This is a genomic window from Halobellus sp. MBLA0158 (assembly GCF_041477585.1).
In the GTDB taxonomy this organism is placed as follows: Archaea; Halobacteriota; Halobacteria; order Halobacteriales; family Haloferacaceae; genus Haloquadratum; species Haloquadratum rubicundus.
Window position 1 is genome coordinate 2,999,118 of the sequence record NZ_JBGNYA010000001.1, and the last position, 103,433, is coordinate 3,102,550.

Sequence of the window (103,433 nt, forward strand, 5' to 3'; positions counted from 1 at the left end):
GTCCGTGACCTCCTGTGCGGTCTCGGCGGTGGTCTGCTCTACGGCGTCCATCTCGTCGACGGCGGCCTCGGCGTGGGACTGGCCCTCGTCGCCGAGTTCGGCCGCGCGCTCGGAGGCCTGGGCGACCTCGTCGACCGTCGCGGCGATCTCCTCGGCGGAGGACGAAAGCGCGTCCATCTCGGTCGAGACCTCGTGGAGCGCTTCGGTCTGCTGTTCGGCGCCGTCCGAGATCTCGGTCGTCGCCGTCGTCACCTTCGCGGAGGCCGCCTGGACCTCCTCGGCGCCCTCGTCGACGTGCTCTGCGGTCTCGACGACGTGCGCGGAGAAGGCCTTCACCTCGGCCATCGTGTCGGCGACGGCGTCGAGCATCTGATTGAACGAGACGGCGATGTCGGACATCGCCTCGTGCTCCGTGTCGGGGTCGAGCCGCCGGGTGAGGTCGCCGTCGGCGACGTCGTCCATCACCTGACCGTACTCCGCGGCCGTCGATTCGAGCGTCTCGTTCTTCTCTTCCATCGCCCCAATCTGTTCGCGGAGCGCGGTCCGCATCTCGTCGAAGGAGCGGTACAGCGTCCCGAACTCGTCGGTCCGCGTCGTCGAGAGGTCGACGTCGAGGTCACCCTCGGCCATCGCGTTCGCCCGGCGGGCGAGATACCGGAGCGAGACGATCGAGTTCGACCCGACGACAACCCCGACGAACGAGAGGCTAATCAGCGCGAGCAGGATCAGCCCGAGGATCGAGGAGGTGATCTGCGAGCCCAGCGCGTAGGCGCTCGCGCGGTCGGTCCGCACGAGGACCGTCCAGTCGAGCGACTCCATTCCCGCCCCGGCGACGAGCAGGTCGCCGCGGCGTTCGAGGCCGCCATCCGAGAGCGACGCGAGGTCGCCCTCGTACTGGCTCAGCAGCTCGACGTGGTGGCCGTCCTCGGTGCTGTCGGGGTGGGCGATGACGCGGCCCTCGCCGTCGACGACGACCGTCGAGCCCTGCCCGGCGATGTCGGCGAACTCGGCCGCGTGCGCCCGGAGGTCGATCATGTACACGAGCATCTTCCCGTCAGCGCCCTCGATCGGCGAGATCACAGAGAGGACCGGGAAGTCGACGACCGGGACCCGGAACGGCGAGCTGACGTAGGTGTCGTCCGGCCCGGAGAACGTCGGCGGGTCGGTCGCGAAGGGCGCGCCCTGCTCGGCGGGGTTTACGCCCTCCATCTTCGCCATCGAACTGGCGCGGATGGTCTGGGAGTCGGCGTCGTAGTAGTGGACGGCGACGACGCCCTCGGGGACGGCGTCGCTCTCGACGGTCTCGCGCAAGTGCGCGGAGATCTCGCTCGCATCGTCCGACTGCAACACCGCCTGTGTCGAGTGCAGTCGCGTCTGTCGTTCGATTCCGCTGATCCAGGTGTCGAGCTCTGCGGCCCGGGTCTCGGCGGAGGTGGTCAGTTCCGTCCTGACCTCCTCTTGCAGCGTCGCCGAGGTCTCCTCGTGGACGACGACGCCGAACCCGACCACGAGGGCGACGACCGCGAGCAGCGCCACGGCGAGCTTCGCCCCGAAACTCGACCGGACGGACTCGAGCGCTCCGTTGTGTGACATCTACACGCGATAGCCCGGTGTGAAGTAAAAAGCCACCCCGCCGATTATCGACGCTGATACTGCTCTACTAACTGTTGTGGCCGAATCACGGAGCCGCGGTACTGGAGCGGAAGGTCGCCGGCCGCCTCATAGCGAGTACTCTCACTGTGTACCGTCGAATGACCCCGATTACGGCGTTCGGCGGTAAGAGACGAGCGTAATCAGTATCAGAGCCCCGTCGGATGCGAGAGGACCGTCGTCTCGACGCCCCACTCTCCGACTAGGTCCGCCAGACGCGCGACGCCGAAGGTCTCGGTGGCGTAGTGGCCGCCGAGGAAGACGTGGATCCCGGCCTCGCGGGCTTCGTGGTAGACCTGCTGTTTGCCCTCACCCGTCACGAGCGCATCGACGCCGGCGTCGGCGGCCTCGCCGAGCCAGTCGACGCCCGAGCCCGTGACGATGGCGATATCGCGGATCTCCTCGGGGCCGAAGTCGAGCACCTGGGGCTCCCGACCGTCGGTGTCGAGGTCGGCGAGTCGCGAGCGGACGTCGTCGACGGCGTAGGGTTCGGGGGTGCGGCCGCGACGCCCGATCGTCACGGGCCCCAGTTCGCCGAAGGCCGCCTGCCGTTCGAGGCCGAGGTGGTCGGCGAGCCCCGCGGCGTTGCCGAGCGAGGCGTGGCCGTCGAGCGGGAGGTGCGAGACGTACAGCGCGATATCGTGTTCGACGAGCGCGGAGACGGTCTCGTACGCCCGGCCGGTCACGCGGTCGAGTCCGCCCCAGACGAGGCCGTGGTGGGTCACGAGCAGGTCCGCGCCCGCCTCGGCGGCGGCCCCGATGGTGGCCGCGGCGGCGTCGACCGCGAAGGCGGCGCGCTCGATCTCGGGCGAATCCTCCCGAGGAGTGTGCTGGAGGTCGCCGGGGCCGACCTGGAGGCCGTTGGCGCTGGCGTCGACGTCGGCGTACGCGTCGGTGTCGAGTCGGTCGTCGAGTCGCGCGGTGAGCGTCGCGAGGTCCATACCCCGTGTTCTCGGCCTCCGGGGAATAGGTCTTGTCTCCGCGGTCCGCGGACCAATCAGTCGTCCGCCGTGTCGGCGTGCGCGTAGACGAACTCCCGGCAGAGCTTCGCCGCCAGCGACGCGGCCTGGCCGTCGTCGCGGTCGTTGACCTCCACGACGTCGAAGCCCGCGGCGCGGGGCGCGACGGTCCGCACGACGTCGCGGAGCGCTCGGGGGTCGAGGCCGAACGGCTCGGGCGTGCCGGTGCCCGGTGCGAACCCCGGATCGGCGGCGTCGACGTCGACGCTCAGGTACGCGGTGCGGTCGCCGACAGCGGCGTCGAGATCGAAGTCCGCGACATCCTCGGGCGCGACGACGGTCACGTCGTCGGCCTCGGCGCGCTCCCACTCCTCGGGGCTGCCGGTCCGGGCGCCGAGGACGATCGCCTCGTCGACGTCCGGATCGGCGCTCCCGCCGTCGCTGTCGACGTCTGGGTCCGAGTCCGCGACGCCGTCGAGGATCCGCCGCGTCACCGTCGCGTGGCTGTAAGGGTTGCCGTCGTAGTCGGCCCGCAGGTCGAGGTGGGCGTCCAGACAGACGAACACGTCGGGATCGACGGCCGCGACGCCCGCCGAGGAGACGGTGTGTTCGCCGCCCAGGAGGAGCGGCACGGCGTCAGAATCGACGACGTCGCGGAGTTCGCCCGCGAGCCACGACAGGTACTCGGACGCGTCGTCCCACGCGCGGACGTCGCCGTGGTCGTGGACGGAACAGTCCGAAAAGCGCAGGTCGGTCCGCCGGTCGTAGTCGTCGAACGGCCGGGCGAACCGCCGGATTCTCTCGGGGCCGAAGCGGGCCCCGGGTCGGAACGAGGTCGAGATATCCAGCGGGGCGCCCACGACGACGTACGCGGCGTCGGTACGCGATGCGGTCGCCCCGGGGAACATCGCCGATCAGACGATCTTCCGCTGGCCCTCGTACTCGAGGTACTCGATCTCGTCGTCGGGCGAGAGGTCCTCGTCGTCGGGGACGCGCATCGTGAACGTCTCGTAGGTGTCCAGATCCATGATCTGGGCGTCCTCGCCGGTGACCGAGACGACCTGGCCCCCCTTTCGCTCGATGATCGGCACCCAGACCTTCGCGTCGACCGGCTGGCTGAGGGATCGCTTCTTGCCGTCGAAGACGCCGCGGCCTTCGATGCGGGCCTTCGCGCTGCCGTGTTTCCCGGGCTTGGCCGTGCTGTAGGCGTTGATCTTGCACGGGGAGTCTTCCATCATCACGTAGCTGCCCTCTTGCAGTTCGCGGACCTGCTTTTGCTCTTTCGCCATATCCCGGGATTGTCGTGTGGCCGGTATAAACGGTTTGGAAACGCGCGGGAGCGCCGGAATCGCCCGATCCGCGAACGAGCGTCTGCGGATCGGGGTCGAGACCGGCTCACGCCTCGTCGACGTCGCCGTCGGCGCGCCGGCGCTGCGGTCGCTCGCCGTCGCGTCGGGCCCGCTCGTCCTGACTCCGCGTGTAGCTTCCGATGGCCCCGGCGGCGACGTTCGGGAGGCTCGCCGTCAGGAGAATTGCCGCCGTTGCCTCGCCGGCGCTGTCGAGGTACGGGACCAGATACTCGATCGGAAACGGAAGCGGCGCGTCGGTGACGACAGAGAGGGCGACGAGTCCGGGGATCAGGACGATCCCCCACGCCATCGCCGTCAACAGCCCGTGCCAGGCGCCCTCGGCGGACCCGCCGCCGGCCAGATAGCCCGCGAGGGCGCTCCCGGCGAGGCCGCCGAGCAGCGTCACCCGGCCGGTCCAGGCGAAGACGAGCGCCTCGCTACAAGCGGCGAGGGCGAACCCGCCCGCGACGGCGCGCCACCGCGTCATAGCCCCCGGTTTCAGCCCGCACCGAATAAAGCTACCCTCCGAATGATCAACTCTGATAACTGAACGGCCCGAAAGGCCGCAACGGAACCGGAATCGGTAGGTCCCGCTACTCGCGTCCCTCGCGGCGCTCGCGCATACTCTGCCGGGTGAACTGCGGCTTGGCTCGGATGCCGCGCTTCCGCCGGAAGGAGCGGTACAGCGCGATCAGCGGCGGGATCGTCAGCGCCGCGGCGACGGCCGCCGGTATCACGCTGGACTGGTCGAACGCGTAGAGGATCGCCGTCGAGAGCGCGCCGACGGCGACGAACAGGCCGTAGACGATCCGGCGGGCCAGCTTTGAGAGCACGTCGTTTTCGTCTTCGAGCCGGACGTTGACGGTGAGGTTCTCGTTTTCGACCCGATCGAGCGTGCGGTTCAGCTTCGGCGGCACCTCGAAGAGCGCCCGGGAGGTGTCTCTGACCTGCTCGCCGCCCTGCTGGATCAGCTCGCGGGCGGTCTGCTCGTAGTAACCCTCGTCCTGGAGGTAGTCGGTCGCGACCGAGATGAAGTCGAAGTCGGGATCGAGCGTCACACAGACGCCCTCGACGACGGTCGCGACCCGGAGCACCAAGGCGAGGTTCCGCGGGAGCCGCAGGGGGAACTCATAAATCGTCGACTCGACCTGCTCGATGATCTGCTGGACGCGGTACTGCTCGATGTCCTCGCCGCGGGCGTCCGCGATGGCCAGTTCCATCACCTCGCCCATCACCTGCCGGTCGGCCTCCGGCGAGAGCGTCCCCATCTCGATGAGGGTATCGAGGATGGCGTCGATGTCCTGGTTCGCGACCGCGACGTAGAAGTCGATGATCTTCTCCTGGATGAACGGCTCCACCGTGCCGGACATCCCGAAGTCGTAGAAGATGATCTTCCCGTCGTCGGTCACGGCCAGATTCCCCGGGTGGGGGTCGGCGTGGAACACGCCGTCGTCGACGATCATCTGGAGGTAGACGCGCTGAAGCGTCGTCGCCAGCTCCGTCCGGTCGATCCCCTTTCGATCCAGGGTCTCGACGTCGTTGATCTTCGTCCCGGGGAGGTACTCCATCGTGAGCACGCGCGGCCCCGAGCGCTCCTCGATCGGCTTCGGGATCAGGATCTCGGGCGCGTCGGCGAAGTTGCCGCGGATCTCTTCGAGGATGCGCTTCTCGCGGCTGTAGTCCATCTCCTGGCGGATCGTCTTCGCGAACTCGTCGGCGAGGTTCTCAAGCGAGAAGGCCCGCCCCTGGCCGATGAACCGCCGGACGAGCGGCAGCGACCAGCGGATCACCCGCAGGTCGGCCTCGACGAGGTCTTCGATCCCCGGGCGGCGTATCTTCACCGCCACGGGATCGCCCTCGTGGGTCGCGGTGTAGACCTGCCCGAGGCTCGCGCCGCTGATCGGGTCCCGATCGAAGTCGTCGAAGGCGTCGTCGACGTCGCCGAGTTCCGCCTCGATGACGCGCCGCGACTCCTCCCAGGGCGCCGGCGGGACGTCGTCCTGGAGGCTCGACAGCACGTCGATGTACTCCGCGGGGAGGATGTCGGGGCGCGTCGACAGCAGCTGTCCCAGTTTGATGAACGTCGGCCCGAGCGTGAGAAGCGAATCGAGCAGGACCTCGGCCCGCTCGATCCGCGTCTCGGGGTCGACCCGGCGGCTTCCGCCGAACAGGACGTACTTGCGGCGGTCCCGTGTGTAGGCGACGATCAGGGGGAAGAACTGCCGGACGACGACGAGGAACCGCCAGTACGCACGGAGATTCACCAGCGTGACCACCCGACGGTTACGCGTCGTCTCCGGCCGACGTGATCGGAATCGTCTGCTCGGGGGCGGCGTCGCGCTTCGGCAGGCGGACCGTGAAGACTCCGCGGTCGACCTCCGCCGACGCGCCCGCGCCGGTCGCATCCGGCGGCAGCGGCAGTTCGGCGTCGAGGAAGAGCGGTCGGTCCTCGGAGACGTAGCGGAACTCCGGCGGCACCGCCTTCTCGCGCCGGGCCTCGATGACGAGCCGCCCGCGCTCGACCCGCAGGTCGGCGGTGTCGGCCGTCACGCCGGGGAGATCGAGCACGATCAGGTAGGCGTCGTCGGCCTCCAACAGATCGGCGAACACCGACTCCGGAAGCTCCTGGAGTGCGTCCCGCAGTGCTGACATACGCCGGGGTTAGGGCGGCGGATCGAAAAAGGCCGCGGTCGCGTCGGCCAAAATCGGCCACAAGAGCCATATCGGGGTAGCAGAGCGCCTCGCGCGAGCGGGGATCGACCGCCGTCGCGGCTCTTTTTGTACTCGCGCGCGGACCGTCCCGTATGGATTCCTCGGACGCAGACGAGACAGCCCACGACCGGCGGTCGGCCGGGTTCAAAGACCGGACCCGGCTGGCCGTCGCCCGCCGCCGGCTCCTGGAGGCGGCGACGCCCCACGAGCGGACCGAACGCCTCTCGCTCATCCCCGCGGACGGCCGCGCGCTCGCGGAGACGGTCACCTCGCCGACCGCGGTCCCGGACTACGAGCGCGCCGCGATGGACGGCTGGGCGGTCCGCGCCAGCGACACCTTCGGCGCCTCCGACCGCTCGCCGGGCATCCTCCGCGTCGCCGACGCCGACCCCCAGACCTCGCCCGACACGAGCGTCGGCCCCGAGTCGGCGGTCCGCGTCCACACGGGCAGCGAACTCCCCGAGGGCGCCGACGCGGTCGTGATGATCGAGCACGCCGACGAGGTCGGCGGCGACCTGGAGGTGTTCGACGCGGTGACCGAGGGCGAGAACGTCGCGCCCGTCGGCGAGGACGTCGCCGAGGGCCAGGAGCTCTTCGAGCCGGGCCACCGGCTCCGCCCCTCCGACCTCGGCCTGCTGAAGTCGGTCGGCATCGACCGCGTGACCGTCTACGAGAAGCCCACCGTCGGCGTCGTCCCGACCGGCGAGGAGCTGGTACAGGAGGATCCAGGCCCCGGTGAAGTGATCGAGACAAACGGCCTGACCGTCTCGCGGCTGGTCTCCCGCTGGGGCGGCGTCCCCACCTACCGCAACGTCGTCACCGACGACGAGGCCGCCCTGCGCGCGGCGATCCAGCGCGACCTGACGAAGGACGTCGTCGTCACCACGGGCGGCTCCTCGGTCGGCGAGCGCGACCTCATCCCCGAAGTCGTCTCCGAGCTCGGCGAGGTGCTCGTCCACGGCGTCGCGCTCAAGCCGGGGCATCCGGTCGCGCTCGGCGTCGTCGAGGACACGCCCGTCGTGATGCTCCCCGGCTACCCCGTCGCGGCGATCATCAACGCCGTGCAGTTCCTCCGGCCCGTGCTGAAGCACGTCGGTCACCTCCCGGACGACCCGCCGCCGACGACCAGGGCGGTCCTCGACCGGAAGATCCCGAGCGAGCCCGGGGTGCGGACGTTCGCCCGCGTGCAGGTGGACGACGGAGTCGCGGACGGGGACGACGCGGACGAAGGACCGGACGCGCTCCCGACCGCGACCCCGACGCGCGCCTCCGGCTCGGGCGTGCTCTCCTCGGTCGCGCTGGCGGACGGCTGGGTCGCCGTCCCCGAGGAACGAGAGGGCTTCGACGAGGGCGAGACCGTGACCGTCGAGCGCTGGGAGTGGTCCGCGTGAGCGACCGCAAGCAGTTCCGCGACCTCGTCGACCCGGAGGTCGCTCACGACGCCATCGACTCGCTCGACCTCGCGCCGGAGCCCGAGACGGTCCCGCTCTCGGAGGCGCGCGGCCGCGTGCTGGCCGAGCGGGTCGATGCCGATCTCGACGTGCCCGGCTTCGACCGCGCGACCGTCGACGGCTACGCCGTCCGCGGCCGCGACACCTTCGGCGCCGACGAGGCCGACCCGGTGACGCTCGATTTAGTGGGCACGGTCCACGCGGGCGAGGAGCCGGACGTCCCGATCGGCGAGGGCGAGGCCGTCGAGATCTCCACGGGCGCGGTGATGCCCGACGACGCCGACGCGGTCGTGATGGTCGAGCGGACCGAAATCGATGGGGAGAGGGTCCGCGTCCGCACCGCCGTGGCCCCCGGCGACAACGTGATGGTCGCCGGCAGCGACGTCGCCGCGGGCGCGCGGGCGCTCGGCCCGGGCACGCGGCTCACCGCCCGCGACATCGGCCTGCTCTCGGCGCTCGGCCGCGACGCGGTCCCCGTCCGCGGCCGGCCGAAGATCGGCATCGTCTCGACGGGCGACGAGCTGGTCCGGCCGGGCGAGGAGTTGAACAGCGCGCGCGGCGAGATCTACGACGTCAACAGCTACACCATCGCCGCGGGCGTCGAGGAGGCGGGCGGGGAGGCCGTGCTCTACCCCCACGCCGGCGACGACTACGACGAGATGGAGCGGCTCCTCCTCGAAGCGGCCGACGAGTGCGACCTCGTTCTCTCGTCGGGGTCGACCTCCGCGTCGGCGGTCGACGTGATCTACCGCGTCGTCGAAGAGCGCGGCGAGCTCCTCCTCCACGGCGTCGCGGTCAAGCCCGGCAAGCCGATGCTGATCGGCGAACTCGGCGACAGCGCCTACGTCGGCCTCCCCGGCTACCCGGTCTCGGCGCTCACGATCTTCCGGACGTTCGTCGCGCCCGCGATCCGCGAGGCCGCCGGGCTTCCGGAGCCGCAGACCGCGACCGCCAGGGGAAGAATGGCCGTCCGCGAGCGCTACAGCGAGGGGCGGCTCCGCCTGATGCCGGCCGGGCTGGTGACCGATTCCGACGGCGAGACGCTCGTGTACCCGGTCGACAAGGGCTCGGGCGCGACGACCTCGCTCGTCGAGGCCGACGGCGTCGTCGCGGTCGATCCCGACACCGAATATCTGGATCAGGGAGAGGAGGTCGACGTTCAACTGTTCTCGCCGGACGTCCGCGCGCCCACCCTCTTGGCCGTCGGCGAGGACGACCCCGCGCTGTCGCGCATACTCGACGCCCTCGAACGACCGCGGTTCCTCCCGGTCGGGAGCCGCGAGGGGCTCCGCCGGCTCTCCAATTCGGTGCCGGACGTCGCTGTCGTCGCCGGGCCCACCGAGAGGGACGTCGAGACGGTCGACCTCGGCGGCTGGGAGCGCGAGTGGGGGCTGGTCGTCCCCGACGGGAACCCGGATGCCGTCGACGGCCTTTCGGACCTGATCGACCGCGACCTCGCGTTCGTCAACCGCGGTCGCGACGCCGGGCTCCGGGCGAGCCTCGACGCCGCTCTGTCGGATCTCGCCGACGAGCGCGGCGCGTCGCTCGCGGACCTGACAGAGTCGATCCGCGGCTTCGAGGCCGGCACGAAGGGCTTCGAGAGCCCCGCGCGAGCGGTCGCGCGGGGCGAGGCCGACGCGGGGCTCGGGCTCCGGGCGACCGCCGAGAAACTGGGGCTGACGTTCGTCCCGGTCGGCGTGGAGGACGTCCGCGTCCGCGCGAACCCCGACCGGGTGGAAAAGCCCGGCGTTCGAGAACTGGAAGCGACGCTGGCCGAGACGGACGTCTACGAGTCGCTGCCCGGCTACGAGCGGGCGTAGCGGGATTCTATTTCCGAACGGGGTCGCTGACGCCGCCGTCGGCGGCGACGTCGCGGTCGGGGCCCAGCGGGAGGTCGTCGAACGACGAGACGCGGTAGTCCGCGAGGACACAGCGGCCGCGCCGGTCCGGCGAGTGCCGCTCGACGTGGATGCCGTCGAGCCCCGCGTTCCAGGCCGCGCCGACGTCGCTTGCGCCGTCGCCCGCGAGGACGCCTCTTCCCGGCGTATCGGGGTTCCGTCCGAGCCGTTCGATCGCGTGACGGACGGGCGCGGGGTCGGGCTTCCAGCCGAGTTCCGGCGTGCAGGAGACGAAGGCGTCGAACCAGTCGCCGACGTCGAGGTGGTCGATCACGGGCTCGGCCAGGAACGCCTGGCAGTGGGTCACGACGCCGACCGGCCGGCCGGCGGCGACGAGGTCGGCCACGAGCGCCGCGGCGTCGTCGTGGAGGTAGGTCGCCTCCGCGCGGGCTTGCGGGTCCTCGACCGCGTGGAACGCCGGCCAGAACTCCTCGGGGTCGATCCCCCACTCGCGGAGCTGCGGGTCCCGCGCGCCGCCGAGGCCGTGCCAGAGGACCTCGGCCTCGCGGTCGGTGAACTCCCGGCCGATCCGGTCGCCGACCCGGTCGAACACCTCGCGGGTGTAGGACCACTCGGCGTCGACGAGCGTGCCGTCGAGGTCGAACAGCCAGAAGTCGTAGTCGGCGGGAGCGTCGGAGACCATCGGACCTCCTCTACGGCGCGCCGGCGTAAGTCGATTTCGCCGCGCCGGGCGAGTGTTTATATACCAAAATGGGGACACCGACGGCGTGCGCTGAGTGCAGCCCCGGGCCGGGCAGCGGTCGTTCGGCACGACGGTCCGGGAGCCGGATGCGGAAGTGCCGACTGTTCGCCATCGCGACTCACCCGTCGATGACTCGCAGACTGGAGCCGAGGTGCCGGTGAAGCACCTCGCGGGGGCCGTCGCCGCCGAACGCCTCGGGTTGGGACTCGATGGCGTCCGCCAGCGCCGTCCGGTACGCCTCGTCGAGGCGGAGCTCGCTGAAATTCACACGCTCGACCGGCGCCGCGACCCACGATTCGGCCAGATCGCGAGCGTGCGCCTCGTCGTTCACCTCGCCGCGCCAGAGCGCGTCGCGGAAGAGCAGCCAGCCCTCCTCGCCGGGGTCGGCGGCCTCGACCTCGGCGACCGTCTCGACGGTCGCGGGGGTGACGGCCACGTCGTCGCGGGCCCGCAGACGGACCGTGACGCGGAAGACGTACGCGGCGCGCACGCGCGTCAGTACTCGGCGTCGAAGAGGTTCGCCAGTCGGATGTCCTGGCCGGTGATCCCGCCCTCCTCGTGGCTCGTCAGGCGCACCTCGACCTCCTTGTAGCCCACGCGGATCTCCGGGTGGTGGAACTCCTCTTCGGCGACCTCGCCGACCTGGGTGACGAAGGCGATGCCCGAGAGGTAGTCGTCGAACTCGTAGGTTCGGACGATCTCGTCGCCGTCGCGCTCCCACTCGCCGGGGAGTCGCGTCCGGATCTCGTCGTCTGAGAGTAGCTCGGCCATACCGGGGGTGTCTCTCGCCGGGCGGATAACGTTTCGCCTCGGATCGACCACGCCGGCAGAACCGGCGGCGTCAGTCGTCGGAGATGCTCTCGAGAACGTACTGCGGGACCTCGGAGTCGCCGCGCTCGGGGTCGTTCGATCCGGCACCCGTACGGCCGGTCGGAGCGTCGCCGAACTCGGGGTTGAAGAGCGCCATCGCCGTCTGGATCGTCGACCAGTCGTCCTCGACGGCGGCCTCGCGGAGGCTCTTCGTCGGCGCCGAGAGCAGCTGTCCGACGAGCGCGTCCGCCATCGACTCGACGATCTCGCGTTCCTCCTCGGAGAGGTCGCCGTCGGAGTGCGCTTCGAGCCGCGAGAGGGCCGTCTCGACCTCCCGGGACTTCACCCGCTCTGCGGCCTCGTACATCGTGCTGATCGCCTCGTCTGCCTGCCGGCGCTTGTAGGCGTCGAGCAGCCGGTCGAACTCCTCGTCGATCATCGCTTCGACCGCCTCGGCGGCGTCCTGTCTGATCTCGCGGGTCTCCTCTGTGACCGACTCCAGGGCGTCGATGTCGTGGACGACGACCTCGTCGACGGTCGCGGCGTCGGGGTCGACGTCGCGCGGCTGGGCGAGGTCGATGAGCAGCGTCTCGCCCGCGCCGTCGACGTCCCCGGAGTCGAGGAGGTACTCGGGGTGGCTCGTCGCGGTGACGACGATCGTCGCGTCCGGCAGGACGTCGCCGACGCCGTCGATCGGGATCGCGCGGGCCTCGGTGTCGACCGTCTCCGCGAGGTGCTCGGCGTGCGGCACCGTGCGGTTGGCGACGATCAGTTCGGCCACGCCCGCGTCGGCCAGCGCCTCGGCGGTGAGCTTGCCCATCTCGCCGGCGCCGACGACGAGCGCGGTCGCGCCCACGAGGTCGGCCTCCGTCTCGACCAGCCGGACGGCCGCCGAGCCGATCGAGGTCACGCCCTCGTTGATCTCGGTCTCGGTCCGGGCGCGCTCGCCGACGTGGACGGCCTTGGTCAGCCCGGTCTCCAGGATCGGACCGAGGGCGCCGAGTCCCCGGGCGGTCTCGACCGCGCGCTTGAACTGGCCGAGGATCTGGTCCTCGCCGAGGACGAGCGACTCAAGCCCCGCGGCGACGCGCATCAGGTGGACGAGGCTCTCCTCGTGGCCCGTCTCGACGACCACGTCGTCGTCGACGCTCGATTCGAACGGGGCGAGCGCGCGCCGCCCGGCGGCGACGCTGTCGGCGACGACGTAGACCTCGGCGCGGTTGCACGTCTGGATGGCGAACGCCTCGCTGACGCCGTCGCGACTCAACAGATCCTCGATCACCGTGCGGACGTCCTCGCCCGCCGCGGCTTCGATCTGGTCGACGCTAGCCCTGTCGTGCGACACACGAGCGCCACAGATCACTCCGGTTTCCATCGGTCACCCCCCGTGTTCCGTATCACGCGTGTCGCCTCTTGGCGGGGATTGGACGCCCCCGTACGTAAAGCCTTCCAAACTTCCGGGTCTCTCACAACCGCCCGAATCGCATCACGACGCGTCGCCGGATCGAGGTCGGAAGCGCGTAGCTCCCGCCGCAGGTCCGCCGTCAGTTCGGCCATCGCCTCCGCGCCGTCGATCTCGTCTTCGATCCGCTCGCGGAGGTGCTTCGCGAGCGCGGGGCTCCGCCCGCCGGTCGAGATCGCGACCCGGACGTCGCCGTCCTCGACCGTCGCGGGCACGACGACGTCGCGGTGACCGTCGTCGTCGACCGCGGCCGCCGATTCCGCGTTCCCTTCGTCGCCGTCGACGCTCGCGCTCCGGTCGGCGCGGTTGAGGAGGACGCCGCGTTCCCGACTCGCCGCGGCGACGGCATCGTTCACGCGCTCGCTGTCGGTCGCGGCGACGACGAGCGCGGGCTCCGTCCGGTCGAACCACGCGGGGACGTCGTCCGGATCCGGGAGAGCGCGAACCAACTCCGCGCCGCCGAAGTCGGCGTCGGCGAAGTCGGGACTGACGACGACGACTCGCGCCTCCGCGGCGAAGCGACGCGCCTTCCGCGCGCCGACTGAGCCGCCGCCGAAGACCAGCACCGTCTCGCCGGTGAAGTCGTGGTACAGGGGGATCATCGCGTGGATCGTCCGCGTCTTCGTCCGCTCGCACTCCCGCCCCGTCGTCGGGGGCGCCCACGTCGGCCCGGGCTGTTCCGGATCACTCGGTGTTGGCCGCCGCGCGTTCGTCCAGACGGATGCCCGTCTTCTTCAAGATTCGCGTCGAGAACAGCGTGTCCCAGTCGCCGTCGTCGACGTCCCAGTGCGCTTCCATCGTCTCGCGCACCCGCTCGATACGGCGGTCGCTCTCCGCCTCGGAGCGCCCGTGGGTCATCGCGAAGAAGTTGTACGGCCAGACGCCCTCGTGTCGCGGCCGGTGGTAGCAGTGGGTGACGAAGGGCAGCGACGCCACGGCGGGACCGACCGTCGCGAGGCGGTCGTCGGGGACGTCCCAGACGGTCATCCCGTTTTCCGTGTAGCCGAGCGCGTAGTGGTTCGGGACGACGCCGACCCGGCGGACCTTCCCCTCGCGCTCGAAGCGCTTTATCGTCTCGACGACCCACTCGGTGTCCTGGCCGATCGCGTCGGCGACGTCCGCGTACGGCGTCGCCGTGATCGGCAGTCCACCCTGGATCTCGACGACGAGGTCGCGCTCGGCCGGCGTCAGGGTCTTTCTCTCTTCGGGCGTCACGTCGGGCCCGAGATCCGAGCGGTCGACGTCGCCGTCGGCGATCGGCCCGTCGACCAGGAACTTCGCCTCGACCCGAAACTCCTCCTGCTTCGGCAGATTGTACGTCTCCTGGCCGGTCTCGGCCTCGATCTCGGCGAGGACTTCCTCGACTCGATCTTCGTCGGCGACGCTGACGACGAACCACATATTCAGGTGCGGGTGCTCGCGCTCGTAGTTGTGCGCGACCTCCCGGTGGGCGTTGACCGCCTCGGCGACCTCCTCGAAGCGCTCTTCGGGCGCGTGCATCGCGACGAGCGTCGCGGTCCCGCCGATCTCCTCGGCGTTCACGAGCGCCCCGAAGCGGCTCAGCGTGCCCGCCTCGTCGAGGTCGCGGACGCGCTCGACGAGCTCGTCCGCGGTCACGTCGATCTCGCGCTCGCGGAGGGCGGCCGCGGCCGGCTCGAACGGCCGCTCGACGACCGGAAAGCCGCCCTGGAACGCGTTGATGACGGCGCGGTCGAGGTCCGACAGCGCCGCCTCTCCGGCTGTGTCGCTCATAGCGATCGTTCGGGGTCGCGCGAGGATAAGCGTCTCGGAGGCGTCCGATTAGGACGCCGACGGGTCAGACGACGGACGACGCGGGGAGTTCGATGCGGACCCGGCACTCGTCTTCGCCCTGCGGAAACGCGAGCGATCCGTTGGAGTTCTCGGTGATCCACTTCACCATCCAGAGCCCGATCCCGCGGCCGTGCAGGAGCGAGGTCTCGCGGCCCCGCCGGAGCGCCCGCTGGTCGTCCTCGGGGATCGGCTCGCCGGGGTTCACGACGTCGATCGCGACGGCGTCGCCGCGGCGCCGCACCGAGACCGACACCGACGGCGGCGTGCGGCCCTGGTGACGAACTGCGTTTTCGATCAGTTCCTCGACCGCCCGCGGGAGGTCCTCGTCCGCGATCACCGTCCACGGCTCGTCGACGGCGGTCGTGATCCCGGCGTCGGGGTACCGCTCGGACAGTTCGTCCGTGACCTCGTCGACGACCCGCCCGAGGTCGAACGGCTCCAGTTCGTCCCCCGAGAGCGTCTGTTCGACGTACCGGGCCTTCTCGGAGGTCCGGGAGATGTTCTCGGCGTACCGCCGCGCGGTCTTGATCCGCTGGCGGTCGGACTCCGAGAGGGCCTCCTCGGGGCGATGGAGGACGTCGCCGAGATAGCCGAGGACGACGTTGATCTCGTTGCGGATGTTGTGCCGCAGCGTCCGGTTCAGCACCTCGATGCGCTGTCGGCGGCGGCCGACCTCCCGCCGCGCCTGCGCCAGGCTGTAGGTCTGTTCCAGCAGCAGTTCCGCCTCCGACTGGTCGGACTTCGACGCGCGGAACTCGCTCGGCGGCACGTAGAAGGGGTTCTCGCAGATCCGGCCCCGGTAGACGATGTGCTCGTGCGTCCACAGGGCCTTCGATACCGACTCCGGATCGAACCGCGCGAGGTCGTACTGGCACATCGCCCTGACGGGCAGTTCGGGCGCGCGGGCGTCGAAGTCGGCCTCGAACTCCAGGATGTGATCGAAGGAGGAGTCGGTGTGGAAACACCACGTGTTCTCCCCGGCGACCGCGAGCCCCCCGTAGCCGTCCGCGACCGCGTCGCGGGTGGCCGCCTGGAGCGAGTCGATCATCCGGTCGGGGTCGAATCCCTCGTCGAGATATACCTCACTGGCGTCCTCGATCAGGAGGTCGCCCGCGTCCCGACGCCGCTCGACGTCGATGTCGATCATCCGGAGGGCCGCCGCGATCTCGGTCGGATCGTTCTCGTCGTACAGGTAGAGGACGCGCCGGCCGTCGTCGAGCTCGCGCTTCGCGAAGGCGGCGCAGGTCGCGAGCTGGGCCTCGACGGAGTGGTAAAACAGCGCGAGGTGACGGGGGAGGTCCTGTCCGAGGAACTCCGGGAGGACCGCCTCCGGCGATAGTTCCGGCGTGCGGTCCTCCGCCCAGGCCCCCGCCGCGTTAGACCCCATACACGACCCGTTGCACCGGAGTCACATCTATCTTTGCCGTCGAGCGGGCGCTCGCGCCCGCGACCTCCACGGCGTACTGGCCCGGCGCGGTTGTTCCCCGTTGTCACCGCGGTCGGTGCGGTGAGCGCCGGAACGGGGTCGCGGCGGCCCTCCTCAGTCGTCAGTCATCAGTCGTCGGACGTCACGACCGAACTCTTCCGCGTGACGACCCCGTCGTCGGTCGCCCGCTCGGCGCGGTGCGGCTGGAAGACCCACGCCGCGAGCAGGACGATCGGGATCATCGAGACCGCGACGATCGAGTAGCCGAGATGGAGGTTCGCGAGGAACGGCGCGGAGTAGACGAGCGGGTAGACGATCCCGCCGACGGTGCCGACGCCGCCGACGACGCCGGCCACGGCACCGGAGCTGTCCGGGAACATCGCGGGGACCTGTGCGAAGATCGCGCCCTCGGCGAAGGCACAGCCCATCCCCACGAGGAAGCCGGTCCCGACCGCCAGCAGCACCTGCCCGCTCAGGCCGGCGAGCGTCATCGCGAACATCATCAGGACGACGAAGCACAGCGAGACGAACGTCCACTGCTCGCGGTACCGGCCCGTGAAGAACGGGAGGATGTCGCGCTCGTTCCGCGCCAGCCGGTCGCTCATATACCCGCCGATCGGCCGGAGCAGCCCGGCGGCGACCGAGAAGGTCGCCGCGAACGTCGACGCCAACACGAGGTTCTGGGTGTTGAAGCCCTCGCGGTAGTAGGTGGCCAGCCACCCGTTCATCGACAGCTCCAGGCCGAAGGTCATCACGTAGGCCAGCGCGAGGACGAGCGTCCCGTACCGCGTGGCCGTGTAGAGCCACTCCCTGATGCTGGCGCTGTCCTTCGTCGCCTGGCGCTTGGCCTCGCTCTTTGCGGCCTCGCCGAAGACGAAGTAGACGACGGCGAGCCCGATGGCGACGACGCCGGTGTAGAAGAACGCGGCGCGCCAGCTCGTGTCGAACAGCGGGCCGGCCCAGCCCGTCGGGAACACCCGCGGCAGGATCAGCGCGCCGCCCGCGGCGCCCGCGTTCCCGATGCCGGCGTAGATGCCCTCGGCGGTGCCGAGTTCCTCCTCTTCGAACCACTCGGAGACGTGCTGGATGCCGATGACGAACGTGATCCCCGCGGTCGCGACGATCAGGCGCGTCCCGAAGAAGACCGAGTACGACTCCGCGAAGGCGCTCCACATCGAGAAGACGCCGACGTACGCCAGCACGATCGCGAAGACGGTCGGCGCCCCGAACTTGTCGGAGAGCCACCCGGTGAGGATCCGGCCGAACGGCGCGAGCCAGATCGCCGCGCTCGCCAGCACGCCGATCTCGGCCAGCGAGAGACCGAACTCGTCGGCGATCGGCCCCGTGAACGGCGCGAACGAGAACCAGATCAGGAACGAGAAGTTGAACCCGACCGTCGCGAGCAGCAGCGTCCGGTACTTCGTCATCTTGATCGGGCTCTTCATACGGCACCACCCCCGTGCTGTGGGAGCCGCGCGGCCGACCCGTCGATCCGGGACCGGTCGCCGGCGAAGTGCCGCGTCGGGCGGCGGATCGTCGACCGTTTCGCCCGATCGGGTGTCCGATCAGGCACCGATGCGAACTGATTTCTTCTTGATTTTGAATTTATCACGCTTAGACGACATAGTTGCTATATTTATAAGATATTCGGTGAACAAATGGACATCTATCGAGCAGTGCGGATGACAATGCGAAGAAGGGCGTCGAGACGAGTATATTTCATATTTTCCAAACCTGAATTAAAATTGTCTGCACATTTCTCCCGGTATTCATTAGAACATCAATAGTGCGTTGGCGAAATAATTATAATTATTGTTGTTTTCAGCCGTGCGTTCGACGGCGGTGACTGTATGGGATACTGCTCACGGAAGAGAATCACCGACGGAGTGCAATCGAAAAAACAGCGTGTGGCGCGGCTCGCGTTACTGCGAGGTCGGGACCGGGCCGGCCCCGAAGGACGCCTCGGCGCCCGAGTCGGACCGGCAGTTCTCGGGCGCGCCGATCGTCACGGCGCACTGTTTCAGGTTCGGCTCCGCCGACTCGGGATCGACCGCAGACAGGGTGAGCCGATTGGCGGCCGCGTTGTGGATTGGGAGCCAGACGACGCCGGGCGGGATGCCCTCGTTCGGGACGACCTCGACGACGACCTCGGCGCGCCGGGATTCGAGGACGGTCCGCGCCCGGTCGAACGCCGGGAGCCACTGGGCGATCGTCTCGGGGTGCATCCGCGCGGTCGGCACCGCGCTGTCCTCCCCGTTGCGGGTCCGGACCCCCGTGTTGTAGACGTCGGAGCTCCGCCCGGTCGTGAGCGTGAGCGGGTACTCGTCGTCGATGGGTTCCGGGAGAGTGCTGTGGGTGGCCGTCGAGAACTGCGCCCGGCCCGATTCCGTGTAGAACGACCAGTCCTCGCCGTCGTAGTACCGGTACTCCCCCTGGCCCTCGGTGTCGGGCGCGGGCCAGCGGACCGCGTACTCCTCGTCCAGCCGGTCGTAGGTGATCCCCGAGAGGTCCGCGGGGGTCCCCTCGGTCAGGTCGCGGATCTCGTCGAAGATCGTCTCGGGGGCAAGCGGCGGCTCCGCGAACAGGTCCGGGTGGATGCGGTTGCCGATCGCCGCGATGACGTCCAGATCGGTCCGTGCCGACCCTGGCGGGTCCGAGACGGCGGTGACCCGGGAGATGCGGCGCTCCATATTCGTGGTCGTCCCCTCGGACTCGCCCCACGTCGCCGCCGGCAGCACCACGTCGGCGCACTCGACCGTGTCCGAGCGGAAGGCGTCCTGGACGACGACGAAGGCGTCGTCGAGGGCGGTCCTGACGTGGCCCGCGTCGGGCATCCCGGCCGCGGGGTTCGTGGCGACGGCCCAGCAGACGTCGATGTTGTCGCGGGCGAGTTCGTCCACGATCCGGACGAAGCCCGGCCCCGCCGACGTCGGGAGTCGGCTCAGCGGGACGTCCCACGTCTCGGCGACGAGCTCGCGGCTCGCCGGGTCCTCGAACTCGCGGTGGCCCGGCCAGGTCCCCTTCGACGCACAGACGCGGTTGCCCATCGAATTGGCCTGGCCCGTGAGCGAGAAGGGGCCGCTGCCAGGACCCATATTCCCGGTCGCCAGACAGAGATCGATCAGCGCCCGCGCCGTGGCCGTCCCCTGGATGTTCTGATTGACGCCCATCCCCCAGTAGACGAGCGTCGGGTCCGCGAACGCGTCCGCGATCGCCGCGACGTCGTCGACGTCGACGCCGGCGACCTCGGCCGCGGCCTCGACCTCGGGGAGCGCCTCGACGGTCTCCTCGAAGCCCTCTGTGTGATCGAGGAACGACTCGTCGACTCCGTCCTCGTCGACCAGATACGCCAGGACCGCCCGCGCCAGGGCGAGGTCGGTCCCGGGCTCGGGTCGGACGTGCGTGTCGGCCTCGCTGGCCGTCCGCGTCGTGACGGGGTCGACGACGACGAGCCGCCCGTCCTCGTCGGCGCTGTTGGCGATCCAGCGGTGCAACACGGGGTGGGCCACCGACGGGTTCGCCCCCCAGACGACGTGGGAGGTCGCCCGCGGGATGTCGTCGTAGGTCGGCGGCGGGGCGTCGCTGCCGAACGCCTGGTAGTACGCCGTCACCGCCGACGCCATACACAGCGTCGTGTTCGCGTCGTAGTACCGCGTCCCGAACGCCCCGCGGGCGACCTTCCCGAGCGCGTAGGCCGCCTCGTTCGTCTGCTGGCCGCTCCCCAGCACGGCGACGTTGTCCGGATCGTCCCGGAGCGCCTCGATGAGCCGCGTCGTGACGACGCCGAGGGCCGTGTCCCAGTCGGTCGGCTGGAGCTCGCCGCCGCGGCGGATCAGCGGCTCGGTCAGGCGCTCGCCGTCCGGATCGACCGTCTCACGGACGCCGCGCTGGCACTTGAGGCCCTCGTTCGTCGGATGGTCGGGGTTGCCACGGGCTTCCGCGACGCCGACGCCGTCGGTTCCGTTCCGCTGGAGGTAACCGCAGCCGACGGCACACCGCATACACGTCGTCGGATGCCAGTCACTCATCGGTGCTCACGGGTCGTCTCGCTGAAGTGGTTTGCGAACGTTCGGACATCGTTCGGGGAGTCAGTTGTCCGTTCAAAATGTGCGCGGTAAATAACGGTTCGTATAACCATCTTTGCTCGGCTTATATTCATTATACAGATTCGAGGCCGAACGGCGCGTCATAGTGAGTACTCTCGTCTCTTACCGCCGAACGCCGTCATCGGGGGTCGTTCGGCGTGAGAGACGAGCGTAGTCACTATCAGTCGCTATCGATGCGCGTGGGGTCGTCCGGGACGGAGATCCCCTGATCGATGAGCGGCGCCGAGCGGCCGGGCACCTGCATCGTCACGGCGCACTGCTTGAAGTTCGGCTCGTCCGACTGCGGGTCGACCGCCGGGAGCGTGAGCGCGTTCACCGCCGGGTGGTGGATCGGGAGCCACACCATCCCGGGCGGGATCCCGTCGTCGGGCTGGACCGTCACCGTGACCGAGGCCCGCCGCGAGGTCAGGACGGTCCGGCCGCGGTCCAAGGCCTCCATATTGTCCAGCGTCGTCTCCGGGTGGATGCGCGCGACCGGCGACTCGTCGGTCTTCCCGTTCCGCGTCCGGACGCCGGTGTTGTACGCGTCGGGGGTCCGGCCGGTCGTGAGCGTGAGCGGATACGACTCGTCGGTCGGTTCGGCGAGCCCGTCGTGGGTGCCCGTCGAGAACCGTGCGCGGCCCGAGGAGGTCGGGAACGCCCAGCCGTCGTCGCTGTGGTAGCGATAGCCGCCCTGGACGTCGGGCTCGGGCGCGGGCCAGCGGACCGCCAGCTCCGCGTCCAGGCGGTCGTAAGAGATGCCCGAGAGGTCCGCGGGCGTTCCCGCGGTCAGGTCGCGGAGCTCGTCGAAGATCGACTCGGGATCGAGCGGCGGCTGTGCGAAGAGGTCCGGCGCGAGCCGATTGCCGATCGTCGCGATGATGTCGAGGTCCTGCTTGATCTTCGGCGGCACCTCGGTCGCCGCGCGGACCCGCGAGACCGTCCGCTCCATGTTCGTGGTCGTCCCCGCGGACTCGCCCCACGTCGCGGCCGGCAGCACCACGTCCGCGACCTCGACGGTCTCGGTGTGGAAGGCGTCCTGAGCCACCAGGAACGTCTCCGAGAGCGCCTCGCGGACGTCGTCGGCGTCGGGCATCCCCGCGACCGGGTTGGTGGCGACCGTCCAGCAGGCCTCGACCGGCCCGTCGGCGACGGCGTCGACGATCCCCACGGGACCGGGACCCGGATCGTCCGGGAGGCGGTCGACCGGCACGTCCCAGGTCTCGGCGACGGTCTCGCGGTGTTCGGGGTCGGTAAAGGGACGGTGGCCCGGCCAGGTCCCCTTCGACGAGCAGACCCGCGTGCCCATCGAGTTGGCTTGCCCCGTGAGCGAGAACGGGCCGCTTCCGGGACCCATATTCCCGGTTGCCAAGCAGAGGTCGATCAGCGCCCGCGCCGTCTTCGTCCCCTGGACGCTCTGATTGACGCCCATCCCCCAATAGACGAGGGTCGGGTCCGCGAGCGCCGCAGCGACGCGTTCCACGTCGTCGACGTCGACGCCGGCGACCTCGGCCGCGGCCGCGACCTCGGGGAGCGAATCGAGGAGCGCGTCGAAGCCCGTCGTCGACGCCTCGACGAACTCGCGGTCGACGAGGCCCGACTCGACCGCGCTCGCCAGGACCGCCCGGGCGAACGCGAGGTCGGTGCCGGGGTCGACCTGGACGTGGTGGTCCGCGTCGTCGACGGTCTCGCTCTCGACGGGGTCGACCACGAGCAGTTCGCTGTCGGTGTCGCCCGCGCTGTCGACGATCCAGCGGTACATCACGGGGTGGGCCGCCGCGGGGTTCGCCCCCCAGACGAGGTGCGTCTCGGCCTCGGGGATGTCGTCGTAGGTCGGCGGCGGGGCGTCGCTGCCGAACGCCTGGTAGTACGCCGTCACCGCAGACGCCATACACAGCGTCGTGTTCGCGTCGTAATACCGCGTTCCGATGCCGCCGCGGGCGACCTTCCCGAGCGCGTAGGCCGCCTCGTTCGTCTGCTGGCCGCTCCCCAGCACCGCGATGCCGTTCCTGTCGCGGTCGAGAACCTCGGCGAACCGCGAGGTCACGACATCGAGCGCCTCCTCCCAGGTCGTCGCGACGAGCTTGCCGTCCTCGCGGACCAGCGGCCGGGTGAGCCACTCGCCGTCGGGATCGGCCGTCTCCCGGACGCCCCGCTGACAGGCCAGCCCGCGGTTCACCGGGTGGTTGGCGTCGCCCCGGACCGTATCGAGCCCGTAGCCGTTGTCCACGCTCTGCTGGAGGTGACCGCACCCGACCGCACACCGCATACACGTCGTCGGCGTCCACTCGGTCATCGGTCGCCCCGTGCCACCGGCGTCCGTGTCCGGTTCCGGACCCCGCCCGCTACGGGGACCGACCGATCACGGCGGCCGTCGCGGAGGTGTGTTCCTTCGTTCATTGTTTCGTGCTGTTGCCGAATGATTTCCCAATGATGGACTATAATCTTTCGATGAAGCTAATATTAACAGATTTTGTATCAAAAATGGACAAACGTGCGCACCTGCACACGCTCGCGTGGAAGGACCTTCCTGGTCGAAAATCGGGGCGCAGAGTAGACAGATGAAATTTCGAAGCCCCCATTTCTGGAATTAGAAAATTTCGTGATTATATCTCGGAAATAATATCGCTATGCGCTCCCTGTTTCCCGTCCGTCTCCTTTTTCTCCATAATTTCCGTATTTTTTAAATGAGTACTATTTTACCCCCGAAGCTAAAGCTAGATCCATACAGACAATGCAATCGTACACTCTAATCGAATTAGGCTGTCGGGAACGCGTTCCGGGTGATCGCTGATGGCGAACAAGAAGGAAGAGTGGAAAGCGGGGATGTACGGCGACGAGGTCCGCGAGAAGATCATCAAGTTCGCCGAGAAGGGTTGGGACTCGATCCCCGAAGACGAGCGCGAGATGTGGTTCTCGCGCTTCAAGTTCTGGGGGGTCTTCCACCAGCGGTCGGGCCAGGAGAGCTACTTCATGATACGGCTGGCCAACACGAACGGCGTGCTCGAACCCGGCCAGCTCCGGGCGATCGGTGAGGTCGCGCGGGACTACGCCCGCGGCCCGGCCTCGAACCCCGAGTTCGGCGACGCGTGGATCGACCTCACGACGCGTCAGTCCGTCCAGCTCCACTGGCTGAAACTGGAGGACATCCCCGAGATCTGGGAGAAGCTGGAGGCCGTCGGCGTGAGCTCGCGGTCCGCCGGTGGCGACACGATGCGGAACATCTCGGGCTGTCCCGTCGCCGGGCGGGACAAACACGAGTTCGTCGACTCCCAGTCGGTCCTCGACGAGATCTCCGAGAAGCTCCGCGGCGACGACTCCTTGGCGAATATGCCCCGGAAGTTCAACATCAGCGTCACGGGCTGCCGCGAGGGCTGTGCCCAGGACTCGATCAACGGCATCGGCCTCGAACCCGCCGAGAAGACGATCGACGGCGAGGCGGTCCGCGGCTTCAACGTCCGCGTCGGCGGCGGCCTGGGCGGCCGCGAGCCCCGCCGGGCGCGGAGCCTCGACGTCTTCGTCGAACCCGACCGCGCCTACGACGTGGTCCGCGGATTCGTCGAACTCTACCACGAGCACGGCAACCGCGAGAACAGACAGAAGAACCGGAGCCGGTTCTTCGTCGACGAGTGGGGCACAGAGAAGATCCGCGACCTGCTCCAGGCCGAGTACGTCGACTTCGAGCTGCGCGAGGCGGGGACGAACCTCCGCGAGGAGTACACCTACAACGCGGGCAGGTCCCCCGAGGCGGGCAAGCACGACCACGTCGGCGTCCACGAGCAGAACGACGGCAAGTACTACGTCGGCCTGTCGGTGCCGATCGGCCGGCTGACCGCCGCGGAGACGATCGAGCTCGCGGACCTCGCCGACGAACACGGCTCCGGCGCGGTCCGGCTCACCCGGCGGCAGAACCCCCTGATTATGGACGTGCCTGAGGGGGAACTGGACGAGCTCCTCGATGCGTCCCTGCTCGACACCCACAGCCCGGACCCGAACGTCTTCACCCGCGGCGCGATGGCCTGCACGGGCACGGAGTTCTGCTCGCTCGCGCTGACCGAGACGAAGGCGCGGATGGCGGCGACGCTCCGCTGGCTGCGCGCGAACGTCGACCTGCCGGACGACGTCCAGCAGATCAAGATGCACTACTCGGGCTGTACCGCCGACTGCGGCCAGGCGCTGACCGCCGACATCGGGCTGCAGGGAATGCGCGCCCGGAAGAACGGCGAGATGGTCGAGGCGCTCGACGTCGGCGTCGGCGGCGGCATCGGCACGGAGCCCTCGTTCGTGGAGTGGATCCGCCAGCGGGTGCCGGCCGACGAGGTCCCCGGCCTCCTGCGGAACCTCCTCGAAGCGTTCGCGGCCAACCGCGAGGCGGGACAGACCTTCCGCGAGTGGGTCGAGGCCACCGGCGAGGAGGCGCTCGTCGAGTTCGCCGAGCCCGAAGAGACCGACTACGAGGACCCTTGTCTGTACGACGCAAAGCAGTCGTGGTACCCCTTCGCGGAGGGCGAGAGCCCGGCGCCGACCGACGCTGGCGGCGAGCCGATGTCGGCCGACGACTGACCCGACCGATCAGGCGTCGTCGAGCAGCTGCCGGAACCCGTCGTTGACGTCGGCGACCATCGCGGCCTGCTCTTCGACGGCGGCGCTTATGCCGTCTGTCTCCTCGCTGATCTCCTCGGCGTTCGAGGCGGTCTGGTCGACCATCGACGCGATCTCCTCGGTGCTCGCGGCCTGCTCGTCGGTCGCGTGGGCGACCTCCTCGATGCCGGCGCTCAGTTCGTCCATCGAGTCGTCGATGTCTTCGAGGCGCGACAGCGTCGATTCGACCTTCTCGCGGCCCTCGTCGACGGCCGACTCGTTTTCTTCCAGTTCCTCGACGGCCTCCTCGGTGTCCTCTTGGATGCGGTCGACCAGCTCTTCGATGTCGTTGGCGCGGTGCTGGGACTTCTCGGCCAGCGACTTGATCTCCTCGGCGACGACCGAGAAGCCGTCGCCGGCCTCGCCCGCGCGGGCGGCCTCGATCGAGGCGTTCAGCGCCAGCAGATTCGTCTGGTCGGCGATGTCGTTTATCACCGCGACCATCTCGTCGATCGCCTCGACGCTGTCTTCGATCGCGCGGACGCGGTCGTCGAGCTCCGCGGCGGAGTCGTCGATCCGGTCCATCGCCGTGCGGGTCTCGCGCGCGGCGCTCCGGCCCTCGGAGGCGAGCTGATTCACCTGCTCGCCCTCGCTCGCGACCTCCTCGGCCGAGGAGGCGATCTCTTCGACCGCCGCACTCATGTCCGATACTTCGCCCTGGACCTCGGCCATCCCGTCGGCCTGCTCCCGCAAGAGCATCGCGATCTCCTCGGTGCGCGAGGCGATGTCGTCGGAGGTGTGCTGTAACTCCTCGATGGCGTGAGCCGCGTCTTCGACGTCTTCCTGTCCGTGAGCCGTCGCCGCGTCGGTGGCGGCGTTCGCGTGCGATTGGGGACGAGACACGCCTGGGTCGACGCCCGGGCCGGTGAAAAGCGCACTGGCCCCGAGTATCAGATCCGATACTCGGTCAGGGGACGGCCGTCACGCGGTCGACGTGGTCGATCGCCGCCAGGTCCTCGGCCAGGTCGTCCTGGTCGGGGCCGGCCTCGTAGTAGAACACGATGTCGAAGGTGCCCTCCCGGAGGAGCTGTTGGCACTCCCAGACGAACGAGTCGTCGTCGAGGGTGAGCCCCTGAAACTGATTCGAGGCGAAGTCCTCGGTGTCGTTGCCGGCGTAGATGTAGGTCTCGCCCTTTTCGGCGTGGTCGGCGATCACGTCGTTGACCGTCACCGTGAGCTCGTGCATCTCCAGGTCCTCGTCGCTCCCGAGGTCGGTGTGGACGATCGCACCGACGAGTTCGATCTCGCCGGGTTCGAGGAGTTGCAGCGTCCGCTGGTAGAGGTCCTCGTCGAGTGTCTCGCTCATACCCGACCCTCGAACCGGCGTGATAAACGGGTGGCGGTTTCCGTCGCGGCCGTCGTGTCTCTCGGCCCGCGGGACGGAACGCTTTTTTCGCCGCGCGTCGCGGATCCGCTATGGCTATCGGCGATCTCTCCCCCGTCAACGGCGCCGAGGACGTCTACTACGTCGACGTCGGCACGCACGGGGTTCCGCGACACGGCGCGGTCTACGTAATCGACGCCGACGAGCCCGCCTTCATCGACACCGGGCTCGGACGCAACCGCGAGCACCTCCTGGACGCGCTCGACGAACTCGACATCGACCGGGAGGCCGTCCGGCACGTCCTCCCGACGCACGCGCACCTGGACCACGCGGGCGGGGCGGGCTACCTCGCGGCGGCGTGTCCGAACGCGACCGTGCGGACCCACGAGGTCGGCGCGCCCCACCTCGTCGACCCCGAGCGCCTCGTCGCCGGGACGAAGGAGGCCGTCGGCGAGATGTGGGAGTACTACGCGGAGCCCGAGCCCGTGCCCGACGCCCGGATCGAGGGGCTCGCGGACGGCGACGAGATCGACCTCGGCGACCGGACCCTCTCGGTCATCGAGGCGCCGGGGCACGCGCCCCACCAGGTGGTCTTCCACGACTCGCGGGACGACCTGCTCTTCACCGGCGACGCCGCCGGGATCTACGTCCCCCAGCGCGATACGGTGCGGCAGACGACCCCGCCGCCGCAGTTCGACCTGGAGGGCTGTCTGGCGGACGTCCGGACGATCGAGGACCTCGCGCCCGCGACGCTCTGTTTCGGCCACTTCGGGCCGCGGGCGTACGACCCCGACCTGATGGAGGAGTACAAGCGCGCGCTCGTCGAGTGGGTCGAGGCCGTCCGGCAGAAGCGCGACGAGCTCGGCGACGACGAGGCCGTGATCGAACACTTCGCCGACCACTCGGAGATGGTCGAGGTCTGGGGCGAGCGCAAGGCCCGCGCGGAAGAGCGGCTGAACGCGAGCGGCGTGCTCGTCGCGCTCGACCGCGACGCGGCGTGAGAGGGGATCGTCGCCGGGTGAACGTTTTGTCGCTCGGCCGAGAATGGAAGCGTATGCTCCGCACGGCTCTGGCCCGGATCGTCGGCCGCCTCCGATCCCGCGAGCGCGACGGGGACGGGACGGGTGACGACGCGGACGTCGATACCGCCGGCCCCGACGGGAGCGCCGAGAGCGAGTCCGGGAGCGGGAACCGTGGCGACGAGTCGAGGGGCTCGCGCTTCGTCCCGTCGGTGCTCGACTGGTCGGTCCGCTACGGCCACGGCGGCGCCGACGCCGAGGCCGACAGGGAGCTCGCGCGGGTCAGCGACGAGGCCGACCGACTCTCCCGTACGCGCGAGAAGTGACGGCGCCCCCGCGTCGGGTGGCGTCTGACCGGAGCCGCCGCTGTGTCGTTCGACCAGCGCGATGAAAATCGGGGCGCGTGGTTCGACCCCGCCCGCGTCCGCGTGCGGCCGCCGTTCCGGCGTCGCGCGCCGCGACGACGCCCACGATCCGGGCTCAGGACCGGACCGGCATCAGTGTTGCCGTCCGAGGGCGGCGGGTGCGATCAGTCGTCGGCCGGGGCCGGGCTGTCGCCGCTGGAGACGCCCGTGCCGGGGCCGACCTCGATGCCGAGCTCGTCGAGGCGCTCGTCGGGGACGACGCCGTCGACCCACTCGCGGCGCTCGTAGTACTCGTCTTTCATCTTCTCGAGCTCGCAGAGCTCGCCCTCGACGCCGCCCTGGCCGGGGATCGCCTCGTCGCCCTCGACGAACCGACCCGGCAGCGAGTCGTCGTCGCCGTCGAAGCCGACGAGGTTGTTGTAGTAGCGTTCGAGGGTGTAGATGCGGTCGCCCGCCTCCATCAGCTCGTCCTCGGTGACGTCGCGGCCGGTCATCCCGTTGTACTGCGCGACGTACTCGTCGATGCCCTCGGCGAAGGCGTTGAATTTGCAGATGTCGAAGGAGTCCGAGATCGCGTGGAGGTCCTGGAAGAGCGCGCACAGCTCGCCCTTGCCCTCCCACTCGCTCGGGTCGACCTTCTCCGGGATGCCGAGGATTTCGGCCGACGGCGTGTAGCCGCGCAGGTGGCACGCGCCGCGGTTGGAGGTGGCGTAGCCGATGCCCATTCCCTTCATCGCGCGCGGGTCGTAGGCCGGGATCGTCTGGCCCTTCACCGCGAGGGAGTTGTCGTGGGCGTCGCGCGCCTCGGCGATGCGGCGGGCGCCCTTCGCCAGCAGCTCGCCGAGATCGGAGCTGTGGTGGGCGATCTCGTCGAGCAGCTCGATCATGTGCTCGGCGTCGCCCCACTCGATCCCGTCGTCGAGGTCGTCGAGCTTGCCCTGCTCTGTCATCTCCATCGCCATCGCGATCATGTTCCCGGCCTCGATGGTGTCGATGCCGAGGTCGTTGCACTTGTTGATCATCACCGCGATGGAGTCGCGGTCGTCGTTCATCGAGTTCGGGCCGAGCGCGAACGCCGACTCGTACTCGTAGGACTCGCCGCGGACGTTCAGCTCCTCGCCCTTGTGCTCGTAGGTGACCTCGGTCTCCTTCTTACAGGCGACCGGACAGGAGTGACACGTCGGCTCGTCGACGAGGATGTTCTCGCGGACGTTCTCGCCGGAGACGTTCTCGGCGTCGATGTTGGGTTCGCTCGGGTCCGCGTCCGCCTCGGAGTGGGTCGAGGTGTACCTGCCATTTCGCGTCGGCAGCCCGTCCATCTCCTCGGTGAGGTTCATCAGGACGTTGGTGCCGTACAGCGAGAGGCCGCCCTCGTTGGGACCGGTGACGTCGGACTCGCGGATGAGGTTCATCGCCTCCTGGTAGCCCTCGGTGAACGTCTCGGGATCTGCGGGCTTGGGCATCCGCGTACCCGATTTGATCACGATCGCCTTGAGGTTCTTCGAGCCCATCACGCAGCCGGTGCCGCCGCGGCCGGAGGCGCGGTCGTCCTCGTTGACGATGCAGGCGTACTTGGTGCCGTTCTCGCCGCCCGGGCCGATCGCCATCGCCGAGAGGTTCTTGCCGAACTGGCCGTCGTGGTCCGCCTCGATCTTGTCCATCGCGTCGTGGACGCCGAGGCCCCACAGGTCGGAGGCGTCGCGGAGTTCGACCTCGCCGTCCTCGACGTAGGCGTAGACGGGCTCGTCGGCCTGGCCCTCGAAGAGCAGGCCGTCGAAGCCCGACCACTTGAGTCGGGCGCCGGACCAGCCGCCGTGGTGGGAGTCCGTGACCGTCCCCGTGAGCGGGGATTTCGTACAGACGGCGATGCGACCGCTCATCGGGGCCTGTGTGCCCGTGAGCGGGCCGTTCATAAACGCCAACAGGTTCTCCGGGCCCTCGGGGTCGACGTCGACGCCCTGGTCGAAGACGTACTTCACGCCGAGGCCGCGTCCGCCGATGTACTTCTTCGCGTCCTCGTCGTCGATGCCCTCGTACCGCACGTCGCCGCTCGACAGGTCGATGCGCGCGACGTGATCGTTGAATCCGCCTAAATCTGTCATAGTTATTGCCCGTGTTTACATAGGGCCCGAATTCTGTTAGGCGTTACCACGAGCGAATAACGACATTCGGTTACGGCGCGGACCGACGCGTCGGCGACGGGATCGACGGACCGCACACAGGACCGCAGAAAGGCGTCGCGGCGCGCTCGCGGGGGCCGCACAGACGGAGGAGATATACCGGCCCGCGGGCTACGGGGCGGTAATGAGTCAGCCGAGCCCCGAGGTCTACGAGCGCGGGAAGGGGATGGACGCCCACAATCAGGTGATGCGGGAGATCCGCTCGCAGAAGGACAAGCACTACGACCCCCACGAGCCGACGCGCGTCTGGCTCGACGAGGACAACACGCCCGACGGCGTGGTGCAGTCGCTGACGATCATCCTCAACACCGGCGGCTGTCGGTGGGCCCGCGCCGGCGGCTGCACGATGTGCGGCTACGTCGCCGAGTCCGTCGAGGGCGGCAGCGTCGCCCACGACGCGCTGATGGACCAGATCGAGGTCTGCCTGGAGCACGAAGCCGAAAACGCCGACGAGCCCGCCGACCTGATCAAGATCTACACCTCCGGGTCGTTCCTCGACGAGCGGGAGGTCGGCGCCGAGACCAGACGGGCGATCGCCGAGACGTTCGCCGACCGGCAGCGGATCGTCGTCGAGTCGCTCCCGGACTTCGTCGAGCGGGAGAAGATCGCCGACTTCACCGACGTCGGCCTGTCGACGGACGTCGCCGTCGGCCTGGAGACCGCGACCGATCGGATCCGCCACGACTGCGTGAACAAGTACTTCGACTTCGCGGACTTCGAGGCCGCCTGCGCGGAGGCGCGCGACGCCGACATCGAGGCGAGCGGCGTCGACGCCGGCGTGAAGGCCTACCTCCTGATGAAGCCCCCGTTCCTCTCGGAGTCGGAGGCGATCGAGGACATGGTGTCGTCGATCCGGCGGTGCGCGAAGGTCGACGGCTGCCACACCGTCTCGATGAATCCCACGAACGTCCAGCGGTACACGATGGTCGACGAGCTCTTTTTCGAGGGCGGCTACCGCCCGCCGTGGCTCTGGTCGGTCGCGGAGGTGCTGGACCGCACCGCCGACGTCGACGCGATCGTCGTCTCCGACCCCGTCGGACACGGCTCCGATCGGGGCGCGCACAACTGCGGCGAGTGCGACGACCGGGTGCAGAAGGCGATCAAGGATTTCGACAAGCGGCAGGATCCCGCGGTCTTCGGACAGGTCTCCTGCGACTGCAAGGCCACCTGGGAGTACGTCGTCGAGGCCGAGACGAGCTACGGGATGCCGCTGTCCCGCTGATACTGAGCACTCTCGGTATGAGAGCCGCCGATTCCGCGATTCGATAACGGCGTACCAGCATTAATAGCCCTGGCCCGCCGAGGGGGCGGTATGGAGTTCCGGCGGGACGACCGGGGGGTCTCGGGGGTGATCGGCGCGGTCCTCATCTTGGGGTTTCTGATCATCCTGCTGTCGATCTACCAGGCGTCGTACGTGCCGAGCGAGAACGAGGGGGTCGAGTTCGCGCACAGCCAGCAGGTCCAGAACGATATGCTGGAGGTGCGGAACGCGATCCTCTCGGCCGACGCCAGCGGCGAGACCACCTACAGTTCGGTCAAGCTCGGCACCCGGTATCCCGTCCGGGTCCTCGGCATCAATCCGCCGCCCGCCTCGGGGACGCTCCGGACCGGCCCGGCGGAGCCGGTCAGCATCGTTGACGGCGACGGCGACGCGCGAACCAACATCTGCCCCTCCTCGGGCCCAATCCAGACCCGTACCCTCGAATACGTCCCCGGCTACAACGAGTATCAGAACGCCCCGACGATCGTTTACGAGAACACGGTCCTGTATCTCGATTTCGGCGACCGGACGGTGCTTCTGACCGGGCAACAGTTAGTGCAGGGCGATACCGTGACGGTCCGCCCGCTGAACACGAGCCTCTACGAGGTCGGCGTCGAGCGGACGCCAGTCGAGTCGGTGCCGGGGAACGTCAACGATGAAGAAGTTCAAGATGCCGACGTCACCGTCCCGACCGGGCTCAGCGAAGACACCTGGGAGCAACTGCTGGCCGGGCAGGTCGACCCCGCGAACGTGGCCGTCTCCGGCGGCGAATTGACGATCGACTTTTCGGGCGAGGTCGCGGTGGCGTGCGCGCCAGTCGGCCTGAACGAAGCGCCGCCCGGCGGGGAGCGCCAGCAGGGCGGGATCGAGATCAATCCTGCGGGGCCGAACGACGTGTACCTGCAGGATATTGAGCCTGGAGACGATCAGGATACGATCGACATCACGCTAAATAATACTGCGAGTCAAGATACGAATATCACGCAGGCCCGGATGTCGTTCTATTTCAACGCGCAATCCACCGGCGGCAACGCTGTAGACCCGTTCGATATTAATAATTCCACAGCTGATATCATCTACGCAGACGATTTCACCATCTTGGACTCGATGCGCGCTCTCGATCGGGACATCAAGCTTCCAGGAAACGAAACTGAAACGACAATTTCGTTCGAGTTTGATCAAGATGGAGGGAGCGAAAAGATAGGGCAACGTGACTTCTTCGTCGTCGAGTTCCGCTTCGAAACCGGCGAGAAGGGAACGTACTTCGTCGACATCCCATAGTAATGGATTCCCGCGCCCAGAGCGAGACGGTCGGCACGCTCCTCATCACTGCCGTCGTCATCATTTCGGTCTCCACCGTGGGCGTGGGGCTCCTCGTCAACTACGACCGCCAGGTGAGCGCCGAGCGGCCCTCTGCGGCGTTCCAGTCCGAACTGGATGAGACGTCGCTCACGCTTACGCACGTCGGGGGCGAGAATCTGCCGCTTTCCGAACTCGATCTCATACTGAGGAACGAAAGCGGTGAAAAGTCATACGACCTGGAGAATCTGACCAAATCCGACCATAATCTCGATACCAACGAGCTGTTCGAGGGCGGCGAGTCGGTGACGGTAGAGAACCCATTCACGGGGCGAATCCGAATCCTCCTGATCAGGACCACCCAGAACGGTGCGATCCTCTACGACGACTACGAGACGCTGCCGGGGGGTGGGGGAGCGCCGACTACGTCGACCGCAACCCCGACTCCGACGCCGACACCCACACCCACGCCAACGCCAACTCCCACGCCGACGCCGACACCGACGCCCACGCCGCAAGAGCCGATGCTGGAGGGCTACACCCTACAGGACACCTCGGCGAACTCCAACACCGAGTACACGCTGTACTACGACGTCAACAACACCGCGCGGTTCGATCGCGTCGAGGTGACCTTCGACAACCGGAACAACGACTGGGGCGACGAGACCGTGACCGCGACCGACCCCCGCGGCGACGTCACGTTCTCGCAGGGCGGCCAGCAGGGCAGCGAGTACGAGATCACGATCCGCGTGTTCGACACCGACGGGACCGTCACCGACTCGGTCACGTTCACCGACGTCGCCGACGGCGACTCCCAGTCCGGCGGCGACACGACAGACCCCGGCAGCCCGCAGTTCGCCGGGACCGTGATCGACGACCTCGGCGGCGCGGAGGCGAACTACGAGGTCTCCTACAACGTCACGAACCGCGCGGACTTCGGCTCGGTGCGGGTGCGCTACGAGAACCTCGACAGCGGCGGAGCCGACGCGACCTACACCAGCGCGGACCCGCGGAACAACGTCGACGACTACGCCGAGGCGAGCTACGGCGGCACCGAGGGCGACGAGTACCGCATCACGGTCCAGCTGCTCGATTCGGCGGGCGTCGTGGTCGATCAGCGCGTGGTCACCGACGTCGCCGACGGGGCCGATCCGTCGGGCAACGCGGACCTCAGCCGCCCGACGAGCCCGACCCTCGACAGCGTGACCGTGCAGGACCGCTCCAGAAACAGCAACGGCGACTACCGGATCCAGTACCGGGTGTCGGATCCGAACGGGGAGTTCGTCCAGGCCGAAGTGCTGGTCCGCGACCTCAACAACTCCTGGGCGAGCACCGAGCTCTCGGGCACGAACACGAACGGCAATCTCCAGTACTCGCAGGGCGGCACCGAGGGCGATACCTTCCGGTTCACCGTCCGCGTGATCGACACCGACGGCATCGTCGTCGATGAGCGCGTGATCACCGACGTCGCCGACGGGGCCGATCCGTAGGAGAAAATGGGGATCCGACGCCCGATTCAGGCGAACGCCGACAGCACGCCCTGACCGTCGGTGCCCCGGCCGAGGTCGGGAAGGGTCGCCCGCTCGGGGTGGGGCATCAGCACCGCGACGTGGTCCGACTCGCCGGTGATACCCGCGACGTTGCCGCGGGAGCCGTTCGGGTTCGCGTTGTCGGTTATGTTGCCCGCCGAATCGCAGTACCGGAAGAGAATCCGGTCGTCGGCGACGAGGTCGTCGTACTTGGACTCCGAGATCTCGAAGCGGCCCTCGCCGTGGGCGATGGGGACCTCGATCACGTCGCCCTCGTCGTAGGCGGCGGTCCACGGCGTCTCGGCGTTCTCGACGCGCAGGTGGACGGGTTCGCACTGGAAGCGCGCGCTGGCGTTCGTGGTGAACGCGCCGGGGGTGAGCGCCGACTCGCAGCCGATCTGGGCGCCGTTGCAGACGCCGAGTACGGGCGTTCCCGCCTCGGCCGTCGCGCGGACGTCGTCCATAATCGGCGAGCGCGCGGCCATCGCCCCCGCGCGGAGGTAGTCCCCGTAGGAGAAGCCGCCGGGGAGGATCACGCCGTCGACGTCGCTCGGGAGCCCGTCCTCGTGCCAGACGCGCTCGGCGTCGACGCCGAGGTGCGAGAGCGCGCGGACGGCGTCGCGGTCGCAGTTGGAGCCGCCGAACTGAACTACTGCGACGGTCATTCCGCCTCGGCCACCTCAACGTCGTAGTCGTGGATGGTCGGGTTCGCCAGCAGCCGCTCGGCCATCTCGTCGGCCCGTTCGGCCGCCGCCTCCGCGGAGTCGGCGTCGAGGTCGACCTCGAACTGGTCCGCCGAGCGGAGCGCGTCCAGCTCGAACCCCAGGCGTTCGAGCGCGCGCTTCGTCGTCTCCGCCTCGGGGTCCAAGACGCCCCGCTTGAGGCGGACGGTCACCGTCGCGGTGTAGGTCGTCATCGGGCGAACGTGCGCGGTCGTGTGTAAAAGTCGTTTTGGACTGGCTCGGGTGTACACGAACGTGAACTGGTCGGCCGGCGGTCAGAGGTCGCGGACGCGGTCTACCGCGGCCCCGACCTCGGGGGCGTCGAACCACGCCGTGCCGGTGTAGGCGTTCGTTCCCGCGGCGTAGAGATCCGAAACGGCCTGGAGCACGTCGTCGGGGAGCGGGTCCGGCGAGCGCTCGCAGAGCCCGCGCCAGTCGGCGACGCCCTCCTCGCGCGCTCGGGACTTCGCGGCGGAGACGGCCTCGACCCACTCGGGGTCGGTCCGCTTGTAGTACTGCCGGACGACCTCCTTGGAGACCTCCTGGCCGCCGTACGAAAAGCGGTTCTCGTCGAAGGTGCCGACGACATCGGCGACCCGAACCTCGCCGTCGTGGTAGAGACACTCGATCTTGCCGTCCTCGTGGACGAATCCGCGCTTTTCGGCTTCGCGGTTCAGCAGGTCGTTGACCGCGAGCGCGACGTCCTCCAACGCTCCGAGGTCGGCCGCGCCGGCGATCCGGTCGGCCTCGGTTCTGGAGAGGTAGCGGTCCTGTTCTTCGTACTTCGTCGAGAACTCGACGACCGGCTCGGGCAGGTCGACGACCTCGTCGGGCCAGGTCTCGGCGTCGAGGCCGTACTCTTCCGGACTGCCGCGCGAGCGGAGGCTCGACCCCACGGGGACGGTGTTCCGAAAGACGATCTCCAAGGGGATCAGGTAGTTCTCGCCCGCCGCGTCGTGGTAGGCGTCGTAGTCGTACTCGTCGTCGCCGAGGTACGGGAGGTCCGGGACCTGCGTGAGTTCGATCGCCATCTCCGTCGGCGGCGCGTCGCAGTCGCCGAGCGGGACCGGATCCGTGGCTTCGGTGCCGGGATCGGACACGCCGACGTAGTGGGTCGGGATCCCCTCCTCGTCCAGGCGCTCGAAGTTGTACGCGCCCATCGTACACAGCGACGCCCCCTTTTCCGAGATCAGATCGGGCATCTCGCCCCAGTCGAAGACGGAGTACTGATCGGTGAAGACGAACCGCCCGCGGCCCAACTCTTCGGCCGTGGGCTCCGCCTCCACGCGGAACTCCTTGACGCTCGTCATACGCCGAACTGGCGTCGGCATCGCACAAGAAGGCTTCCACTGGCGTGTGTAGGCACCGCGTCCGTCGGACCGATCTATTCACGATCGTGACTACTGCATCCGGCGCGGCCGTCGGTCACGCGCTTCGTCGAAGCGTCGAGGCCGGACCGTCGCTATCGCCCAGCTTTTTGTCCACCGACGCCGTGTCACCCGGGTATGCGCGAGACGGCTGGACGAGGGGACGGCGGCGCAGATTCCGGGCCCGGGACGGGCGCCCGCGACCCCGACCTCGACTTCGATATCGTCCCCGAGACCGACCAGTCGTTCGAGAACGCGCTGGCGAAGGCGCGGGCGGGCGAGCGCCTGACCGTCGACGACGGGATCGAACTCATCACGACCGGCACCGATCGGGCGGGGATCGACCCCGTGCGGAAGGAACAGGTCCTGGAGGCCGCAGACCGCCGGCGCGCGGAGGTCGTCGGCGAGGACGTCACGTTCGTCGCGAACCTCAACAACAACGTCACGACCGCCTGCAACACGGGCTGTCTGTTCTGCAACTTCAAGGACACCGCCCACCGGTTCGAGAGCGACCACGACGGCGAGCATGCGGGGTTCACCAAGACGCCCGCGGAGTCGCGCGCGATCGTCGACGACGCCCTCGATATGGGCATCTACGAGGTCACCTCCGTCTCGGGGCTCCATCCCGCGTTCGCGCTGAACGACGAGCACCGGGAGGTCCTCGCGGCGTTCGACGATCCCGCACGGGAGGTGAACTACAAGCCGCCGGCCGTCTACGACACCGACCCCGGCACGTACGTCGACCAGATGCGCGCGATGTCCGTCGGCGGCGTCCACCTCCACTCGATGACGCCCGAGGAAGCCCAGCACGCCCGCCGCGGGACCGACTGGTCCTACGAGGAGGTCTACCGCGACCTCGCGTCGGCGGGGCTGGATTCGGCGCCCGGGACCGCCGCCGAGATCCTCGTCGAGGAGGTCCGCGAGGTGATCTGCCCGGGCAAGATCTCCACAGAGGAGTGGGTCACGGCGATGGAGGGCGCCGTCGCCGCCGGCCTCGACGTCACCGCGACGATGATGTACGGCCACGTCGAGAACGCGGCCCACCGGGTCCGCCACCTCAAGGTGATCCGGGATCTCCAGGACCGAGTCGGGGGAATCACCGAGTTCGTCCCGCTGTCGTTCGTCCACGAGAACACCCCGCTGTTCGAGCGCGGCGTCGTCTCCGGGGGCGCGACAGATGCCGAGGACGAGCTGGTGGTCGCGGTCGCGCGGCTCTTCCTCGACAACGTCGAGAACGTCCAGTCCTCGTGGGTCAAATTTGGCGACGCGAAGGCCCTCAAACTGCTGAACTGCGGCGCGAACGACTTCATGGGGACGATCCTCTCAGAGGAGATCACCACTCGCGCGGGCGGCACCTACGGGGAGTTCCGCTCGTTCGACGACTACGTCGATATGATCGGCGCGATCGGTCGCCCGGCGGTCGAGCGCTCGACCGACTACCGGACGCGGCGGCCGATCGACCCCGACGACGGCCCGCACGGCCCCGAACTCGGCCCGCGCGCCGACGGGACGCCGATGCTCGGGGCGTCGAGGGAGGCGGACGAGGGGATGGCCGCGGACGACTGAGGCCGCGGCGGGAAACGATCGCGGACCGGACGGCGCCGGAGTCTTTTACCCGACCGCGCCGAACGGGAGAGTGAAATGAACATCGCGATCATCGGGGTCGGACAGGCGGGCGGGAAGGTCGCGGACGCGGTCCTGGAGTACGAGTCGAACAGCCGAACCGACTTCGTCACCCAGGCCGTCGCCATCAACTCGGCGAAGGCGGACCTGCTCGGCCTCCGTCGAGTGCCGGTCGAAAAGCGGATCCTCATCGGGCAGTCGCGCGTGAAGGGCCACGGCTGCGGCGCCGACAACGAACTCGGCGTCCGGATCGCCGAGGAGGACCTCGACGAGGTGACCGCGGCCGTCGACGACGTCCCCCTCCACGAGGTCGACGCGTTCCTCGTCGTCGCCGGGCTCGGCGGCGGGACCGGCTCGGGCGCGGCGCCGGTCATCGCGCGCGAACTCGGCCGGCTCTACACCGAACCGGTGTACGGCCTGGGGCTCCTCCCCGGGAGCGACGAGGGAGGAATCTACACGCTGAACGCGGCGCGATCGTTCCAGACGTTCGTGCGGGAGGTCGACAATCTGCTCGTCTTCGACAACGACGCCTGGCGGAAGACCGGCGAGTCCGTCCAGGGCGGCTACGCCGCCATCAACGAGGAGATCGCGCGCCGCCTGGGCGTCCTCTGCAGCGCCGGCGAGGTCGACGACGGCCCCGTTCCCGAGTCGGTCGTCGACGCCTCCGAGATCATCAACACCCTCGCGGGCGGCGGCGTGACGACCGTCGGCTACGCGAACGCGCACCTGGACCGCCCCGCCCGCGGCATCTTCGGCCGCCGCGAGGCGGCGCCCGACGAGACCGAGGTGGTGAACCGCATCTCGACGACGGTCCGCCGGGCGACCCTCGGGAACCTCACGCTCCCGGCCAACGTCAAGAGCACAGAGCGGGCGCTCCTGATCGTCAGCGGCCCGCCGCAGTACCTGAGTCGGAAGGGCGTCGAGGACGCTCGCCGGTGGCTCGAAGACGAGACGGGCACGATGGAGGTCCGCGGCGGCGACTACCCGATCCCCGACTCCGAGTACGTCGCGGCGCTCGTGGTGCTGTCGGGCGTCACCGACGTCCCCCGGATCAAGGAGCTCCAGGAGGTCGGCCGCGAGACCCAGCGGAACCTCGAAGAGCGCGCCGCCGAACGCCCGGAGGCGCTCCGGAACCTCGTGTGGGGCGGCGAGGGCGGTATCGACCCGCTGTTCTGACCGGGAATCAGACTCAAGGCCGTCGCGCCCCTCCCGTCGCCCGATGATGGTCACCACCCACGTGGCGGCAGGGCTGCTGCTGGCGACGCCCGTCGCGCTCCTGGCGCCGGAGTTCGCCCTCCCGGCCGCCGCCGGCGCCGTCCTGGGCGGCGTCGTCCCCGACCTCGACCTCTTCGTCGGGACCCACCGGAAGACGCTCCACTTCCCCGTCTACTACTCGGTCGCCGGCGTCGTCGCGGGCGTCGCGGCCGTACTGGCGCCCGGCCCGCTGACCGTGGCGGCCGCGCTCTGTCTCCTCACCGCCGGGATCCACTCCGCGTCGGACTGGCTCGGCGCCGGCGACGAACTCCGCCCGTGGGAGCGCACCTCCCAGCGCGCCGTCTTCCTCCACCCGCGGCGCCGGTGGCTCCGCCCGCGGTACCTCGTCCGGTACGACGGCGCTCCCGAGGACCTGGTCCTCACGGTCGTCCTCGCGACGCCCGCGGCCCTGGCGTTCGAGGGGTGGCCCCGCGCGCTCGTCGTCGGTGGCGTCGCGCTCGCGGCCGCGTACACGGTAGTCCGCAAGCGCGTGCCCGAGTGGCTGGGGATCTGAGACCGGCATCCGAGTCTGAGTGCCGAGCGGGCGTCAGTCCGCGGATCCGCTCTCCGTCGAGGGAGAATCGACCGCGAGCGGGCCGTCGCGCCGCGCCACGCCGCGGTACCGCTCGCCGTGGACGTCGTCGGCGGTGATCGCCGCGGCGATCCGGTCGGAGAGCCACTCGCCCGCTGCGACGCGTCCAGCGAAGTCGGCGCGCCTGATCGGCTCCGGGAGGTACCGGTCGTAGACCGGGAGGCGCTCGTACAGCGGCACGCCCGCGTCGGCGGCGATCTCTTCGAGCTCCCGCAGCGCGGGCCAGGCGTAGTCGGGGTTGATGTAATCCTCCGTCACGGGCGAGACGCCCCCGAGGTCGTCGACGCCGCAGTCGAGCAGGTCCCGCGTCGGCGAGAGGTTCGGCGGGACCTGGATCGACACTTCCTCGGGAAGGGCCGCCCTGGCCATCGCGACGGTCCGGCGCATCGTCTCGACCGACGGCCGCTCGAAGTCCGAGCGCTCGTTCGGGACGACGTTCTGGACGATCACCTCCTGGACGTGGTCGTAGCGCTCGTGGAGCGCGCGGATCGCCAGCAGGCTCTCGGCGCGGTCCCGCCAGGTCTCGCCGATGCCGACGAGGATACCCGTCGTGAACGGCATCCCCACTTCGCCCGCGGCGCGGATCGTGTTCAGCCGCTGGCCGGGCGTCTTCCGCCGGGCGCCCGCGTGGGCGTCGACGTCGGCGGTGGTCTCCAGCATCACGCCCATACTGGCGTTGACGGGCCCGAGGCGCTCGAAGTCGGCCTCGGTGAGATCCCCGGGGTTCGAGTGTGGGAGCAGCCCCTCCTCGAGCGCGATCTCACAGCAGTCCCGGAGGTACGCGAGGACGTCGTCGTAGCCCCACTCCGCCAACTGCTCGTGGATCTCGGTGTACCGGTCGTCCGGCCGGTCGCCGAATGTGAAGAGCGCCTCGGTGCAGCCGGCGTCGGCGCCGACCCGCAGGCGCTCGCGGACCTCCTCGGGGGAGAGCAGCGCGGCCTCGCCGGGGACGTCGTAGTAGGTGCAGTAGGTGCAGGTGTACCGACAGGCGGTCGTGAGCGGGAGGAAGACGTTCCGCGAGAAGGTGAGTTCGGGCGCCGGCGCGACGTCGGACGGGCGGGCGTCCAGCAGTCGCTCGACGTCGGTGTCCGAAATCTCGATGTCGACGTCGTACTCTGCGGCCGCGGGGAACATCGTGCCATTCCTCGTCGGGTGACGTACAAAAACTGTCGCTCCGCGGCGAAGGTTCATATACCGACGCGCGGCCAGCGGCGGTGTGCGCTGAGAGACGCCCCGCGTCGGGCCGCGGTTGCTCGGCACGTCGGCGCGGGGGCGGTTCGGAACGGAGTGCCGACTGTTCGCCACGAGAGCCGTCACGGGAGCGGACGGGCTACCCGTCCGGTCGCCGAACCGCGACGCGCGATTCGCCGCCGGTGTCGACCGCGAAGCCGGCCTCGCGGAGCCACGCCGCCGATCGGCCGTCGCCGTGCAACAGCACCTCGACGAGGTCGTCCGGCTCGTCCACGTCGGTCGAGAGCCGCATCGAGTCGACGGCGTCGACCGAGAGCCCCGCGTCCGCGGCGATGCGGCGGTGATCGCGGTAGGAGGTGCCGTGGTAGTCGACGCGGAAGTCGGGATCGCGGACGACGAGCGCGTTCGTGCCCCCGCCGCGCCCCGGCGCGATCGCGACGTCGCCGCCGGCGCCAAACAGCCGCGCGAGCGCCTCGGGTGTCGCGAGCGCGAGGTCCGCCATCACCACGGCGAGTTCGCCGACGTCGCCATCTCCGAGCCGCGAGAGCGCGGCGTTCACGGCGGGCGTCAGCGGTCGCTCGTCAACCGTCCTCGGGAGGTCATCGAGCGGGTCGGCGTCGGAGTCGTCGACGAGGTCGTCCGCGGGCGGAGCGAGCGGACCGGGAACGAGGAGTTCGGGCGTTCCTCCGGCGGCCGCGACGGCGTCGACGACGTCGCGGAGCATCGCGAACGCGAAGCGCCGCCGCTCGTCGGCGTCGAGGACGGGTGCGAGCCGAGTCTTCGGGTCGCGAGCGGTGAAGGGGACGATAACGCGCATCGGCGCGAACGGAGGCGAAAAGACCCGATCAGCCGAGCTTGTCGTGGCCCTGCTGCTGGGAGCGCCAGTACAGGAAGCCGCCGACGACGAGGCCGATCACGACGAGGGCGCCGACGCCGTACAGCGCGTACTGCATCAGCTGATTCGACTGCTGGGTCTGCTGGGCCTGCTCTTGGGCCTGGTTCGCGAGGTCGATCGCGAGGGTGAACTCCTCGCCGTTGTACGCCTCGATAGCGTTCCGGAGGCTCCGGTCGGCCTCCTGGGAGTTCACCTGGGAGACGGCCGTCTCGGCGTCCGCGATGGCGTTCCGGGCCTCGCGGGACTCCTGGGTGTAGTGGGTCGCCGTCCAGTTGTCGATGTCGTTGGTCGAGCCGCCCTCGCGGGTCTGTTGGAGGTCCATCACCACGAACGACTGGGCGGGCTCGTAGGAGTACTCCTGGACCTGGGGTACCGTCCCGGTGACTCGGACTTCGACCTCGCTGGTCCCGTCGGCGGTGGCGATCTCCGCGCCGGAGAACGACTGGCCGTCGAAGGATTCCTGGCTGACGCGGGCGCCGGTCTGATCGTAGTACGACACCGTCCAGGTGACGTCAGTCAGTTCGGTGCTGCCCGCGAGCGACCACGATTCGAGGGTCGGGTTCTGATACAGTTCGTTCAGCGTGACCGTCGCGGTGACCTGGCTGCCGACCTCGGCGTCGCTCGTGACGTCCGAGTCGCCGACCGAAACGGCCGCGGCGGGGACTGAAGCGACAGCGAGGACGAAGAGACAGGCCAGCGCGAGGTTAGAAAAGCGACTCCAGCTCGTCTTCGTCATCATTAATCAGATTCTCCAAGTTCTCTTCGCTTTCCTCCCGGATGTCATCAATGTTGTCCTGTGCCTCGATGGCGACCTGCTGGAGCTCCTTGATGCGAGGCACGTTCGTCACCCCCGAGAGGAGGATGACGGAGGCGACGCGGTTCGAGTCCGTGATCGGGTAGTCGCCGCCACGGACCTCCATACTGCCGGTCTGCTCTTCGATCCACTTGCGGCCGCGCTCGATTCCCTTCCGGTTCAGGTGCCGCGGCGGGCCGGCCATCACGAGCAGCGCCCGCTCTGCGCCCTCGATCTCACAGGGGAGGGTGAGACGCCCGAGGGCGGCCTTGCGGACGAGCGAGGTGATCCGGTTCGTCGTGTGGGCGGTGTCGAGGTCGTCCTCCTCGTCGCCGCCGGTGAGCCGCGAGAGGAGTCCGCCGCCGGAAGAGTCGTTTTCGACCGTCTCGGAGGCGTACCCGACCGTCGAGACGCCGCCGCCCGCGAGGGTGTTGATGATCTCCGAGGAGTCGACGACGCTTTCTGCGACCTCGCCGCCCTGGCCGATCTCGCCGGCCCCGAAGAGGACGCCGAAGCGGGTGACGATCTCCTCGTTGATCTCGTCGTAGCCGCCCTGGACGGACTCGCCGGTCTTCCGCCAGGCGTCGTTGTCGAAGACGAGCAGATTGTCGACCTCCCGCACGAACGTCTGGAACGATCGCGCCGCGTTCAGCGTGTAGATCCCTCCCTCGTCGCTCCCGGGGAGGATGCCCAGACCGTAGACGGGCTCGGTGTAGATCCGCTGGAGATGCTTCGCGAGAACGGGCGAGCCGCCGCTTCCCGTGCCGCCGCCGAGCCCGGCGACGACGAGGAACGCGTCGATCTCGTGGACCGGGATGCTGTCGATCGCGCCCTGGACCTCGTCGATGTCCTCCTCGGCGACCTCGGCGCCGAGTTCGTTGTCGGCGCCGACGCCGTGGCCCTTCACGCGCGACTGCCCGATGAGGACCCGCTGGTCCTTGGGGATGTGCTCTAACCCCATCAGGTCGGCCTTCGCCGTGTTGACCGCGACCGCCGCACGGACGATGCCCGAATCGTGGCGCTTGTCGTACTCGACGAATTTGTCGACGATCTTTCCCCCGGCCTGCCCGAAACCGATCATTGCAAGCTTCATTTGTCGGGTCCCCTCGCCATTGGGTGTATCCCAGTGCAAACGCGGACATAAACCTTGTGATGGTCCGAAAAGGACGGAACCACGGTCGAATCGTAAAAATCGGGGGACAGCGCGGGGGCGTTAATCGACGCTTAGTGTGAGCTCCGCGAAGCCGGTCGGCCTATTTCTCAGTTTTTATATTTGGACCGACTGATCTCGGCGCCCGATCGGGGGTCCGTGCCTCACCCGGACGTCGCCGCCGCACCCGATTCGACGCGGCCCGCCCGTCCGTTCAGATACGCACTCAGCGTCGTGAGTTCGCCCGTTCCGACGCCGAAGGCGCCGACGTCGTTGTCGTCGGTGACGTTGTCGAACCGCAGCGAGCGGTACTGGTCTTTCCCCATCGGGAAGCCGGGGATCGCATCGCCCAGCGTGAGCCCGATCTTCGCGAGCCCCATCGGCACGGGGACGATCGTGGTCGAGCGGCCGTCGGCCTCGTGGATCATCCGGGCGATCTCCGCGAGGGTGAGCTTGTCCGGACCGCCGATCTCGTAGGTCTGGTTCGCGTGCTCGTCGGAGTCGATCGCGTCGGCGAGCATCGGGACGAGGTCGCCGACCCAGACGGGCTGGAACCGGGTCTTGCCGCCGCCCGGCAGGGCGCTGAGGTACGGCGGCGCGAGCAGTTTCGTGAAGGAGACGAACTCCCCGCCGTCGCCGAAGACGACCGAGGGGCGGAAGATCGTATAGTCGAGGACGGACTCGGTCACGATCTCTTCGGCCTCGCCCTTCGAGCGGATGTAGGCGGTCGGCCCGTCGGGGGCGGCGCCGAGCGCGCTCATCTGGACGAGGCGATCGACCTCGTGCTTCTCGGCCGCGCGGACGACGTGTTCGGTGCCCTGGCGGTGGACCAGGTCGTGCATCTCGTCGCCGCCGTCCGGCTTGAACAGCGGCGAGAGCGCGACGAGGTTGTAGACCGCGTCCTTCCCCTCGAAGGCCTCCTTGATGGAGTCGTAGTCCCGGACGTTGCCCATCACCTTGTTGACGCCCGACGGGAGGTCGTCGCTACTCGGACTCCGCGAGAGGGCCGTCACCTCGTGGTCCCGAGCCTTCAGTTCCCGGCAGAGCGCGCTTCCGATGAACCCGCTTCCGCCCACGACGAGGACGTTCATACTCCGGACGTCGCGCCATACGGCCGTAAAGGTAACTGCCGATACGCACGCCGTCGGCGGGCGGTCGAGCGGTCGCCGAGCCGCCGCGACGAGACTCGGAGGATTTTACCGCGCGCCGCCGCCACCTCCGAGTATGCTCCTCACGCTGGAGGGTCTCGACGGGAGCGGGAAGACCACCGCCTGGGAGGCGCTGCGCGAGGCCTACCCCGAAGCGGTGTTCACCCGCGAACCGACCGGCTCGTGGTACGGCGAGGCCGTCTCGCGGTCGATGCGGGACGACGGCGCCGACCCCCTCGCCGAACTCTTCCTGTTCACCGCCGACCACGCGGACCACCTCTCGCGGGTCGTGCGCCCCGCGCTCGCCGACGGGAACCTCGTCGTCTCCGACCGCTACTCGGACTCGCGGTTCGCCTACCAGGCGGCCGCGCTCGCGGAGTCGTACCTCGCGGGCGGCCGCGACCCCCTGGAGTACATCCGGGAGATCCACGAGGCGTTCTCCCATCCGCCGGACCGGACGATCTACCTCGACGTCGACCCCGAAGTGGCGGCCGAGCGCGCCGGCGCGACGAACAAATTCGAACGCGTGGAGTACCTCTCGCGGGTCGCCGAAAACTACGAGCGGCTCATCGAGGCCGAGCCGGACCGCTTCGTCCGCGTCGACGCCACACAGCCGCTCCCGGCGGTCCGGGAGGCCGTGATCGACCACGTCGAGGAGTTCGTCGCCGAGAGCTAGGAGCCGTCCCCGCGGCGCTCCGGGAGGTCGTACTCGTCGGGCGCGGGAACGTAGAGCGTGTCGATGGTGAAGCCGAGCGCCAGCGGGAGGCCGACCGCCGCACCCAGGAGCGCCGTCGGGCCGAGATCGAGCCCCGCGCCGATCGGGAGGACGCCGAAGAAGACGAGCGTCGTGACGAGGAGCGCCACCGGGATGAGCACGAACGAGTAGATGACGTAGCCCCACTGCGTCTTCAGCCGGAGCCGGAAGAAGCGGGTCAGCACCGCCGCCAGGAGGGTGTGGATGACGAGCACCGCGCCGAACAGCACGAGGCCGACGACCGAGACCATAGCCGAGATACGAGCGCTGTGACCTTTACGCGTTCGGCTCGGCACGCGGACGCGTCGAAGCCGGGACAGCGCCCGCGACGCGGCTCATAGTGGTTACTCTCACTATTTACCGCCGAACGCCACCCCCGTGACGACGTTCGGCGGGGAGAGACGATCACTCTCAGTCCATCGCGATGTACGTCGTGGTGTCGGTGACGCCGTCGAGGCGCTGGACCCCCGACGACGAGGCGTCGAGGACGTCGTAGACGCGCTCGCCCGTGGTCTCGGCGATGATGTCGTACGCGCCCGCGACGATGTGCGCCTCCGTCACCGCGTCGAGCTCGCGGACCGCCGCCAGCGACCGCTCGACCGCGCCGGCCTCCGTTTCGATCATCACGAACGCGTCGACCATACGACGCTGTATGGTGTGGTGTCACATAGCACTTGCGACGTCGAACGAGGAGCCGCGGCGGAGGCGTCGATTCCGGAGAAACATTATTGGCGGGCGGCGGCGTACCGATGTGGTATGCGGTTCGTTATCATTGGTGCAGGTCGGGTCGGACTCCGCACCGCTCGGGTCCTCAGGGAGGAGGGACACGAGATCACGATCGTCGAGAAGGACCGCGACAGGGTCGAGCGCGCCCGCGACGACGGCTTCGAGGTCGTCCACGGCGACGGGTCCCGCGAGGCGGTGCTCGCGGAGGCGGGGATCGAAGACGCCGACGGGATCGGCGCGCTCACGAGCGACCTGAACGTGAACTTCACGGCGTGTTCGATCGCCAAGCACCACCGGACCTGGACGGTCCTCCGCGTCGACGAGGAGCACCGCGAGGAAGTCTACCAGAAGTACGCCGACGAGGTCGACGAGGTCGTCTACCCCGAGCGCCTGGGCGCGCTCGGCGCGAAGAACGCGCTCCTTGGCGGGTCGATCCGCGCCATCGCCGACGTCGCCCAGAGCCTCCAGGTGGTCCAGATGACCGTCAGCGAGTCCTCGCCGATGCGCGGGTACACGATCGAGGAGGTCGCGCTCCCCGCGAAGACCCGGATCCTGGCGTTCGGGAAGGCGGGCGAGCCGATGGGACTGCCGCTTTCGGACGACTCCCTCGAAGCCGGCGACCGCCTGGCGGTGCTCGCGGACTTCGAGGTCCTAGAGGAGGTCCGGAAGCTGATCGTCGGCGAGACGCTCGCGCCCGAGACCGACGAGGGAGTCGCGTGATGGTCACCGCCTACGTCACCGTCACGGCGTCCAGCGGCGACGTCGACCGGCTCAAGCCCGCGATGGCGGGGATCGATGAGACCATCGAGCGGGTCGAGGTCGTCGCGGGCGACGTCGACTACGTCGTGAAGGCGCGGGCCGACGACGTCTCGGCACTCAAGGACGTCGCCGCCGCGCTCCGCGAACTCGACGGCATCGAGGGCACGGAGACACACATCGGGATGGAGTGAGAGTACTCGCTATGAGCTTCCGCCGCCCGACGCCTACAGCGGCGTCCCGCCCTCGGTCCCGCCGCCGGCGTCGGCCGCGCGCTGGATCAGGTGCGTGACGGGCTCCGTGTAGTCGTAGCCCGGGATGATGCCCTCGACGTAGGTGCCCTCGACGTACTCCACGACCGCGACGGCGTCGTCCGCGCCGCGCGCCGCGTCGAGGTCGGCGAGCTCCGCGCGCACCGCGGCCTCGGCCTCCCCGCGGTCGACGTCGACCGCGACGTCGTCGGTCCCGCGCAACACGCCGTCGACGTCTTCCAGCCGGAGCGAGAGGGTGTTGAACCAGCCGTCCTCGACGACCGGCGCGACGCGGTCGGCGGTGACGGCGTCGAGCATCGGGACTCGAACTTCGACGGCGAAGACGGCCCTGCCCTCTCGGCCTCCGATTTCGACGTCCGCGTCGAAGACGGTCGAGGTCACGGCGTACCGGCCCTCGGACTGCCGCTCGTAGGAGTCGTGGTTCTCGACGGCCCGTCGGGCTCGCGACTCGGCGTCACTGTCGCTCATCGACGGAAGAAGCGCCGGGAGCGACAAAAGCGTCTCGTGTCGCAGAGCGCCGACGGGGACGTGTCAAACCGAGAAAACGCGTTTCCGCGTGCGGCACGCTTAAGTGGTATCCGCCCAATCGCCCAAGTGACGCTTCGTCTGGAGGGCCGAAGCGTCAGCGGGGACCAATTCAGGGCGGCAGTAACCGTCCGGGCCGTTCCCGGACGGTTGCTTCCTTTTAGGCGAAGTACGCATCCGAGCCGCAGCGCCGCTTCGCGCATCCGCGATGCGAGCGATTGAAGTACTCACCCGGACAGATACCGGGTATGCAGGACCAAGGACGCTCCAAGCGGAAGCGGACCGGCGGCCGACGCCGACGCTCGCACAAGAAGACGCGCCACCAGCTGGGCCGCCAGCCCGCCGAGACCACCGTCGGCGAGCCGCGCTTCCAGACCATCGACTCCCGCGGCAACGACACGAAGGTCCGCGCGCTCTCGACGGACGTCGCGCAGGTCGCCGAAGACGGCGAGACGACCGAAGCGGAGATCGAGAACGTGATCGAGAACCCCGCGAACGTCAACTACGCTCGTCGGAACATCATCACGAAGGGCGCGATCATCGAGACCAGCGAGGGCACCGCCCGCGTCACCTCCCGCCCCGGCCAGACCGGCCAGGTCAACGCCGTCCTCGTCGACGAGGAGTAACGCCGTCTTCTCTCCGTTTTCCGCGACCGCGAGCGGCGGCGCTGGCTTCCGACTCCCTTTACGGGGTCGGCGCGGCCTTCTGGAGCGCGGTCTCGGCGATGTTGCCGCCGTAGTCCGCGCTCCGCGAGACGGAGTCGACGATGAGCCCCAGGAGCTGCGCGCGCGCCGGATCGAGGTCGCGCAGGAGCTCGTCGATCCGGCGCGCGCGCTCGTCGATCTTCTGGACGGACTCGCGGGCGTCGTTGGCCAGCCGGGTGGCCTCGTCGCTTTCGTCAGCCAGGAGTGCGTCCATCCCGCCGTCGACGATCTCGCGGGCCTCCTCGTGGAGCTCGTAGAGGGCGTCGATCACCTCCTCGGGGACGGGACGCTCGAACTCCAGGGTGAGGTGGGCGATCTTCGTCGCGTGGTCGGCGATGCGCTCCAGCTGGCGGGCCGCGGACTGGTAGTCGAAGCAGACCTCGCGGGGGAGGCCGAGCTCCTCGGCGGCCTTCGGCGTGCGGAGCGTCGCGCGGAAGATGCGCGAGACGACCATCCAGAGGCGGTCGACGTCGTCGTCCCGCTGGATCACATCGCGGGCCATATCCGTGTCCAGTTCCGCGAGCGCGTCGACCGCGTCCGAGAGCATCGACAGCGAGATGAGGCGCATCCGGCGGACGGCGGTGTGGATCGACAGCTCAGCCGAGTCCAGGAGGTCGCGGATGACGACCGTGTCGCGGGTCTCCTCCAGCACTTCGAGGCCGACGAGGCTCTGGGTCGCCTCCCGGATAGTCCGGCGCTGGTCGGTCGTGATCCGGGAGCTCTCGAGGTTGATGATGTCGAAGCCGCTCACGTACATCGTCATCACCGCGCGCGTGAGTTCGTCGCCCTCCAGGTCCGTGACGTCGAGGGTGCCCTCAGTACGCTCGTCCTCGTTCGCGGGCGCGAGAAACAGCGAGTCGCCCTCGGGGTAGAACTCCACGACGCTCCCCGCCGAGACGTCGTTTTCGGTCGCCCACTCCTTCGGGATCGAGACGGTGTACGTCGAGCCGCCGGTGACCTGCACCTTCCGCGTTTCGACCATACGCGGGCGTTACGAACCTCGGAATATAAATGTGCCTATAGATATATAGTCGGCAGTCGCGAGTCCGAACAGTTCGGTGGCTCGTTCCCCGTGGGGAGTGCTATTGATCCGCATAGAGGTATCCGTGGAGAGACCCCGTTTGCGGCGCCGTCAATCGCGGGAGGACACACTGTATCCATAACGGTCGTTATCTGGGTCTTTGAACCCTTTATCGGGGATATTCCCGCTCGTCGGTCGAACAGGAAGTTGGCGTCTCGCGCCGTCGAACGACGAGGCCGGGCCGTCGTCAACGGCGACTCGCTTGCGAGAAGTCATCATACGTACTGCTATTTTATCTATATAGTTATATTAGTAGACGTTTTATCCGTCATCCGGGTACTCGCAGTCGATGACGCGCGACAGCACGCAGACTCGTGGGCTCTCACGCCGGAAATTCATCGCCGCCTCGGGCGCGCTCGGCGTCGCCGGGCTCGCCGGCTGCACGCAGAGCAACACGGGCGGCGGGTCGACCGAGGAGCCGACGGACGGGTCCGACGATTCGGGTGACTCCGACGGCTCCGACAGCCTCTCGGGGGAGATCGCCATCGCGGGCTCTTCGACGGTCTTCCCGCTCGCGACCGCGATGGCCCAGCGGTTCCAGGAGAACCACAGCGGCGTCGACATCAGCCTCCAGTCGACGGGGTCGGGCGGCGGCTTCGCGAACTACTTCTGTACGGGCCAGACCGACTTCAACAACGCCTCGCGGCCGATCCAGCCCGAGGAGGAAGACCAGTGTTCGGAAAACGACGTCGACCCCGTCGAGCTCAAGGTCGCGACCGACGCGCTGACGGTCATCGTCAACACCGACAACGACTGGATCGGCGACGGGCTCACCGTCGAGCAGCTCGACGAGATCTGGTCGGCCGACTCGGCGCCGGAGACGTGGGCCGACGTCAACTCCGAGTGGCCGGACGAGCCGCTCGAACTGTACGGCCCCTCCGACGCCTCCGGGACGTACGACTACTTCCACGAGGCGATCCTCGGCGAGGAGGGCAGCCACCGCCAGGACTACTCGCCGACCGAGCAGGACCGGACGATCATCCAGGGCGTCGCCGGCTCGGAGTACGCGATGGGCTACCTCGGCTACGCCTACTACAGCGAGAACCAGGACACGGTCCAGGCCGTGCCGATCAGCGACGGCGACGGCGAGTACGTCGAGCCGTCCCTCGAAACGGCGCTCGCCGGCGACTACACGCCGCTGTCGCGCCCGCTCTTCACCTACCCCAAGGTCTCGGCGCTGGAGGAAGAACACATCGCCTCCTTCGCCCGCTTCTGGATCGAGAACGCCACGAGCCGCGACATCGTCGCCGACGAGGTCGGCTACGTGCCCCTGAGCGACGAGGAGCAATCGGAGATGCTGTCGCGCCTCGACGAAGCGACGGGGTCGAACTGACCGCGCGCCCGCGAGCACGGAACAGGTAACGAAGCGCTTTTTCGTACCCCAGTAATCCCACCATACAATGAGCACAGACGAGTTGGAGGCCGACCTCACCCGGCAGACCGAAAACTCACCGCGAGAACTCCTGACCCGGACGTTCTTCTTCCTGTGCGCCGGCCTCTCGATCGTCACCACGATCAGTATCGTCGTGTTGCTCGTGACCGAGGCCGCGAAGTTCTTCACGATCACCGCGCCGCTTATGGGCGTCGCGGGGGAGACGGCCTCGCTCGTCGACTTCCTCACCGGCACGTCCTGGCAGATCAACAGCGGGCAGTTCGGCGTGCTGGCGCTGGTCTCGGCGACGCTTATGATCACGATCGGCTCGGCGGTCATCGCGATTCCCCTCGGCGTCGCGACCGCGATCTACCTCAGCGAGTACGCCAGCCAGCGGGCCCGGTCGGTGCTCAAGCCCGCCTTGGAGATCCTCGCCGGGGTCCCGACGGTCGTCTACGGCTTCTTCGCGCTGATCTACATCACGCCCGCGCTCTCGACGGTCTTCCCCAGCATCGGGACGTTCAACATGCTCTCGGCCAGCATCGTCGTCGGCATCATGATCATCCCGATGGTCGCGTCGATCTCCGAGGACGCGATGTCGGCCGTCCCCGACGACCTCCGGCAGGCGGGCTACGGGATGGGCGCGACGAAGTTCGACGTCGCGACCGGCATCGTCGTCCCCGCGGCGCTGTCGGGGATCTTCTCCTCGTTCATCCTGGCACTCTCGCGGGCCATCGGCGAGACGATGGCCGTCACCATCGCCGCCGGGTCGCGGGCGCAGTTCCTCAATCCCCTGAACCCCGCCTCCTACCTGGAAGGCGCGCTGCCGATGACCGCCGCGATGGTCCAGCTCCTCTTGGGCGACATCACCGGCGGCGGTCTCGCCTACCGGAGCCTCTTTGCGATCGGCTTGGTCCTCTTCGTCATCACCCTCGTCATGAACGTCATCAGCGACTTCGTCGCCCAGCGGTACCGGGAGGAGTACTGAGATGGCCGCAGAGAGCAAACGGATCGAAGACTTCGGCCAGGTCAGCCGCACCGTGGGGACGGTCTTCCGCTATCTCCTGCTCGCGGCGACGATGTTCGGCATCGTCACGCTCGCGGTCCTTCTGGTCTACGTCGCCAACGACGCGATCCAGCCGCTCTCGGCCGACGCCGGCTGGTACCTCGTCTACTTCCTCACGCTCGTCGCGCCGACGGCGGCGGTCGGCTGGTACGTCCGTCGTCGGGACCGCGAGGCCTTCGCCTTCGGCGTCTTCCTCGTCGGCCTGCTCGTCGTCTCGCTGATGTTCAGCGGGGGCGTCGGCCTGCTCGTCGTCGACGTCGTGCCGCCGCTCGTCGCGTTCGCGTTCGCGATCGCGCTCGTCGTGCCCGTCGGGGTCTCGGTGGGCCTGACGCGGTACGCCCACCGGATCGCCTTCACGCCGCGGCTCGCGATCACGACGCTCGCGTTCTACCTCTCCTTACTCGGGATCCCGGGCCCGCTCGGCGGCGTGCTCGGCGTCCCCCAACTGGTCCCGAGCCTCGCGCAGGCGATCCAGGGCATCCCCGTCATCCCGGTCGACTGGATGATGGTCGGCACCGTGATCGGCGGCGCCGCCGCGGGCGCGACGGCCGCGTACGTCGCGGGCGTCCGCGACGCCCGAACCGGGCTGTACGCCGGCGCCGCGGCGTTCGTCGCCGTCCTCGCGAGCGCCGTGGTCGGGCCGCTCGCGGGGCTCAGTTCGGTCCCGGCGATCGTCGTCACCGGCGTCGCGCTCGTCCCGACCGCGACGTACGCCTGGCGCGGGGCGTTCACCGAGGAGCGCCGGCCGGCCGGCGTCGGCTTCGCCGCGGTCGTCGTGGGCGGCGCGCTCGTCGGCGCGGTCGCGGTCGACGCGCTCGGCTTCGCCGGGCCGCAGTCGTGGGTCGACTGGGGCTTCCTGACCAGCTCCCACAGCGGGACCGCGGTCGACGCCGGGCTCTACCCGGCGATCGGCGGGTCGATCCTCCTGATGGCGACGGTCGCGGCGCTGTCGTTCCCCCTGGGGGTCGGCGCCGCGGTCTACCTGGAGGAGTACGCGCCCGACAACGCGCTCACGCGCTTCGTCGACGTCAACATCTCGAACCTCGCGGGCGTCCCCTCGGTGGTCTACGGCCTGCTCGGCCTGGGCGTGTTCGTGACCTACCTCGGCCAACCGCCGGGGACGGTGCTCGTCGGCGGCGCGACGCTCGCGCTGTTGATCCTCCCGATCGTCATCATCTCCGCGCGCGAGGCGATCCGCTCTGTGCCCTCGGACCTCCGCCAGGCCTCCTACGGGATGGGCGCGACGCGGTGGCAGACCGTCCGCAACGTGGTCCTGCCGGAGGCGTTCCCCGGCATCCTCACGGGAACGATCCTCGCGCTGGGGCGGGCGATCGGCGAGACCGCGCCGCTGATCATGATCGGCGCGCCGAACGTCGTCTTCAACCTCCCGAGCACGCTCTCCTCGAAGGTGAGCGCGATGCCGCTCCAGGTGTACGCGTGGTCGAGCCTCTTCGCGAGCGAGGACTTCTACACGAAGGCCGTCCCGGCCGGCGTGGTGGTCCTCCTCGCCGTCCTCCTGGCGATGAACTCGGTCGCGATCGTGCTCCGGAACAAGTTTGAGCGAACAGGGTGAGTTACGACACAATGAGCCAACAGAACACGGACGAATCGAGCGGCGGTGGCGACTCGCCGGACCCCACGGACGACGAGATGCTGATCCAGACCGACGTCAGCGAGAGCGTGTCGTCGTCGGGGTCGACGCGGCGCGAGACCGTCGTCCGCGCCGAGGACATCAACGTCTGGTACGGCGACGACCAGGCGCTCCAGGACATCACGCTGTCGATCCCCGAAAAGAGCGTCACCGCGATGGTCGGCCCCTCGGGCTGCGGGAAGTCGACGTTCCTCCGGTGTATCAACCGGATGAACGACCTCATCGACAGCGCGCGCGTCGAGGGCGACCTCTACCTCCGGGGCAAGAACGTCTACGACGACGACGTCGATCCCGTGGCGCTCCGGCGACGAGTGGGAATGGTCTTCCAGAAGCCCAACCCCTTCCCGAAGAGCATCTACGACAACGTCACCTACGGGCTGGAGATCCAGAACAAGGGCGGCGACTACGACGAGATCGTCGAGCGCTCGCTGAAGCGGGCCGCGCTGTGGGACGAGGTGAAAGACCAGCTCGACGAGTCGGGGCTGGACCTCTCGGGGGGCCAGCAACAGCGGCTCTGCATCGCCCGCGCGATCGCGCCCGACCCGGAGGTCCTCCTGATGGACGAGCCCGCCTCGGCGCTGGACCCGGTCGCGACCTCCCAGATCGAAGACCTCATCGAGGAGCTCGCCCAGGACTACACCGTCGTCATCGTCACGCACAACATGCAGCAGGCCGCGCGCATCTCCGATCAGACCGCCGTCTTCCTCACCGGCGGCGAGCTCGTCGAGTTCGACGACACCCAGAAGATCTTCGAGAACCCCGAGAGCCAGCGCGTCGAAGACTACATCACGGGCAAGTTCGGGTAGGTCGCCGGACGTCGGCGCTCCGGGGCGTCGATTCCGCCGCCGCCGCGACACTATTATACTGCCGTCCCGTGTGCGAACAGGTATGCCCAGACAGGAGTACCAGGAGTCCCTGTCGAACCTCCGCGACGACGTCCTCTACATGAGCGAGATCGTCGCCGAGCGCCTGCGGTGGGGACTCGACGCGCTCGAACAGAAGGACCGGGAGACCGCCCAGGAGGTCATCGACGGCGACGACGAGGTAAACCGGATGTACCTCGAACTCGAAGGCGAGTGCGTCGATCTGATCGCGCTCCAGCAGCCGGTCGCCTCCGACCTGCGGTTCATCGCGGCCACGTTCAAGATCATCACCGACCTCGAACGCATCGGCGACCTGGCGGTGAACCTCGCGCAGTACGCGCTGGACGCCGACCAGGACGTCTTCCCCGAGGTCGACGTCCAGCAGATCGGCGTCGAGACCCTGGAGATGCTCGACGACGCGATGGCGGCCTACGCCGCCGAGGAGGCCGAGGCGTGCTACGCCGTCGCCGAGCGCGACGACGAGGTCGACGCGATGTGCGAGGCCGCGAGCGCGACGGTCGTCCGCGACCTCATCGAGAGCGACCCGTTCGGCGAGGACGACGCCGACGCCGAGGCGTATATGCAGGACATCTCGCGGCTCCTCCTGACGATCCGGGACCTCGAACGCGTCGGCGACCACGCGGTCAACATCGCCGCGCGGTCGCTGTATATGATCGAAGACGACGCGGAGCTGCTGTACTGAGGCCGATTCGGCTCAGAAGATGTTCGCCTGGCGGTAGACGCTGATCCCGGCGCCGGTGAGCTCGTAGGGCTTCGTCTCCCGGGAGTGGTTCGCGTCGCGGATCTTCTGGATCTCGATCGCCAGCCGCGTCTCCCGGAAGTCGCTGGGGCGGACGTACTGGAGGACGAACACCGCGTCCGCGAGGTACTCGACGATGCCGAAGCGGGAGACGTAGGCGTTCTCCGGGCTCGCCTCGGAGGTCATGAGCGTCGTGATGCCGGCGTTCTTCAGCGCGCGGGTGAAGCCGAACACCTGGCTGCGGCGCTGCGGCGCGCTCTCGTACATCATCTCCAGGAGCGAGACCGAGTCCAACACCAGCCGGTCGGCGCCGAACTCCGAGATCAGGTCTGGGAGGTCGCTCTGGATGCTGTCGAGGCTGTTCGCCATCTCGATGGGGTCGATGTCGACGATCGCCAGTCGATCCTCGTCGACGTAGCGCTCGAACTCCCAGCCCTTCTCGGCCGCCGTGTCGCGGATGCGCTGGTGGCTCTCTTCGAGGGTGATGTAGACGGCGTCCTCGCCGTGTTCGAGCCCGTGGTTCAGGAACTGGAGGCCGAAGGTCGTCTTCCCCGTCCCGGCCGACCCGATCGCCACCATCAGCGAGCGCCGCGGGACGCCGCCGAGGATCATATTGTCGAGGCCGTCGATCCCGATGTCCAGGCGTTCGAGTTCCGACTCGAACTCGCCCGCGTCGGCGTCGAACCCCTCGGGGCCGTCGTCGAAGTCCGCGAATCCGAAGTCGTCGCCACCGCCGAAATCGTCGCCGCCGCCGAAGTCACCGCCGAAGTCGTCTCCGAAGTCGTCGCCGCCTCCGAGGCCGCCGAACTCGGGGTCGCCACCGCCGGGGCCGCCGGCGCCACCGGCCCCACCGGAGTCGCCGAACGGATCCTGACTGTCCGGCCCGGCGCCGACGTCCGGCTCCGGCGCGTCACCGAGCGCGGACGCGAAGTCCACCTCGAAGGGGTTCTCGTCGGTCGGTTCGTCGGCGGCCGAGCCCATCTGGTCGGCGGCGGCCGATTCGATCCCTGAGTCCGATCCGTCGCCGCCGGCGTCGGATTCGTCCGGAGTTCGCCCGTCGGTCCCTTCGGGCGTCCACTCCACGTCGGCCTCGTCCGTTTCCGTGTCTGTATCTGTGCCTGTATCCGTGTTCGCCTCTTCCGTATCGGCTTCCGATCCCGATTCCGATACCGGTCCCGCTTCTGCTTCCGCGGCCGGTTCGTCGGTCCCGACGATCTCGGTCCCGCCGTCGTCCGCGTCGGCGTCGACATCGGAATCGGCCGCTTCGTCGGCGTCCTCCGTCGCGTCAGCGCGGTCGGCGTCCTCGTCCGTCTCGGACTCGTCTCTGAGGGCCCGCTCGAACCAATCGTCGTCGTCACTCACGGCACTCACCCGAGCGCAGACCTCGGCTCGTGTCCGCGACCGCGCGACTGCGCCTGTGACCGCGCCGCGAACGCGCTTGCATCCGTGCCATCCCCGTCGTCGAGAAGAGGGTCGGCCCGGCTATGAATGTTGCCCGTGGTGACGCGCGTCGGAGACGATCGGCCGCGGTCGGGCGCGACCCGGTGCGTGACGGAGCCCTTTTTGGCCGGCGCGTCGAACCTCGCGGCGAGATGAAGGTGGCCATCGTCGCGCAGTGGGACAACGACCGCACGGCGCGGCTCGCGAGCGACATCCGCGAGCGGCTCCGCGCGGAGGACGTCACCGTCTGGATCGACGCGGCGACGGCCGCCGAACTCGACGTGTCGGGCCACGCCGTCAGCACGTTCCACATGGCCGATCTGGTGGTCAGCATCGGCGGCGACGGGACGTTCCTCTTCGCCGCCCACGGGGCGCAGGACACGCCGGTCCTCGGCGTCAATCTCGGCGAGGTGGGCTTTCTCAACGCCGTCAACCCCGAGGACGCGGTCGACGCCGTGCTGCGTGAGGTCCGGCGGTTCCGCGAGGACGGCGACCTCCCGACGCGGTCGATGCCGCGGCTCCAGGCCGCCGGCGAGGGGTGGACGCTCCCGCCCGCGGTCAACGAGGTCGTCGTCCAGGGCGCTCGACGGGGCCACGGCGGCGGCGCGACGATCGACGTCCGGATCGACGGCTCCCCTTACGCCGACGGCCACGCCGACGGCGTCCTCGTGGCGACGCCGACCGGGAGCACCGCGTACAACCTCAGCGAGGACGGGCCGCTCGTCCACCCCGGGGTCCCGGGGTTCGTCGTCACGCAGATGGCCGACGCCGACGGGCGCCCGCCGCTCGTCGTCGACCGCGACGTGACCGTGACCGTCGCCGTCGCGGACGCCGCGGAGGCCGTGGTGGTCGTCGACGGGCGGGTCCGCGAGCCGGTCGCGCCGCCCACGGAAGTGACGATCGAACTCGCGGACGACCCGGTTCGGATGGCGGGGCCCGCCTCCGACTTCTTCGAGGCGCTCGGGAAACTGGACTGACGGGCGGTCCGGGGATCGGCCTCGCCGTCGACGATGTCGGCCGTATTTCGAGATGATCCGAGATGGAGAACCGACACGGAAATTCGAGCGACGATGTCGGTTCAATTCGGTTCTGGACCGACAGTATCGGTCGAACGGCGTGGTGTGCGGCCGAGTATCGCACTCTTTCGCGTATAGCAATCCACATTAACCCCGAACCCGAACCCGTCGGATATGACTCAGTCGTACGTGATCATCGGCGACGGTGTCGCGGGCAGTTCCGCCGCCGAAACCCTCCGCGAGGAGGATCCCGACGCCGATATCACCGTCATCACGGACGAGGGCGAAGCCCTGTATAACCGCATTCTGATCAAGGAGTTCGCGAAAGGCAAGCTCCCCGAGGCGCCCATCTCGATCCACGACGAGTCGTGGTACGACGAGCGGGACATCGACCTCCAGCTCAACACGCTCGTCGTCGACATCGACGTCGACGGCCACACCATCGAGACCCACGAGGGCGAGGAGTACGCCTGGGACAAGCTGCTCGTCGCGACCGGCGGGACGCCGACGCAGCTCCCCGTCGACAACTCCGACGCCGAGGGTGTCCACCACTTCTGGACGTTCCAGGACGCCCGGGCGATCAAGAACCACATCGAGCAGGCGGACAACTCCGTCATCGTCGGCGCGGGCCTGCTCGGCATCGACCTCGCCGCCATCACCGCGGCTCAGGACGTCGAGGGCAAGTACCTGATGCGCGGCGACTGCTGGTGGCGCTACGCCCTGTCGGAGGAGGGCGCCGAGATCATCCACGAGGCGCTCCGCGAGCGCGACGTCGAGCCCGTCTTTCAGTCCGGCGTCGATCACTTCGAGACCGACGACGAGGGGCACGTCACCACGGCGGTCGACCCCAACGGCGACGAGTACGACGCCGACTTCGTCGGGATCGCGATCGGCCTGAACTTCAACACCGAGATCCTCCAGGACACGCCGATCGAGACCGACGACGGCATCGTCGTCGACGAGTACATGCAGACGAACCACGAGGACGTCTTCGCCGCCGGCGACATCACGCAGTTCGAGGACCTCATCCTCGGCGAGCGCGCCCAGAACGGCGCGTGGGGCTCCGCGAAGGAGCAAGGTTCCATCGCCGCACAGAACATGGTCGACTACGGCTCCGAGCCCTTCGAGTGGGTCTCCTCGTACTCGATCACCCACTTCGACTTCCCGTTCCTCTCGTTCGGCCACCCGACGCTGGGCGACGACGAGGCCGAGGCCAAGTACTCCGACACCGAGTGGCGCCGGCTGGCGTTCAAGGACGGCCGGATCGTCGGCGGCGTCCTGATCGGCGACCTCTCGCCGCAGTCGAAGTACAAGAAGCTGATGCGCGAGCGCCGCGACGTCGCCGACCAGAAGGACGTCCTGATGCAGCAGAATTTCGAGCTGGACGAGCTCGAACTCGAAGAGGCGCCCGCGGAGTAGCGACCGAGCCGACCGGACCCGCGCCCGCGACTTTTTTGTCGTCCTTCTCCGTCGTCGCTTCCCGTAGCCTGTCGTCGCCTGCCGTCCGTCGATCGCCCCACAATGTTTATGATCTTCCCTGATGTTTGGTAGCGTATGTCACGGTCTGATCGAAGCCAGAGCGGCGCAGACGCCCCTGCCGTCGTCGTCGAGTGCGACGGGGAGACGGTCGAGGCCGCCGATCGCGTACAGCACGTGGATCAGCTCCCGCCGGGCGACCGACAGGCGTTCCTCGACGTCGTCGACGGCACCGACCGCGCGCTCGACGCCACGGAGCTCCGACCCGGGGACGTCGTCCGGTACACCGAGTACTACTGCGTGATCTGAGCGCCGTTGCGGACCGATGCAGTTTTCGGCGGGTAGGCGATAGGCGGAGGTATGAGCGACGAGCCCTCAGGCGCCGGCGCGCCGGGCGGCGGCGACGCCGATATGACGCTGGCGTTCGAGCTGGACGCGCTGCGGAACCTCGCGGACCCGAACGCCGTGTTCAACGACGCCCGACAGTGGACGGAGTACGTCGGCGTCGTGAGCGAAAAGCCCACCTACGTCGTCACCAACTACACCCGGAAGCACCGGGTCCGCCAGGACTTCTTCTCCGGGCCGCGCGGCGTCGAAGAGAGCCTCGAAAACGTCAAAGAGCAGTTCGACACCGATCGGCACGTCTTCGTCGGCGTCTCCGAGGAGGACAGGGATATCGCCGAGGCCGCCGGCTGGGAGTACCTCCCCCTTCAGGACGCCGCGGAGGCCGCGGGCTGGCGCATCGCCGGCAGCGCCGCCAGCACCGACCCCTTCGAGTCCAGCGATCGCGACGACTGGCCCTGATCGGCCCGGACCGCGATCCGCCCGTATCGACCGCCACAGCCAAAAGCTATTTTTGCCGGGAAACGCCCGAAAACCCCGCATTCTTCGGCGAACGAAAGCGTTAATCGAATACCGTTCTACCTGTCCGACGATGAGTCACCAGCTTCCTGACGTACAGGCGAGCCAGCCCGACGTGACGGTGGGGCTGAGTCAGGTCGGCGTCACCGGCGTCGACAAGCTCGTCAAACTCGCCCGGGACGGCCACCAGCGGCCGCTCGTCCTGATGGCCGAGTTCGAGGTGTTCGTCGACCTCCCCAGCGGTCGCAAGGGGATCGACATGAGTCGGAACATGCAGGTCATCGACGAGACCCTGGAGTCGGCCGTCTCCGAGCCGGCGTACCGCGTCGAGGACATGTGCGGCGACGCCGCCGAGCGCCTGCTCGCGAAGCACGATTACACCTCCACCGCCGAGGTCCGGATGACGGCGGACTTCGTCGTCCGCGAGGACACGCCCGCGAGCGGGCTCGCGACCCAGAGCACGATCACCATCGTCGCCAGCGCCACGGCGACAGAGGAGGGCACCCGCGAGGAGATCGGCGCCGAGGTCACGGGAATGACGGTCTGTCCCTGCTCGCAGGGGATGTCGGCCTCGCGCGCCCGCGACGTCCTCCACGATCTCGATGTCGACGACGAGACCATCGACGAGTTCCTGGAGAAGGTCCCCCAGCCGGGCCACTCCCAGCGCGGCCACGCGACGCTCACGGTCACCGCCGACGGCTCGCCGGACGTCGACCTGATGGAGATCGCAGAGATCGCCCGCGACTCGATGTCCGCGCGGATCTACAACCTCGCCAAGCGCCCCGACGAGGACCATATGACCTACCAGGCCCACGCGGACGCGAAGTTCGTCGAGGACTGCGTGCGCTCGATGGCCGAGCAGGTGGTCGAGGAGTTCGACCACCTCGACGACGACGCCGTCGTCCACATGAAGCAGTCGAACGACGAGTCCATCCACCAGCACAACGCCCACGCCGAGCGCGAGGTCACCCTCGAACAGCTCCGCAGCGAAGTGAACGGATACTCGGAGTAGTTCCGTTCCTATTCCTCACCCGTCCCCAGCGAGAGCGGCTCCGCCGCCTCCCAGGTCGGGTCGAACATCTCCCGGACGTCGCCGGCGAACTCCGGGTCCTTCAGATCGATCATCGCGAACGCCTCCGCGGGGTCCAGCGGGTTCGGCACCTCGATGCAGACCTCCACGTCGTCGATGAGCTCGAACGTCCCCGAGAGGTCCGGCGCCGTCCGGACCGCGAAGTCCGGGTGGTCGGCCAGCCGATCGAGGTAGCGGTCGCCGACGCTCGACGGGAGCGAGTCGACCAATTCCGGGGCCATCAGCACCGAGACGTCGACGCCGCGGTCCAGCGCCGCCTCCAGTTCCTCGGCCACCTGGTCGCCGACGACGCCCAGGTCGAACTGCGGCGACACCGATCCGGCGACGACGACGAGGGAGTCGTCCGCGGCGGCGAGGCGCTCGACGAGCAGTTCCATCGACTCGTCGGCGCCGACGGCGGCCGTCCAGAACTGGCTCTGGACGGGCTCTGCGGCCTCTAGTTCCTCTGTGAGTTCGTCTACGACGCTCTCGTACTGGCTCGCCTTCTCCCTGAGTTCCCGGCGCTTGTTCTCTAAGAGGCGGTCGAGCGCGGTGTCCGGCTCGACGGCGACGTACTTCTTCGGCCGGCTCGCCGCCTGGCTCCGGACGAGGTTGTGCTGTTCGAGGCTGTTGAGGACGTCGTAGATCCGACCCATCGGCACGTCGCTGGCGCGCGACAACTCCTTTGCGGTTGTCGCCCCCGTCCGCAGCAGCGACCGGTACGCTCGCGCTTCGTACTCCGAGAGACCGAGGTCCCTGAGGCTGGCCATATCACTCACACCGAAGCCACGGGTAAAAACGAACCGGAGGTTTACACGCGTGTTTCGTTCTCCTGGTCCGTCGATTCGGTCCAGTCTCCCGGGCCGACTACGAGCCCGTGAGCGACGAGACGGCCGCCATCAGCTCGTCGGGCGTCGTCGCGTCGCGGGCGTCGTCGTCGACGCGGACCGTCGCGGTCCCCGCGTCGACGGCGGGCGCGGCGGGGACGACGACGGCCTCGTGGTCGCTCACGCGCAGCGCCGCGCGGTGGAGGTCCGAACCGGCTTCGTCGCCGACGGCGACGACCAGGTCCGACCGGGTCAGCCGCGCCGCCACCGAGCCGTAGCCGGCGACCTGGATACCGATCCGGTCCCACGCGCCCGCGAAGGCGGCGATCCCAGCGTGGGCCGCGTCGCGGTAGTCCGATGCGGTCCGTCCGGCGGCGTCTCCCTCGCCGCCGTCCGCATCGATCTCCGTCGCGCGGCAGAGCACCGAGAGGTCCAAGAGCGCCTCCGCCATCTCGACGCCGCCGTCCAGCGGCCGGAGCGGTTCGTCGAGGAGGCCGACGTCGACCTCGGGACCGTCGCGGAAGGCGCCCTCGGGCTCCTGGAGCGCGTCGACGGCCGCGTCGGCGACGCGGCGGGCGACGGCGAGCGGGTCGCCGGTCGAGAGCGCGTCGGGGCCGAGCACCTGCCGCGCGGTGGTGAACGCCGAGACCACGCGGGCGTGGTCTTCGAGGAGCAGTTCGGGCGGGGCGCTCCCCTCGGCGTCCCCGTCGGCGGTGTAGTGCGAGACCACGCCCTCGTCGTCGACGAACGCCCGGTTCAGAGTGTCGAGGACGCGCTCGGCGTATTCGGTAGCCCGGTCGTCGTCGGTGTAGGCGGCGAGCGTCAGGAAGGCGTCGGCCGCCAGCGCGTTCCCCCCGGCGTAGCCGGTCAGGTCGCGTCGGGGGCCGAACTCCGGCGCTCCGGCGTTCTCTCCGCCCTCGTCGTCTTCGCCGGCTTCACCGCCTTCGTCGACGGGGGCGACGCTCCCGCCGAAGGCGCTCCCGTTCCAGAGCCGATCGACGAGGAAGTCACGCGTGCCGACCGCCGGATCGAGCAGGTCGTCGTCGCCGGTGTAGAGGTAGCCGTTGGCGAACGCGCGGACCAGGGCGGCGTTGGCGTCCAGCACCTTCTCCGTGTGCGGATCCGTCCAGTCGCGGCCCTCGGCGTAGCGGTAGAAGCCGCCGCGCTCGCCGTCGTAGAGCGATTCGGCGATCGCGCCGAGCGTCTCGGTCGCCTGGTCGCGCGCCCGCTTGAGCGCGAACTCGATCGTCCGCGGGAGCGGGAACTTCGCGTCCGTTCCCCAGCCGGCGAACCGCGGGTCCCACTTCTCGTCGAGCTGGCCCGCCAGGTGCGACTCGATCCGCTCGTCGACCGGGCCGGCGGGGGTCGGCTCGCCGGCCAGCGCCCGCGGGATCCGCCCCGCGTCTTCCCCCGACTCCGTCCAGCGGTCGCGGACGGAGCCGAGGACCTGGCGCATCCCGTCGGGCGCGAGGTACGTCGCCCCCGAGATCACCTTCCCCGACGGCGTGCAGAAGACCGTCGAGGGGAAGCCGCCCATATTGTACCGCTCGCGGACCCGCGGCCGGCGGTCGATGTCGACGCGGATCGGGACGAAGCCGTCGTTGACGTTCGCGGCGATCCGCGGCTCCGCGTAGGTCTCGGCGTCCATCTCGTGACAGCTGTCGCACCACGTGGCCGTGAGCGCGAGCAGCACGGGACGGTCGGCGGCCGCTGCCTCCTCGAACGGCGCGGGGCCCCACTCGCGCCACTCGACGTGCGTCCGGTCGTCGGTCATACCCCCGCTCCGGCGTCGCCGGGGGTAAGCCCTTCGAGTAGGCGACGGCGACCGGAGCGACCGCGCCGACACAAGGGCTATGAACGGCGACCGCGAACGGGGGCGTATGCGAACGCGCTGGGTCATCGCGCTCCTCTTGGCGATCCCCCTCGCCGACACGCTCCTGTTGCTCCCGGTCGCGGGAGCGATCGGGTTCGTCCCGACGGTCCTGCTCGTGGTCCTCACGGGCCTCGTCGGAATGTTACTGGTCCGCGCCGAGGGCCGGCACACCCTCAGAAAGCTCCAGCGGAAGGCCGCGACGGGGGAGGTCCCGACCGATGAACTCCTCGACGGCGGGCTGCTCATCGCCGCGGGGGCGTTCCTACTCACGCCCGGCATCGTGACCGACGCCGTCGGCTTCGCGCTCGCCCTGCCGGTGACGCGCTATCCGATCCGCGAGGTCGTGAAGCGCTACGTCGTCCGGCCCTATCTGGACCGCCAGACCGGCGGCTTCGTCTCGGGCAACGTCTGGATCGGCGGCTTCCCGAGCGGCGACGACGACGTCGTGAACCTCGACCCCGAGGAGTACGGTCGACCCGGCGACGACAACTCCTGACGGGGCGCGTTCGTCGTCGACTCCACGTTGTCGGGGACGGCGTTTTCGCGGGACGGCACCACCGGACTGCCGAAAGGAAACTCTTAAACTACTCATCGAACTACGAGTAGATGCGCTCGCCTGGGCCAATAGCTCAGTCAGGTTGAGCGCTCGGCTGATAACCGGGAGGTCCACGGTTCAAATCCGTGTTGGCCCATCCAAATTCCGGCCCGTTCCGGGCCGGATGAAATTGGGGCCGGTAACTCCCCAGCCATCCAATTTCGGCGTTCTAACGAAACTGAGACGGTAGTCTCTCAGTTTGTTCGGGCAGGTTTCCTACCAACCCCCTCCGCAGTCGTGCGATTAGTCTTAGCCGAAGATAATCGGAATTACATTTCCTGGGGGTGGCTCCGGTGTACGCTCTCATCGCAGACTCTCACAAACTACCTCGGTGGTGAGCGGCCTTGACCCGTCCCGCTCGCTTCGAGACAAGAACCGACGGGTACGAACGCTGGCGTGCATGGGACCCTACTGATCAAAAGGAGAGGTACGTCTACGTCCACCAGTTGCTCTGTATCTCTGATGGGGCGGATCCGTATCTCGTCTTCTCAGACGGAGAATACCACGTTCATCACGGAAACCGGGTTCGATGGGATAACCGACCCTCGAACGTCTCTCTTCTCGCTTCTGATGAGCACGAGCAACACCACCGGGAACATCGATCCGGAGGCCGTCAACGGATCGCTCGCGCTGACGGGGGACAGCGATGTTAGCCAAGCACCTCGTCAACGATCTAATTCGTTACAAATGCCGGAGCTGTCTGGAAACCTGCGTTAATCGCCGGACAAGATCCTGTACTCGGTATCGTGAATGTGAGGGCTGTCACTCGGTACCCGTCCCTGATCGTGGTGAACCGATCGATCAGCTCCACCCTAATCTTGTGTGGGCTGCCTTCGCTCTCAGCTCTGGCTTCCTGCTTCCACCCCAGCCGACAGTACGTACCGAAGCCGAGGACGCTGCTGCATCTGAACCCCTTTCCCACGTATGAGCGCCGGGGGAGAATCGGGAGATGGTCCGAAAGCGGACTTGTCCTCCTCTCGGCACAGCAATGAAAACAAGTCTGTAAAACCCCCTACGGCCGATTCTCCGACATCTGATGAAGAGCGTATACAACACTGTGTACGTGAGTTCGTGAAGAAATATCCGAAGCGTTCCCGCCTCGATCTTGCTACAGGTGACCGGGTCAGGCTCCGGCGCGAATACGCGAACGTCGAATCTGTCGAGTGGGAGGAAGACCTCCGGCTATCTCAATCACAGCGAGAAAAGCTGCCCTTCGAACTCGATAGTCCAACGGGAACGACTGACGGAGAGGTATCTCCATATACTTGGGCCAGTGCCGTGCAAACTCTACTTGAGCGTCACGCTGAGGTTACTAAAACAACGATCAATTTAGAAAAAAGATATCTGAATAACACCGAAGAATACCACGTTGACGCACAAACTCGCTGGTCAAAGTCTTACCAGAAAAAGTATGCAGCACAATTGGATGCATGGCTTCGGGAACTGACAGGAGGTGAACGTCCATCCGGCGGTGAGACGGCTCCAAGTTTCGATACTCCTCGAATTGCTCTTATTACGCTGTCCGCGTCATCAAAGCCCGACGGGGTTCGTGTTGGTCCGGTCGATCACCTTGAGGCACTTCGCTCCTCGTGGGAATCGGTGTATCACCAAATGCGGAATACGCTTCGATCGCTCGGATTTGACTCAGATGAATGGCAATACGATCGTCGGGCAGAACCTCATACAGGACAGCGCGGAAATCTCGCGATAAACGAGTGCTATGGACACGAACACATTGTGTTAGTGATTGATGGTGAGGTGTCCGAGTCTGATCTCCGGCCGATTGTTGAGAAGCACGTTGACGCGAACGATTGGGCAGGTGAAGAAGCCCACGGGCCGAGTTCGATCGAAATACGCGAACCTGACGAATTGGAGGACGTAGCTGCATATGTTGCGGGGTACTGCTCGATTGAGCCGACTGATCTCCTCGACCGGAGTCCGACATACCAAGCGTGGGCAGCTGCGGCCACAGCTGCTAACTACCGTACAGTCTCCCGATCTGAGGCTGCTCGGATAGCCGCAAAAGCCGATGCCTGTCGACAGAGAGCGGAATCGGAGAAATCTGATCAGATACGATCTCACGGTGAAGAAGTTCGTAAAGATGGCGAGCAGATCGTCTGCGCCTGCTGCGGGACCTCCCATGACATCGATCAGTCTCAAACATTGACTGAATACAGACTGTCATCACCCGACTTAGGCCCCTCTGTAGCCGATGGCGGACAAGAACTGCGAACTGACGAAGCACGCCAAGAAAATCTCCGTAAACGATGGCCGACAGCTGCGAGAGCGGCCACCTTGGGAGAATCAACGTCACGAACGAAAGTTCGAAGCCGCCTCAAGCTTGTCGCACACGCCTATGAAGATCTCACTGACGTGGAGCTGGCCGCGAAGTACGATGCGTTTGAACACGTCGACGTCGTTCGGGAAGTTCGATCAGAAGTATCGACGGATCCCTCTCGTGCTGTCGGATTCGGAGTTGACAAACCTCACTGGATGCTACCGACTTGGGAGTTATCGTCTGTCACCGTTGATGGTGAGGAGTATAATGCATCGAGCGGCGGTGGAATGGAGTTTGTAGAAACAACGAACTACCGGGAACGGTTCGCCGGGATCGTGACGGATGACGCTTGGTACCGGTGCGATTGTGGCGTTAAACTGTATGGTGAGCAGATGGCTGATCACCTCGGTCGTGTCCATGGAATTGAGCAGCGGAAAGTGGCCCGCACTTGCGTCCATAGAGAGTCTTAGGCTGCGTTCGATGCTCTGGTTAGGCTGGTCACTGGTAGACTCTCTAACAAGGTGTTATAGAAGAGTTGGCACGGTGTTTATTTCACGATCTCACAGCCAAACTAACCATAAGATTCTGCTTGCATATTGAACGTCTACAACTCTTCACAAATCTGATTGTACAAATTCTTGCCTCCCAATTGAAATGCAATTACAAGAAGGATGAGTACAGGAAGTAAGGTAACGCCCTTCCACAGTCCAGCAGGTTGGATAATCTGTAAAACTCCTATATAAAGGACTGCGATAGTGAAAACGGTTTCAATGGCAGCACTTTTCCGCTGGAACGATTCCAATTTTTCGATCTCGGCGGAAGCGTTACGAGTACTCCGGGCCATACAGAAATCAAATGTCTGTAACTTAATAGTTTTATGTCATAAATATGAATTGATTGATTTATGAACACCCTGTACTGAGCGATTCCTGTGAAGGGTAGGAAGTTTTCTATGAAGCCCTCTCTCTGATAATCTCGAATATACTGATAGAATTATTACTTTCACCCCGATACCGATTTTGGTATTTTATATCCAATTGTATGCACAACTGCAGATGTCGAGCGAAATGCCAAGCGCGCCGGAGGGGTTCGTTGATGCCGCTCCGGAGCGCACTGACGGAGAAGAGCCCGAAATCGAACTCGCCTCTGGGGAGGAAATCCTCGGCGTAGTTCTTGGAACAGTCGAAGGTGAAAACCAGTACGGCCCCTGGGTCCTCTTCCGGATCAAGGACGAGAACCGTGATGAGGTTATTCGCTACTTCGCACGGGACGAAGCAAAGCGGGCCTACTTCAACGGAAACATCGAAGACGGCGATACTGTCTGGATCGCACGAGCTACTGAAGAGGTGGAAATGAGTAACGGAGAGGAATACCTCCCGACTCACTGTAAGGTCTCCGGAGGTAGCTAATGAGTTCGTCCTACAGCTCGTCGATGACCGGCGCGCTCTCGGAGTACGCGAACCTCCGGACGCTCCCGGCCATCTTCTCGGTCGTCTTCGTCGCCACCTCGCTGTACCAGTTCGGAGGTATCACCGAGATCACGCTCACGTGGTTCTCGAACTACTCGCTCACGACCGAGCACGCGGCACTCGCGGGCATCGCCGTCTACGCGGCCGCGTTTATGTCCTCGGAGACCAAGCGGTTCGAGAACTACGAAACCTGGGAACAGATCGCCCTCGGCGCTGTTCCCGTGGTCACACTCGGTTACCAGTACGTCTCGGAGATCACCACTCTGATCAACGACCTCGGCGGCACCAGTCCGCTCGGCGCACAGCTCGCGTTCGCTGTGACCCTCTTCGGCTGGTTCGTCGCCGTCCGGTAAACTCCCTCACAATGAGTTTTTCAAGAAAACAACGCTGGCTAATCGGAGGTATCGGCTACGGCGTGACCGTCTTCGCCGCTGGCTGTGCCATCCTCGCTGAGACCGGAGGTGTCATATGAGACATCGCTTCGCCTCGGTGCTGATGGCGCTGCTGCTCATCACGTCCGGCATCGCCGGGTCCGCTGGTTCTGCCGCAGCTCTGGAAACCTGTGCGAACAGCGACTACGAAGAGTGGGCCTGGAGTGCGGTTTCCTTCGGCCTCCTCGATCTTCAACGGTGCAGCGATCTCCCGACGGTCGACGGTGAGACTGCCACCGAGCGGAAGATCGACGCCTACGAGGACTTGGTAGGCAGTCAGGCCCAGGCACAACAGTTCGATACGGTGCTGGACAACTCCATCGAGGATTCGCGGAACATCGCCTGGATGAAGGCCGAGGCTGCGATTGCTCGCGCCTACAAGAACGGCACCTCGAAAGCCGTCGCCAAATCGAAGGCGCGGCAGGCGATCTCCGCGTACTACACCAAAAAGCAGCGGAATCTGATCTCCGCCTGGAACACTCACGTCACGAACGTCAACGTGACTGAGACCAATGCTGAGAACTTCAGTGATATCGGCAGTGGGTTCATCTCCTGGAACGCCATCGGTCAGACTCGCGGTGACTACGGTGGTCCGGTCCAGCGGATCGACACGGTGAACGTCACCCTGCTGAATGGCTCGGTCGTCGAGTCCCGTCGGATCGTCTTCACCTACAAGTGGAGTAACGGCCCGAACGGATACACAGACCGCCGGGTCGACGAGAAGGTGACTGCGCTGAACAGTCGCAATACCACTGCTCCTTCGGCTGTGAACAAGCCGACGACTGGTGTCGAGTTGACTGTCTCGGCTCCGAACTCGAACTTCAACGACCAGATCATCCTCGACTCGACCGAGTACACTGACACTGCTCACCAAATCGAGCAGTACAACAACAACCTCCAGGATCAGGCGAACGATCTGGTGAACAAAACCTACGAGGACTTCGAGAGCGGCCAGATCAATGCCACGGACCTCCTGAGCCGGACGAACTTGATGTTCCAGTACGGCTCTGCTGCCGCGAACGGGACCGCGAGTTACGCGAACATCCTCGCGGCCACCTCCGCGATGGGCGTCCCGACGCCGGATCTGAACAATACTGGCACGATGACGATCTCGTACCAGAACGCGAACCACACGGGGATGCTGTTCGGCAATCCACCGAATGGCTCCTGGGAGGTCAACAAGACCTACAATCCCGCGAATTTCTCGGATCCGGTGCTCTTCATCCGCGAGGACGGAACTCGGATGCAGCTGGACCAGAACTTCACGCTCGACGGAGCGTACACCTCTGCCGGGAAGACGAAGGAGGTCGTCAAGACGGTCGAATACAACTACGTCACCTCGAACTCGTCTGAGGTGAATCAGTTGATCCGCGACCTCGGGAACCTCTCGCGGGAGATCGACCAAAGGCAGATGAACAACGGCGCAGGCGGCGGCGCGTTCGGCGGCTCCTCGAAGACGGTGATAGCTGTCGTTGCTCTCGCTGCCGCTGCGATGTTGCTCGGGAGGTCTGACCAGTAGGATGTACTGGCTCGTGCTCAAGCTCCTACCGTGGCGGCTGATCGCGGTCGCAGTCCTGCTCGTCGTGGCGGGCACCTCGCTCGGCATCGACCTCACAGGGATGGCCCTCGACTTCCTGGGTATCCCTGACTGGCGCTGGACTGGCCTCGATCTCCTGCCCTGGTAGCGAACCACCTTTTCCCATCCCTACCCGTTCACAATGAACCTGAAACTCACACTCGTAGCTGTTGTACTGCTCGGGCTACTCGTTGCGCCTCCCGCAGCGGCGCAGTCGACCGAAACAACTCCGACGACGACCTCGGCTGATAACTCAACTGCACTCCTCCAGGTCGATGACTATACTACGGTTGTCGAGAAGAGCTATGACCGCTCGACCGGCGTTCTGACGCTGACCATCGAGTCTGAGCGGTTCACCTCGATCTCACTGCTCGCTGTCAAACAGACTGATGCTTCCTCTGGTTCGGCCTCCTTTGAATCGACCAACATCCGACCGGGGCAGCGTGTGACCGTCCAGATTGATGCTCCGCCGAATACCCGCGTCTGGATCTCGTCTGACCGTTCTCGGCAGAACGGCGTCCTTCACTTTATCAAGACGTCTGAGGGCAGCGCGCTGATCTCCGGTCCCTGGACCGCGGCCGACGTTCGTAATGCCGGCCTCGCGTCCGCTGCTGGTGTCGCGCTGATGGTCCTCTATCGATTAGTCCTCGAACGCTCTGCGGTCGCGAAGGAAGGGGAGCGTGTCGCCTGATGTCCGACTCCGAATCTTCCCCCGAGCCCGAACAGGTCGACGATGACGACACTCACGAGGGATACCAGGAATCCCCGACAGATCCCCGGTGGTTCCGCGCGCTCGTGTGGCTCGTCGTCCGCGGGAAGTACCTGCTCGGCGCGGTCTCGCTGATCACCCTCGCGATACTACTCGTCACGGGAACCGAGATTCCCCGGACGTTCAAAATCGGCGGCCTCGCGTTCGTCCTTTCGATGTTCACGGTCGGGCGCTGGACAGCTGGCCGCGCGGCTGATCTGTTCGACGGCCCCGGTTGGGTCTGGTTCGTCGACGTCGATCTCCTCGATCTCGACGGTGCCGGAATCTATCGCTGGCCCCGACCGCGCTGGAAAGAGGTCGAAGTCGTCGACGGTCAGCTCTACTGGTCCAGCCCCTCACTCGCGTTCGGGAAGAACGTCGATCTCGAAGCCAACACGGTCGAAGGTGTCTGGCCGGGTACGCTCGACGACCGCGAGCTGATGATCGCGCTCTCGAAAGTCCACGAACTCCGGAACGTCCTCGAACAGGACGCCCAGCGCGGATTCGCCATCGAGACGCAGGTCTTCTCGATCGTCCGGTCTGCCACGAGGCAGGCCGTGCTCTCGGTGGTCCAAACCTTCGAGAAATCCACGCTCCCGGATCGCGGCGAGTCGATCAACCGAGCCATCGACGACGCGATAGAACAGTTCGACCTCGACCGGCACATCCGCGATCGCGACGATGATCCTCTCGACGACTTCGACAGCCCGGATCTCGATGCCGCTGCTGACGCAGCTGCCACGAAGCAAACGGAGGCCGCCACGGATGACTAACGTCAACGAACATCTCCTGACCGCGGCGAAGCTCTACGAACAGGCTCGCGGCCGGATGGACAACGAGGCGGATCTCCTCTCGCACGCTGGCCTCCCGCTCGAACAAGAGGATCACGACGTCCTCTCGTTCCTCTACGATGAACCGATCAGCGACGACCTCGGCGCGTTCGAGGAGACCCGCCTCGGCCAAGTCGTCGACGCGCACCTTCGATCGGAAAGCGCGACGCGAGCCGTCAAACGGGGAGACGGTGAGGCGATGTCGTACCTCGTCGGGATCACTGAACAGGATCTCGACGCGAGCGCACTTACCCTCCCGGCCCGCATCCTCGACGAACTCGATCGCGACGGTGCGCTGACCACAGTCCTCGCAGCGGGAGATCCGAACACGGGCAAGACAAACAGCGCGTGGCTTCTGGTCGAACTCGGCCGCACGCTCTGGGACGATCTCCTGATCCTGAGCAATGCCCGCGCGAGTATCGTCGACGAACGAGTAACGACCTGCCACGATCTCGCCGAGCGCCTGCTCGAACACCGCGACCGGCCGAAAGCGGTCGTGATCGACGAGGGCTCGACCCACTTCGACGCGCGGACGAACTCCCACGATGTCGCAACCCAGTGGTCTCCACTCCTCAAGCGGATGAGCAAACTCGGCGTCGAGCTGGTGATCGTGATCGGTCACACGGGGAAAGACGTCGATCCGGAGATGAAGCGCCTCACGTCGCTGGCGTTCTACAAGACCGAGCCGAAGACCATCGAGTTCTATCGGAGCTGGCCTGCTGACTCGGATCGGCCGACAGAACAGCTGTTCGGTGGGCCGGTCGAATCACTCGAAGCGACCTCGGTAGAATACGACCCCGATGAGCCCGCGCCGTGGAGCTGGAACCTCCGCTCGAACCTCTTCGACCTCGACCTTTCCTGGTCGGAACTCTTAGTGGAACTCCGCGATCGCGGCCCCGACGACTAGGAACACTCCCACCGTCGGGGCGGTCCCACGAGACTGCGGTCGCGGTCTCCTGTGACCGGAGCGAGACGCAACGGACCCAGCGGTAGCCCGGAACGGCGCGAAGCGCCGCACGCCCGGAACGTGGCCGTACCGTCGAGTGGAGGGATTTCGGTGATCAGTATGATAGCTTTTGGTAGAAAGAAATAACACCGAGCGACACAGATTTACTCGCAACCTCAATTCCAAACCGATGTCAGATTCCAAATTCCGGTTCGAGCCTTCTCGCTTTACACTCTGTGCATTCTTACGTTTGGATGAGCCATCCGAGGAAGAGCTATTGGAAATTCTCGAATTTATACAAAGTATTTCTGAGCCTTCGCGCTTTTCTAACCAGATAGTAGATATTAATGAGGAAAGTGTCGAAGAATCAGTTATACTCTATGCTGAGAATATACCTCGTGGTCCAGTTTCGTTGGAGGACGTGTCAAATAGTATCTTTATTGAGGTAGACGAAGATACTGACGTACATATCCACATTGAGGGTGACGCTGATTCAACCGCTCAATGCCAAAGGTTTATCAATTCAATTATAGATGAATACGGCGAGCTCACACTTTCACAGCTCAATTTTATGCTGGAATCTGATATAAATATTGATAAACTGAATATACCAGTTGATAGGGATTCAAAATTCAAAATAGATGGAGTTCAGCTCACATACGACTCAGAAAATTACGTCATATCAAGACGTGATGAAGGAGATAAAACCAAAATTAGTCATTCTATAGTAGACGATGAGATCGTAACTCCTGACCGAACGGAGTTCATTGCCGAGAAAAGGGAAAAGGTTCAAGAATTCAGTAACAAGTTAGTAGACCAATGAGTACTACGACGCGCTGGCATCATACCCAACGAACTGCGAGTGCTGAACCGCATCAGAGCCGCGTCCGGATAGCCCAAATTATTGAATCGGTACTTAACACCTCTATTGTTGAAGATTCCGAGTTTAGGGAAGGTTCGAAGACTATTGAATCAGATATCCACCAGATTCAAAAGGTCCTCTCTGAATTCGAGAATAAGCCTCACTCCTCTCCTGGGCACAAAAGCAGAGATATAGATTCAGATCCGGAAGAAATTATAGACAATATCCGCCAGACGAATTTGAGACTGGAACAAGGAGACATTGAGCGTGCGGACCCAAGTGAAGTTCCGGATGATCCCCATTCAACTCGTCACCGTAGATCAATAACTCCCAATTCCCGTGATTGATGCTAAGTCCTGGATCCGGTCCCTATTTATTTGATGTAGGCCCGATAGCTTTAGCCCACGCTGGAACTCCTGTTAGTGAAACGGCGTTAGAATACATACGGCCAGCTATACAAGGCGAAGTGACTGCGATTGTTCCATATCCTGCTGTAGTAGGAGCTCATCATGTTCTCCGAGGTACATACTATCTAAAAAACAGAACAGCATCAGAACTAATGCAGAACTTTATAGAATCCACTAATATCTATTGGTATAATGAATTCTCATATGATATATTGAATAATTCGTTTGAATATTCAACAATATATAATATCGAAGGATGGGATGGATACTTTGCCCAAGTAGCAGAAGAGTCCGGGGCTAGCGCTATTGTAACTGTTGACGAGAGATTCGAGAATTTAGATCATATACGTGCGGAATTGATTCTTTCTGAAAAAGAAAAAGAAGTATTAAATGAATTTTTAGAAGACATCGAAGAAGCAGATGATCTTGGATCAAGATTTGAATAATTATTTTATTTACCTTTTCTGGAGTTGAACCGTTTCCCCCCCATCCCACCAACTTGGATCATAAGGTAACGGTGGGGTGTGCGCGTCCCTCCTCGTGGGGGACGCGCACATTATCTTATCGACCAACGGGGAAGAGTCCCAGCGTCCAGATCACCTCGAAGGTACGCCAGCCCCCACGAGGTGATCTCATACATATCATCGTAGACTGGCGCAATCAACTCTCGATCTACCAGCTGATCACAGCGTTGTTGGATATACTGCTCGTCGATCTCGATGTTCTCTAAATGGGTCTCTCGGGCGATCGTCTTCGGTGTCGCCCACGAATTCTCTGCCAAGTGTTCAAGGATCCGCTCGTCGGTGGGGTACATCCAGGGCCCGTTACGTCGAACAGTCATTATCTTGCCTGATCACTTCCTTGTTCAGGGCTTTCTCCACTCGTTTCAACAGAAACATCACTCGATTCTGATGCGTTGTATTCACCTTTGAGATATGCTCTTCCTTCCTCCGTGATCCGATAGACTGCGGTTGAGACCTCTTGCAGAAGACCGTTCTCAGCCAATTTCTGGCAGCGCTGACCCACATAAGCGCGGCTATATGGGATCCTGCTGTCATCGGCGATTTCGGACGGTCGCATAAACCCCCCTTCGTCCTCCTCAAGAAGTTCGAGAATGCGTTCATCGAGGAGAACCATCCATTTGCCCGATTTTCGCATATATTCGATCGTTACGAGAGGATGTTATAACCTGAGTATCGTAGCTATCTATATGACCCGAAACTATAACACCGGTTAGTATAGATAGTATCAGTGCGGAGCCACCGAGTAGGATACTGATGACTCTGGTCGGTTGATGAAGAACGGGACCGTGCTAGAACACGGCCCCAAGTGGCTTCGTTCCCTGTGATGAGCAAAGCCATCTTCGCGGGCAAAGCCCGCACGAAAGACGAAACGCCGCATTTTGAAAACAGCATCGGGTCTGTCGCCAGTTCGATCGAGGTGGTTACTGGTGAGTGACGAACTCCGCGAGGTCGCTCCCAGCGTCGCGAAAGACATCTACCTTCAACAGCGCTGGGATGATCTGAGTGAGGCGACTCTCAAGTCTCATCGATATCGAATCGAAGCGTTCGTTGAATGGCTCGAAGAGCAAGGGATTTCGAATATGGCCGAGGTTGACGGCCTTACGATACACAATTATCGAGTCCATCGACGCGAAGAGGATGGACTCAAGAAGGTCTCGCTTCAGGGCCAGATCTCGACCGTCCGCCAGTTCCTTCGGGTGCTCGCTTCAGTTAACGCGGTTGACTCTGACGTAGCTGAGAAGATCCTGCTTCCGACTGTCCGGAAAGGCGAAGACGTCAACGAGGATCGGCTCGAAACCGGACGAGCGCAGAAGGCTCTCGAATACCTCGAACAGTATCAGTACGCATCTCGTCCCCACGTCGAGATGTTACTGATCTGGCGTCTGTCGGCACGCCGGGGTGGTATTCGCTCTTTCGACCTTCGCGACTTCGATGATAGCGGCGATACGCCCGTGTTGGAGTTCCGGCACCGCCCAGAAACGGGGACACCGCTGAAAAACGGGAAGTGGTCCGAGCGGGACTGTGCCATCAAGAACGAATCCCTTGCTCAGACGCTTCGTGATTATATCAACGGCCCTCGGCAGAAGGTCCGTGATGATCACGATCGTACTCCGCTTCTGACCACAAAGTACGGCCGGGTATCTCTCGGTACGATCAAGCAGGATATGTACCGGGTCACGCGGCCGTGTATGTACGGGATAGAGTGTCCGCACGATCGCGACCCGAACATCTGCGAGGCGACGCAGCACGATAAGGCGAGCACTTGTCCCTCATCCCGGTCTCCGCATATGATCCGGACGGGTTCGCTGACAGCGCACCTCGACGCGGGAACTCCGAAGGCTGTTCTGAGTGACCGTGCCGACGCGACTGAGAAGACGCTCGATCGGCATTATGATCAGGCGTCGAAGCGCGAGCAGATGATTCGACGCGAGGAGTTCATCGCGGAGGATCTGTGATGATTGACGGTATTCCCGTAGCCGAATCCCCTCGCGGTCGAATGGTCTGGTATCCGTGTTGGCCCATCCCCAAACCTGGCGGTCTTCAGCCGCCAGGAATCTGGGGCCGCAACTCCCCAGCCACCTAATTCCGTTCGGTACCAAAATCCGAGAGAGGCTTCTTCGTTCGAACCGCTACAGGTCGGAGAAGCGGCCGTCGCGATCAGGGAATCAGCCCTGGCCGACGAGGAACACGACGACCAGCGAGAGGATGACCAGCGTCTCCGGGAGGACGGTCAGGATGAGTACCCGGACGAAAAGGTCCTCCTTCTCCGCCAGTGCGCCGACCGAGGCGGCACCGATACCGCGTTCGGCGTATCCGGCTCCGAAGGCGGCGAGCCCCACGGCGACGGCCGCACCGAAGTTCTCGATGTTTCCAGTGATCTCTCCACCAGTCTGAAGCGGGACGGGGGTACTTACCCCAGCGATCAGTGACCCAACCATTCCAGATACTGCTAAATTCGATGATACGATAACTCCACCGTAGAGTGAAACCGTCGTTTCACACAGAGATTTAAGCAGTCAGAAAATAAATACTCAAGATCGGCACTCATACCGATTCAGCGTTATTTGTAGCTGTTTTCGGCGAGGTTCAGAGATTTTATGTTCGACACATACCACAAGATTTAGTAATACTTCCTACGCAATTTTATGTTTGTATTTAATCAGTTACGAAAGAAAAGTCATTTTTGTGATATACGATTTCTCTACTGTCTGACTCGCTCAGATGATCGAATCGTCTACGACGAGTGCGTCTCGACTGCGACCTCGTCGACGTAGTGTTCCGCGTCGCCCTCCCAGATCACGCTCGTCCCCACCGAGAGGTACAGCTGGTCCGTCGAAAGCGCCGGCAGCGTCCACTCGAAGGTGTACTCCCGCCACCCGTCGGCCAGCCACAGCGGCTCCCGGAGCCCGCCGTAGGGCGTCTCCCTCAGCGCGCTCGTGTTGAGCCCCGGATCCGGAAAGTCCGCCTCGGCCGCCGGCCGCTCGGGACCGAGGCGCATCACGGCGTCACGGAGGGTGTTGAACGACTCGGACTCGCTCCAGAACTGCGCGGTCACGTTGATCCGGGAGGTCCCGTCCGTGGAGATCGACACCGGACGGGTCGCCCACGTCACGCCGTCGTCGTAGTCGCCCTCGTTCCAGATCCGGAGCGATCGGTCCCCGCTCGCCGCTTGGGCGTCGGAGACGGCGACCTCCCAGTCGAAGTCCGCGAGGTCGACCTCGGGCCCGATCGCCGCCGCGGGCTCCCAGCCGTCCAGCCCCGACTCGAAGCCGTCGGTGAACGCCGGGTCGTCGCCCCCGAGACACCCCGCGAGCGCGAGCGTGCCCGCGGCGGCGCCCCGACACAGTAGGTCACGTCGATCCACCCCGAAATCTAATCACCGAACTGACAAATAGCTGGCGGGGCGTGGGCGGGAGGCGTCGGCGACGCTGCCTGCGAACCTACAAGCCCGACGCGGCCGATCGGGGGCGTATGGACCGTCGGCTCCGCATCGGTGCGACGCTCGTGCTCGTCTTCGCCCTGCTCGTCGTCGGCGCCGCGGCGGGCGTGTCAGCGTTCTTCGAGGCGCAGAAGGACCGCAACACGACGGCGACGTACCACTACTCGGCGGAGGTGAGCACGAACGGCACGCTCGCCGACGCGACGCTGTATCTCCCCCTCCCGGTCGATCCCGACGGGACGCCCACGGTGGAGTCGGTACGGATCTCGAACTACGAGGGCCCCGAACCGAACTGGACGGCGCGGGTCGCCGAGACCGACCGCGGGCCGATGCTGGCGATCGAAGCCGACGAGATCGTCGGCGAGGAGCGGTATTACCTGGTCACCGAGAACGGCTCGCTGGCCCGTCCGGGCACGGTCACCCCCGCGGAAATCCCCGAGAATATGACGGGACTGTCCCTCCGGCCCGCGCTGACCCGATACGAGATACTGGCCGAGGTCACCGTCGAACCCTTCGGGAACGGTATCGAGAACGGACTCATCGAGACGCGATACCCGCGCGGCAACGCCAGTCTCCTCTCGGCGACCTACGGCTACGCGCCGGGGGCGTGCGATCCGGTCTGGGACGGTCCGGCAGAGACCTGCACCGCGTTCCGGGCGGACCTCTACGCCGACTACGAGACCGCGCCGACGACGGTCGTCCGCGTCGGCCCCGTCGAACTCTGGGGCGCGAACGAGTGGGGATGGTTCTTCGCCAACAGTTTCAACGAATACACCCAGCGGGTCGAACAGGTCGAGTTCGAGGGGTCTCACGAGGGGTGGACGAGCGCCGGCGGCGAACTCCACGCCGGGCGCGGAAATTACTGATCGGAGGGTACTAAACACGCCGGTCTCGGATAATAAAGGCGACCGGAACGGCGCCGTCGAATCGCCGGACGCGACGGCGGAATCCCGCGGCACAACGCATATATGCGGTGAAAGACTTATACACGGCTATGTCGCGGTCCGCGCTAGTCGGAAACGTCACGGCGATGCTGGAGGACGCGGGGTTCCTCGTCAGCGACCGCTGTGCGATCCGGCCGAAGAGTTTCGACATCGCCGCACGGCGCGGCGACGATCTCCTCCTCCTCAAGATCCTGGGGAACATCGACGCGTTCGACGGGAGGACCGGCGAGGAGATGCGGCGGCTCGGGACCTACCTCGATGCGACCCCGATGGTGATCGGGCTTCGGACCCGCGACGAGGACCTCAAGCCCGGCGTGGTCTACTTCCGGCACGGCGTTCCAGTGCTGAACCCCGACTCGGCGATGGAGCTGTTCGTCGAGGGCGTGCCGCCGCTGATCTACGCCGCCCCGGGCGGGCTCTACGTCAACATCGACGGCGACCTGCTGTCGGACGAACGCGAGGAGCGCGGCTGGAGCCTCGGACAGCTCGCCACCGAACTCGGCGTCTCCCGGCGCACCGTCTCGAAGTACGAAGACGGGATGAACGCCTCGATCGAGGTGGCGATCCAGCTCGAAGAGCTGTTCGACCAGCCGTTCTCCAGCCCCGTCGAGGTGATGGACGGCGCCGAGGACGTCCGCGACGCCGAGCCGACGCCCGACGACCCCGACCCCGAGTCCGACGACGAGCACGTCGTCCACGTGCTGACGCGGGCGGGGTTCACCGTCCACCCGACGGCCCGCGCCCCGTTCAAGGCCGTCAGCGAGGACGAGGGGCGCAGCCGGGACTTCACGCCGATGCTCACCGGCCACTCGCCGTTCACCCGGAGCGCCGAAAAGCGCGCCCGGATCATGTCCTCGCTGGGCGAGGTCACCCGGACGCGGTCGGTCTACTTCACCGAGGACCAATCGAAGCGCGACGCCGTCGAGGGCACCGCCCTGGTCAGTTGCGAGGAGCTCGCCGACATCGACGACCCCGATGAGATTCGGGACCTCATCCGGGACCGCTCTCAGGAGCCGACCGAGGCCTGAAAACAGGGAGCTTCGGTCTCGGATCGCGATTGCGACGTGGGACCGTCAGGACGCCTCGCCGTACGTCTTCTCCAGGTACGCGACGATGTCGTCGCTCTCGGGCATCCCCTCGACGCCGTGTGCCTCGTCGACGAGGACGGGCACGCCCGTCTGGCCGCTGATCTCTTCGACTTCGGTCCGCTCTGCGTGCGCCGAGGGGACCATCACGGACTCGTACTCCAGGTCCAGTTCCGCCAGTTTGTCCTTGACTTTCGCGCAGTACGGACAGCCTTCGAGTTCGTACAGGACGAGATCTGACATCGCTCCCAGGTAGGAAAGCCGGTCTAAAGAGTCACGCGGTCGAGTGCGCGCGGGGCGCACGAGAGCGGGCCGACGGACTGCGGCCGGCGGAGGTCACGCCCATCGATCGGCGAGCCGCCGGACCCCGACGAGGATCCGCCGCCGCGCGGCGACCAGTTCCCCGCCGGTCCAACAGAGCCCGACGAGGACGGCGCCGATGGTCCACGCGAAGTCCCAGCCGGACATCCAGACCGGGCGGAGCCACGGCGTGACGTGCGCCCAGCGGGTCGCGAACTCGGTCATCGGACCCTCCAGGGGAGTCCCGGCGAACGTCGCGCGGATCCGTCCCGCGAAGCCGACGCCGCCCTCGCCGCCGGCGGTGAGCTGTGCGCTGCCCGTGATCTCGTAGGTGCCGCTGGCGTTCAGATCGCGGATCGTCGGCCCCGACGACTCGGGGCCGGTCCCGATCCGCTCGGCGTCGTAGGGGCCCCAGGTGGCGTAGTACTCCCAGACGACCTCGCCTCGGGGCGTGATCTCTACCACGCGGTGGTTCAGCGTGTCGGTGACGAGCGTGTTGCCGTTGGGGAGCCGGTCGGCGTCCCGCGGCCAGTTGAGCGAGTCGCCGCCGACGCTCCAGGTCCGGACCCACTCGCCGCCGTCCTTCGCGTACTCGACGACTCGGTTGTTCCCGCTGTCGGCGACGAGGATCGTCGGCGTGCCGTTCTCGCTCAGGAGCCAGTCGGGGTTGTGCTGTTCGCGGAGGACCGAGTAGTCATCGTCGCTGCCGAGGCGCTCGACGATCTCCTTCGTCTCCATATCGACGACGATCGCCTGGTCGAAGTTGCGCGGCGAGACGAGGAGGCGGTCCTCGCCGACCGGATCGACGTCGTTGACGTGGGACCAGTCGTCGTTGTAGCCGCCGTCGGTGCTCGCGGGGAAGTGGTTCTTGAAGTACCACTCCCAGGTGATCTCCCCCTTCGAGCGGTTGTAGACGACGACCCGGTCGTCGCTCACTTCGGCGGAGGCGTTCCACTCCCGCATATTCGCGATGGCGATGCGGTCCTCACCGATGTAGGTCACGTCGTGGGTGTCGGTCATATTGAACCGCTCTTCCCAGACGCGTTCCTGCGTCTCGGGGTCCAGCTCGAAGACGAGCGTGTCGCCGGCGCGGGGCGAGGAGACCAAGAGATTCCCGTTCGGCAGCGGGTCGACGTCGAAGAACCACGCGTCGCCGCCGACCCGGTCGTCGTGGGTCCAGCGGAGGTCGCCGCGCCGGTCGACCGAGACGATCCGCGCCGGCTTCTTCGGGTTCGTGTTGCCCTGGAAGGTGTAGCCCTGCGTGCTGATGACGGTCGGGCCGCCGGCGGGACTGGCGATCGTCCCCTGTTCCAGACTCGTCTCCTCGGCGGGATCGTACGTCAGCGCCGAGACCGCCGACGGCGCCAGCAAGGAAACGACGAGCAGGAGCGCGAGACCGCGGACCGCAGTCGAGCGAGAGAGCGAAGGCGAAATCGTCACACCGCGGCCTCAGGGTGTGGCTTTTGAATCTCTTGCGGTCGCCGCCAGCGAGGGCCGGCGGGCCGCTACACCTGGTCGGTGAGGACGCCGCCGGTCCGGACGACGAAGTAGACGACGAACGCGCCCGCGAGCACCCAGTGGCCGAGGCGGAGGTCCTCGCGCCGACCCGCCGCGAGCTTGATCAGCGGGTACGAGACGATGCCCGCGGCGATGCCGTAGGCGATCGAGTACGCGAAGGGCATCACCAGGATCGTCATCCCGGCGGGGACCGCCTGGGTGAAGTCGTTCCAGTTGATGTCGACGACGTTCCGGAGCATCACGACGCCGATGACGACGAGCGCGATGTGAGAGGCGTACAGCGGGATCGCGGCCGCGAGCGGCACGATCGCGAGCGAGAGGACGAAAAGCACCGCGACGGTGAGCGCCGTCAGGCCGGTGCGGCCGCCCTCCTCGACGCCCGAGGCGGACTCGATGTAGGTGGTGACCGTCGAGGTGCCGAGCATCCCGCCGACGGTCGTCCCGACGGCGTCGGCCATCAGCGGCTTGTCGATGTCCGGGAGGTTCCCGTCTTCGTCGAGGAAGCCGCCGGCCTGGCCGACGCCGACGAGCGTGCCGGCGGTGTCGAAGAAGTCGACGAAGAAGAACGTGAAGACGATGAGCGAGAAGGTGAACGCCTCGACCTGGCTGAACCCGGCGACGAACCCGCCCGCCAGCGGCGTGATGTCGTACTGGACGGCCCGCGACCCCGCGACGAGCCCCGCGTCGGGCGCGATCGGGCCGAAGGTCGTGACCGCCCAGCCGAGGACGGTGGTCGCGACGATGCCGATGATGATCGAGCCGGGGACGTTGCGGGCGTAGAGCGCGAACGTGAAGAAGAGGCCGACGACCGAGACGATCGCGACGGGATCGGAGGCGATAGAGCCCAGCGTGACGAGCGTCGCGGTGTCGTCGACGACGACGCCCATCGCCTGGAGGCCGATGATCGCCAGGAACAGGCCGATCCCGGTCCCGACGGCGAACTTCACGGGCTCGGGGAAGAGCCGGATCACGTACTCCCGGGCGCCGATCGCGGTGAGGAGGATGAAGATGAGCCCCTCGACCACGACGGCGGCGAGCGCGGTCTGCCAGGGGACGCCGAGCGCGCCGATGACGGTGAAGGCGAAGAAGGCGTTGAGGCCGAGCCCAGGCGCCTGCGCGAACGGTCGGTTGGCGTAGAACGCCATCACGAACGTCGCCGTCGCGGCCGCGAGGATCGTGACGACCGCGAGCATCGACCGGACCTCCGCGGGCGAAAAGCCCGCGAGGATGATGCCCGGTTTCGCGTCCGGAATGCCGGCCAGGATCGAGGGGTTCACCACGACGATGTAGGACATCGTCAGGAACGTGGTCAGTCCCGCGAGGATCTCGGTCCGGAACGAGGATCCGTGTTCTTGTACATCGAAGAAGTTCTCGACGGAATCAACGAGGCCCATAATGCACGTCTGAGCATATCCTCGATCTGTATTATAAGGGTTGTCATATCGGGGATCCGCGCGCCGCCCCCATCACCCCGCCGGCGTTGCGGTCGCGGCCGCCTCACTCGGCGTCGAACGTCGAGAGCGCGCCGACGGGCGCGTCGGTGAGGTCGCGGGCGCGCTCGATGCCCTCGTCGCCGACGGCGATGAGCGCGAAGACGCCCGAGACCTCCGCGTCGGCCTGGGTCGCGATGTCGAGGAGGAGTTCCTGGGTCTCGCCCGAGCGGATGAGGTCGTCGACGACGAGGACGCGCTCGCCGCGGGAGATGGCGCGGGCGGGGAGGTAGTAGGTGAGTTCGATCCCGGAGGCGAGCCGCTGGCGCGATTCGATGAACTCCTCGACGGCGGTCTCCTTCGACTTCTTGGCGTAGGCGACGCGGGCGTCGAAGTAGCCGGCCATCGCCGCGCCGAGGGTGATGCCGTCGGTGGCGGCGGTCAGGACGACGTCGGGGCGCTCGAAGCCGAGCGCGTTGGCGGCGACGGGCGCGACCAGATCGAGGAAGGACTGATCGAAGACGATGCCGGAGTTGTCGACGTAGCCCTCGTCGTCGAACTCGACGCGGGCTTCGAGTTCGGCCGCGAGCGCGTCGCGGCCGACGCCCTCGACGACCTCGCGGGCGCGTTCGATCCCCGGGAGGACGTGGCCGTTGACGTAGCGGTTGAGGTCGCCCGCGGGGAGGTCGGTGAGCGATTCGAGTTCGTCGTACGTGCGCGTCTCCTTGAGCATCCGCAGGACCGCGACCGCCTGTAACTGGAGGGCCGCCTTCTCCGCTCTGTTCATATCACGATGTGCGCGGTTGCGTAAGTATGAATACGTCGATACGGAATACGGAAGAAAGAACCACGAACGTGGATTTGACAGCGGAAGAGAATTTTTCAGCGGTCGGCGTCGGCGAGCAGGTCCTCGGCGGTCACCAGGGCGTCGAGTTCGACGTCGGCCTCGGCCAGCCGTTCGCGCGCGCCCTCCTGGCGGTCGACGACGACGAGCACGCGGTTGACGACCGCACCCGCCTCCCGGAGGGCTTCGACGGCGTCGAGCGCGCTCTTGCCCGTGGTCGCGATGTCCTCCAGCACGACGACTTCCTCGCCCTCGGAGAGGCGGCCCTCGATGCGGTTGCCGGTCCCGTACTCCTTGGCCTGTTTGCGCGCGATGACGTAGGGGAGGTCGGTCTCGACGCTCGTGACGGCGACGAGCGGGACGGCGCCGAGCGCGACGCCCGCGAGCTTGCTCTCGTGAATCTTCTCGGCGAAGGCCTCGGCGATGAGTTCGAGGCAGTGGGGGTCGGTCTCGAAGAGGTACTTGTCGACGTAGTACTCGGAGGTGCCGCCGTGGGAGAGCTCGAACTCCCCGAACTTGACGGCGTCGGCGTCCCGGAGCGCGGTGATGAGTTCGTCGTTCGCCATTGGCAGAGAGAGCGCGAGGGAGGCGCTTAAACGGGACGATTCGGCGCAGAGAGTAGTGCGGAGGCGGTACGGAAGCGGCGCGGAAGCGGCATGGAAGCGGCGCGGAGGCGGTGCGGAGGCGGTGCGGAGGCGGTGCGGAAGCGGCGCGGAAGCGGTGCGGAAGCGGTGCGGAAGCGGTGCGGGAAGTCCGTCGCTGTACCGCGAGACGAGCGAATGCGAGTCTCGCGGCCCTTTTTCCCTCCAGGTTTTTGTCGGGGGTTCGAGGCCGCGCTCCGCGCGGCCGAGGACCCCGGAGAAAAAGGTGGGTTAGTAGGGCTCTTCCTTCAGCCCCAGCAGGTACGCGATCCCGTTCGTCGCGACGTGAAGCACGGGCGTGAGCACGACCACGACCCCGAGGACGGCCAGCGAGAAGGTGTCGAGGAACCACCCGAGGTCGGCGAGGGCGGCACACGCGAGCGCGCCGGCGACGAAGTCCAGTTGGTCGACGACGGGGAACGCCGCGCCGCGCTCGCGGCCCGTCCGGCGCTTCAGGAACGACGCCGCGATGTCGCCGAGCATCGCTCCGAGGGCGAGACCGAGCGCGGCGGGGAGGGGAAACGCCGGGACCGACACGCCCGTCAGTCGGACGACCACCGGGCCGAGGAAGTTGAGCGCCTGCGCGAGCGCGACGCCCGCGAGCGTGCCCACGGCCGTCCCGCGCCAGGTCTTGCCGTCGCCGAGGAGGCGGCGGCCGCCCATCGTCCGGCCGCCGTCGATCGGCGCCCCGCCGCCGGCGAGGACCGCGACGTTGTTCGGGACGTAGGCGGGGAGCATCGCCCAGAACGCGAGGACGACCAGATCGAGGAGCATACGTGTCGACTCCGCGGGGAGTCACAAAAGTGTCCCCGATTCCGGTTCTGTCCTATCCCGACCCCTCTCGGGAGTCCGTCGATCGCACCGCGGCCGTTATGTGAACTCCGCGAGGGAGTCGAAGCGGTCCCAACACTCACAGTCCAAGTCGTCGATGGAGGTGACTTCGTCGGGGAGGTCCGAGATCGGCATTCCGTCGCCGACCTGCTCGCACCCGTCGGTGTGGATGGAAAAGTCGTCGGTCGCCATTACGGGCATACCTCCCGATAGCGACGGGGAGGCTCAAAAGCGTTCAGGCCCATTCTCGGGAACGATTCTCGGGCGGCGAGGCGCCCAGGACGCGACAGCAGCCATTTAACCCCGCGGCCGCATCTTTGAGTCGACAAATGTCCTCGTGGAGGCGCGATTTCGCAAGCGGCCTGATCGTCCTGACTCCGGTCCTGGTCATCCTGTTCGTCCTCAATTACCTCTACTCGCGGATCGTCGACCTGCCCGTGATCCGGCAGCTGCCGGAGCCGATCGGGTTCGTCGTCGCCGTGACGGTCTTCATAATGTTGGTCCTCTCGGTCGGCTACCTGATGCGGACGACGATCGGCCGGCTGTTCGAGGCGTACCTCGACGCCGCGATGAACCGCGTGCCGCTGGTCCGCGTGCTCTACAACGCCTCGAAGCTCGCGGTCGAGACCGCGGTCACCGGGACCGAGGACCTCCAAAAGCCCGTGAAGGTCGAGCCCTGGGAGGGGATGCGGATGACGGCGTTCAAGACCGGGAAGGTCACAGACGACGGCCGCGAGGTGCTCTTTATGCCGACGGCGCCGAACATCACCACGGGGTTCGTGATGGAGGTCGAATCCGAGGACATCACGGAGACCGACGAGCGCATCGAGGAGGCGCTCACGCGGGTGCTGTCGGCCGGGTTCGGCGAGGAGGAACGCAGCCCGCCGATCGACATCGACGCGCGCTCCGAGGAGTAGCCAAAGACCGCCTCGGGGCAAAAAGCCCTATACGCGCCGCGTCGATCCCCGCGTATGGTCATCTCGACGACGTCGGTGTGGGACGAGGTCGCCGACGGCATCGCGGCCGAGTCCGTGATCGAGTACGAGAAGGCGACGGTGTACGGCGACTACAAACAGGAACGGGTGTTACACCAGGGGAGGATCCGACTGCTCCCGAACGGGTGGATCGCGCTGCCGACCGGGCGGTTGCTGTCGCCCGAAGCGGTGCATCACATCGATCCGTAGCGGGGAGGGACGGCGATGAACGTAGGCTTCGCGCTCACGGGAGTCGTATTCGTACTCGTCGGGATCGACATCGGCAGGCGACCGGCGTATCACGCCGAGCGGTTCGGGAGATACAGTCTTGTCACCGGTGGAAGCGCCGGGTCGAACCGACTGACGCGCGCGCTCGGCGCGTTCCTCGCGATCGCGGGTATCGTTCTGTTCGTCGGTGGTGTGGCCGTCTGAGTCGGTCAGGAAAATATTGAATCCGGGTGACTCACGTAAGGGAGAACAACGTTCTCACGTGACGCGCGACGCTGTGCCGCAATCCTCTTGGGCCGAATCCACGGACTACGGATATGCCCTCCCTCCGTACAAAGTCCGTCGTCGTCCTCGCGTTGGTGCTGTTCTCGGCGATCACCGGCATCGGGCTCGTCGCCCCCGGCGAACCCGACCATCGCCTGGGTGGCGTCTCGATAGCGACCACGGAGAATCAGTCCGCGACCGTCCAGATCCAGGTGTTCTCCCGGAGCGGTGCGGTTCGCGTCGCGAACAGGACAGTGACCGTCCCGCCGGCCGAACACGATCTCACGGAGACCGAAAGCGGGGCGTACTCGGGATTCGTTTCGGCGGGGGAAGTCACCATAACGGAGGGGTGGATCGGCTCGGGGAACTACGTCGTTCGGGGGCGCTTGGCCGGAGCGGAAACGTGGTCCCGGGTCAGGCTCGGCCCGGTGGACCTCGAACAGTCCCCTCCGTGGTGGGTGACCGTACTGGACAGGTACGACGTGGCCGAGCGCGAGTGCTTCGGCGTCCGGGCGTGGATCTCGGAGTCGGCGGCGTCCGGCATCGAGCTCCGGGTGAGGTCGTGCGATAGTGTCGGCTAAGTCCGCCAGACGAACACACTCACCATTCGTGAAGGAGAGCTGTCAGCACCGACCGGCGTGCGTCGGCAAACGGGGGGAGTGCGTGCCGACCAATCCGGACTGTTAATTCATCGGAGCCCGTACCACTGCGATATGACCGTCACCGCGGAATTTTTCCTCCGGTCGCCGTCCCTCCCGCTCGTCAGTATCACGACCGAGCTCCAGCCGGACCAGGTCACCTGTACGCACGCGCTGTGCCTCCAGCCCGACGTCCAGACCTTCGTCGTCGAAATAGACGCCACAGACAAGGTCTCGGAGGCGGAACTCGAAGCGCTCGACGAGGTCACAGAGGTCACGTCGCTTGGGGAGTCGGACGACAAAGCCGTCTACGAGCTCGATATCGAGCTCGCGGAGACGCCGTTTGCGTCGCTCGACGACGGCCGCTCGGGGGTGGCGAAGATGAAGTCGACGGTCATAACCCCGGACGGCTGGCGCGAGACGAAGGTGTTCAAAGACCACGAGACGTTCACCGAATTCCGCACGACGATGGAGGAACACGGGATTTCGCTCGACCTCATCTCGATCACCTCCGAGGCCGCCGAGTCCGAGGACTTCCTCCGGGATGGGCTGACCGAACGCCAGCGCGAGGCCCTGTCGCTCGCCGTCTCGCGCGGCTACTACGAGAGCCCGCGGCAGGTCACAGCCGAGGAGCTCGCCGAGGAGTTAGACATCTCGCAGCCCTCCCTCTCGGCGCTCCTCCGCCGCGGCGAGCGCCAGCTCCTGACCGCCTCGCTCGACGCGCCGACTATATAAACGCCCTTTCCATATAGCATCAACGTCTCCCCCGTCGTGCGCCTCCCTTCAGGTGATGTCAGGCGACTTCGGTTCAGAACTGGATGGGAAGGTCGCGATTGTCACCGGCGCGTCCTCCGGGATCGGCGAGGCCACGGCGGAGGCCCTCGCGTCCCGCGGCGCGAGCGTCGTCGTCGCCGCACGGCGCGAAGACGAGCTAGAAGAACTTCAAGCCGGGATCGAATCCGAGGGCGGCGACGCGCTCGTCGTCCCGACCGACATTACGAACGACGACGACATCGACGCCCTCGTCGACGCGACGCTCGACGAGTACGGTCGCATCGACATTCTGGTGAACAACGCGGGCATTATGCCCCTCAGCCACATCGCGGACGTGGATCGAGACACCCTGCAAACGACGATCGACGTCAACCTCAGCGGGCTCGTGAAGCTCACTCACGCCGTCGTTCCGACGATGCTGGAACAGGAGAGCGGCCACGTCGTGAACCTCTCGTCGGTCGTCGGACGGTTCCTGATGGAGAACGCCTCGCACTACAACGCGACGAAGGCCGGGGTGAAGATGTTCGGCGACTCGCTCCGTCTGGACGTCGCCGCCGAGGGGATTCGCGTGGCCACGATCGAGCCGGGGTCGGTCGCTACGGAGCTGCCGGAGTCCATCGCCGACGAGGAGATCAAAGAGCAGATCGAGGAGCTCGGCGAGTCGATGCGCCCGCTCCAGCCGGACGACATCGCCCGGACGATCGCGTTCGTGGTCTCCCAGCCGCCCCACGTGGACATCAACGAGGTCCTCGTCCGCCCGACGGATCAGGTCCAGCCCTAATCCGCGCTGAGGTGACCACACGATGGACATACAGCGAGGCTGTTCGCAGCCCTCCACCGAAGGCCCCGAGGAGTACTTCACGGGGGACGTCCGGATCGATCCCCTGTTCGACACGCACGACCAGGCCCGCGCGGCGGGGGCGAGCGTCACCTTCGAGCCCGGCGCCCGCACCGCGTGGCACACCCACCCGCTGGGTCAGACCCTGATCGTGACGTCCGGCTGCGGGCTCGTTCAGAGCGAGGGCGAGTCGATCGAGCAGGTCCGCCCGGGAGACGTGGTCTGGTTCCCGCCGGGCGAAAAGCACTGGCACGGCGCGACGCCGGAGCAGGCGATGACCCACATCGCCATCCAAGAGGAAGAGGGAGGCGAGGTCGTCGAGTGGCTGGAACAGGTGACCGACGAACAGTATCGGCCGGAGTGACGGCCCTCGCGGCATCGGTCAGTCCGCCGTGAGACGCGGGGTGCCTCATAGTGATTACTCTCGTCTCTTACCGCCGAACGCCACGCCCGGTGACGGCCTTCGGCGGTAAACAGTGAGAGTAATCACTATCACAGCCGCGTTCGTCCCGTTCGATAGCACAGATCGAGTCCGTTGCGCAGCGCCGCACTTCGCGGCCTCGACGAAAAAGAGAATTCTCAGACGTACGTGAACCACTCGTCGTGCGCGTCGGTGCGGCGCTCGACGAGGTCGAAGAAGGCCTGCTGGAGTTCTTCGGTGACGGGCCCGCGCGTCCCGTCGCCGATCTCGACGTTGTTGACCTTCCGGATCGGCGTCACCTCCGCGGCGGTGCCGGAGAAGAACAGCTCGTCGGCGGTGTTGAGTTCGCCGCGGGAGATCGTGGCCTGGTCGTGGACGGTGTAGCCGCGCTCGCGGGCGAGTTCGATCACCGTGTTCCGGGTGATGCCGTCGAGGATGCTCTGAGAGAGGCCGGGCGTGTAGATCTCGCCGTCGCGGACGAGGAAGATGTTCTCGCCGGGGCCCTCCGCGACGTTGCCCTCCTTGTTGAGGACGATCGCCTCGGTGAAGCCGTTGCGGCGGGCCTCCTCGCCGGCGAGCATCGAGTTGACGTAGAGGCCGGTCGTCTTCGCGTTCGTCGGGATCTGGCTGGAGGCGTGCTTGCGCCACGAGGAGATCATCACCTCGACGCCCTTCTCCAGGGCCTCCTCCCCGAGGTAGGCGCCCCAGGGCCAGGCGGCGATGGCGACGTTCACGGGGTTGTCCTTGGGGCTGACGCCGAGCGAGCCGTATCCATAAAACGCGACCGGGCGGATGTAACAGGACTCCAGTTCCTCCCGGCGGATGAGCTCCAGGGTCGCCTGGGTGAGCTCGTCGCGGGAGTACGGAATCTCCATATCGTAGGGCTTGGTCGACTCGTAGAAGCGATCGAGGTGTTCCTCCCAGCGGAAGATCGCCGGGCCGTTCTCCGTGTCGTAACACCGGACGCCCTCGAAGACGCCCGTGCCGTAGTGGAGGCCGTGCGCGAGAACGTGGACCGTCGCGTCGTCCCAGTCGACGAACGAACCGTCCTGCCAGATCGTATTTAGGAAATCCGTGTCCTCCTGCATTTCCTTGAATCCCATATATCGACCCTCTCACCCTACCCAAATAAAAAAAGCGGGGTTGATCCAATCATCCGAATAGATGTTATTCGCACTGTATGAGGATGCAGTTTTTATCTTGTCTGTTGATCAGTCTTGGCCGGTCGATGGACGATGCTTTGATATGGAGACAAAGAGGAATTGCAGTAACTCCCTTCTATGAGCATACAGGAATCTGCGGACATTGACCGGGGTGCTATTGAGGATTTAGTTGACGAGTATCAGTCCCGTCCCCGGAACGAGCGAATGGATATGAAAGAGGCGGGGGTACGACAGCAATTCATTAACCCACTTCTCCGTGCGCTCGGATGGGACACCACCAAGGATCAAGTCAAACCCGAACAGAGAACGCTGGTCGGAGACGTTGACTATGCTCTCAGTCTCAATGGGCGCGAGCAATTCTTCATAGAAGCAAAATCATTCTCAGAGGATCTTGATGGGACACGTCGGTTGAGTAGCGGCGAAAAGCAATCCTACGTCGAACAGGCCATTGACTATGCGTGGCACCAAGGGTGCGATTGGGCCATTCTCACCAACTTTGCCGAACTTCGCCTGTACTTCACTCACGTCAATAAGGATAATCTCGAAAAGGGTCGAATATTCACTCTGACAGTTGACGACTATACCACAGAAGAGGGGTTGGAACAACTCTCTCAACTCTCAAAACAGGCAGTTGCCGATGGATCTCTTGAGAGATTAGAACGGGCGCGAGAGCGAGATTCAGTCACAGTTGAGATTCTAAATGTACTATCGGAGGCGAGAACGCGCCTTACCCGAGACGTTCACGAATCACACCCTGAGCTATCACTTGACGAGCTTCGGGATGGGGTTCAACGAATCTTAGACCGCCTTGTCGTAATGCGTGTGGCGGAAGATCGTGGAGTAATCCCGGCGGACACTCTACTAAGTACGGCTGAATTGTGGGAACAGAAGACGATCAACCCGGACGTGCGGACACTGGTACGTGATCTGAAAAACGCCTTCCGGGATTTCGATTCCGTCTACAACTCGGAGCTATTCGCGGAACATCCGTGCGAAGACTACGATATTTCAAACGACGTTCTACTCGATATTATCGACTCTCTCTACGACTACAACTTCTCATACATCGACGCCGACGTGTTGGGCCGTATCTATGAAGACTATCTCGGACACGCAATAGAGGACAAATCTGAGGACTTAGAATTAGTAGAACATCAAGACGAACGCCGAGAAGAAGGTATCTACTACACCCCCGTTCCCGTCGTAGAGTACATCGTTGATAGCACGTTGGGTGAGCGGATTGAGGGTATAATGAACAACGTGCGGGAGGAGTTGGACCAAGACGATCCTGATTTTGAGTCCGCCCGCGCAGAATTTGACAAGATCGAGGAGATCACCGTCTTAGACGTGACCTGTGGGAGCGGGAGTTTCCTCATCAAAGCATTTGACTTGCTCGTTGACGCCTATGAGGAGTACCAGGAGTTAGCTAAATCTGCGAACAAATCCGCGAACGGAGGGATGAATGTTCTATCCTATTCTGAAGATCAGACGATCCCGAATGACTACAAGCAAGATATTCTCCGGAACAACATCTACGGCGTCGATTTGGATTACCAGGCGACGGAGATTGCGACAGTCAATCTACTCTTGAAGGCATTGGAAAAGGGCGAAAAGCTCCCGTCGATCCTTGAAGACAACATTCGGCCCGGAAACAGCCTGCTGAATGGTTCTCCCGAGGAGGTTGCGGAGGTTCTCGACGTTTCCGTTGAAGAGGCGGAAGAGATGGGAGCGATGGAGTGGGAGGAGGAGTTTGAAGACATTTTTGAGGAGTACGGCGGATTCGACGTGATTGTTGGGAATCCTCCGTGGGGTGCTGAGTTGGAAGCTTACGAGGAATGGTTAGAAAGCGACCACGGATACGAATTGGCAACCGGGCAGTACGACTCGTATGAGCTGTTCTTAGAGTTGGGTGGAGACTTGTTGAGAGAAGGTGGGACGCTTGGATTCATCATTCCGGACAGTATATTCAATGAGGATTCGGTTCCACTTCGCAGTTGGTTAGCAGAAGATCATCAATTAGATCGTGTTCACAAGTTAGGAGAGGGTCTTTTTGATAACGTATTCGCGGCTACAGCGATTGTTCAATATACTAATCAACAACCCCGTGACGATCAGGAGATTGAGGTTAGTATCCTACAGAAAGAAGACCGTAAGAAGATTATCGGAGCAGGCGGAGGCGCGCTGAAGAGTATTATCGAAGACAAAAAGCATATCACAAAACAGAGTCGGTTCACAGAAAACGAAGACTACGTATTCGATATTTGGGCCGGGGTGGAAGACCACCAGATCCTCGACGCTATGGAAGCGGATACCGTTGATTGGTCAGAAGTGGTTGATAACGGGCGGGGCGACGAGACGGGCAAGGAAGGAGAAATTCTCAAATGTCCGTATTGTATGGAATGGAGTCCGTTCCCGCAGAATCGGGCAGAGTCCAAAGGCGGGGGATACTACCCAAAAGTCTGCGACCACTGTGGAGAAGAGTTTGAATTTGAAGACGCAATTTCAACCAGAAGAATCGTCAAACAAGAGCCTACCGAGGAGTGTGATACACCGATCTACTTTGGAGAACACGTCAATCGGTACAGAACAAGCGATAACGCATACATAGATAAGGACGTAGAAGGGGTCGGACTGAAAGACGATTGGCGATTTGAGCCTCCAAAATTACTCATCCGGGAAGCTGGTGTTGGCTTCTACGCAACTGTCGATTACACAGATGCACGTTGTTTGAAATCTGTAATGTCTTTCCGTCCAAAAGAAGACCGCGAAGAGCCGTTTGAGAAATACGATCTTGAGTATTTCTTGGGCTTCCTCAACACTCGTGCTATGCTCTACTACTATGCTAAGGTCAAAGGCATCGTTGAGTGGCAATCATTCCCACGGCACCCTCAGAGCTTCATTATGTCTCTCCCTATCCCCGAGATCGACTTTGATGATCCGGACGAACGAGAAGATTATGAGGAATTTGTAGAGTTAGTCAGGAAGGCGACCAGCGACGATCAGCAGATTGACGAGGAGTTGGATTGGGAAATCGAGAGAGCCGCATTGGATCTATACGGCATTCCCGACGAAAACCGTCCCCGAATTTGGAATGAGTTGAAGAAGCTACAGCGACTCAGGATTGTACGCGAGTTATTCCCCGATGCCGGTTCCGAATAGTCTGAATAGTCAGTTCATCATCAAGTTTATGTCAAATGGGAATCGAATAATTGTATGACCAAAACAAGGGAATGTTCGCTATATCGTTGTAAGAACTGTCATATTGTAGTCGGCCAAAAATCGAGTAAAATGTTTAGTCCAAGTAATTCTTGTCCTGTTTGTGACAATTCAGGGTGGGAAGAAGTAGAGGTTGCCTAAGACATTCATTCTCCAACACCCACAATTACTGACCATACCTTACTAACCACAACTTTTGCAGACCCATCCACGAGTCGTCACAGTAACAGAACTACCACAATACGGGTACCAACTATTTCGTCTCATACATAGAACACAGATGCCTCACAACTCCCGACTATGTGATTTGTCATATCGCAACCTCGCATCTCTCAGAGCCTTCTGACGGCAAACAGGAAAACATTCAGTCCCGGTCGAAACCGCAACACGACTCAATCAGAGGAACATCGAGTGGCTCATAAGCTTATGTGCAGACCGTCTATGCTCTCGGTTCTGTGTGTTCGGACGAAAAGCGCGCTTCGGCACGCAAGGCCAGAATATCATCAACCAACTGAATTATTGTGGTCTCAATTCGGCTGAATCGGTACACGTGGATCTTCCAAACCACAATATCAAAATCTCGTTCGCCTAAATGGATTCTGACAGGTTTCCCATAATACGATCAATCCCCTTCGGGTACTTAGAAAAACTCATCCTGAGCTTATCTGAGGCGTACAAGAGGACTCAGGAGGTAGTTCACAGATCGTGGATGTTCCAATTCAATGCATTCAGTCGAAAACCGCGCCTCGATATCCCACGTGGACGGCTATAGGAAACTCCTGAAATTCCAAAAAATTCTGTCGGGCTTACCTCTATACCGACCACGCCCGGACTGACCGTGTCACAACCTATTTCACTCTCCGGACTTCGGAGGATCAGGCCGCCACCATACCACAGCCAACCCCCCAATCTTCTTCTTCCGAATGTCACCACGCTCCGTTAACGCCTCAAGCTTGTTGTAAGCGGTTCTCTGCGCGACGTCAAGGGCTTCTGCTACCTCGCTCGTCGTCCGGGGTTCCGTATCCGTAAACAGTTCAAGGACGTCGTCGATAGACACAGTCTCCTGGTACCTACCTCCCTCGTCGCGTTTTCGTCCCATAACACCGTATTTGACGCACGAGACAATACCTCTTTCCACTGCACACGTGGGCAACCGGTACAGCTATATCCTATGCTTACGTAGGTGAAGGTGAGAAGAACGGCTCCCTCAGAGCGTGAAAACGCCGGGTGGTTGGAACACCCGGAGTCGGCTTCTCGGATTGGAGAAAGCCAATGGCAACTATCGAAAGCGGTAGACAAAAGAGTGCTGTTGAGTACCTGAAATTCGGCGCGAAGACGTCCAAGCGCGTCACGTGGGAGTCGTGGGAGTTCACGATTGAATCCCCGCACTTGGTTCGCGTCACTAATGCGTCCTACGGGATTGAGAAAGACGACCACAGTTACCTCGTCGGCGTTGAGAATCGAGACGACGTCCTCGTTCCGGCTGAGTGCGAGTGTCCGGCAGATATGTACAACGAGGAGTACGACTGCAAGCATAAGGTCGCGTTGGCGACGGTCGGCGGTCCTGTCGTCCTTGAAGCGTCCGTGAACTTCCCGACTCCGAGAGCAGATCCCGAGCGGACGAATCTCTCACCGCTTTCGGATAGACTCCGAACGGACGGAGGAACCACGGCAGAGAAAGGCAACGAAGAAGCACAACCACTCGGTTCGTCGGAATACGAGGAGTGCGAAGAGTGTGCAAAGCTCTCCGACGATTTCCCGTGTTTCCCCTGCTTCATCAACGGTAGAAAGGAACTGCCGAAATAGGTCGACCGCGGGACAGCACCCGGTTTGATTTACTGTTTAAATTTCGAATGATGATCTATTCAAACCGTGCTATACAGTTATCAATAATTCTTAAATACTCTCACTGTGTCTAATTAGTGAGAAAGCCCCTGAGCGTCTGCTATGGGTGCAGAGCTGTCTGATAACCTGAACTTACCAATAAGGTTATGTCCTCAGCGTACCGATATAGGTTAGAGAAAAGCCTGAGCGTCTGCTACGGACCAATTTGGTCATTCTCGCGGGTACGTGTATAGATAGCTTCTCAATAGCTGTTTGTGAGTCAATAGTCAATTCGACCACTGTAAGGTCTTGAGTCACGACTATCGCGCTCATACGTCACACTGCGGCCGTCGCTGAGTCGAGAGGCTCTTTCTCATAAGGAGTTGAATAAGTATGATAGCCACTGACAAGACTGTCTCGAACGAAGTAACGACTACCTTCAATTCGGATGAAATACCTTGCGTTCAGTACGGTTTCCCCGAGGATAAGGGACCATTCCGTGAGCCAAAACTTCGGACTATCTTCGATCCAATTCCTGAGGGTGCAATAACGGTCAGCCCGATCTATCTTCTCACACAGAAACAGTATGATCGGCAGGAACGATTTGAGACGGGATATGAGGTATCTGAGTACCGGATAATAGCGACCGAACTACAGGACGAATGCGAGTCTAAAGGGCGAGTTCGTTATCCGGTTCACGTCGAAAGCGACGTTCTCCGCGAAGAGGGTGGCGAGACCCTGATTGAATGGTTCCGTGAGTTCGTCGAAGAATGGCTCAATGTTCCGTTCAAAAGCTGTGATCTGTATTTTTCAGGGAGCAGGTCGATTCACGTCCACGTTCCGCGTTTTGTATCTGGTGAAGACGCGCGTAAACGACTCAAGCAGACGGCTGAATCCTTTTGCGAGGAAACCGGAGCCGAGTTAGACTGTGGACTATACAGCTCTAAGAGACTCTTCCGCCTACCCGGAGTAAAACACGAAAAGACCGGCCTTCCGAAAGTAGAGATCGGGGATACTTGGGATGATGTCGAAGTGTTCAAAAAGGTACAGCAAGGGGCTGAAATCCCCGAGTCGTATGAGGTGGTTCTAAGAGACCTTTTCATCCTAGATAAAACTGTACGCCTCACGACGGAGCCTGAGGGGACGTACAACCCCTTCACGAAGGCCAATATCTTTGAATCAGAAAGGTCTCGGTTGCGGTTCAACACTACCGAGGCGGAAACCCGGCTGCCACTCATAGAACAGCAGGAACACCCGGACGATCCCGCTGACGTTCCTCTGTGGGCGCAGTACAACTACAAGGAGTTCTCACCGTATGCGCTCGCGGCGGGTAACGGTCGGAGTGTAGCGGCACTTGAAGTCAAGGGCGGAGCATTCGCCCGGAGAGACGTACGAGAAGGGGCTACACTGATCCCTGCGTACTTCTTCGGAGCGCAAGGGTGTGCAGGTCGTGAGTTTATCAAGGAAACCGAACACGCGCCACTCCAACTCTCAGACCGTGACTATGAGAAGTGGGACTACGCCGAAGGTGACTACGTCGTCATCATCGGCGGACAAAGCCGAAGCTCTCGTATCTTCGGTGTTAAGCCGTATCAGGCGGCAACTGTCGGGAAAATTCTAATGAGAGAAGGAGGGGGAAGAGCAGAGGCGCTTGAGTATCTGAGCAATGAAGAGTTTGATATAGGAGCGGCAGGGTCGGCTGTGTCAAAACCGTCGGTAAAGACGAAAAGGCGCGCGGACAACTCTACTTCCCAACCGAAACCAAGTCAAAAATCTGAGGCTGCTAAACTTCAACAGAGGGCCGAGCAGTATGGTATCAAATCACTCGGCCATATAGAGAGATTACGCGTGGCAAACCGGCTCCTCAAACAAGATTGGGAGGTTGCGTGGGAGTGGTTCAAACAACAATTTGGTTCAGAGTTCAAACCCGATGTGACGTGGACTCACTTCAAGAGTATCTGTGAGAACACTAAATACGGAAATGACTACTCCCACGTGAAAGTTCCAAAACGGCCGTACTGATCGGCTCCGTTGATCGAGAAAAAATTTCTCACTTCTATCCTCTACAACCAATATCTCTATCTGATGTCTCTATCTCCGTATGTGTTTACCATCTATGTCTATACTCTATTGCCCCCCCGGCCACCCACCTCTGTTATGGTGCGAAACCGGCCGACCGCGGCGAGGTGACTTCTCGAATCGAGGGTAGAGTATATAAAACAATCATCCGCCAAATCGAAGGCGAAAACATTCCCGAAGGCAGCCGGCGGATTCGGGTACGATAACGGCTTACGGAAAAACTATTATGAGTACAACAACCGTTGAGAGCGAAGCGGCTGAGTTTCTGACTACCCCCGAGCGGACAACCTCAATCACAAAGTTCAGTGATGGAGAAATAGGCGCGGCGACAATCGTTCTTGATGCTGAAGCTCTGTCAGCCCTCGGAATCTCCAAATCGGCCGATGGAGTTACCTTCCAAGTCAAGAACGGGGTGTTGACAGTTCGATAGACGGCACGGAATCTTTTTATATACTATCCGCGTCGGTATTATTGTCTGTAATCCACATCTGTTTAAAGAAATCGGACACACCTATGAGCAACAAAAGAGCAATCGCGTACCCGCCACAGGAGCAGTACGACAATTGGCAAGACCACGCGGAGAATTTGGATATGTCGGTATCTCAATTCATCACCGGGATGGTTGAGGCAGGACGCAAGAAGTTTGACGCGCAGATCACCCCTGACGAGTCGGTTTCAGAATTACGGGATCAACGAAACGATCTGAAAGATGAGCTTGCGCGGACCCGAGAGCGGGTAGAGAAATTAGAGTCTCAGTTGCACGCTGGCGAGCGGGGATCTATGATCAACCATATTCGAGCTAATCCGGGCTGTACGTTTGCAGAGGTGCAACAAGAAGTAGCAGAGAAATCCGGAGAGAGGCTAATGAGATACGTCGAGGCCCTGAGTGGCGAGAAAATAGAGCGGCGCGATGGGAAGCTCTATCCTGTTGAAGGAGGCGAGTAGTGACCCGGACGGGGATTGCGGACCCCTCGGAATATCTCGGGATCTACAAGTCCATTGACGACGTTCCCGATATGTATTCGCTGAGCCGGCTATCAGTAGGGTACAGCGACCAGGATCTATGGGCTGAGTTTATCGAGTCACGGAGCCATCTATCAGAAGCGACTATCAAGTACACGTATGGCCGTTTGGAACGGTTGTGGAAACCGTTTTGCGAGAAGCGTGGGATCAATCCGGCGTTCCCCGATCCGGACGACGTTGAAGATTTCTTTGCACAGCAGTTAGCCGAGCGATCGATTCAGACAGTGTATGACTCTCGGTTCGTTCCGCTGTTCAAATTCTTTGAATGGCTATTACACCACACGGAGTACCCACATCGGTACAACCCGGTCGTTATGGCCGCAGTATCCGGCGAGGCGGGTTTTCGTCTGTGGGAGAAGAGACTTGAGGAATGTGGAGTAGAAAAATGAGTAACGAAAAAGCACAATTAGCAGAGGCGTTCGGCCGTTCAACTGACCCGCTCGCAGAACACGAACCGATCTACAGGGAGTTGGATGTTGACCCGTTCGAGCTTTGGCTTGACGAGGAGATCCGAGCGAGGGGGATCACTGAGGGATCTACAAACAACTACGTCGTGGCTGCTCGGCAATTCAAGGAGTATATGTGGTCAGTTCACGACCGACATCCCGCTTGCCCAACAATCGAACACGCAAAGGGATTCGCAGAGTGGCTTCGTGAGAGCGAGGGCAACAACAATACCACAGTATCGAAGAAGATGATGTTTCTCACTCAGGCGTTCAGGTACTTCGGGAACGACGCCGCTTTTCCGAATGAATCCGACTTCAACCCCTTCGCTTCGGCTCGAAGTAAGATCGATTTGACCCCACCGGACAAGAAGCCGATGCCGCGAGTCACAGAAGATGATCTGCGGCGTGTTATCTCGGGGGTGACGAACATTCGAGACCGGGCAATTATCGTTATGCAGTTGAAGTTAGGCCTTCGCTCGGGCGAGCTATGCAATATCAAATTGGAGGATATTCACATTCGGGACGATGAGTTACTTCGCCACTATGAGGAGATGGGGACAAATCAGCACTTGAACGGCCGAGAGAACGCAGTGTATATCCCCCACGATCGCGAAGGTAACAAGTCTCGACGTCCCCGGACACTTCCTCTTGACGACGAACTTCGGGGGCTGCTTCTCCGGTGGCTATTGATCCGCCACGACGTATCTGAGCCGTGGCTATTCCTGTCGTACACGAAGGGACACCAGTTAGAATCGACGGTAATCAACGATATGTGGAAGGACTACTGGCACCCGGAGTACGAGGAGACTCCCCGCCACCGTGCAGTGACAGCTCATTTCGGCCGGCATCACTTCACGACGTTTTGGCGGGTACAGAAGGACGCCCCGGAGGAGTTGGTGAAGTATATGCGTGGAGACGTCGTTTCGGGATCAAGGAATATGCAGAACAGCGGGGACGCAATTCACTCGTACATCCACACTTACTACGAGGATATTGAGGAGTTATACACGAATGAAATTTGGAAGCTGAATTTGTAGTCAGAACAAATATCACAGTTTAGTCAGCTCATTCTGCGAATTAGCCCATTTGAGTCTTCGTGATCTTCTTGTGGACATTCATTGCGTGATACGGTAGGCCCTGCGTCAATTTTTTAAGTATATCTCACCTATATTTGACCGAAATGGCCCGAATCTCGTTCGACACTATGCCTGCCCGTGCTGTGAGTCTCGGGCCCTCGCAGTACGGGATCTCTGAGTAAGAGGAGTTTCGATAGTGGTTGGGGGGGAACCCCTGTAATAAACGCCTCGGTTCTCGTTGTGCTAGTCGTAGTAGTACTGGCTACATCAATTGGTTTTTGTACCGGAATTATTAGCGGAGAGTACGTACTAAAACGTGTTATAGAAATGACGAGTGCAACCCTGGTGGGGTGCATCCTGATGCGAGTAAGGGAGATGGCTAATAATACGAATGACAAATAATCAAAAGAGAGGACTATCTTCAGATCAAGAAGAATTATTGAGAAAAAAGATACGGTGTCAGGAGAACGGTGAGCAGACAATTGAATTAGCAAGGCAAGAAATAGAGAGAATCTGCAATGTAATTCAGGTTGATAACAGGGTCTCCCATTTAGCAAATGCCATCTACCGCCGGTCCTTAGAGAAGAAATTCATAGAAAATCGTACGATAGGTACAGTCGCTGCAGCCGCGGTTTATGCAGCTTGTCGAATTGAAAATGAGCCCCGAAGTGCAGATAAAGTGAGCGGGGTAGCTACTGAGACTATAGCAGATAGGGCTCGGGATGTGACAATATTAAAAAGAGTCTATTCTGAAATGAGTACTGCACTAGAACTTAGGACGGGGCCAGTAGACCCAAAAGCACTAATTCCGAGATTTGTTGATCAGTTGAATTTAAACTCTGAATGCGAGGCGAAGGCCAAAGAATTACTCGATACGGTTGACGAAACAGTCAAATCAGGCAAGTCCCCAAGAAGTCTAGCCGCAGCCGCTGTTTATTGTTCCTCTCTCCTCCATAACGAGATGCGGACTCAAGAACAAGTAGCTGAAGTAGCCGATCTAAGTGAGACTACCATAAGAGAACGGTACCAAGAAATGATATATGAAGTGGGAGTGATGGATGAGGAAGATTAAGAAACTGAACTTTATATTTAATATTACAGAATTTGATATGCTTTTGAGTTATAATTTGGAGTAGTTTGTGTGCGGATTCTTGAAGTACAGATCGTGTCGACGTCCATCTCGTCGAATCCCATAATCCGTCGTTTGCACCACGGAATATAAAACCCTACAGGAGCGGTCTCGGGGGTCTCGGCGCCGCTCGCTGGGAGACGGCGGCGGCCGCTCAGCCCAGCTGGCCGATGACGTCCGCGCCCTCGACGTAGACGAGGTCGTGCCGGCGGGCGTAGTCGAGCGCGTCGGTCGGCGTCCGCGCGCCGCCGGTCTCGGCGTCGAGCATCTCACAGACGACGACCGCGGGCGGAAGGCCCGCCGCGTCTGCCAGCGCGAGCCCCAGTTCGGTGTGGCCGCGGCGGTCGTCGAGCAGGTCCGGCGCGCCGCGGAGGACGTGGACGTGGCCCGGCGTGCGGAACTCGGCGGCGAAGTCCTCGGCGTCGTAGTCCTCGTTCGCGTCCGCGACCGCGTCGGCGACGTCGGCGAGCCGCCGGATGGTGAGCGCGCGGTCGTCGTCGGTGATCCCCGTGAACGTCTCGCGGTGGTTCACCGGCAGGGAGAACGACGAGCGGTCGTCGTAGGCGAGGTCGTGATCGGCGCTCGCCGGGTGGTCGAGTTCGTCTTCGAGGAAGGGCAGCTCGATCGCGTCGGCGACCTCGTGGGAGACGGCCGTGCAGATCAGCCCGCCCGCGTCGGCCCGGAGCCGGACGACGGCGTCGGCGTCGACCGCGCCCGCAGGGTAGACGATGTCGGTCTCGCCCTCGCGGTCGGCGGCGTCGTGGACGAGGACCGGCTCGCCCCGCCGGAAGGCGGCGACGGCGCGCTCGACCGCGCTCGGGTTCGCGCGCTCGCGGTCCGGTGCGGCCCCGCTTTCGCCCCCGCCGCGGCCGCTCTCGCGGTCGGCCTCGGCGACGTCGGTGGTCGAGTGCGTCATTCGACCGCCTCCACCCGAACCGTCACCGCGTCGTCGTCCGCGAGGTCGAGTTCGTCGCGGAGGCGCACGGGCGCGATGATCTCCAGTTGGGTCTCGTCGTGGTGGGTCCGCTCGGGGACGATGATGTGGGTCGGCTCGGCGACGTCGCCGCCGTCCGAGACCGTCGCGGCGTAGCAGGTCGCCGGCCCGAACGTCCGCTCGTCGTCCTCCCAGCCGTCGATCGGGATGCCCGACAGCGACGACATCGCCGAGCGCGAGCGGATGCTCTCCTCCGAGAGGTCGACGTTGAGCGTGCCGGGGAAGGGCTCGTACCCGAGGCGCTCTTTGAACTGCTCCATGTAGCCCGACAGCGAGATGTAGTGTCTGCCCTCGCCCATCCCGCTCGTGACCGTGCCCTCCAGTTCGACCGTCGAGGGGTCCGAGCCCTCGAAGATCCGCCGGTAGTGGGAGTACTCGCGGTGGAGCGCCGCCTCGCCGGATTCGGTGAGCGACACCCACTGGCCGTCGGCGACGACGTCGCGCTCGATGTGTCCCGCCTGCTCCAGGCGCTGGAGGCGGCGCGAGGCGGTCTGGCTCGACGCGTTCAGACGTTCGGCGAGGCCCGAACAGGAGATCTTGACCGGCTCCGACCGCCCGCCTTCGAGCGCGACGAACTTCAGCGCCGCGAGCTCGTCGTGACCGACGGTGGAGACTGCCGATTCTGACATTACCGGGGCTTGGAATCGGGCCGTGTTAAGTATAACGGGTATGAGATGCGTAACGAATCTGTTATGGAAGATCAGGGAGATTCCGAAATTGGGAGCCGTATCAGGATTGAACCGTCCGGATCCTAAAAGCGTCGGTCTCGGCATCGGGCGACGGTTGGCCGGCCGCGAGTCGGCGACGGCGGCGGCGACACCGCGGGGCCGAAGCCGCCGCGGAGGCGTTCGGAAAGGCCTTTAGTCGCGGTTCGACAACGGCGGGT

The 103,433-nt window shown here is 64.9% G+C and carries 105 protein-coding genes and 1 tRNA gene (1 of these 106 only partly in view); 56 read left to right on the plus strand and 50 right to left on the minus strand.

The window, feature by feature from the left end; translation table 11 throughout:
• The 7 genes from OS889_RS15295 to OS889_RS15325 all read right to left on the minus strand — a co-directional run.
• On the minus strand, positions 1-1,593 hold the 5' portion of the coding sequence (locus OS889_RS15295; RefSeq protein ID WP_372391258.1) for a methyl-accepting chemotaxis protein. 765 nt of this gene lie to the left of the window's left edge; the window shows 1,593 of its 2,358 coding nt (coding positions 1-1,593); the start codon lies at positions 1,591-1,593; the stop codon falls past the left edge of the window.
• A 206-nt stretch (positions 1,594-1,799) separates the two neighbouring features.
• Positions 1,800-2,591 carry a Nif3-like dinuclear metal center hexameric protein gene (locus OS889_RS15300; RefSeq protein ID WP_372391260.1) on the minus strand — a complete coding sequence of 264 codons (792 nt, stop codon included), beginning with the start codon at positions 2,589-2,591 and terminating at the stop codon, positions 1,800-1,802.
• 56 nt (positions 2,592-2,647) lie between these two features.
• On the minus strand, positions 2,648-3,517 hold the full coding sequence (locus OS889_RS15305) for an arginase family protein (protein WP_372391262.1): 870 nt from the start codon (positions 3,515-3,517) through the stop codon (positions 2,648-2,650).
• 6 nt (positions 3,518-3,523) lie between these two features.
• Positions 3,524-3,898, minus strand: coding sequence for a translation initiation factor IF-5A (locus OS889_RS15310; RefSeq protein ID WP_372391264.1), 375 nt, complete (start codon positions 3,896-3,898; stop codon positions 3,524-3,526).
• Between the two features lie 106 nt (positions 3,899-4,004).
• The gene (locus OS889_RS15315; protein ID WP_372391266.1) at positions 4,005-4,445 is read right to left on the minus strand and encodes a DUF5518 domain-containing protein; all 441 of its coding nucleotides are present in this window, start codon (positions 4,443-4,445) and stop codon (positions 4,005-4,007) included.
• Between the two features lie 106 nt (positions 4,446-4,551).
• Positions 4,552-6,234, minus strand: a complete 1,683-nt coding sequence (locus OS889_RS15320) for an ABC1 kinase family protein (RefSeq protein ID WP_372391267.1) — start codon at positions 6,232-6,234, stop codon at positions 4,552-4,554.
• Positions 6,235-6,241: 7 nt separating this feature from the next.
• Entirely contained in the window at positions 6,242-6,610 is a 369-nt protein-coding gene (locus OS889_RS15325; protein ID WP_372391269.1) for an Hsp20/alpha crystallin family protein, read from the minus strand.
• A 152-nt stretch (positions 6,611-6,762) separates the two neighbouring features.
• Here OS889_RS15325 and OS889_RS15330 point away from each other — a divergent pair, with 152 nt between their 5' ends.
• Together OS889_RS15330 and OS889_RS15335 are read left to right on the plus strand one after the other, a co-directional pair.
• Complete coding sequence (locus tag OS889_RS15330) at positions 6,763-8,061, plus strand: molybdopterin molybdotransferase MoeA (protein ID WP_372391271.1); 1,299 nt, start codon at positions 6,763-6,765, stop codon at positions 8,059-8,061.
• On the plus strand, positions 8,058-9,941 hold the full coding sequence (locus tag OS889_RS15335) for a molybdopterin biosynthesis protein (protein ID WP_372391273.1): 1,884 nt from the start codon (positions 8,058-8,060) through the stop codon (positions 9,939-9,941). Before OS889_RS15330 ends, OS889_RS15335 begins: the two co-directional genes overlap by 4 nt.
• 7 nt (positions 9,942-9,948) lie before the next feature.
• On the opposite strand, the gene OS889_RS15340 is transcribed toward OS889_RS15335, so the two are convergent.
• The 10 genes from OS889_RS15340 to nasA (OS889_RS15385) form a co-directional block, all read right to left on the minus strand.
• Positions 9,949-10,662 (minus strand): HAD family hydrolase, encoded by a 714-nt coding sequence (locus OS889_RS15340; RefSeq protein WP_372391275.1) that lies wholly within the window; start codon positions 10,660-10,662, stop codon positions 9,949-9,951.
• A 178-nt stretch (positions 10,663-10,840) separates the two neighbouring features.
• The gene (gene lwrS / locus OS889_RS15345) at positions 10,841-11,212 is read right to left on the minus strand and encodes an LWR-salt protein (RefSeq protein ID WP_372391277.1); all 372 of its coding nucleotides are present in this window, start codon (positions 11,210-11,212) and stop codon (positions 10,841-10,843) included.
• A 5-nt stretch (positions 11,213-11,217) separates the two neighbouring features.
• Positions 11,218-11,493 carry a 4a-hydroxytetrahydrobiopterin dehydratase gene (locus tag OS889_RS15350; RefSeq protein ID WP_372391279.1) on the minus strand — a complete coding sequence of 92 codons (276 nt, stop codon included), beginning with the start codon at positions 11,491-11,493 and terminating at the stop codon, positions 11,218-11,220.
• A gap of 70 nt (positions 11,494-11,563) precedes the next feature.
• Positions 11,564-12,907 (minus strand): glutamyl-tRNA reductase, encoded by a 1,344-nt coding sequence (gene hemA / locus OS889_RS15355; RefSeq protein ID WP_372391281.1) that lies wholly within the window; start codon positions 12,905-12,907, stop codon positions 11,564-11,566.
• Positions 12,892-13,596, minus strand: coding sequence for a precorrin-2 dehydrogenase/sirohydrochlorin ferrochelatase family protein (locus OS889_RS15360; RefSeq protein WP_372391283.1), 705 nt, complete (start codon positions 13,594-13,596; stop codon positions 12,892-12,894). The genes hemA and OS889_RS15360 overlap by 16 nt, the downstream gene beginning before the upstream one ends.
• An 82-nt stretch (positions 13,597-13,678) precedes the next feature.
• The gene (ahbB, locus tag OS889_RS15365) at positions 13,679-14,746 is read right to left on the minus strand and encodes a siroheme decarboxylase subunit beta (RefSeq protein WP_372391285.1); all 1,068 of its coding nucleotides are present in this window, start codon (positions 14,744-14,746) and stop codon (positions 13,679-13,681) included.
• 64 nt (positions 14,747-14,810) lie between these two features.
• Positions 14,811-16,193, minus strand: a complete 1,383-nt coding sequence (locus OS889_RS15370) for an MEDS domain-containing protein (protein ID WP_372391287.1) — start codon at positions 16,191-16,193, stop codon at positions 14,811-14,813.
• A gap of 167 nt (positions 16,194-16,360) precedes the next feature.
• A complete protein-coding gene (locus OS889_RS15375; RefSeq protein ID WP_372391644.1) occupies positions 16,361-17,659 on the minus strand; it encodes an MFS transporter in 1,299 nt (432 codons plus the stop codon).
• Positions 17,660-18,154: 495 nt separating this feature from the next.
• On the minus strand, positions 18,155-20,260 hold the full coding sequence (gene nasA / locus OS889_RS15380; RefSeq protein ID WP_372391290.1) for an assimilatory nitrate reductase NasA: 2,106 nt from the start codon (positions 20,258-20,260) through the stop codon (positions 18,155-18,157).
• Positions 20,261-20,498: 238 nt separating this feature from the next.
• The gene (gene nasA, locus OS889_RS15385) at positions 20,499-22,613 is read right to left on the minus strand and encodes an assimilatory nitrate reductase NasA (protein ID WP_372391292.1); all 2,115 of its coding nucleotides are present in this window, start codon (positions 22,611-22,613) and stop codon (positions 20,499-20,501) included.
• 497 nt (positions 22,614-23,110) lie between these two features.
• Between nasA (OS889_RS15385) and OS889_RS15390 the strand changes: the two genes are divergently transcribed.
• On the plus strand, positions 23,111-24,880 hold the full coding sequence (locus tag OS889_RS15390; RefSeq protein ID WP_372391295.1) for a nitrite/sulfite reductase: 1,770 nt from the start codon (positions 23,111-23,113) through the stop codon (positions 24,878-24,880).
• A 9-nt stretch (positions 24,881-24,889) separates the two neighbouring features.
• Here OS889_RS15390 and OS889_RS15395 read toward each other — a convergent pair whose 3' ends face one another.
• Complete coding sequence (locus tag OS889_RS15395) at positions 24,890-25,801, minus strand: methyl-accepting chemotaxis protein (RefSeq protein ID WP_372391298.1); 912 nt, start codon at positions 25,799-25,801, stop codon at positions 24,890-24,892.
• Between the two features lie 64 nt (positions 25,802-25,865).
• Complete coding sequence (locus OS889_RS15400; protein WP_372391300.1) at positions 25,866-26,264, minus strand: DUF5778 family protein; 399 nt, start codon at positions 26,262-26,264, stop codon at positions 25,866-25,868.
• A 110-nt stretch (positions 26,265-26,374) separates the two neighbouring features.
• Between OS889_RS15400 and OS889_RS15405 the strand changes: the two genes are divergently transcribed.
• Both OS889_RS15405 and OS889_RS15410 read left to right on the plus strand, forming a co-directional pair.
• Positions 26,375-27,283, plus strand: a complete 909-nt coding sequence (locus tag OS889_RS15405) for an MBL fold metallo-hydrolase (RefSeq protein ID WP_372391303.1) — start codon at positions 26,375-26,377, stop codon at positions 27,281-27,283.
• Between the two features lie 53 nt (positions 27,284-27,336).
• On the plus strand, positions 27,337-27,627 hold the full coding sequence (locus OS889_RS15410; protein WP_372391305.1) for a hypothetical protein: 291 nt from the start codon (positions 27,337-27,339) through the stop codon (positions 27,625-27,627).
• Between the two features lie 203 nt (positions 27,628-27,830).
• Here the strand turns inward: OS889_RS15410 and OS889_RS15415 are convergent, their stop codons facing one another.
• On the minus strand, positions 27,831-29,768 hold the full coding sequence (locus tag OS889_RS15415) for an aldehyde ferredoxin oxidoreductase family protein (RefSeq protein ID WP_372391307.1): 1,938 nt from the start codon (positions 29,766-29,768) through the stop codon (positions 27,831-27,833).
• A 202-nt stretch (positions 29,769-29,970) separates the two neighbouring features.
• Between OS889_RS15415 and OS889_RS15420 the strand changes: the two genes are divergently transcribed.
• From OS889_RS15420 to OS889_RS15430, 3 genes are all read left to right on the plus strand, one after another.
• A complete protein-coding gene (locus OS889_RS15420) occupies positions 29,971-31,068 on the plus strand; it encodes an archaeosine biosynthesis radical SAM protein RaSEA (RefSeq protein ID WP_372391309.1) in 1,098 nt (365 codons plus the stop codon).
• A 249-nt stretch (positions 31,069-31,317) separates the two neighbouring features.
• Positions 31,318-32,388 carry a hypothetical protein gene (locus OS889_RS15425; RefSeq protein WP_372391311.1) on the plus strand — a complete coding sequence of 357 codons (1,071 nt, stop codon included), beginning with the start codon at positions 31,318-31,320 and terminating at the stop codon, positions 32,386-32,388.
• Between the two features lie 2 nt (positions 32,389-32,390).
• On the plus strand, positions 32,391-33,896 hold the full coding sequence (locus OS889_RS15430; protein WP_372391312.1) for a type IV pilin N-terminal domain-containing protein: 1,506 nt from the start codon (positions 32,391-32,393) through the stop codon (positions 33,894-33,896).
• 26 nt (positions 33,897-33,922) lie between these two features.
• Here the strand turns inward: OS889_RS15430 and purQ are convergent, their stop codons facing one another.
• The 3 genes from purQ to OS889_RS15445 all read right to left on the minus strand — a co-directional run bounded on the left by purQ (position 33,923) and on the right by OS889_RS15445 (position 35,967).
• On the minus strand, positions 33,923-34,600 hold the full coding sequence (gene purQ / locus OS889_RS15435) for a phosphoribosylformylglycinamidine synthase I (RefSeq protein ID WP_372391313.1): 678 nt from the start codon (positions 34,598-34,600) through the stop codon (positions 33,923-33,925).
• Positions 34,597-34,851 carry a phosphoribosylformylglycinamidine synthase subunit PurS gene (gene purS, locus OS889_RS15440; protein WP_372391315.1) on the minus strand — a complete coding sequence of 85 codons (255 nt, stop codon included), beginning with the start codon at positions 34,849-34,851 and terminating at the stop codon, positions 34,597-34,599. Before purS ends, purQ begins: the two co-directional genes overlap by 4 nt.
• Before the next feature lie 81 nt (positions 34,852-34,932).
• On the minus strand, positions 34,933-35,967 hold the full coding sequence (locus tag OS889_RS15445) for a phosphoribosylaminoimidazolesuccinocarboxamide synthase (RefSeq protein ID WP_372391317.1): 1,035 nt from the start codon (positions 35,965-35,967) through the stop codon (positions 34,933-34,935).
• Positions 35,968-36,162: 195 nt separating this feature from the next.
• Here OS889_RS15445 and cofH point away from each other — a divergent pair, with 195 nt between their 5' ends.
• The 3 genes from cofH (at position 36,163) to OS889_RS15460 (ending at position 39,415) form a co-directional block, all read left to right on the plus strand.
• Positions 36,163-37,590, plus strand: coding sequence for a 7,8-didemethyl-8-hydroxy-5-deazariboflavin synthase subunit CofH (gene cofH, locus OS889_RS15450; protein ID WP_372391319.1), 1,428 nt, complete (start codon positions 36,163-36,165; stop codon positions 37,588-37,590).
• A gap of 75 nt (positions 37,591-37,665) precedes the next feature.
• A complete protein-coding gene (locus OS889_RS15455) occupies positions 37,666-38,823 on the plus strand; it encodes a tubulin/FtsZ family protein (protein ID WP_372391322.1) in 1,158 nt (385 codons plus the stop codon).
• Positions 38,824-38,866: 43 nt separating this feature from the next.
• Entirely contained in the window at positions 38,867-39,415 is a 549-nt protein-coding gene (locus OS889_RS15460) for a metal-dependent hydrolase (protein ID WP_372391324.1), read from the plus strand.
• 33 nt (positions 39,416-39,448) lie between these two features.
• Here OS889_RS15460 and cofG read toward each other — a convergent pair whose 3' ends face one another.
• The 5 genes from cofG to OS889_RS15485 all read right to left on the minus strand — a co-directional run bounded on the left by cofG (position 39,449) and on the right by OS889_RS15485 (position 44,613).
• On the minus strand, positions 39,449-40,627 hold the full coding sequence (gene cofG / locus OS889_RS15465) for a 7,8-didemethyl-8-hydroxy-5-deazariboflavin synthase subunit CofG (protein ID WP_372391326.1): 1,179 nt from the start codon (positions 40,625-40,627) through the stop codon (positions 39,449-39,451).
• Positions 40,628-40,823: 196 nt separating this feature from the next.
• Positions 40,824-41,501 (minus strand): 2-phospho-L-lactate guanylyltransferase, encoded by a 678-nt coding sequence (gene cofC, locus OS889_RS15470; protein WP_372391328.1) that lies wholly within the window; start codon positions 41,499-41,501, stop codon positions 40,824-40,826.
• A gap of 28 nt (positions 41,502-41,529) precedes the next feature.
• Positions 41,530-42,315, minus strand: a complete 786-nt coding sequence (locus tag OS889_RS15475) for a hypothetical protein (protein ID WP_372391646.1) — start codon at positions 42,313-42,315, stop codon at positions 41,530-41,532.
• Positions 42,284-43,465 (minus strand): tubulin/FtsZ family protein, encoded by a 1,182-nt coding sequence (locus tag OS889_RS15480; protein ID WP_372391330.1) that lies wholly within the window; start codon positions 43,463-43,465, stop codon positions 42,284-42,286. Before OS889_RS15480 ends, OS889_RS15475 begins: the two co-directional genes overlap by 32 nt.
• A gap of 221 nt (positions 43,466-43,686) precedes the next feature.
• Positions 43,687-44,613 carry a complex I NDUFA9 subunit family protein gene (locus OS889_RS15485; RefSeq protein WP_372391332.1) on the minus strand — a complete coding sequence of 309 codons (927 nt, stop codon included), beginning with the start codon at positions 44,611-44,613 and terminating at the stop codon, positions 43,687-43,689.
• A 133-nt stretch (positions 44,614-44,746) separates the two neighbouring features.
• Between OS889_RS15485 and tmk the strand changes: the two genes are divergently transcribed.
• Entirely contained in the window at positions 44,747-45,346 is a 600-nt protein-coding gene (gene tmk / locus OS889_RS15490) for a dTMP kinase (RefSeq protein WP_372391335.1), read from the plus strand.
• Here tmk and OS889_RS15495 read toward each other — a convergent pair.
• Together OS889_RS15495 and OS889_RS15500 are read right to left on the minus strand one after the other, a co-directional pair.
• The gene (locus tag OS889_RS15495; RefSeq protein WP_372391337.1) at positions 45,343-45,675 is read right to left on the minus strand and encodes a DUF7991 family protein; all 333 of its coding nucleotides are present in this window, start codon (positions 45,673-45,675) and stop codon (positions 45,343-45,345) included. The two genes, tmk and OS889_RS15495, sit on opposite strands and share 4 nt — an antisense overlap.
• 160 nt (positions 45,676-45,835) lie before the next feature.
• Entirely contained in the window at positions 45,836-46,066 is a 231-nt protein-coding gene (locus OS889_RS15500; protein WP_372391339.1) for an Lrp/AsnC ligand binding domain-containing protein, read from the minus strand.
• Between the two features lie 114 nt (positions 46,067-46,180).
• On the opposite strand from OS889_RS15500, the gene OS889_RS15505 reads away from it, so the two are divergent.
• Both OS889_RS15505 and OS889_RS15510 read left to right on the plus strand, forming a co-directional pair.
• Positions 46,181-46,870, plus strand: a complete 690-nt coding sequence (locus OS889_RS15505; protein WP_372391341.1) for a potassium channel family protein — start codon at positions 46,181-46,183, stop codon at positions 46,868-46,870.
• Positions 46,870-47,100, plus strand: a complete 231-nt coding sequence (locus OS889_RS15510) for an Lrp/AsnC ligand binding domain-containing protein (protein WP_372391343.1) — start codon at positions 46,870-46,872, stop codon at positions 47,098-47,100. Before OS889_RS15505 ends, OS889_RS15510 begins: the two co-directional genes overlap by 1 nt.
• 33 nt (positions 47,101-47,133) lie before the next feature.
• Here the strand turns inward: OS889_RS15510 and OS889_RS15515 are convergent, their stop codons facing one another.
• Positions 47,134-47,646, minus strand: a complete 513-nt coding sequence (locus tag OS889_RS15515) for a DUF5813 family protein (RefSeq protein ID WP_372391346.1) — start codon at positions 47,644-47,646, stop codon at positions 47,134-47,136.
• Between the two features lie 305 nt (positions 47,647-47,951).
• On the opposite strand from OS889_RS15515, the gene OS889_RS15520 reads away from it, so the two are divergent.
• Positions 47,952-48,329 carry a 30S ribosomal protein S8e gene (locus OS889_RS15520; protein WP_372391349.1) on the plus strand — a complete coding sequence of 126 codons (378 nt, stop codon included), beginning with the start codon at positions 47,952-47,954 and terminating at the stop codon, positions 48,327-48,329.
• A gap of 58 nt (positions 48,330-48,387) precedes the next feature.
• On the opposite strand, the gene OS889_RS15525 is transcribed toward OS889_RS15520, so the two are convergent.
• Entirely contained in the window at positions 48,388-49,389 is a 1,002-nt protein-coding gene (locus tag OS889_RS15525; protein ID WP_372391350.1) for a PhoU domain-containing protein, read from the minus strand.
• Positions 49,390-49,777: 388 nt separating this feature from the next.
• On the opposite strand from OS889_RS15525, the gene OS889_RS15530 reads away from it, so the two are divergent.
• The 5 genes from OS889_RS15530 to phoU all read left to right on the plus strand — a co-directional run bounded on the left by OS889_RS15530 (position 49,778) and on the right by phoU (position 55,143).
• Positions 49,778-50,821 carry a PstS family phosphate ABC transporter substrate-binding protein gene (locus OS889_RS15530; protein ID WP_372391352.1) on the plus strand — a complete coding sequence of 348 codons (1,044 nt, stop codon included), beginning with the start codon at positions 49,778-49,780 and terminating at the stop codon, positions 50,819-50,821.
• Between the two features lie 67 nt (positions 50,822-50,888).
• Positions 50,889-51,848 carry a phosphate ABC transporter permease subunit PstC gene (gene pstC, locus OS889_RS15535; protein ID WP_372391354.1) on the plus strand — a complete coding sequence of 320 codons (960 nt, stop codon included), beginning with the start codon at positions 50,889-50,891 and terminating at the stop codon, positions 51,846-51,848.
• Position 51,849: 1 nt separating this feature from the next.
• Positions 51,850-53,499, plus strand: a complete 1,650-nt coding sequence (gene pstA / locus OS889_RS15540) for a phosphate ABC transporter permease PstA (protein WP_372391357.1) — start codon at positions 51,850-51,852, stop codon at positions 53,497-53,499.
• Positions 53,500-53,510: 11 nt separating this feature from the next.
• Positions 53,511-54,383 (plus strand): phosphate ABC transporter ATP-binding protein PstB, encoded by an 873-nt coding sequence (gene pstB / locus OS889_RS15545; protein ID WP_372391360.1) that lies wholly within the window; start codon positions 53,511-53,513, stop codon positions 54,381-54,383.
• A gap of 82 nt (positions 54,384-54,465) precedes the next feature.
• Positions 54,466-55,143, plus strand: a complete 678-nt coding sequence (phoU, locus tag OS889_RS15550; RefSeq protein WP_372391362.1) for a phosphate signaling complex protein PhoU — start codon at positions 54,466-54,468, stop codon at positions 55,141-55,143.
• A 12-nt stretch (positions 55,144-55,155) separates the two neighbouring features.
• Here phoU and OS889_RS15555 read toward each other — a convergent pair whose 3' ends face one another.
• Positions 55,156-56,562: a KaiC domain-containing protein gene (locus OS889_RS15555; protein WP_372391365.1), complete on the minus strand. Its 1,407-nt coding sequence runs from the start codon at positions 56,560-56,562 to the stop codon at positions 55,156-55,158.
• 230 nt (positions 56,563-56,792) lie between these two features.
• Here OS889_RS15555 and OS889_RS15560 point away from each other — a divergent pair, with 230 nt between their 5' ends.
• The 5 genes from OS889_RS15560 to mptA all read left to right on the plus strand — a co-directional run bounded on the left by OS889_RS15560 (position 56,793) and on the right by mptA (position 61,005).
• Positions 56,793-57,617, plus strand: a complete 825-nt coding sequence (locus OS889_RS15560) for an NAD(+)/NADH kinase (RefSeq protein ID WP_372391368.1) — start codon at positions 56,793-56,795, stop codon at positions 57,615-57,617.
• Between the two features lie 213 nt (positions 57,618-57,830).
• Entirely contained in the window at positions 57,831-59,075 is a 1,245-nt protein-coding gene (locus tag OS889_RS15565; RefSeq protein ID WP_372391371.1) for an NAD(P)/FAD-dependent oxidoreductase, read from the plus strand.
• Positions 59,076-59,210: 135 nt separating this feature from the next.
• The gene (locus tag OS889_RS15570) at positions 59,211-59,441 is read left to right on the plus strand and encodes a hypothetical protein (protein WP_372391374.1); all 231 of its coding nucleotides are present in this window, start codon (positions 59,211-59,213) and stop codon (positions 59,439-59,441) included.
• A gap of 51 nt (positions 59,442-59,492) precedes the next feature.
• Positions 59,493-59,936 (plus strand): DUF7124 domain-containing protein, encoded by a 444-nt coding sequence (locus tag OS889_RS15575; RefSeq protein WP_372391377.1) that lies wholly within the window; start codon positions 59,493-59,495, stop codon positions 59,934-59,936.
• Between the two features lie 130 nt (positions 59,937-60,066).
• The gene (mptA, locus tag OS889_RS15580) at positions 60,067-61,005 is read left to right on the plus strand and encodes a GTP cyclohydrolase MptA (protein WP_372391380.1); all 939 of its coding nucleotides are present in this window, start codon (positions 60,067-60,069) and stop codon (positions 61,003-61,005) included.
• Positions 61,006-61,013: 8 nt separating this feature from the next.
• Here the strand turns inward: mptA and OS889_RS15585 are convergent, their stop codons facing one another.
• Together OS889_RS15585 and OS889_RS15590 are read right to left on the minus strand one after the other, a co-directional pair.
• Positions 61,014-61,832: a TrmB family transcriptional regulator gene (locus tag OS889_RS15585; RefSeq protein ID WP_372391382.1), complete on the minus strand. Its 819-nt coding sequence runs from the start codon at positions 61,830-61,832 to the stop codon at positions 61,014-61,016.
• A gap of 97 nt (positions 61,833-61,929) precedes the next feature.
• The gene (locus OS889_RS15590) at positions 61,930-63,663 is read right to left on the minus strand and encodes a DUF255 domain-containing protein (protein WP_372391384.1); all 1,734 of its coding nucleotides are present in this window, start codon (positions 63,661-63,663) and stop codon (positions 61,930-61,932) included.
• A 106-nt stretch (positions 63,664-63,769) separates the two neighbouring features.
• On the opposite strand from OS889_RS15590, the gene OS889_RS15595 reads away from it, so the two are divergent.
• The 13 genes from OS889_RS15595 (at position 63,770) to OS889_RS15655 (ending at position 74,350) form a co-directional block, all read left to right on the plus strand.
• A complete protein-coding gene (locus tag OS889_RS15595) occupies positions 63,770-64,258 on the plus strand; it encodes an FxsA family protein (RefSeq protein ID WP_372391387.1) in 489 nt (162 codons plus the stop codon).
• 122 nt (positions 64,259-64,380) lie between these two features.
• Positions 64,381-64,454 (plus strand) — tRNA-Ile (locus OS889_RS15600).
• Positions 64,455-65,281: 827 nt separating this feature from the next.
• Positions 65,282-67,105 (plus strand): hypothetical protein, encoded by a 1,824-nt coding sequence (locus OS889_RS15605; RefSeq protein ID WP_372391390.1) that lies wholly within the window; start codon positions 65,282-65,284, stop codon positions 67,103-67,105.
• A gap of 585 nt (positions 67,106-67,690) precedes the next feature.
• On the plus strand, positions 67,691-68,044 hold the full coding sequence (locus OS889_RS15610) for a hypothetical protein (protein ID WP_372391393.1): 354 nt from the start codon (positions 67,691-67,693) through the stop codon (positions 68,042-68,044).
• Positions 68,044-68,457 carry a DUF8023 family protein gene (locus tag OS889_RS15615; protein WP_372391396.1) on the plus strand — a complete coding sequence of 138 codons (414 nt, stop codon included), beginning with the start codon at positions 68,044-68,046 and terminating at the stop codon, positions 68,455-68,457. The genes OS889_RS15610 and OS889_RS15615 overlap by 1 nt, the downstream gene beginning before the upstream one ends.
• A gap of 115 nt (positions 68,458-68,572) precedes the next feature.
• Complete coding sequence (locus OS889_RS15620; protein WP_372391398.1) at positions 68,573-70,054, plus strand: Env/VP5 family phage fusion protein; 1,482 nt, start codon at positions 68,573-68,575, stop codon at positions 70,052-70,054.
• A gap of 13 nt (positions 70,055-70,067) precedes the next feature.
• Entirely contained in the window at positions 70,068-70,220 is a 153-nt protein-coding gene (locus OS889_RS15625) for a hypothetical protein (protein ID WP_372391400.1), read from the plus strand.
• A 33-nt stretch (positions 70,221-70,253) separates the two neighbouring features.
• Complete coding sequence (locus OS889_RS15630; RefSeq protein ID WP_372391403.1) at positions 70,254-70,802, plus strand: DUF8063 family protein; 549 nt, start codon at positions 70,254-70,256, stop codon at positions 70,800-70,802.
• Entirely contained in the window at positions 70,802-71,632 is an 831-nt protein-coding gene (locus OS889_RS15635) for a DUF8125 domain-containing protein (RefSeq protein ID WP_372391405.1), read from the plus strand. Before OS889_RS15630 ends, OS889_RS15635 begins: the two co-directional genes overlap by 1 nt.
• Positions 71,625-72,596 carry a hypothetical protein gene (locus OS889_RS15640; RefSeq protein ID WP_372391407.1) on the plus strand — a complete coding sequence of 324 codons (972 nt, stop codon included), beginning with the start codon at positions 71,625-71,627 and terminating at the stop codon, positions 72,594-72,596. The genes OS889_RS15635 and OS889_RS15640 overlap by 8 nt, the downstream gene beginning before the upstream one ends.
• Positions 72,597-72,825: 229 nt before the next feature.
• The gene (locus OS889_RS15645; protein ID WP_372391410.1) at positions 72,826-73,458 is read left to right on the plus strand and encodes a hypothetical protein; all 633 of its coding nucleotides are present in this window, start codon (positions 72,826-72,828) and stop codon (positions 73,456-73,458) included.
• Positions 73,455-73,844 (plus strand): hypothetical protein, encoded by a 390-nt coding sequence (locus OS889_RS15650; protein WP_372391412.1) that lies wholly within the window; start codon positions 73,455-73,457, stop codon positions 73,842-73,844. Before OS889_RS15645 ends, OS889_RS15650 begins: the two co-directional genes overlap by 4 nt.
• Complete coding sequence (locus OS889_RS15655; protein WP_372391414.1) at positions 73,844-74,350, plus strand: type II toxin-antitoxin system VapC family toxin; 507 nt, start codon at positions 73,844-73,846, stop codon at positions 74,348-74,350. Before OS889_RS15650 ends, OS889_RS15655 begins: the two co-directional genes overlap by 1 nt.
• A 110-nt stretch (positions 74,351-74,460) precedes the next feature.
• Here OS889_RS15655 and OS889_RS15660 read toward each other — a convergent pair whose 3' ends face one another.
• Positions 74,461-74,718: a MarR family transcriptional regulator gene (locus tag OS889_RS15660; RefSeq protein WP_372391416.1), complete on the minus strand. Its 258-nt coding sequence runs from the start codon at positions 74,716-74,718 to the stop codon at positions 74,461-74,463.
• Positions 74,719-74,744: 26 nt separating this feature from the next.
• Complete coding sequence (locus OS889_RS15665) at positions 74,745-75,062, minus strand: winged helix-turn-helix domain-containing protein (RefSeq protein WP_504923078.1); 318 nt, start codon at positions 75,060-75,062, stop codon at positions 74,745-74,747.
• A 292-nt stretch (positions 75,063-75,354) separates the two neighbouring features.
• Between OS889_RS15665 and OS889_RS15670 the strand changes: the two genes are divergently transcribed.
• The gene (locus tag OS889_RS15670; RefSeq protein WP_372391420.1) at positions 75,355-76,383 is read left to right on the plus strand and encodes a site-specific integrase; all 1,029 of its coding nucleotides are present in this window, start codon (positions 75,355-75,357) and stop codon (positions 76,381-76,383) included.
• Between the two features lie 210 nt (positions 76,384-76,593).
• Here OS889_RS15670 and OS889_RS15675 read toward each other — a convergent pair whose 3' ends face one another.
• Positions 76,594-76,866 carry an ATP synthase subunit C-like protein gene (locus OS889_RS15675; RefSeq protein ID WP_372391422.1) on the minus strand — a complete coding sequence of 91 codons (273 nt, stop codon included), beginning with the start codon at positions 76,864-76,866 and terminating at the stop codon, positions 76,594-76,596.
• A 296-nt stretch (positions 76,867-77,162) separates the two neighbouring features.
• Positions 77,163-77,792 carry a hypothetical protein gene (locus OS889_RS15680; RefSeq protein ID WP_372391424.1) on the minus strand — a complete coding sequence of 210 codons (630 nt, stop codon included), beginning with the start codon at positions 77,790-77,792 and terminating at the stop codon, positions 77,163-77,165.
• Between the two features lie 107 nt (positions 77,793-77,899).
• Between OS889_RS15680 and OS889_RS15685 the strand changes: the two genes are divergently transcribed.
• Positions 77,900-78,733, plus strand: a complete 834-nt coding sequence (locus tag OS889_RS15685; protein WP_372391426.1) for a hypothetical protein — start codon at positions 77,900-77,902, stop codon at positions 78,731-78,733.
• A 128-nt stretch (positions 78,734-78,861) separates the two neighbouring features.
• Positions 78,862-79,839, plus strand: a complete 978-nt coding sequence (locus OS889_RS15690; RefSeq protein ID WP_372391429.1) for a transcriptional regulator — start codon at positions 78,862-78,864, stop codon at positions 79,837-79,839.
• A gap of 45 nt (positions 79,840-79,884) precedes the next feature.
• Here the strand turns inward: OS889_RS15690 and OS889_RS15695 are convergent, their stop codons facing one another.
• From OS889_RS15695 to OS889_RS15725, 7 genes are all read right to left on the minus strand, one after another.
• On the minus strand, positions 79,885-80,139 hold the full coding sequence (locus tag OS889_RS15695) for a glutathione S-transferase N-terminal domain-containing protein (RefSeq protein ID WP_372391431.1): 255 nt from the start codon (positions 80,137-80,139) through the stop codon (positions 79,885-79,887).
• A 93-nt stretch (positions 80,140-80,232) separates the two neighbouring features.
• Entirely contained in the window at positions 80,233-81,636 is a 1,404-nt protein-coding gene (locus OS889_RS15700; protein ID WP_372391434.1) for an aryl-sulfate sulfotransferase, read from the minus strand.
• Positions 81,637-81,701: 65 nt separating this feature from the next.
• Positions 81,702-83,108 (minus strand): NCS2 family permease, encoded by a 1,407-nt coding sequence (locus tag OS889_RS15705; protein WP_372391436.1) that lies wholly within the window; start codon positions 83,106-83,108, stop codon positions 81,702-81,704.
• 103 nt (positions 83,109-83,211) lie between these two features.
• A complete protein-coding gene (locus OS889_RS15710) occupies positions 83,212-83,931 on the minus strand; it encodes a phosphoribosyltransferase family protein (RefSeq protein ID WP_372391438.1) in 720 nt (239 codons plus the stop codon).
• Between the two features lie 95 nt (positions 83,932-84,026).
• On the minus strand, positions 84,027-84,554 hold the full coding sequence (gene pyrE, locus OS889_RS15715; RefSeq protein ID WP_372391440.1) for an orotate phosphoribosyltransferase: 528 nt from the start codon (positions 84,552-84,554) through the stop codon (positions 84,027-84,029).
• A gap of 306 nt (positions 84,555-84,860) precedes the next feature.
• Positions 84,861-85,403, minus strand: a complete 543-nt coding sequence (locus OS889_RS15720; protein WP_372391443.1) for a CDP-2,3-bis-(O-geranylgeranyl)-sn-glycerol synthase — start codon at positions 85,401-85,403, stop codon at positions 84,861-84,863.
• Between the two features lie 96 nt (positions 85,404-85,499).
• Positions 85,500-85,652, minus strand: coding sequence for a hypothetical protein (locus OS889_RS15725; RefSeq protein ID WP_372391652.1), 153 nt, complete (start codon positions 85,650-85,652; stop codon positions 85,500-85,502).
• 137 nt (positions 85,653-85,789) lie between these two features.
• Here OS889_RS15725 and OS889_RS15730 point away from each other — a divergent pair, with 137 nt between their 5' ends.
• The 7 genes from OS889_RS15730 (at position 85,790) to OS889_RS15760 (ending at position 89,540) form a co-directional block, all read left to right on the plus strand.
• The gene (locus tag OS889_RS15730) at positions 85,790-86,377 is read left to right on the plus strand and encodes a DUF502 domain-containing protein (protein ID WP_372391445.1); all 588 of its coding nucleotides are present in this window, start codon (positions 85,790-85,792) and stop codon (positions 86,375-86,377) included.
• Between the two features lie 54 nt (positions 86,378-86,431).
• Positions 86,432-86,644 carry a hypothetical protein gene (locus OS889_RS15735; protein WP_372391447.1) on the plus strand — a complete coding sequence of 71 codons (213 nt, stop codon included), beginning with the start codon at positions 86,432-86,434 and terminating at the stop codon, positions 86,642-86,644.
• Positions 86,645-86,659: 15 nt separating this feature from the next.
• Positions 86,660-86,866: a hypothetical protein gene (locus OS889_RS15740; protein ID WP_372391449.1), complete on the plus strand. Its 207-nt coding sequence runs from the start codon at positions 86,660-86,662 to the stop codon at positions 86,864-86,866.
• Between the two features lie 113 nt (positions 86,867-86,979).
• Positions 86,980-87,507 (plus strand): hypothetical protein, encoded by a 528-nt coding sequence (locus OS889_RS15745; RefSeq protein ID WP_372391450.1) that lies wholly within the window; start codon positions 86,980-86,982, stop codon positions 87,505-87,507.
• A gap of 132 nt (positions 87,508-87,639) precedes the next feature.
• Positions 87,640-88,299, plus strand: coding sequence for a helix-turn-helix domain-containing protein (locus OS889_RS15750; RefSeq protein ID WP_372391452.1), 660 nt, complete (start codon positions 87,640-87,642; stop codon positions 88,297-88,299).
• Positions 88,300-88,354: 55 nt separating this feature from the next.
• A complete protein-coding gene (locus OS889_RS15755; RefSeq protein WP_372391454.1) occupies positions 88,355-89,119 on the plus strand; it encodes an SDR family oxidoreductase in 765 nt (254 codons plus the stop codon).
• A gap of 22 nt (positions 89,120-89,141) precedes the next feature.
• Positions 89,142-89,540: a (R)-mandelonitrile lyase gene (locus tag OS889_RS15760; protein ID WP_372391457.1), complete on the plus strand. Its 399-nt coding sequence runs from the start codon at positions 89,142-89,144 to the stop codon at positions 89,538-89,540.
• A 215-nt stretch (positions 89,541-89,755) separates the two neighbouring features.
• Here the strand turns inward: OS889_RS15760 and OS889_RS15765 are convergent, their stop codons facing one another.
• A complete protein-coding gene (locus OS889_RS15765; protein WP_372391459.1) occupies positions 89,756-90,700 on the minus strand; it encodes a branched-chain amino acid transaminase in 945 nt (314 codons plus the stop codon).
• A gap of 177 nt (positions 90,701-90,877) precedes the next feature.
• Here OS889_RS15765 and OS889_RS15770 point away from each other — a divergent pair, with 177 nt between their 5' ends.
• Positions 90,878-93,919, plus strand: a complete 3,042-nt coding sequence (locus OS889_RS15770; protein WP_372391461.1) for an Eco57I restriction-modification methylase domain-containing protein — start codon at positions 90,878-90,880, stop codon at positions 93,917-93,919.
• Between the two features lie 910 nt (positions 93,920-94,829).
• Here the strand turns inward: OS889_RS15770 and OS889_RS15775 are convergent.
• Positions 94,830-95,075, minus strand: coding sequence for a winged helix-turn-helix domain-containing protein (locus OS889_RS15775; protein WP_372391463.1), 246 nt, complete (start codon positions 95,073-95,075; stop codon positions 94,830-94,832).
• A gap of 173 nt (positions 95,076-95,248) precedes the next feature.
• On the opposite strand from OS889_RS15775, the gene OS889_RS15780 reads away from it, so the two are divergent.
• The 7 genes from OS889_RS15780 (at position 95,249) to OS889_RS15810 (ending at position 101,496) form a co-directional block, all read left to right on the plus strand.
• Complete coding sequence (locus OS889_RS15780; protein ID WP_372391466.1) at positions 95,249-95,782, plus strand: hypothetical protein; 534 nt, start codon at positions 95,249-95,251, stop codon at positions 95,780-95,782.
• 411 nt (positions 95,783-96,193) lie between these two features.
• Positions 96,194-97,822 (plus strand): hypothetical protein, encoded by a 1,629-nt coding sequence (locus OS889_RS15785; RefSeq protein ID WP_372391468.1) that lies wholly within the window; start codon positions 96,194-96,196, stop codon positions 97,820-97,822.
• A 283-nt stretch (positions 97,823-98,105) separates the two neighbouring features.
• Positions 98,106-98,309, plus strand: coding sequence for a hypothetical protein (locus OS889_RS15790; protein ID WP_372391470.1), 204 nt, complete (start codon positions 98,106-98,108; stop codon positions 98,307-98,309).
• A gap of 83 nt (positions 98,310-98,392) precedes the next feature.
• A complete protein-coding gene (locus OS889_RS15795) occupies positions 98,393-98,824 on the plus strand; it encodes a hypothetical protein (protein ID WP_372391472.1) in 432 nt (143 codons plus the stop codon).
• Positions 98,824-99,291: a hypothetical protein gene (locus OS889_RS15800; protein ID WP_372391474.1), complete on the plus strand. Its 468-nt coding sequence runs from the start codon at positions 98,824-98,826 to the stop codon at positions 99,289-99,291. The genes OS889_RS15795 and OS889_RS15800 overlap by 1 nt, the downstream gene beginning before the upstream one ends.
• Positions 99,288-100,385 carry a tyrosine-type recombinase/integrase gene (locus OS889_RS15805; protein WP_372391476.1) on the plus strand — a complete coding sequence of 366 codons (1,098 nt, stop codon included), beginning with the start codon at positions 99,288-99,290 and terminating at the stop codon, positions 100,383-100,385. Before OS889_RS15800 ends, OS889_RS15805 begins: the two co-directional genes overlap by 4 nt.
• 430 nt (positions 100,386-100,815) lie before the next feature.
• Positions 100,816-101,496 carry a transcription initiation factor IIB family protein gene (locus OS889_RS15810; protein WP_372391478.1) on the plus strand — a complete coding sequence of 227 codons (681 nt, stop codon included), beginning with the start codon at positions 100,816-100,818 and terminating at the stop codon, positions 101,494-101,496.
• Between the two features lie 211 nt (positions 101,497-101,707).
• On the opposite strand, the gene ribB is transcribed toward OS889_RS15810, so the two are convergent.
• Positions 101,708-102,469, minus strand: coding sequence for a 3,4-dihydroxy-2-butanone-4-phosphate synthase (gene ribB / locus OS889_RS15815; protein ID WP_372391480.1), 762 nt, complete (start codon positions 102,467-102,469; stop codon positions 101,708-101,710).
• Positions 102,466-103,176 (minus strand): DUF120 domain-containing protein, encoded by a 711-nt coding sequence (locus tag OS889_RS15820; protein WP_372391482.1) that lies wholly within the window; start codon positions 103,174-103,176, stop codon positions 102,466-102,468. The genes ribB and OS889_RS15820 overlap by 4 nt, the downstream gene beginning before the upstream one ends.
• Between the last annotated feature and the right edge of the window lie 257 nt (positions 103,177-103,433).

Excerpts from the sequence above, each read along its gene's own strand:
- OS889_RS15640 (WP_372391407.1), top strand. The coding sequence starts at position 71,625 with ATGACTAACGTCAACGAACATCTCCTGACCGCGGCGAAGCTCTACGAA.
- OS889_RS15560 (WP_372391368.1), top strand. The coding sequence starts at position 56,793 with ATGAAGGTGGCCATCGTCGCGCAGTGGGACAACGACCGCACGGCGCGG.
- OS889_RS15785 (WP_372391468.1), top strand. The coding sequence starts at position 96,194 with ATGATAGCCACTGACAAGACTGTCTCGAACGAAGTAACGACTACCTTC.
- OS889_RS15790 (WP_372391470.1), top strand. The coding sequence starts at position 98,106 with ATGAGTACAACAACCGTTGAGAGCGAAGCGGCTGAGTTTCTGACTACC.
- purQ (WP_372391313.1), bottom strand. The coding sequence starts at position 34,600 with ATGACCGTCGCAGTAGTTCAGTTCGGCGGCTCCAACTGCGACCGCGAC.
- OS889_RS15570 (WP_372391374.1), top strand. The coding sequence starts at position 59,211 with ATGTCACGGTCTGATCGAAGCCAGAGCGGCGCAGACGCCCCTGCCGTC.
- OS889_RS15650 (WP_372391412.1), top strand. The coding sequence starts at position 73,455 with ATGAGTACTACGACGCGCTGGCATCATACCCAACGAACTGCGAGTGCT.
- OS889_RS15735 (WP_372391447.1), top strand. The coding sequence starts at position 86,432 with ATGGTCATCTCGACGACGTCGGTGTGGGACGAGGTCGCCGACGGCATC.
- OS889_RS15585 (WP_372391382.1), bottom strand. The coding sequence starts at position 61,832 with ATGGCCAGCCTCAGGGACCTCGGTCTCTCGGAGTACGAAGCGCGAGCG.
- OS889_RS15630 (WP_372391403.1), top strand. The coding sequence starts at position 70,254 with ATGAACCTGAAACTCACACTCGTAGCTGTTGTACTGCTCGGGCTACTC.
- OS889_RS15530 (WP_372391352.1), top strand. The coding sequence starts at position 49,778 with ATGACGCGCGACAGCACGCAGACTCGTGGGCTCTCACGCCGGAAATTC.
- OS889_RS15310 (WP_372391264.1), bottom strand. The coding sequence starts at position 3,898 with ATGGCGAAAGAGCAAAAGCAGGTCCGCGAACTGCAAGAGGGCAGCTAC.
- OS889_RS15605 (WP_372391390.1), top strand. The coding sequence starts at position 65,282 with ATGAGCGCCGGGGGAGAATCGGGAGATGGTCCGAAAGCGGACTTGTCC.
- OS889_RS15565 (WP_372391371.1), top strand. The coding sequence starts at position 57,831 with ATGACTCAGTCGTACGTGATCATCGGCGACGGTGTCGCGGGCAGTTCC.
- OS889_RS15705 (WP_372391436.1), bottom strand. The coding sequence starts at position 83,108 with ATGGGCCTCGTTGATTCCGTCGAGAACTTCTTCGATGTACAAGAACAC.
- OS889_RS15360 (WP_372391283.1), bottom strand. The coding sequence starts at position 13,596 with ATGATCCCCCTGTACCACGACTTCACCGGCGAGACGGTGCTGGTCTTC.
- OS889_RS15325 (WP_372391269.1), bottom strand. The coding sequence starts at position 6,610 with ATGTCAGCACTGCGGGACGCACTCCAGGAGCTTCCGGAGTCGGTGTTC.
- OS889_RS15410 (WP_372391305.1), top strand. The coding sequence starts at position 27,337 with ATGCTCCGCACGGCTCTGGCCCGGATCGTCGGCCGCCTCCGATCCCGC.
- OS889_RS15515 (WP_372391346.1), bottom strand. The coding sequence starts at position 47,646 with ATGAGCGACAGTGACGCCGAGTCGCGAGCCCGACGGGCCGTCGAGAAC.
- OS889_RS15730 (WP_372391445.1), top strand. The coding sequence starts at position 85,790 with ATGTCCTCGTGGAGGCGCGATTTCGCAAGCGGCCTGATCGTCCTGACT.
- pyrE (WP_372391440.1), bottom strand. The coding sequence starts at position 84,554 with ATGGCGAACGACGAACTCATCACCGCGCTCCGGGACGCCGACGCCGTC.
- OS889_RS15805 (WP_372391476.1), top strand. The coding sequence starts at position 99,288 with ATGAGTAACGAAAAAGCACAATTAGCAGAGGCGTTCGGCCGTTCAACT.
- cofH (WP_372391319.1), top strand. The coding sequence starts at position 36,163 with ATGCGCGAGACGGCTGGACGAGGGGACGGCGGCGCAGATTCCGGGCCC.
- OS889_RS15635 (WP_372391405.1), top strand. The coding sequence starts at position 70,802 with ATGTCCGACTCCGAATCTTCCCCCGAGCCCGAACAGGTCGACGATGAC.
- cofG (WP_372391326.1), bottom strand. The coding sequence starts at position 40,627 with ATGTTCCCCGCGGCCGCAGAGTACGACGTCGACATCGAGATTTCGGAC.
- OS889_RS15400 (WP_372391300.1), bottom strand. The coding sequence starts at position 26,264 with ATGAGCGAGACACTCGACGAGGACCTCTACCAGCGGACGCTGCAACTC.
- OS889_RS15740 (WP_372391449.1), top strand. The coding sequence starts at position 86,660 with ATGAACGTAGGCTTCGCGCTCACGGGAGTCGTATTCGTACTCGTCGGG.
- OS889_RS15765 (WP_372391459.1), bottom strand. The coding sequence starts at position 90,700 with ATGGGATTCAAGGAAATGCAGGAGGACACGGATTTCCTAAATACGATC.
- hemA (WP_372391281.1), bottom strand. The coding sequence starts at position 12,907 with ATGGAAACCGGAGTGATCTGTGGCGCTCGTGTGTCGCACGACAGGGCT.
- mptA (WP_372391380.1), top strand. The coding sequence starts at position 60,067 with ATGAGTCACCAGCTTCCTGACGTACAGGCGAGCCAGCCCGACGTGACG.
- OS889_RS15750 (WP_372391452.1), top strand. The coding sequence starts at position 87,640 with ATGACCGTCACCGCGGAATTTTTCCTCCGGTCGCCGTCCCTCCCGCTC.
- OS889_RS15770 (WP_372391461.1), top strand. The coding sequence starts at position 90,878 with ATGAGCATACAGGAATCTGCGGACATTGACCGGGGTGCTATTGAGGAT.
- OS889_RS15525 (WP_372391350.1), bottom strand. The coding sequence starts at position 49,389 with ATGGTCGAAACGCGGAAGGTGCAGGTCACCGGCGGCTCGACGTACACC.
- purS (WP_372391315.1), bottom strand. The coding sequence starts at position 34,851 with ATGACGACCTACACCGCGACGGTGACCGTCCGCCTCAAGCGGGGCGTC.
- OS889_RS15655 (WP_372391414.1), top strand. The coding sequence starts at position 73,844 with ATGCTAAGTCCTGGATCCGGTCCCTATTTATTTGATGTAGGCCCGATA.
- OS889_RS15590 (WP_372391384.1), bottom strand. The coding sequence starts at position 63,663 with ATGACCGACGACCGGACGCACGTCGAGTGGCGCGAGTGGGGCCCCGCG.
- OS889_RS15780 (WP_372391466.1), top strand. The coding sequence starts at position 95,249 with ATGGCAACTATCGAAAGCGGTAGACAAAAGAGTGCTGTTGAGTACCTG.
- tmk (WP_372391335.1), top strand. The coding sequence starts at position 44,747 with ATGCTCCTCACGCTGGAGGGTCTCGACGGGAGCGGGAAGACCACCGCC.
- OS889_RS15755 (WP_372391454.1), top strand. The coding sequence starts at position 88,355 with ATGTCAGGCGACTTCGGTTCAGAACTGGATGGGAAGGTCGCGATTGTC.
- OS889_RS15575 (WP_372391377.1), top strand. The coding sequence starts at position 59,493 with ATGAGCGACGAGCCCTCAGGCGCCGGCGCGCCGGGCGGCGGCGACGCC.
- OS889_RS15485 (WP_372391332.1), bottom strand. The coding sequence starts at position 44,613 with ATGAACGTCCTCGTCGTGGGCGGAAGCGGGTTCATCGGAAGCGCGCTC.
- OS889_RS15495 (WP_372391337.1), bottom strand. The coding sequence starts at position 45,675 with ATGGTCTCGGTCGTCGGCCTCGTGCTGTTCGGCGCGGTGCTCGTCATC.
- OS889_RS15505 (WP_372391341.1), top strand. The coding sequence starts at position 46,181 with ATGCGGTTCGTTATCATTGGTGCAGGTCGGGTCGGACTCCGCACCGCT.
- OS889_RS15725 (WP_372391652.1), bottom strand. The coding sequence starts at position 85,652 with ATGGCGACCGACGACTTTTCCATCCACACCGACGGGTGCGAGCAGGTC.
- pstC (WP_372391354.1), top strand. The coding sequence starts at position 50,889 with ATGAGCACAGACGAGTTGGAGGCCGACCTCACCCGGCAGACCGAAAAC.
- OS889_RS15695 (WP_372391431.1), bottom strand. The coding sequence starts at position 80,139 with ATGTCAGATCTCGTCCTGTACGAACTCGAAGGCTGTCCGTACTGCGCG.
- OS889_RS15760 (WP_372391457.1), top strand. The coding sequence starts at position 89,142 with ATGGACATACAGCGAGGCTGTTCGCAGCCCTCCACCGAAGGCCCCGAG.
- ahbB (WP_372391285.1), bottom strand. The coding sequence starts at position 14,746 with ATGAGCGACACAGCCGGAGAGGCGGCGCTGTCGGACCTCGACCGCGCC.
- OS889_RS15300 (WP_372391260.1), bottom strand. The coding sequence starts at position 2,591 with ATGGACCTCGCGACGCTCACCGCGCGACTCGACGACCGACTCGACACC.
- OS889_RS15595 (WP_372391387.1), top strand. The coding sequence starts at position 63,770 with ATGCGAACGCGCTGGGTCATCGCGCTCCTCTTGGCGATCCCCCTCGCC.
- OS889_RS15795 (WP_372391472.1), top strand. The coding sequence starts at position 98,393 with ATGAGCAACAAAAGAGCAATCGCGTACCCGCCACAGGAGCAGTACGAC.
- OS889_RS15405 (WP_372391303.1), top strand. The coding sequence starts at position 26,375 with ATGGCTATCGGCGATCTCTCCCCCGTCAACGGCGCCGAGGACGTCTAC.
- pstB (WP_372391360.1), top strand. The coding sequence starts at position 53,511 with ATGAGCCAACAGAACACGGACGAATCGAGCGGCGGTGGCGACTCGCCG.
- OS889_RS15610 (WP_372391393.1), top strand. The coding sequence starts at position 67,691 with ATGTCGAGCGAAATGCCAAGCGCGCCGGAGGGGTTCGTTGATGCCGCT.
- OS889_RS15675 (WP_372391422.1), bottom strand. The coding sequence starts at position 76,866 with ATGGTTGGGTCACTGATCGCTGGGGTAAGTACCCCCGTCCCGCTTCAG.
- OS889_RS15425 (WP_372391311.1), top strand. The coding sequence starts at position 31,318 with ATGCTGGAGGTGCGGAACGCGATCCTCTCGGCCGACGCCAGCGGCGAG.
- ribB (WP_372391480.1), bottom strand. The coding sequence starts at position 102,469 with ATGACGCACTCGACCACCGACGTCGCCGAGGCCGACCGCGAGAGCGGC.
- cofC (WP_372391328.1), bottom strand. The coding sequence starts at position 41,501 with ATGCGCGTTATCGTCCCCTTCACCGCTCGCGACCCGAAGACTCGGCTC.
- OS889_RS15315 (WP_372391266.1), bottom strand. The coding sequence starts at position 4,445 with ATGACGCGGTGGCGCGCCGTCGCGGGCGGGTTCGCCCTCGCCGCTTGT.
- OS889_RS15350 (WP_372391279.1), bottom strand. The coding sequence starts at position 11,493 with ATGGCCGAGCTACTCTCAGACGACGAGATCCGGACGCGACTCCCCGGC.
- OS889_RS15685 (WP_372391426.1), top strand. The coding sequence starts at position 77,900 with ATGGACCGTCGGCTCCGCATCGGTGCGACGCTCGTGCTCGTCTTCGCC.
- OS889_RS15500 (WP_372391339.1), bottom strand. The coding sequence starts at position 46,066 with ATGGTCGACGCGTTCGTGATGATCGAAACGGAGGCCGGCGCGGTCGAG.
- OS889_RS15820 (WP_372391482.1), bottom strand. The coding sequence starts at position 103,176 with ATGTCAGAATCGGCAGTCTCCACCGTCGGTCACGACGAGCTCGCGGCG.
- OS889_RS15480 (WP_372391330.1), bottom strand. The coding sequence starts at position 43,465 with ATGAAGCTTGCAATGATCGGTTTCGGGCAGGCCGGGGGAAAGATCGTC.
- nasA (WP_372391292.1), bottom strand. The coding sequence starts at position 22,613 with ATGACCGAGTGGACGCCGACGACGTGTATGCGGTGTGCGGTCGGGTGC.
- OS889_RS15665 (WP_504923078.1), bottom strand. The coding sequence starts at position 75,062 with ATGCGAAAATCGGGCAAATGGATGGTTCTCCTCGATGAACGCATTCTC.
- OS889_RS15340 (WP_372391275.1), bottom strand. The coding sequence starts at position 10,662 with ATGGTCTCCGACGCTCCCGCCGACTACGACTTCTGGCTGTTCGACCTC.
- OS889_RS15645 (WP_372391410.1), top strand. The coding sequence starts at position 72,826 with ATGTCAGATTCCAAATTCCGGTTCGAGCCTTCTCGCTTTACACTCTGT.
- OS889_RS15510 (WP_372391343.1), top strand. The coding sequence starts at position 46,870 with ATGGTCACCGCCTACGTCACCGTCACGGCGTCCAGCGGCGACGTCGAC.
- OS889_RS15520 (WP_372391349.1), top strand. The coding sequence starts at position 47,952 with ATGCAGGACCAAGGACGCTCCAAGCGGAAGCGGACCGGCGGCCGACGC.
- OS889_RS15370 (WP_372391287.1), bottom strand. The coding sequence starts at position 16,193 with ATGGGGTCTAACGCGGCGGGGGCCTGGGCGGAGGACCGCACGCCGGAA.
- OS889_RS15460 (WP_372391324.1), top strand. The coding sequence starts at position 38,867 with ATGATGGTCACCACCCACGTGGCGGCAGGGCTGCTGCTGGCGACGCCC.
- nasA (WP_372391290.1), bottom strand. The coding sequence starts at position 20,260 with ATGAGTGACTGGCATCCGACGACGTGTATGCGGTGTGCCGTCGGCTGC.
- OS889_RS15745 (WP_372391450.1), top strand. The coding sequence starts at position 86,980 with ATGCCCTCCCTCCGTACAAAGTCCGTCGTCGTCCTCGCGTTGGTGCTG.
- OS889_RS15455 (WP_372391322.1), top strand. The coding sequence starts at position 37,666 with ATGAACATCGCGATCATCGGGGTCGGACAGGCGGGCGGGAAGGTCGCG.
- OS889_RS15720 (WP_372391443.1), bottom strand. The coding sequence starts at position 85,403 with ATGCTCCTCGATCTGGTCGTCCTCGCGTTCTGGGCGATGCTCCCCGCC.
- OS889_RS15475 (WP_372391646.1), bottom strand. The coding sequence starts at position 42,315 with ATGACGAAGACGAGCTGGAGTCGCTTTTCTAACCTCGCGCTGGCCTGT.
- OS889_RS15710 (WP_372391438.1), bottom strand. The coding sequence starts at position 83,931 with ATGAACAGAGCGGAGAAGGCGGCCCTCCAGTTACAGGCGGTCGCGGTC.
- OS889_RS15615 (WP_372391396.1), top strand. The coding sequence starts at position 68,044 with ATGAGTTCGTCCTACAGCTCGTCGATGACCGGCGCGCTCTCGGAGTAC.
- OS889_RS15430 (WP_372391312.1), top strand. The coding sequence starts at position 32,391 with ATGGATTCCCGCGCCCAGAGCGAGACGGTCGGCACGCTCCTCATCACT.
- OS889_RS15330 (WP_372391271.1), top strand. The coding sequence starts at position 6,763 with ATGGATTCCTCGGACGCAGACGAGACAGCCCACGACCGGCGGTCGGCC.
- OS889_RS15415 (WP_372391307.1), bottom strand. The coding sequence starts at position 29,768 with ATGACAGATTTAGGCGGATTCAACGATCACGTCGCGCGCATCGACCTG.
- OS889_RS15375 (WP_372391644.1), bottom strand. The coding sequence starts at position 17,659 with ATGACGAAGTACCGGACGCTGCTGCTCGCGACGGTCGGGTTCAACTTC.
- OS889_RS15420 (WP_372391309.1), top strand. The coding sequence starts at position 29,971 with ATGAGTCAGCCGAGCCCCGAGGTCTACGAGCGCGGGAAGGGGATGGAC.
- OS889_RS15620 (WP_372391398.1), top strand. The coding sequence starts at position 68,573 with ATGAGACATCGCTTCGCCTCGGTGCTGATGGCGCTGCTGCTCATCACG.
- OS889_RS15810 (WP_372391478.1), top strand. The coding sequence starts at position 100,816 with ATGACAAATAATCAAAAGAGAGGACTATCTTCAGATCAAGAAGAATTA.
- phoU (WP_372391362.1), top strand. The coding sequence starts at position 54,466 with ATGCCCAGACAGGAGTACCAGGAGTCCCTGTCGAACCTCCGCGACGAC.
- OS889_RS15775 (WP_372391463.1), bottom strand. The coding sequence starts at position 95,075 with ATGGGACGAAAACGCGACGAGGGAGGTAGGTACCAGGAGACTGTGTCT.
- pstA (WP_372391357.1), top strand. The coding sequence starts at position 51,850 with ATGGCCGCAGAGAGCAAACGGATCGAAGACTTCGGCCAGGTCAGCCGC.
- OS889_RS15690 (WP_372391429.1), top strand. The coding sequence starts at position 78,862 with ATGTCGCGGTCCGCGCTAGTCGGAAACGTCACGGCGATGCTGGAGGAC.
- OS889_RS15445 (WP_372391317.1), bottom strand. The coding sequence starts at position 35,967 with ATGACGAGCGTCAAGGAGTTCCGCGTGGAGGCGGAGCCCACGGCCGAA.
- OS889_RS15305 (WP_372391262.1), bottom strand. The coding sequence starts at position 3,517 with ATGTTCCCCGGGGCGACCGCATCGCGTACCGACGCCGCGTACGTCGTC.
- OS889_RS15660 (WP_372391416.1), bottom strand. The coding sequence starts at position 74,718 with ATGTACCCCACCGACGAGCGGATCCTTGAACACTTGGCAGAGAATTCG.
- OS889_RS15390 (WP_372391295.1), top strand. The coding sequence starts at position 23,111 with ATGGCGAACAAGAAGGAAGAGTGGAAAGCGGGGATGTACGGCGACGAG.